The organism is Duganella callida, assembly GCF_004614165.1.
In the GTDB taxonomy this organism is placed as follows: Bacteria; Pseudomonadota; Gammaproteobacteria; order Burkholderiales; family Burkholderiaceae_D; genus Rugamonas; species Rugamonas callida.
In genome coordinates, this window is the sequence record NZ_SPVG01000090.1 from 1 (window position 1) to 110,157 (window position 110,157).

The 110,157-nt window shown below is 64.4% G+C and carries 99 protein-coding genes, 1 other RNA gene and 1 pseudogene; 43 read left to right on the top strand and 58 right to left on the bottom strand.

The annotated features are described in order from the left end of the window. The 10 genes from E4L98_RS09350 to rnpB form a co-directional block, all read right to left on the bottom strand. Nucleotides 1–538 (bottom strand): Mur ligase family protein (locus tag E4L98_RS09350; RefSeq protein ID WP_267874899.1); only part of this gene is annotated, 538 nt, incomplete at its 3' end. After that, nucleotides 538–1,707 (bottom strand): phospho-N-acetylmuramoyl-pentapeptide-transferase, encoded by a 1,170-nt coding sequence (gene mraY / locus E4L98_RS09355; protein ID WP_135201289.1) that lies wholly within the window; start codon nucleotides 1,705–1,707, stop codon nucleotides 538–540. The genes mraY and E4L98_RS09350, both read right to left, overlap by 1 nt. A 2-nt stretch (nucleotides 1,708–1,709) precedes the next feature. Then, entirely contained in the window at nucleotides 1,710–3,107 is a 1,398-nt protein-coding gene (locus tag E4L98_RS09360) for a UDP-N-acetylmuramoyl-tripeptide--D-alanyl-D-alanine ligase (RefSeq protein ID WP_135201290.1), read from the bottom strand. Beyond that, nucleotides 3,107–4,651, bottom strand: coding sequence for a UDP-N-acetylmuramoyl-L-alanyl-D-glutamate--2,6-diaminopimelate ligase (locus tag E4L98_RS09365; RefSeq protein WP_135201374.1), 1,545 nt, complete (start codon nucleotides 4,649–4,651; stop codon nucleotides 3,107–3,109). Before E4L98_RS09365 ends, E4L98_RS09360 begins: the two co-directional genes overlap by 1 nt. A 20-nt stretch (nucleotides 4,652–4,671) precedes the next feature. Further along, nucleotides 4,672–6,447: a peptidoglycan D,D-transpeptidase FtsI family protein gene (locus E4L98_RS09370; RefSeq protein ID WP_135201291.1), complete on the bottom strand. Its 1,776-nt coding sequence runs from the start codon at nucleotides 6,445–6,447 to the stop codon at nucleotides 4,672–4,674. Continuing rightward, nucleotides 6,444–6,719 carry a cell division protein FtsL gene (gene ftsL, locus E4L98_RS09375; protein WP_135201292.1) on the bottom strand — a complete coding sequence of 92 codons (276 nt, stop codon included), beginning with the start codon at nucleotides 6,717–6,719 and terminating at the stop codon, nucleotides 6,444–6,446. The genes E4L98_RS09370 and ftsL overlap by 4 nt, the downstream gene beginning before the upstream one ends. Continuing rightward, nucleotides 6,716–7,681, bottom strand: coding sequence for a 16S rRNA (cytosine(1402)-N(4))-methyltransferase RsmH (rsmH, locus tag E4L98_RS09380; RefSeq protein ID WP_135201293.1), 966 nt, complete (start codon nucleotides 7,679–7,681; stop codon nucleotides 6,716–6,718). The genes ftsL and rsmH overlap by 4 nt, the downstream gene beginning before the upstream one ends. 11 nt (nucleotides 7,682–7,692) lie before the next feature. Then, a complete protein-coding gene (mraZ, locus tag E4L98_RS09385) occupies nucleotides 7,693–8,121 on the bottom strand; it encodes a division/cell wall cluster transcriptional repressor MraZ (RefSeq protein ID WP_135201375.1) in 429 nt (142 codons plus the stop codon). A 637-nt stretch (nucleotides 8,122–8,758) separates the two neighbouring features. Further along, nucleotides 8,759–10,243, bottom strand: a complete 1,485-nt coding sequence (gene glpK, locus E4L98_RS09390; protein WP_135201294.1) for a glycerol kinase GlpK — start codon at nucleotides 10,241–10,243, stop codon at nucleotides 8,759–8,761. 23 nt (nucleotides 10,244–10,266) lie between these two features. Beyond that, nucleotides 10,267–10,600: RNase P RNA component class A (gene rnpB, locus E4L98_RS09395), an RNA gene on the bottom strand. Between the two features lie 118 nt (nucleotides 10,601–10,718). On the opposite strand from rnpB, the gene E4L98_RS09400 reads away from it, so the two are divergent. Continuing rightward, nucleotides 10,719–12,422 (top strand): thiamine pyrophosphate-binding protein, encoded by a 1,704-nt coding sequence (locus E4L98_RS09400; protein ID WP_135201295.1) that lies wholly within the window; start codon nucleotides 10,719–10,721, stop codon nucleotides 12,420–12,422. On the opposite strand, the gene E4L98_RS09405 is transcribed toward E4L98_RS09400, so the two are convergent. From E4L98_RS09405 to E4L98_RS09415, 3 genes are all read right to left on the bottom strand, one after another. Further along, complete coding sequence (locus E4L98_RS09405) at nucleotides 12,423–12,980, bottom strand: hypothetical protein (protein ID WP_135201296.1); 558 nt, start codon at nucleotides 12,978–12,980, stop codon at nucleotides 12,423–12,425. Between the two features lie 70 nt (nucleotides 12,981–13,050). Beyond that, nucleotides 13,051–14,127, bottom strand: coding sequence for a porin (locus tag E4L98_RS09410; protein WP_135201297.1), 1,077 nt, complete (start codon nucleotides 14,125–14,127; stop codon nucleotides 13,051–13,053). A 738-nt stretch (nucleotides 14,128–14,865) separates the two neighbouring features. Continuing rightward, nucleotides 14,866–16,521, bottom strand: a complete 1,656-nt coding sequence (locus E4L98_RS09415; protein WP_167761307.1) for a methyl-accepting chemotaxis protein — start codon at nucleotides 16,519–16,521, stop codon at nucleotides 14,866–14,868. A 456-nt stretch (nucleotides 16,522–16,977) separates the two neighbouring features. On the opposite strand from E4L98_RS09415, the gene E4L98_RS09420 reads away from it, so the two are divergent. The 9 genes from E4L98_RS09420 to ggt all read left to right on the top strand — a co-directional run bounded on the left by E4L98_RS09420 (nucleotide 16,978) and on the right by ggt (nucleotide 26,351). Further along, complete coding sequence (locus tag E4L98_RS09420) at nucleotides 16,978–17,973, top strand: TauD/TfdA family dioxygenase (RefSeq protein ID WP_135201298.1); 996 nt, start codon at nucleotides 16,978–16,980, stop codon at nucleotides 17,971–17,973. A gap of 9 nt (nucleotides 17,974–17,982) precedes the next feature. Then, nucleotides 17,983–18,897: an AEC family transporter gene (locus tag E4L98_RS09425; RefSeq protein WP_135201299.1), complete on the top strand. Its 915-nt coding sequence runs from the start codon at nucleotides 17,983–17,985 to the stop codon at nucleotides 18,895–18,897. A gap of 255 nt (nucleotides 18,898–19,152) precedes the next feature. Next, on the top strand, nucleotides 19,153–20,097 hold the full coding sequence (locus tag E4L98_RS09430) for a MerR family transcriptional regulator (RefSeq protein WP_135201300.1): 945 nt from the start codon (nucleotides 19,153–19,155) through the stop codon (nucleotides 20,095–20,097). 93 nt (nucleotides 20,098–20,190) lie between these two features. After that, nucleotides 20,191–21,231 carry a signal recognition particle-docking protein FtsY gene (gene ftsY / locus E4L98_RS09435; RefSeq protein ID WP_135201301.1) on the top strand — a complete coding sequence of 347 codons (1,041 nt, stop codon included), beginning with the start codon at nucleotides 20,191–20,193 and terminating at the stop codon, nucleotides 21,229–21,231. 10 nt (nucleotides 21,232–21,241) lie between these two features. Further along, the gene (locus E4L98_RS09440) at nucleotides 21,242–21,898 is read left to right on the top strand and encodes a cell division ATP-binding protein FtsE (protein ID WP_135201377.1); all 657 of its coding nucleotides are present in this window, start codon (nucleotides 21,242–21,244) and stop codon (nucleotides 21,896–21,898) included. After that, nucleotides 21,895–22,815: a permease-like cell division protein FtsX gene (ftsX, locus tag E4L98_RS09445; protein ID WP_135201302.1), complete on the top strand. Its 921-nt coding sequence runs from the start codon at nucleotides 21,895–21,897 to the stop codon at nucleotides 22,813–22,815. Before E4L98_RS09440 ends, ftsX begins: the two co-directional genes overlap by 4 nt. 251 nt (nucleotides 22,816–23,066) lie before the next feature. Next, entirely contained in the window at nucleotides 23,067–23,945 is an 879-nt protein-coding gene (rpoH, locus tag E4L98_RS09450) for an RNA polymerase sigma factor RpoH (protein WP_371857206.1), read from the top strand. Nucleotides 23,946–24,104: 159 nt separating this feature from the next. Then, a complete protein-coding gene (locus E4L98_RS09455) occupies nucleotides 24,105–24,572 on the top strand; it encodes a hypothetical protein (RefSeq protein ID WP_229257329.1) in 468 nt (155 codons plus the stop codon). Nucleotides 24,573–24,581: 9 nt separating this feature from the next. Further along, nucleotides 24,582–26,351 carry a gamma-glutamyltransferase gene (gene ggt, locus E4L98_RS09460; protein ID WP_135201305.1) on the top strand — a complete coding sequence of 590 codons (1,770 nt, stop codon included), beginning with the start codon at nucleotides 24,582–24,584 and terminating at the stop codon, nucleotides 26,349–26,351. 7 nt (nucleotides 26,352–26,358) lie between these two features. Here the strand turns inward: ggt and E4L98_RS09465 are convergent, their stop codons facing one another. Next, nucleotides 26,359–27,156, bottom strand: a complete 798-nt coding sequence (locus tag E4L98_RS09465) for a cytochrome P450 family protein (protein WP_135201306.1) — start codon at nucleotides 27,154–27,156, stop codon at nucleotides 26,359–26,361. A gap of 93 nt (nucleotides 27,157–27,249) precedes the next feature. Between E4L98_RS09465 and lepB the strand changes: the two genes are divergently transcribed. The 3 genes from lepB to E4L98_RS09480 all read left to right on the top strand — a co-directional run bounded on the left by lepB (nucleotide 27,250) and on the right by E4L98_RS09480 (nucleotide 31,162). After that, complete coding sequence (gene lepB, locus E4L98_RS09470) at nucleotides 27,250–27,924, top strand: signal peptidase I (RefSeq protein WP_135201307.1); 675 nt, start codon at nucleotides 27,250–27,252, stop codon at nucleotides 27,922–27,924. A 62-nt stretch (nucleotides 27,925–27,986) separates the two neighbouring features. Continuing rightward, nucleotides 27,987–28,727: an ABC transporter ATP-binding protein gene (locus E4L98_RS09475; RefSeq protein ID WP_135201308.1), complete on the top strand. Its 741-nt coding sequence runs from the start codon at nucleotides 27,987–27,989 to the stop codon at nucleotides 28,725–28,727. After that, the gene (locus E4L98_RS09480) at nucleotides 28,724–31,162 is read left to right on the top strand and encodes a CPBP family intramembrane glutamic endopeptidase (RefSeq protein WP_135201309.1); all 2,439 of its coding nucleotides are present in this window, start codon (nucleotides 28,724–28,726) and stop codon (nucleotides 31,160–31,162) included. The genes E4L98_RS09475 and E4L98_RS09480 overlap by 4 nt, the downstream gene beginning before the upstream one ends. A gap of 22 nt (nucleotides 31,163–31,184) precedes the next feature. Here the strand turns inward: E4L98_RS09480 and E4L98_RS09485 are convergent, their stop codons facing one another. Together E4L98_RS09485 and garD are read right to left on the bottom strand one after the other, a co-directional pair. Further along, nucleotides 31,185–31,991 carry an NAD-dependent epimerase/dehydratase family protein gene (locus E4L98_RS09485; RefSeq protein WP_205746695.1) on the bottom strand — a complete coding sequence of 269 codons (807 nt, stop codon included), beginning with the start codon at nucleotides 31,989–31,991 and terminating at the stop codon, nucleotides 31,185–31,187. Nucleotides 31,992–32,019: 28 nt separating this feature from the next. Further along, entirely contained in the window at nucleotides 32,020–33,582 is a 1,563-nt protein-coding gene (garD, locus tag E4L98_RS09490) for a galactarate dehydratase (protein WP_135201311.1), read from the bottom strand. A 308-nt stretch (nucleotides 33,583–33,890) separates the two neighbouring features. On the opposite strand from garD, the gene E4L98_RS09495 reads away from it, so the two are divergent. The 6 genes from E4L98_RS09495 to E4L98_RS09520 all read left to right on the top strand — a co-directional run bounded on the left by E4L98_RS09495 (nucleotide 33,891) and on the right by E4L98_RS09520 (nucleotide 44,418). Next, nucleotides 33,891–34,589: a FadR/GntR family transcriptional regulator gene (locus E4L98_RS09495; RefSeq protein WP_135201312.1), complete on the top strand. Its 699-nt coding sequence runs from the start codon at nucleotides 33,891–33,893 to the stop codon at nucleotides 34,587–34,589. Nucleotides 34,590–34,823: 234 nt separating this feature from the next. Further along, nucleotides 34,824–37,541, top strand: coding sequence for a TonB-dependent receptor plug domain-containing protein (locus E4L98_RS09500; RefSeq protein ID WP_135201313.1), 2,718 nt, complete (start codon nucleotides 34,824–34,826; stop codon nucleotides 37,539–37,541). Between the two features lie 92 nt (nucleotides 37,542–37,633). Next, a complete protein-coding gene (locus tag E4L98_RS09505) occupies nucleotides 37,634–38,422 on the top strand; it encodes a rhamnogalacturonan acetylesterase (protein WP_135201314.1) in 789 nt (262 codons plus the stop codon). Then, nucleotides 38,419–41,070, top strand: coding sequence for a pectinesterase family protein (locus E4L98_RS09510; protein ID WP_229257330.1), 2,652 nt, complete (start codon nucleotides 38,419–38,421; stop codon nucleotides 41,068–41,070). The genes E4L98_RS09505 and E4L98_RS09510 overlap by 4 nt, the downstream gene beginning before the upstream one ends. Nucleotides 41,071–41,080: 10 nt before the next feature. After that, nucleotides 41,081–42,922, top strand: a complete 1,842-nt coding sequence (locus tag E4L98_RS09515) for a glycoside hydrolase family 28 protein (protein ID WP_135201315.1) — start codon at nucleotides 41,081–41,083, stop codon at nucleotides 42,920–42,922. Between the two features lie 8 nt (nucleotides 42,923–42,930). Beyond that, nucleotides 42,931–44,418 carry a pectinesterase family protein gene (locus E4L98_RS09520; RefSeq protein WP_135201316.1) on the top strand — a complete coding sequence of 496 codons (1,488 nt, stop codon included), beginning with the start codon at nucleotides 42,931–42,933 and terminating at the stop codon, nucleotides 44,416–44,418. Between the two features lie 273 nt (nucleotides 44,419–44,691). Here E4L98_RS09520 and E4L98_RS09525 read toward each other — a convergent pair whose 3' ends face one another. The 7 genes from E4L98_RS09525 to E4L98_RS09555 all read right to left on the bottom strand — a co-directional run bounded on the left by E4L98_RS09525 (nucleotide 44,692) and on the right by E4L98_RS09555 (nucleotide 52,973). Beyond that, nucleotides 44,692–46,269 carry a glycoside hydrolase family 43 protein gene (locus tag E4L98_RS09525; RefSeq protein ID WP_135201317.1) on the bottom strand — a complete coding sequence of 526 codons (1,578 nt, stop codon included), beginning with the start codon at nucleotides 46,267–46,269 and terminating at the stop codon, nucleotides 44,692–44,694. An 11-nt stretch (nucleotides 46,270–46,280) separates the two neighbouring features. Next, on the bottom strand, nucleotides 46,281–47,159 hold the full coding sequence (locus E4L98_RS09530; protein ID WP_135201318.1) for an SMP-30/gluconolactonase/LRE family protein: 879 nt from the start codon (nucleotides 47,157–47,159) through the stop codon (nucleotides 46,281–46,283). Beyond that, nucleotides 47,147–48,727, bottom strand: a complete 1,581-nt coding sequence (locus tag E4L98_RS09535; RefSeq protein ID WP_135201319.1) for an aldehyde dehydrogenase (NADP(+)) — start codon at nucleotides 48,725–48,727, stop codon at nucleotides 47,147–47,149. Before E4L98_RS09535 ends, E4L98_RS09530 begins: the two co-directional genes overlap by 13 nt. A gap of 72 nt (nucleotides 48,728–48,799) precedes the next feature. Continuing rightward, nucleotides 48,800–49,711: a 5-dehydro-4-deoxyglucarate dehydratase gene (gene kdgD, locus E4L98_RS09540; RefSeq protein WP_135201320.1), complete on the bottom strand. Its 912-nt coding sequence runs from the start codon at nucleotides 49,709–49,711 to the stop codon at nucleotides 48,800–48,802. A 135-nt stretch (nucleotides 49,712–49,846) separates the two neighbouring features. Beyond that, the gene (locus E4L98_RS09545; protein WP_135201321.1) at nucleotides 49,847–50,593 is read right to left on the bottom strand and encodes a FadR/GntR family transcriptional regulator; all 747 of its coding nucleotides are present in this window, start codon (nucleotides 50,591–50,593) and stop codon (nucleotides 49,847–49,849) included. 130 nt (nucleotides 50,594–50,723) lie between these two features. Further along, nucleotides 50,724–51,539, bottom strand: coding sequence for an HDOD domain-containing protein (locus tag E4L98_RS09550; protein ID WP_135201322.1), 816 nt, complete (start codon nucleotides 51,537–51,539; stop codon nucleotides 50,724–50,726). 15 nt (nucleotides 51,540–51,554) lie between these two features. Continuing rightward, a complete protein-coding gene (locus E4L98_RS09555; RefSeq protein WP_135201323.1) occupies nucleotides 51,555–52,973 on the bottom strand; it encodes an MFS transporter in 1,419 nt (472 codons plus the stop codon). Nucleotides 52,974–53,148: 175 nt separating this feature from the next. Between E4L98_RS09555 and E4L98_RS09560 the strand changes: the two genes are divergently transcribed. Continuing rightward, a complete protein-coding gene (locus tag E4L98_RS09560) occupies nucleotides 53,149–54,468 on the top strand; it encodes a porin (RefSeq protein ID WP_167761308.1) in 1,320 nt (439 codons plus the stop codon). Between the two features lie 153 nt (nucleotides 54,469–54,621). Here E4L98_RS09560 and E4L98_RS09565 read toward each other — a convergent pair whose 3' ends face one another. The 4 genes from E4L98_RS09565 to E4L98_RS09580 all read right to left on the bottom strand — a co-directional run bounded on the left by E4L98_RS09565 (nucleotide 54,622) and on the right by E4L98_RS09580 (nucleotide 57,664). Continuing rightward, the gene (locus E4L98_RS09565; RefSeq protein ID WP_135201325.1) at nucleotides 54,622–55,203 is read right to left on the bottom strand and encodes a TerD family protein; all 582 of its coding nucleotides are present in this window, start codon (nucleotides 55,201–55,203) and stop codon (nucleotides 54,622–54,624) included. A 17-nt stretch (nucleotides 55,204–55,220) separates the two neighbouring features. Continuing rightward, the gene (locus tag E4L98_RS09570; RefSeq protein ID WP_135201326.1) at nucleotides 55,221–55,919 is read right to left on the bottom strand and encodes a TIGR00266 family protein; all 699 of its coding nucleotides are present in this window, start codon (nucleotides 55,917–55,919) and stop codon (nucleotides 55,221–55,223) included. A 23-nt stretch (nucleotides 55,920–55,942) separates the two neighbouring features. After that, nucleotides 55,943–56,518 (bottom strand): TerD family protein, encoded by a 576-nt coding sequence (locus tag E4L98_RS09575; protein WP_135201327.1) that lies wholly within the window; start codon nucleotides 56,516–56,518, stop codon nucleotides 55,943–55,945. Nucleotides 56,519–56,611: 93 nt separating this feature from the next. Next, complete coding sequence (locus tag E4L98_RS09580) at nucleotides 56,612–57,664, bottom strand: DUF475 domain-containing protein (RefSeq protein WP_135201328.1); 1,053 nt, start codon at nucleotides 57,662–57,664, stop codon at nucleotides 56,612–56,614. 102 nt (nucleotides 57,665–57,766) lie between these two features. On the opposite strand from E4L98_RS09580, the gene nhaR reads away from it, so the two are divergent. After that, on the top strand, nucleotides 57,767–58,669 hold the full coding sequence (nhaR, locus tag E4L98_RS09585) for a transcriptional activator NhaR (protein WP_135201329.1): 903 nt from the start codon (nucleotides 57,767–57,769) through the stop codon (nucleotides 58,667–58,669). A gap of 56 nt (nucleotides 58,670–58,725) precedes the next feature. Next, nucleotides 58,726–60,063 (top strand): hemolysin family protein, encoded by a 1,338-nt coding sequence (locus tag E4L98_RS09590; protein WP_135201330.1) that lies wholly within the window; start codon nucleotides 58,726–58,728, stop codon nucleotides 60,061–60,063. A gap of 45 nt (nucleotides 60,064–60,108) precedes the next feature. Here E4L98_RS09590 and E4L98_RS09595 read toward each other — a convergent pair whose 3' ends face one another. The 3 genes from E4L98_RS09595 to E4L98_RS09605 form a co-directional block, all read right to left on the bottom strand. Then, nucleotides 60,109–61,146, bottom strand: coding sequence for an AI-2E family transporter (locus tag E4L98_RS09595; protein ID WP_135201331.1), 1,038 nt, complete (start codon nucleotides 61,144–61,146; stop codon nucleotides 60,109–60,111). A gap of 1 nt (nucleotide 61,147) precedes the next feature. Continuing rightward, complete coding sequence (locus tag E4L98_RS09600; RefSeq protein WP_135201332.1) at nucleotides 61,148–61,732, bottom strand: SCO family protein; 585 nt, start codon at nucleotides 61,730–61,732, stop codon at nucleotides 61,148–61,150. 88 nt (nucleotides 61,733–61,820) lie between these two features. Continuing rightward, on the bottom strand, nucleotides 61,821–62,261 hold the full coding sequence (locus E4L98_RS09605; RefSeq protein ID WP_135201333.1) for an FKBP-type peptidyl-prolyl cis-trans isomerase: 441 nt from the start codon (nucleotides 62,259–62,261) through the stop codon (nucleotides 61,821–61,823). A gap of 176 nt (nucleotides 62,262–62,437) precedes the next feature. Between E4L98_RS09605 and E4L98_RS09610 the strand changes: the two genes are divergently transcribed. Beyond that, nucleotides 62,438–63,142: a substrate-binding periplasmic protein gene (locus tag E4L98_RS09610; protein ID WP_167761309.1), complete on the top strand. Its 705-nt coding sequence runs from the start codon at nucleotides 62,438–62,440 to the stop codon at nucleotides 63,140–63,142. Here E4L98_RS09610 and cyoE read toward each other — a convergent pair. The 4 genes from cyoE to E4L98_RS09630 are packed head-to-tail and all read right to left on the bottom strand — an operon-like array spanning nucleotide 63,127 to nucleotide 66,536. After that, on the bottom strand, nucleotides 63,127–64,023 hold the full coding sequence (gene cyoE, locus E4L98_RS09615; protein WP_135201335.1) for a heme o synthase: 897 nt from the start codon (nucleotides 64,021–64,023) through the stop codon (nucleotides 63,127–63,129). The two genes, E4L98_RS09610 and cyoE, sit on opposite strands and share 16 nt — an antisense overlap. 14 nt (nucleotides 64,024–64,037) lie before the next feature. Beyond that, a complete protein-coding gene (locus E4L98_RS09620; protein ID WP_229257331.1) occupies nucleotides 64,038–65,195 on the bottom strand; it encodes a COX15/CtaA family protein in 1,158 nt (385 codons plus the stop codon). Nucleotides 65,196–65,200: 5 nt separating this feature from the next. After that, nucleotides 65,201–65,821, bottom strand: coding sequence for an SCO family protein (locus E4L98_RS09625; RefSeq protein WP_135201336.1), 621 nt, complete (start codon nucleotides 65,819–65,821; stop codon nucleotides 65,201–65,203). Continuing rightward, nucleotides 65,805–66,536 carry an SURF1 family protein gene (locus E4L98_RS09630; RefSeq protein WP_135201380.1) on the bottom strand — a complete coding sequence of 244 codons (732 nt, stop codon included), beginning with the start codon at nucleotides 66,534–66,536 and terminating at the stop codon, nucleotides 65,805–65,807. The genes E4L98_RS09625 and E4L98_RS09630 overlap by 17 nt, the downstream gene beginning before the upstream one ends. Nucleotides 66,537–66,569: 33 nt before the next feature. Here E4L98_RS09630 and E4L98_RS09635 point away from each other — a divergent pair, with 33 nt between their 5' ends. After that, the gene (locus tag E4L98_RS09635) at nucleotides 66,570–66,773 is read left to right on the top strand and encodes a twin transmembrane helix small protein (protein WP_135201381.1); all 204 of its coding nucleotides are present in this window, start codon (nucleotides 66,570–66,572) and stop codon (nucleotides 66,771–66,773) included. A gap of 76 nt (nucleotides 66,774–66,849) precedes the next feature. Here E4L98_RS09635 and E4L98_RS09640 read toward each other — a convergent pair whose 3' ends face one another. The 7 genes from E4L98_RS09640 to E4L98_RS09665 all read right to left on the bottom strand — a co-directional run bounded on the left by E4L98_RS09640 (nucleotide 66,850) and on the right by E4L98_RS09665 (nucleotide 72,687). Then, a complete protein-coding gene (locus tag E4L98_RS09640; RefSeq protein ID WP_135201337.1) occupies nucleotides 66,850–67,710 on the bottom strand; it encodes a cytochrome c oxidase subunit 3 in 861 nt (286 codons plus the stop codon). Between the two features lie 18 nt (nucleotides 67,711–67,728). Further along, nucleotides 67,729–67,926 carry a DUF2970 domain-containing protein gene (locus E4L98_RS09645; RefSeq protein WP_135201338.1) on the bottom strand — a complete coding sequence of 66 codons (198 nt, stop codon included), beginning with the start codon at nucleotides 67,924–67,926 and terminating at the stop codon, nucleotides 67,729–67,731. Between the two features lies 1 nt (nucleotide 67,927). Beyond that, nucleotides 67,928–68,467, bottom strand: a complete 540-nt coding sequence (locus E4L98_RS09650) for a cytochrome c oxidase assembly protein (RefSeq protein WP_135201339.1) — start codon at nucleotides 68,465–68,467, stop codon at nucleotides 67,928–67,930. Between the two features lies 1 nt (nucleotide 68,468). Further along, complete coding sequence (locus tag E4L98_RS30605) at nucleotides 68,469–68,576, bottom strand: cytochrome oxidase small assembly protein (protein ID WP_229257332.1); 108 nt, start codon at nucleotides 68,574–68,576, stop codon at nucleotides 68,469–68,471. A 2-nt stretch (nucleotides 68,577–68,578) separates the two neighbouring features. After that, a complete protein-coding gene (ctaD, locus tag E4L98_RS09655) occupies nucleotides 68,579–70,174 on the bottom strand; it encodes a cytochrome c oxidase subunit I (protein ID WP_135201340.1) in 1,596 nt (531 codons plus the stop codon). A gap of 15 nt (nucleotides 70,175–70,189) precedes the next feature. After that, on the bottom strand, nucleotides 70,190–71,422 hold the full coding sequence (gene coxB, locus E4L98_RS09660; protein ID WP_135201341.1) for a cytochrome c oxidase subunit II: 1,233 nt from the start codon (nucleotides 71,420–71,422) through the stop codon (nucleotides 70,190–70,192). 338 nt (nucleotides 71,423–71,760) lie between these two features. Beyond that, complete coding sequence (locus E4L98_RS09665) at nucleotides 71,761–72,687, bottom strand: methyltransferase domain-containing protein (RefSeq protein WP_135201382.1); 927 nt, start codon at nucleotides 72,685–72,687, stop codon at nucleotides 71,761–71,763. A gap of 96 nt (nucleotides 72,688–72,783) precedes the next feature. Here E4L98_RS09665 and E4L98_RS09670 point away from each other — a divergent pair, with 96 nt between their 5' ends. Both E4L98_RS09670 and trmL read left to right on the top strand, forming a co-directional pair. Continuing rightward, on the top strand, nucleotides 72,784–73,656 hold the full coding sequence (locus E4L98_RS09670) for a ComFC family protein (protein WP_135201342.1): 873 nt from the start codon (nucleotides 72,784–72,786) through the stop codon (nucleotides 73,654–73,656). Between the two features lie 15 nt (nucleotides 73,657–73,671). Next, on the top strand, nucleotides 73,672–74,142 hold the full coding sequence (gene trmL / locus E4L98_RS09675; RefSeq protein ID WP_135201343.1) for a tRNA (uridine(34)/cytosine(34)/5-carboxymethylaminomethyluridine(34)-2'-O)-methyltransferase TrmL: 471 nt from the start codon (nucleotides 73,672–73,674) through the stop codon (nucleotides 74,140–74,142). A gap of 54 nt (nucleotides 74,143–74,196) precedes the next feature. Here the strand turns inward: trmL and E4L98_RS09680 are convergent. The 5 genes and pseudogenes from E4L98_RS09680 to E4L98_RS09700 form a co-directional block, all read right to left on the bottom strand. Next, a pseudogene (locus tag E4L98_RS09680) lies at nucleotides 74,197–75,120 on the bottom strand (DMT family transporter); the annotation flags it as partial. Nucleotides 75,121–75,181: 61 nt separating this feature from the next. Next, nucleotides 75,182–75,919: an AraC family transcriptional regulator gene (locus E4L98_RS09685; RefSeq protein WP_135201344.1), complete on the bottom strand. Its 738-nt coding sequence runs from the start codon at nucleotides 75,917–75,919 to the stop codon at nucleotides 75,182–75,184. Nucleotides 75,920–75,991: 72 nt separating this feature from the next. Further along, nucleotides 75,992–76,276, bottom strand: a complete 285-nt coding sequence (locus E4L98_RS09690) for a hypothetical protein (RefSeq protein WP_135201345.1) — start codon at nucleotides 76,274–76,276, stop codon at nucleotides 75,992–75,994. Beyond that, nucleotides 76,273–76,755, bottom strand: a complete 483-nt coding sequence (gene rfaE2 / locus E4L98_RS09695; RefSeq protein WP_135201346.1) for a D-glycero-beta-D-manno-heptose 1-phosphate adenylyltransferase — start codon at nucleotides 76,753–76,755, stop codon at nucleotides 76,273–76,275. Before rfaE2 ends, E4L98_RS09690 begins: the two co-directional genes overlap by 4 nt. A gap of 7 nt (nucleotides 76,756–76,762) precedes the next feature. Next, on the bottom strand, nucleotides 76,763–77,935 hold the full coding sequence (locus tag E4L98_RS09700) for a PilT/PilU family type 4a pilus ATPase (protein WP_135201347.1): 1,173 nt from the start codon (nucleotides 77,933–77,935) through the stop codon (nucleotides 76,763–76,765). Between the two features lie 109 nt (nucleotides 77,936–78,044). On the opposite strand from E4L98_RS09700, the gene E4L98_RS09705 reads away from it, so the two are divergent. The 5 genes from E4L98_RS09705 to E4L98_RS09725 all read left to right on the top strand — a co-directional run bounded on the left by E4L98_RS09705 (nucleotide 78,045) and on the right by E4L98_RS09725 (nucleotide 83,022). After that, on the top strand, nucleotides 78,045–78,980 hold the full coding sequence (locus E4L98_RS09705) for a hydrogen peroxide-inducible genes activator (protein ID WP_135201348.1): 936 nt from the start codon (nucleotides 78,045–78,047) through the stop codon (nucleotides 78,978–78,980). A 69-nt stretch (nucleotides 78,981–79,049) separates the two neighbouring features. Then, complete coding sequence (gene ubiA, locus E4L98_RS09710; protein WP_135201349.1) at nucleotides 79,050–79,904, top strand: 4-hydroxybenzoate octaprenyltransferase; 855 nt, start codon at nucleotides 79,050–79,052, stop codon at nucleotides 79,902–79,904. Nucleotides 79,905–79,990: 86 nt separating this feature from the next. After that, the gene (locus E4L98_RS09715) at nucleotides 79,991–80,341 is read left to right on the top strand and encodes an ElaB/YgaM/YqjD family protein (protein WP_135201350.1); all 351 of its coding nucleotides are present in this window, start codon (nucleotides 79,991–79,993) and stop codon (nucleotides 80,339–80,341) included. A gap of 339 nt (nucleotides 80,342–80,680) precedes the next feature. Then, nucleotides 80,681–81,904, top strand: coding sequence for a parallel beta-helix domain-containing protein (locus E4L98_RS09720; RefSeq protein ID WP_229257333.1), 1,224 nt, complete (start codon nucleotides 80,681–80,683; stop codon nucleotides 81,902–81,904). Beyond that, complete coding sequence (locus E4L98_RS09725) at nucleotides 81,901–83,022, top strand: SO2930 family diheme c-type cytochrome (protein WP_135201352.1); 1,122 nt, start codon at nucleotides 81,901–81,903, stop codon at nucleotides 83,020–83,022. Before E4L98_RS09720 ends, E4L98_RS09725 begins: the two co-directional genes overlap by 4 nt. Here E4L98_RS09725 and proC read toward each other — a convergent pair. Continuing rightward, on the bottom strand, nucleotides 83,019–83,843 hold the full coding sequence (proC, locus tag E4L98_RS09730) for a pyrroline-5-carboxylate reductase (protein ID WP_135201353.1): 825 nt from the start codon (nucleotides 83,841–83,843) through the stop codon (nucleotides 83,019–83,021). The two genes, E4L98_RS09725 and proC, sit on opposite strands and share 4 nt — an antisense overlap. A gap of 2 nt (nucleotides 83,844–83,845) precedes the next feature. After that, complete coding sequence (locus E4L98_RS09735; protein ID WP_135201354.1) at nucleotides 83,846–84,550, bottom strand: YggS family pyridoxal phosphate-dependent enzyme; 705 nt, start codon at nucleotides 84,548–84,550, stop codon at nucleotides 83,846–83,848. Between the two features lie 71 nt (nucleotides 84,551–84,621). On the opposite strand from E4L98_RS09735, the gene E4L98_RS09740 reads away from it, so the two are divergent. From E4L98_RS09740 to E4L98_RS09755, 4 genes are all read left to right on the top strand, one after another. Continuing rightward, complete coding sequence (locus E4L98_RS09740) at nucleotides 84,622–85,665, top strand: type IV pilus twitching motility protein PilT (protein WP_135201355.1); 1,044 nt, start codon at nucleotides 84,622–84,624, stop codon at nucleotides 85,663–85,665. A gap of 119 nt (nucleotides 85,666–85,784) precedes the next feature. Continuing rightward, entirely contained in the window at nucleotides 85,785–86,921 is a 1,137-nt protein-coding gene (locus E4L98_RS09745) for a PilT/PilU family type 4a pilus ATPase (protein ID WP_135201356.1), read from the top strand. Further along, nucleotides 86,921–87,406 carry a glutathione peroxidase gene (locus E4L98_RS09750; protein ID WP_135201357.1) on the top strand — a complete coding sequence of 162 codons (486 nt, stop codon included), beginning with the start codon at nucleotides 86,921–86,923 and terminating at the stop codon, nucleotides 87,404–87,406. Before E4L98_RS09745 ends, E4L98_RS09750 begins: the two co-directional genes overlap by 1 nt. 44 nt (nucleotides 87,407–87,450) lie before the next feature. Further along, nucleotides 87,451–89,946, top strand: coding sequence for a putative bifunctional diguanylate cyclase/phosphodiesterase (locus E4L98_RS09755; protein WP_229257334.1), 2,496 nt, complete (start codon nucleotides 87,451–87,453; stop codon nucleotides 89,944–89,946). On the opposite strand, the gene glcF is transcribed toward E4L98_RS09755, so the two are convergent. The 3 genes from glcF to E4L98_RS09770 are packed head-to-tail and all read right to left on the bottom strand — an operon-like array spanning nucleotide 89,894 to nucleotide 93,668. Beyond that, nucleotides 89,894–91,126 (bottom strand): glycolate oxidase subunit GlcF, encoded by a 1,233-nt coding sequence (gene glcF / locus E4L98_RS09760; protein ID WP_135201358.1) that lies wholly within the window; start codon nucleotides 91,124–91,126, stop codon nucleotides 89,894–89,896. The genes E4L98_RS09755 and glcF overlap by 53 nt on opposite strands. A gap of 2 nt (nucleotides 91,127–91,128) precedes the next feature. Further along, nucleotides 91,129–92,187 (bottom strand): glycolate oxidase subunit GlcE, encoded by a 1,059-nt coding sequence (gene glcE / locus E4L98_RS09765; protein ID WP_135201359.1) that lies wholly within the window; start codon nucleotides 92,185–92,187, stop codon nucleotides 91,129–91,131. A 2-nt stretch (nucleotides 92,188–92,189) separates the two neighbouring features. Then, nucleotides 92,190–93,668, bottom strand: a complete 1,479-nt coding sequence (locus tag E4L98_RS09770; RefSeq protein ID WP_135201360.1) for an FAD-linked oxidase C-terminal domain-containing protein — start codon at nucleotides 93,666–93,668, stop codon at nucleotides 92,190–92,192. A 115-nt stretch (nucleotides 93,669–93,783) separates the two neighbouring features. Between E4L98_RS09770 and E4L98_RS09775 the strand changes: the two genes are divergently transcribed. Together E4L98_RS09775 and E4L98_RS09780 are read left to right on the top strand one after the other, a co-directional pair. Continuing rightward, the gene (locus E4L98_RS09775) at nucleotides 93,784–94,341 is read left to right on the top strand and encodes a suppressor of fused domain protein (protein WP_135201361.1); all 558 of its coding nucleotides are present in this window, start codon (nucleotides 93,784–93,786) and stop codon (nucleotides 94,339–94,341) included. Nucleotides 94,342–94,346: 5 nt separating this feature from the next. Then, nucleotides 94,347–94,901 (top strand): cob(I)yrinic acid a,c-diamide adenosyltransferase, encoded by a 555-nt coding sequence (locus tag E4L98_RS09780; RefSeq protein ID WP_135201362.1) that lies wholly within the window; start codon nucleotides 94,347–94,349, stop codon nucleotides 94,899–94,901. Here E4L98_RS09780 and E4L98_RS09785 read toward each other — a convergent pair. Then, nucleotides 94,898–95,641 carry a M48 family metalloprotease gene (locus E4L98_RS09785; protein WP_135201363.1) on the bottom strand — a complete coding sequence of 248 codons (744 nt, stop codon included), beginning with the start codon at nucleotides 95,639–95,641 and terminating at the stop codon, nucleotides 94,898–94,900. The genes E4L98_RS09780 and E4L98_RS09785 overlap by 4 nt on opposite strands. 64 nt (nucleotides 95,642–95,705) lie before the next feature. Beyond that, nucleotides 95,706–96,611, bottom strand: coding sequence for a LysR family transcriptional regulator (locus tag E4L98_RS09790; RefSeq protein ID WP_135201364.1), 906 nt, complete (start codon nucleotides 96,609–96,611; stop codon nucleotides 95,706–95,708). 97 nt (nucleotides 96,612–96,708) lie between these two features. Here E4L98_RS09790 and E4L98_RS09795 point away from each other — a divergent pair, with 97 nt between their 5' ends. Then, nucleotides 96,709–97,920 carry an SGNH/GDSL hydrolase family protein gene (locus E4L98_RS09795; RefSeq protein WP_135201365.1) on the top strand — a complete coding sequence of 404 codons (1,212 nt, stop codon included), beginning with the start codon at nucleotides 96,709–96,711 and terminating at the stop codon, nucleotides 97,918–97,920. Here E4L98_RS09795 and dxs read toward each other — a convergent pair. From dxs to E4L98_RS09810, 3 genes are read right to left on the bottom strand one after another with little or no spacing between them, the layout of a single operon-like run. Beyond that, nucleotides 97,878–99,749 carry a 1-deoxy-D-xylulose-5-phosphate synthase gene (gene dxs, locus E4L98_RS09800; protein WP_135201366.1) on the bottom strand — a complete coding sequence of 624 codons (1,872 nt, stop codon included), beginning with the start codon at nucleotides 99,747–99,749 and terminating at the stop codon, nucleotides 97,878–97,880. The two genes, E4L98_RS09795 and dxs, sit on opposite strands and share 43 nt — an antisense overlap. Continuing rightward, nucleotides 99,750–100,640 carry a polyprenyl synthetase family protein gene (locus E4L98_RS09805; RefSeq protein WP_135201367.1) on the bottom strand — a complete coding sequence of 297 codons (891 nt, stop codon included), beginning with the start codon at nucleotides 100,638–100,640 and terminating at the stop codon, nucleotides 99,750–99,752. It abuts the gene before it with no gap. Then, complete coding sequence (locus E4L98_RS09810; protein ID WP_135201368.1) at nucleotides 100,640–100,894, bottom strand: exodeoxyribonuclease VII small subunit; 255 nt, start codon at nucleotides 100,892–100,894, stop codon at nucleotides 100,640–100,642. Before E4L98_RS09810 ends, E4L98_RS09805 begins: the two co-directional genes overlap by 1 nt. Nucleotides 100,895–101,213: 319 nt before the next feature. Here E4L98_RS09810 and E4L98_RS09815 point away from each other — a divergent pair, with 319 nt between their 5' ends. The 3 genes from E4L98_RS09815 to E4L98_RS09825 are packed head-to-tail and all read left to right on the top strand — an operon-like array spanning nucleotide 101,214 to nucleotide 104,128. Beyond that, complete coding sequence (locus E4L98_RS09815) at nucleotides 101,214–102,314, top strand: aromatic ring-hydroxylating oxygenase subunit alpha (RefSeq protein WP_135201369.1); 1,101 nt, start codon at nucleotides 101,214–101,216, stop codon at nucleotides 102,312–102,314. Between the two features lie 20 nt (nucleotides 102,315–102,334). Continuing rightward, the gene (locus E4L98_RS09820; protein WP_135201370.1) at nucleotides 102,335–103,258 is read left to right on the top strand and encodes a DMT family transporter; all 924 of its coding nucleotides are present in this window, start codon (nucleotides 102,335–102,337) and stop codon (nucleotides 103,256–103,258) included. Between the two features lie 12 nt (nucleotides 103,259–103,270). Next, nucleotides 103,271–104,128: a sulfurtransferase gene (locus E4L98_RS09825; RefSeq protein ID WP_135201371.1), complete on the top strand. Its 858-nt coding sequence runs from the start codon at nucleotides 103,271–103,273 to the stop codon at nucleotides 104,126–104,128. Here E4L98_RS09825 and E4L98_RS30610 read toward each other — a convergent pair. Then, complete coding sequence (locus E4L98_RS30610; RefSeq protein WP_135201372.1) at nucleotides 104,125–105,000, bottom strand: PEP-CTERM sorting domain-containing protein; 876 nt, start codon at nucleotides 104,998–105,000, stop codon at nucleotides 104,125–104,127. The two genes, E4L98_RS09825 and E4L98_RS30610, sit on opposite strands and share 4 nt — an antisense overlap. A 20-nt stretch (nucleotides 105,001–105,020) precedes the next feature. Beyond that, the gene (locus E4L98_RS30615; RefSeq protein WP_229257335.1) at nucleotides 105,021–105,908 is read right to left on the bottom strand and encodes a PEP-CTERM sorting domain-containing protein; all 888 of its coding nucleotides are present in this window, start codon (nucleotides 105,906–105,908) and stop codon (nucleotides 105,021–105,023) included. Between the two features lie 329 nt (nucleotides 105,909–106,237). Between E4L98_RS30615 and E4L98_RS31165 the strand changes: the two genes are divergently transcribed. Beyond that, the gene (locus E4L98_RS31165; RefSeq protein WP_307722102.1) at nucleotides 106,238–109,414 is read left to right on the top strand and encodes a S8 family serine peptidase; all 3,177 of its coding nucleotides are present in this window, start codon (nucleotides 106,238–106,240) and stop codon (nucleotides 109,412–109,414) included. 78 nt (nucleotides 109,415–109,492) lie between these two features. After that, on the top strand, nucleotides 109,493–110,157 hold a 665-nt coding region (locus E4L98_RS09845), incomplete at its 3' end, for a hypothetical protein (protein WP_135201373.1).

Here is a 110,157-nt window from a genome sequence, read left to right on the forward strand (position 1 = left end):
CGTCAGCGGCAGCTTGCCCGGCGGCGGCTGCGGCGACATCGAGCACTTCGCGCAGCACGTCCAAGGCGGCGGGACTGATGTTGCCAGCCACGCGCACGGTCTTGCCGGCGCGTTCGCACAGCTGGCCGACCAGCGTGGTGACCGTGGTCTTGCCGTTGGTGCCGGTGATGGCGATGACCTTGGGCGCGTAGCCGCGCTGTTCCTTCAACGCGTCCAGCGCCTGCGCGAACAGTTCGATCTCGCCCCACACCGGGATGCCGGCTGCCATGGCGGCCGGGTTGATCTCCTTCAGCTCACGATACGGCGCCAGGCCGGGGCTGACGGCGACGAAGTCCACGCCGTCCAGCAGCGAGGCGCCGAACGGGCCGGCGACGAATTCCGCCGACGGCACGGCAACCTGCAATGCAGGCAGACGCTCGGGCGACTCGCGCGTATCGGCCACGCGCACGCGCGCGCCGCCGCGGGCCAGCCACAGCGCCATCGCCAGGCCGGATTCGCCCAGCCCCAGTACCAGTGCGGTTTTGCCTTCGTAGTTCATCAGCGCAGTTTCAGGGTCGAGAGTCCAGCCAGTACCAGGATCATCGTGATAATCCAGAAGCGCACGACGACCTGGGTCTCTTTCCAGCCTTTTTGTTCAAAGTGGTGATGCAGTGGCGCCATCAGGAACACGCGGCGTCCGGTGCCGTAACGCTTCTTGGTGTACTTGAACCAGCCCACCTGGATCATCACCGACACGGTCTCCGCAACGAAGATGCCGCCCATGATGAACAACACGATTTCCTGTCGCACGATCACGGCGATGGTGCCCAGCGCGCCGCCCAGCGCCAGCGCGCCGACGTCGCCCATGAACACCTGCGCCGGATGGGTGTTAAACCACAGGAAGGCCAGTCCCGCGCCAGCCAGCGCGCCGCAGAAAATGATCAGTTCGCCGGCGCCGGGAATGTGCGGGATGAACAGGTACTTCGAATAGGTCGCGCTGCCGGTCAGGTAAGCGAACAGTCCCAGGGCCGAACCGACCATAATCGTCGGCATGATGGCCAGGCCATCCAGACCGTCGGTGAAGTTCACCGCGTTGGACGAGCCGACGATCACGCAGTAGGTCAGCGCGATGAAGCCCCACACGCCCAGCGGATAGCTGATGGTCTTGAAGAACGGGACGATCAGGTCGGCCTTGGGCGGCAGGTCCATTTCAAAACCGGAACGCACCCAGGCGAAGAACAGCTCGAACACCTGCGTGGTGCCGGTGGCCGACACCGAGAATGCCAGGTACAGCGCGGCGGCGATGCCGACCAGCGACTGCCAGAAATACTTCTCGCGCGAGCGCATGCCTTCCGGGTCCTTATAGACCACTTTACGGTAGTCGTCCGCCCAGCCGACGGCGCCGAAACCCAGCGTCACGACCAATACCGGCCAGATCAGACGGTTCGACAGGTCGCACCACAGCAGCGTGGAAATCGCGATCGAAATCAGGATCAGCACACCGCCCATGGTCGGCGTGCCGTGTTTTTTCAGGTGAGTCTGCGGGCCATCGGTACGCACGGCCTGGCCCACTTTCATGGCGGTCAGCTTACGGATCACCGCCGGACCCGCGGCCAGGCCGAGGAACAGCGCCGTCGCGGTGGCGAACACCGCGCGGAAGGTGATGAAGTTGAAGACGCGGAGTATCCCGACGTCCTGCTGGAAAAACTGAGCGAGCCAGAGCAGCATGATTAGTGACTTTCCTTGTTAGCTTGTTGCGACCCAATCAAATGCTGCACGACCCGCTCCATTTTCATGAAACGGGAGCCCTTGATTAAAACCGTTACATCAGGCGACACCGCCGCTTCCACAGCGGACAGCAGATCGCCAAAGTTTGCAAAGTGGCGGATGTTGGCGCCTCGATCGTTGCCGATCATATGCGCCGCCAGCTCGCCGGTAACCAGCACCGTTTCGATGCCTTTCGTTTGCGCGTATGCGCCGATCTCCGCGTGAAATTCCGGTCCCTGGTTGCCGACTTCGCCCATGTCGCCCAGCACCAGCACGCGTGGCGCGGCGGCTTTGGACAGCACGTCGATGGCGGCGCGCACGGAATCCGGATTGGCGTTGTAGGTGTCGTCGATCACCACCGCGCCATTGGCGGCAGCCTTTTTCTGCAGGCGGCCGCTGACCGGCTGGAAGGTGTCGAGACCCAGCTTGATCTTCTCCAGCGGGATGCCGGCGGCGTAGGTGCAGGCCACGGCGGCCAGCGCGTTGCGCACATTGTGTTCGCCGGCAGCCTGCAGGAACACGGCGAACTGCTGCACATCGTTTTCCGCTTCGCCGATGGTGATGAACAGGTGACTGTCGAAATCACCGGCACGGAAAGTGCAGCTGACTTCAGCGTCCTTGGTGAAACCGAAGCGCAGCCAGCGGCGGCCCGCCGCCAGTTCTTCCCACACCGGCGTGAACTCGTCCCCATGCGGGAACACGGCCACGCCATCCGACGGCAGCGCCGCCAGCACCGAGCCGTTTTCGCGCGCCACCGCTTCCACGGTATGCATGAATTCCTGATGTTCGCGCTGGGCGTTATTGACCATGGCGATATTCGCCGCGGCGATGGCTGCCAGGCGGCCGATTTCGCCCGGATGATTCATGCCCATCTCGATCACGGCCGACTGCTGCTTGGCCTCCATGCGGAACAGCGTCAGCGGCACGCCGATTTCGTTATTCAGGTTGCCGCGCGTGGCCAGACGGCCTTCTTCACCATGGGCGGCGGCCAGGATGGCGGAGATCATTTCCTTGACCGTGGTCTTGCCATTGCTGCCGGTGACGCCGATGACCGGCATGGCGAACTGCCTGCGCCAGTAGTTGGCGATCTGGCCCAGCGCCACCAGCGTGTTCGGGACCACGATGGCTGGCAGCTTCCAGCCTTCCGGCAGTTCTTCCACCACGACAGCGCCGACGCCCTTCTCCGCGACCTGCTCCAGGAAGCTGTGGGCGTCGAATACCTCGCCGCGCAAGGCCACGAACAAGGCGCCCGCGGTGACACTACGGCTGTCGGTCGACACGCCGTTGAATACGACATCGCCGGCACCCACCAAGCGGGCGCCGGTCAGTGAAGGCAGAATTTGTGCGAGTGCTGCACGCATCAATTCGTCCTCAACATGGTTAAGCGCGCCGTCAGCGCCAGCTGCGCGTGATCGGCGTCCGAGAATGGCAGCTTCTTGCCCTTGATTTCCTGGTATGGCTCATGACCCTTACCGGCCAGCAGGATCACATCCGGCTTGGCCGCGTGACGCACCGCCGACAGGATGGCGGCGGCGCGGTCGTCCAGCGCCTGCACCGTCGATGCCGGGTCGTTCAGGTCCATACCGGCCATGATCTGTTCGATGATCGAGTGCGGATCTTCGCTGCGCGGGTTGTCGCTGGTGACCAGCACGTGATCGGCCACCTGCGAGATCCTGCCCATCTGCGGACGCTTGCCCGGATCGCGGTCGCCGCCGCAGCCGAACACACACCACAGCTGACCACCGCGATCGGCGGCCACCGGGCGCAGCGCGGCCAGGGTCTTTTCCAGCGCATCCGGCGTGTGCGCGTAATCGATGACGATCAGCGGCGCATCATGGCCGCCGACCTGCTGCATGCGGCCCGGCGCCGGCTCCAGCGCTTCCACCGCATCGATGGCGGCGCGCAGTCCTGCGCCCTTGGCCAGCATGGCGCCCATCACGCCCAGCGCATTGCTGATGTTGAAGTTGCCGACCAGATGCGTGCGCACCTGCGCCACGCCAAGCGGGCACTCCAGATGGAATTCCATGCCATTGCTGCGGCCTGCGCGCAACTGGCTGGCGCGCAGCATCAGCACGCCCTCGATATCGGGACGCGCGGTGGCGTCGTGCAGCGTGTAGCCGATCAGCGGAATCGCGCCGGCCAGCGGCGCAGACTTGGCTTTCAGATGATCGATGATGCGCACACCGGCCGGATCGTCCAGATTGACCACCGCCGTTTTCAGTCCAGGCCAGTCGAACAGCTTGATCTTGGACGCCTCGTAGGCTTCCATGGTGCCGTGATAATCGAGGTGATCGCGGGTCAGGTTGGTGAACAGCGCGACGTCGAAGTGCATGCCAGACAGGCGGCCCTGATCCAGCCCGATGGACGACGCCTCGATCGCCAGCGCCGCCGCGCCCTTCGCGCGCAGTTGCGCCAGCGAGCGGGCCAGCAACACCGCGTCCGGCGTGGTGTAGCCGGTGACGTCGTAATCCACCTCGCCGCGCGGACGGAACAGGCCCACACCCAGCGTGCCGATGACGGCTGCCGATTGGGCGCCGCGAGACAGGGCCTGGCCCAGCCATACGGCGCTGGAAGTCTTGCCGTTGGTGCCGGTGACGCCGACGGTGAACATGTCGCGGTCCGGTTGATCGTAACAGGCATGGGCGATGGCGCCGGCGTGCTGCTTCAGGTTGTCGACCGCGATCCGCGCCACGGTCCATTCGGCGTTCCAATCGAAACCGGCGGGGTCGTACACCACCAGCGCCGCGCCCTGCTGGATGGCGCTTCCGATAAAGCTGCGCCCATCGCGGTTCTCACCGGCGGCGGGTGCGAATGCGAAAAACACATCGCCCGGCTGAATGCGGCGCGAATCCGAAGCCAGTTGCGCGCCAGGCGCCAGCTTGCGGATCTCGGCAACGATCGCCATTGGGTCGAAAGTAGAAGTCGTCACATGTTCCCCTGTGCTGCTGATTCAGGAATGATGATATGGGTCAGGTCCGAGTCCGGCGCGATGTTCTTGGCGCGCAGCGCCTGCGCCGCCAGCGCGGAGAACACCGGACCGGCCACGTCGCCACCGACGTGCACCGGGCCGCCCGGTTCGTCGATCATGACGGCGATGATGAAGCGCGGGTCCGTCATCGGCGCCATGCCGACGAAGTTGCCGATGTATTTGGTCTGCGAGTAGTGACCGTTCAGGAACTTCTGCGCCGTACCGGTCTTGCCGCCCACGCGGTAGCCCGGCACCTGCGCCTTGACGGCCGAACCGCCGGGCTGGGTCACCATCTCCAGCATTTCGCGCATCTCGGCCGCGGTCTTGGGGCTGACCACCTGGGTGCCGTGCGGCGCCTCGTGCAGCTTCTGGAACGACAGTGGAATGATGTCGCCGTTGCGGGCGAAGATGGTGTAGGCGCGCGCCAGCTGGATCAGCGATACCGAAATACCCTGGCCGAAGCTCATGTTGGCCTGCTCGATCGGACGCCAGGATTTATAAGGACGCACGCGGCCGGCCACGGCGCCGGGGAAGCCCCATTTCGGCTGCTGGCCGAAGCCGACCTTGGTGAACATCTCCCACATGTCTTCGGCCGGCATGCCCAGCGCGATCTTGGAAGTGCCGATGTTGGACGACTTCTGGATGATGCCCTGCACGTCGATCATGTAGTGCGGATGGGTGTCGTGGATCACGCGGTCGGCGATCACCATGTAACCGGGACCGGTATCGAACATGGTGTGCGGCGAGATGCGTTTTTCGTCCAGCGCCAGCGCCACCGTGAACGGCTTGAGCGAGGAACCCGGCTCGAAGGTATCGGTCATCACGCGATTGCGCAGCTGTTCGCCGGTCAGCTTGGAGCGGTCGTTGGGGTTGTAGGTCGGCCAGTTGGCCAGCGCCAGCACCTCGCCGGTATGCACGTCCAGCACCACGGCGGCGCCGGCCTTGGCGTGGAACTTCTCCACCGCGTCCTTCACCTGGGTAAAGGCGATGTACTGGATCTTGCTGTCGATGGACAGCACCAGATCCTTGCCGTCGTGCGGCTCGCGCACGGACTCGATGTCTTCCACGATGCGGCCCAGGCGGTCCTTGATCACGCGGCGGCTGCCGGGGATGCCCTGCAGCGTCTTCTGCTGCGCCAGCTCCATCGATTCCTGGCCCACGTCCTCCACGTTGGTGAAGCCCACCACGTGCGTGGTCACCTCGCCCTGCGGGTAGAAGCGCTTGTATTCCTTGCGGGTCTGGATGCCGTCGATGCCCAGTTTGACGATCTGGTCGGCCACGTCCTGCTCCACCTGGCGTTTCAGGTAAACGAAGCCGCGGTCGGAATCGAGTTTCTTCTGCAGCTCGGCGTCGCTCATGTCGAGCAGTTTGGCCAGCTGTTTCAGCTTGGCCGGCGGCGCTTCCTGCACGTCGTCCGGAATCGCCCAGATGGCCTTCACCGGCACCGACGACGCCAGCACCTGGCCATCACGGTCGGTGATCTTGCCGCGCGTGGCCGGCAGGTCCAGCGTGCGCGCGTAGCGGATCTCGCCCTGCTTCTGCAGGAACTGGGTGGACAGCCCCTGCAGCCACAGGGCGCGCGCGGCCAGCGCGGCAAAGGCGGCAAACAACACGAACAGCACCACGCGCGAGCGCCAGGTCGGCAGACGCACTGCCAGCACGGGACTCTTCGAGAAGGCCACGCCTTTCGACGCCGCCACGCGGGAGGTGTTCAGGTTGCTGCCGCGGCTCATTTGCTTGGCTCCGGCGTCAGGTATTGGGTGCGCGCGGCGGTCAGCTGCGTCATGTTCAGATCACGCCGCGCGATTTCCTCGATGCGGGCGTGCTTGCCCAGCGTCGACTGGTCCAGCTGCAGCTGCGCCCATTCGATATCGAGCTGGCGCGCCTGCTGCTGCGCGCGTTCCAGTTCGATGAACAGATGGCGCGCCTGGTATTGCGCGTTCACCAGCGACAGGCCGCAGCCCACCAGCAGGATGGTCAGCACCAGGTTGATCTTGCCGCTCATGCGTCCTCCACGGGGATCGGCAGGCGGCGCGCCACGCGCATCACCGCCGAGCGGGCGCGCGGGTTGTCATCGACTTCCTGGTCGGACGGCTTGATCTTGGCCAGCAGCTTGAGTTCCGGCTGAGGCAGATCGGCCGCGCGGATCGGCAGGCGGCGGTCCGGCTGCGCCACGTTCGCCTTGGCGGCGAAGAAGCGCTTCACCATGCGGTCTTCGAGCGAGTGGAAGCTGATGATGGCCATGATGCCGCCTGGCGCCAGGCTGGCGTAGGCGTGGTTCAAACCGACTTCGAGGTCTTCAAGCTCTTTATTGATGAAAATCCGGATAGCCTGAAAGGTGCGGGTTGCCGGATCCTTGCCCTTTTCCCGAGTCTTGACCGCGCCTGCCACGATGCCGGCAAGCTGTCGTGTGCTTGAAATTGGTTCGACTGCCCGGCGAGCAACAATCGCCTTTGCAATCTGAAAAGCAAACCGTTCTTCCCCATATTCCTTTATCACCTTTTCCAGTGTCTGTTCGTTTTCTGTGGCGAGCCACTCCGCCGCCGACATGCCGCGCGTGGTGTCCATGCGCATGTCGAGCGGGCCGTCGTTACGGAAACTGAAACCGCGGGCGGCGTCGTCGACCTGCGGCGACGAGATGCCCAGGTCGAGCAGAATGCCGTCGACCTTGTCCACGCCCCGTGCCGCCAGCGCCTCGCGCATGGTGGCAAAGCTGTCGTGGACGATGGTGAAGCGTGGATCCTTGATTTGTTCGGCGGTGGCGATGGCTTGAGGATCCTTGTCGAAGGCGATCAGGCGCGCGCCGGCGCCCAGCTGCGACAGGATCAGGCGCGAATGGCCGCCGCGGCCGAAGGTGCCGTCGACGTAGACGCCGTTGGCGCGCGCGCCCTCCAGCGCCAGCGCTGCGACCGCTTCGTCTAGCAGCACCGTGCGATGCTGAAATTCAGGCACCGTTGTCGTGGTCATGGGACGGGGCCTTAGAAAGAGAAATTGGCGAGTACATCGGGAGTGCCGGCGTCCATCGCCAGCGCTTCTTTTTCCGCCATCTTGGCGGCGTCCCAGATCTCGAAATGGGAACCCATGCCCATCATCATGACCTCTTTGTCCAGGCCGACGGCGGCGCGGAGTTCGGGCGAGATGAGGATGCGGCCGGCGGTGTCCATTTCCACGTCGGTGGCGTACCCGAGGAAAATGCGCTGCCAGGCGCGTGCCTGCATGGGCCATGCGGCGATCTGTTGACGGTGTTGTTCCCACACGGGACGGGGGAACAGCATGACGCAGCCGTCGGGATGGCGCGTCAGGGTGAGGCGGCCTTCGCACTGAATCGCGAGCGCGTCACGGTGCTTGGCAGGAATCGACATCCTGCCTTTGGCATCGAGATTGATAGCTGACGCGCCTTGAAACACGGAAAGACCTTTTGACCTCAGTATGGTTAGCGGAGCATGAAACCATGACAATTCGCCGTTCATCTCTCCTGTCCGCTAAGTCAGGCGAAATTTCCCACAAAAAGACACTTTTTCACACAGGTGCCCACTTTAGAGGAAGCAATAACTGGGGTCAAGCAGTTTCAGCCAATCGAAACAGCGATTTTATTAATGAAATTAAGGACTTAGCGTGATTCCTTGAAGCCACATAAAAACAAAATATTTCGACAAATTAAGTACTTATGAAAGATTGTGAATGTGCTACCTCATCTGTGCCCATGTGTTTGACCCGCAAAATGATCAAATAAAAAAATTGATCTAAATGCATAAAGTTGCAAGCAACCAACATCGGAGCGACAAATGGGCAATGGGGAGAAGTGCGGATCGAGACCGGCGGAAACGTCAGGAGGTCGCATCAGGAGCGCCCGGACGCGGAATGAAGAGCTTCACAAAATCATCACCACTGTGCACAAAAAACCTGGCAATATCATTAACTTGTATAGACAAATTTTGCACTGCACCAGCACTATTATACGCCGCAAACGATCGGGGTCGGAGCCGGCATTCGGACATTGGATCGCGCGCGATGCAATGTCCGAATGTCGGCTCTGACCCCGAATCAGCTTTGCCAGTTGCGGGAGCGGTCGATCGCCTGACTCCAGCGCGCCATGCGAGCCGCGCGCTGGTCGCTGCCCATAGCCGGGTCGAAGCGACGCTGGCAGGTCCATTGGGCCGCGATTTCTTCCTGGGTGTCCCAAAAGCCGACCGCCAGACCCGCCAGGTAGGCCGCGCCCAGGGCGGTGGTTTCGGTGACGCGCGGACGCACCACCGGCACGCCCAGCAGGTCGGCCTGGAACTGCATCAGCAGGTCGTTGCGGGCGGCACCGCCATCGGCGCGCACTTCGGTCAGCGGAATTGCGGCGTCTTTTTGCATGGCCGTCATCAATTCGGCGCTCTGGTAGGCGATGGCTTCCAGCGCGGCGCGCGCAATGTGGGCGCGGGTGCTGCCGCGACTCAGGCCGAACAGGGCGCCGCGCGCATAGGCGTCCCAGTGCGGCGCGCCCAGGCCGACGAAGGCCGGCACCATGAACACGCCGTCGCTGTCCGGCACGCTGGCGGCCAGCGCCTCCACTTCCGCAGAGGACTGGATGATGCCCAGGCCGTCGCGCAGCCATTGCACCGTGGCGCCGCCCATGAAGACGCTGCCTTCCAGCAGATAGTCGGTTTCGCCATCGATGCGCCAGCCGACCGTGGTCAGCAGGCGATTGTGCGAGGCCACCGGCTGGCGCCCCAGGTGCATCAGCATGAAGCAGCCGGTGCCATAGGTGTTCTTGACCATGCCCGGCCGGTGGCAGGCCTGGCCGAAGGTGGCCGCCTGCTGGTCGCCGGCGATGCCGGCCACCGGGATCGCCGCGCCGAACAGGCCCGGATGGGTGTGGCCCACCTCCTCGCTCGAGGACACCACCTGCGGCAGCACCGCTTCCGGAATGCCGAACAAGTGCAGCAGGTCGTAATCCCAGCGCATCAGGTGGATGTTGAACAGCATGGTGCGCGCGGCGTTGGAGACGTCGGTCACATGCTGGCCGCTGAGCTTGTAGACCAGCCAGCTGTCCACGGTGCCGAACGCCAGTTCGCCGCGCTCGGCCTTCTGGCGCGCGCCCGGCACGTGATCGAGCAGCCATTTCAGCTTGGTGGCGGAAAAATACGCGTCCAGCTCGAGGCCGGAGATGTCGGTGATTTTTTTGGCCTTGCCATCGGCGCGCAGCGCATCGCACAATTCGGCCGTGCGGCGGTCTTGCCAGACGATGGCCGGCGCGACCGGCACGCCGGTCTTGCGGTCCCATACCACGGTGGTTTCGCGCTGGTTGGCGATGCCGATGGCCAGGATCTGGTGCGGATCGATGTGCTGCTCGCGCAGTACCTGGCGCGCCACCGCCAGCTGGCTGTTCCAGATATCCAGCGGGTCGTGTTCGACCCAGCCGGGATGGGGAAAATGCTGGGGAAATTCCTGCGCCGCGCAGCCGCACAGCTGGCCCTCGCGGTCGAACAGGATGGCACGCGAACTGGTCGTGCCCTGATCCAGGGCCAGGATGTATTTTTTCATCGGCGCCGCGTAAGGTCGTTGTTCATTGATGCAAGCCGATAGGCCGGATTTTGTTACGGCGCAGGCGAACCTGCGCTATGACAGCCATTCCTCTAGGCGCTGGATTACTCCAGCGCTCAAGCTTCCTACCCGCACGCTCCGCGAGCAACATCATCGCGTGCCTATTTGGAATTGCACCAGGTGGAGGTTACCGCGTTTCACCGTAACTTAATACGCTCGTCTCTGTGGCCCTATTCCTCGCCTTATACCCCGAGGGGCTTTCGGCGGACGGCCGTTAACCGTCACCCCGCTCTGTGGAGTCCGGACCTTCCTCCCGCCAGGCATTACGCGCTGGCCAGCGGCTGTCTGGCTTGCATCAGCCGCTATTGTACCAGCCGGGCCGGCAATTCTGTAATTTGGTGTCGCCTATCCAAAAGCCGCGCCCGGACGGCGGCCTTAGAATGCTCGGATATCGATACCCATAAGGTCAACCATAATGACGCAATCCTCCCGCAGCGGCGGCCAGATCCTGGTCGACGCCCTGAAGATCCACGGCGTGGACACCGCCTTCGGCGTGCCCGGCGAAAGCTATCTGGACGTGCTGGACGCGCTGCACGATTCCGGCATCCGCTTCATCATCAACCGCCAGGAAGGCGGCGCCGCTTTCATGGCGGACGCCTACGGCAAGATGACCGGCAAGCCCGGCATCTGCTTCGTCACGCGCGGACCGGGCGCCACCAATGCCTCGATCGGCGTGCACACGGCGTTTCAGGATTCGACGCCGATGATCCTGTTCATCGGCCAGGTCGGCAGCGACTTCATCGACCGTGAGGCGTTCCAGGAAATCGACTATCGCCGCATGTACGGCCAGATGGCCAAGTGGGTGACGCAGATCGACCGCGCCGACCGCATTCCCGAATACATCGCCCGCGCCTTCCAGGTCGCCACCAGCGGCCGTCCCGGCCCGGTGGTGCTGGCGCTGCCCGAGGACATGCTGGTCACCCAGGCCGCCGTCGCCGATACCGGCCACTATCAGCCAGTCCAGGCCTCGCCCTCGGCCGCGCAGCTCGACGTGGTGCGCGCCATGCTGGCCAGCGCGAAGAAACCGCTGCTGCTGCTGGGCGGCGGCGGCTGGACGCAGCAAGCCTGCGCCGACCTGCAGCGCTTCGCCGAAACCAACCACCTGCCGGTCAGCTGCGCCTTCCGCTTCCAGGATCTGCTGGACAACGACCATCCGAATTACATCGGCGATGTCGGCATCGGCATCAATCCCAGACTGGCCGCGCGCGTGCGCGATGCCGACGTGATCCTCGCCATCGGCCCGCGCCTGGGCGAGATGACCACCAGCGGCTACGCGCTGTTGCAATCGCCGGTGCCGGCACAGCGTCTGATCCACGTCCACGCCGATGCCGAGGAACTGGGCAGCGTCTACCAGGCCGAGCTGATGATCAACAGCGGCATGCCGCAGATGTGCGCCATGCTGGCGGCGATGCCGGCGCTGGACAGCAGCGCCTGGCAGGCAAGCGTGGCGGAGGCGCGCGCCGAGCTGCAGGCGTGGCAGCGGCAGCCGGCCATCTTTCAGGACGGGCAGGCGCCGCTGGACCTGTGGCAGGTGGTGCAACAGATCGACCGGCTGGCGCCGCACGACGTCATCATCACCAATGGCGCCGGCAATTACGCCACCTGGGCGCACCGCTTCCACAGCTACGGCGGCATGCGCACGCAGCTGGCGCCGACCAGCGGCGCCATGGGCTACAGCGTGCCGGCCGGCGTCGCCGCCAAGATCATCGATCCGGCGCGCACCGTGATCACCTTCGCCGGTGACGGCGAATACCTGATGAACGGCCAGGAACTGGCGACGGCGGTGCAGTACCGGGCCGGCGTGATCATCATCGTTTTCAACAACGCCATGTTCGGCACCATCCGCATGCACCAGGAGCGCGAGTATCCGGGCCGGGTGTCGGGCACCACGCTGCACAATCCGGACTTTGCCGCGGTGGCGCGGGCCTACGGCGGCATGGGCGAAGTGGTCGACAAAACCGCAGACTTCGCGCCGGCGCTGGAGCGCGCACTGGCCTACACGCGCGGCGAGAATCTGCCGGCCGTCATCGAGCTGCGCTACGACGGCAACCTGATCACGCCGGGCGCCACGCTGGAGACCATCCGCAACAACGCCATCGCGGCGCGCGCGGCCAGCTGATCAGAGACCGGCGGTGGTGGTGGAGGAAGGGCCGACCTCGAGCACGGGGTGCTTTTCCTCCCGTTCCTTGTCCTTCCTGATCTTCGGCGCCGGACAGGCCTGGCATACGCCGGCGCGGCGGCTATAGTCCGTCACCAGCGACAGCCGCATCGGCACCGACTGGTCGTCGCAATAGCCGCCGTCCAGCAGCAGCGCCTTGCCGCCGTCGACCACCCTGGCGTTGATGGTGCGCTCATCCTCGTCGGGCGGCTGCACCGTGAAATAAAACTGCTGGCCGCGCGGATCGACGGTCACGTCGCTGGCCACCACCGGCCAGCTCAAGCCGCCGGCCGTGAATTCATACAGCACCGTATCGACTTCGGCGAAGCGCTGCAGCGTGATGCGCTGGCCGCCGAACTCGCCGCTGTCCGGATGGATGCACAGATCCGAATACACCAGCATGCCGTAACGCGGCAAGGTGCCCGGCGCCGACGGCCGTTTGGCCCTGGGCGCGGCCAGCACGGCGCAGGAGGCGAGCAGGATGGCGCCGGCCAGCAGCGCGCGTCGTTTCATCGTCATCGTTACGGCTTTCGGAAAAGAACAACGGCTGCACCAGGCAGCCGTTGTGGATCAAACCTGAATGATCAGATTAGAAGGAGTGCTTCAAACCCAGGTTGAAGGCTTTGTCGCCGGTACCGGTTTCGGTGTTGTTACCCACGGTGTAGCCAGCGCCGTTCTTGTTCTTGATCTTGGCGTAAGCAACGTAGGTGCTGGTGCGCTTCGACAGAGCATAGCTGTAGCCGATTGCCCACTGGTCGGCGTCGCGGTTGGCAACGTCCTTGTCGTTCTTGCGGATGAACGAAGCCATCACGGTGCCAGCGGTGTCGCCAACTGGAGCGGTCAGACCGATCAGGGCGTCGTTGCTGTTCTGCGATGCGGTGAAGGTGTAGCCGTAGGCGGTTGCCGGGCCGTTCAGAGGAGCCGAACCCAGGCCCTTGTCTTTCGAGAAGGCGCCGTACAGTTTCACGATCTTGAAGTCGTAGTTGGCGGCGATCATCGAGTTGTGGCCCACGCCGGCGGTCTTCAGGGTGGCGGTGTCGTTGTTCTTGCTGTTGTAAGCCAGCGAGACGTTCAGCGGACCGTTGCTGTAGCCTACCGAACCACCCACCTGGCGCTGTGCCGAAGCGTCGCCAGCGGTTTCACCCAGGCTGTACGACAGGGCGCCGGTGAAGCCGTTCAGGTTAGGGGTCTTATAGACCACGGCGTTGTCGTTGCGGGTCATGTAGCTGGCAACCGGGAACAGGTTTTTCGCGGTACCTGCGTAGCCTACGCCGAACGGGTCAGCCACGTCGCGCAGCACTTCGTAGTACGGGGTGTACTGACGGCCGATGGTCAGGGTACCAGCGGTCTTCGACGAGATACCAACATAGGCTTCACGGTTGAACAGACGGTTGGCGCTGTTGTCCAGGGTGCCATCGTCCACGCGCACGCCGGCTTCCAGCTTGAAGATTGCGCTCAGACCGCCACCCAGATCTTCGGTGCCTTTGAAACCGATACGGGAAGCCGAAGCCGCGCCGCTGGTGACTTTGGTCACGGTGCCAGCTGCGCCGCCGCGCTCGCTGGTGATGCCTGCGTCCAGAATACCGTAGATGGTCACGTTCGACTGGGCGAACGCTGCGGAGCTGGTTGCTGCCAGAACTGCGATAGCGATAAGGGATTTTTTCATTACATGTTTCCTTCAGTTGTGTTGCTGTAAAAATAAGCCTGTAGTGCGGCGTGTTCGGTGCTGCTCGGCTCTGTGCCTGGCGCGTGAGGGCAAACTCCCCAGCTGCCACTGTGCATCCGTCTGCGGGATGCGTTCACTGCGCGGCCGATTGTCTACGCCGGCTGTATCGCGGCGCTCCCCGGAGCGCCGGAGGCGGCACTATACTGATGCAAAGAAACTAGATCAAGTGTAAAACCATTCATATTGAACAGCTTGTTCTTTTGCCTAGTTGTCAAAGCAGCGGCATTTTACCGCATCGCAATATTTCCTGCCGATCAAGCGGAACAGGCCAGTTTTCCGAACGCAGAACACGGTGAGACGGGCGGTTGTGCCACCCATCCTGACCACCGATGCGGAGATTTCCGCATGCCTACTACATCGACGTCGGGCCAAGTAAAAATAGCCACATTGCTATTTCTGACGTCATTTTATACTGAAGCCGCCGCACACTCCTCTCTGCCGATTGGTATTGGGCGGGCGTTTCCAGACTTTGTTTGGTGAATTTTTCAAGCAAAACTGGGCCAAAACCAATTTTGCTCATGGTGTTACACCTTTATTTGTGTAGTAAATTCTGTCAAATCGACACGGAGTTGCATGTCGTTACCGATTTGTAAGAAATTGCTACCTGTTGCGGATTGGAGACAAAACGGTGCAGATTTTTCCCCTTGCGCACCGTTTTAGTGCATGAATTCGCCTCAATCAGGCACGGCGACGCTGCGCTGCAACCGTTTCCAGCCGCGGTAAGGCCGGGGTGCGGGCGCTGGCCGGCACCACGCGCATGCGGCCGCGCTCGCCCTGCTGGTCGAGCTGGAACACGGCCACCAGCTGCGCCAGGTTGGCCGCCTGCTCGCGCATGCTGTGCGAGGCGGCGGTCGCCTCTTCCACCAGCGCGGCGTTCTGCTGGGTGACGGCGTCCATGCCGGCGATGGCCGAATTCACCTGTTCGATGCCGGCGCGCTGCTCGTTGCCGGCCGAGGTGATCTCGCCCATGATATCGGTCACGCGGCGCACGCTGACCACCACTTCCTCCATGGTGGCGCCGGCCTGCACCACCAGCTTGCTGCCGGTGTCGACCTGCTCCACCGAGGCGGTGATCAGTTCCTTGATTTCCTTGGCGGCGGCGGCCGAGCGTTGCGCCAGGCTGCGCACCTCGGTGGCCACCACGGCAAAGCCGCGGCCCTGCTCGCCGGCGCGCGCCGCTTCCACCGCCGCGTTCAGCGCCAGGATGTTGGTCTGGAAGGCGATGCCGTCGATCACGCCGATGATGTCGGCGATCTTGCGCGACGATTCATTGATCGAGCCCATGGTCTGCACCACCTGGGTGACCACGGCGCCGCCCTTCTGCGCCACCGACGAGGCGCTCAGCGCCAGCTGGTTGGCCTCGCTGGCGCTGGCCGAGTTCTGCTTGACCGTGCTGGTCAGTTCTTCCATCGAGGCGGCGGTTTCCTCCAGCGACGAGGCTTGCTGCTCGGTGCGGGCCGACAGGTCGACGTTGCCGGCGGCAATCTGCTCCGACGCGGTGGCAATCGTATCGGTGCCGGCGCGCACCTGGCCGACCAGGTCGGCCAGGCTGTCGCGCATCGATTTCATCGCGAACAGCAGGCTGCTGCGGTCGCCGGGACGGGTGTCGACCTGCACCGACAGGTCGCCGCCGGCGATCTTGCCGGCGATGGCCACCGCGTAGTCCGGCTCGCCGCCGAGGCGCTTGACCAGCCAGGCGGTGATCAGCGTGGCGCCCAGCGCGCCCAGGATCACGCTGCCGATCAGCAGGGTGATGATCCAGAACCGCGCCGACGCATACAGCTGGTTGCCGCGCTCGGAGGCGGCATTGCCGCCGTCGCGGTACAGCTTGACCAGCTTGTCGACCTGGCCGCGCAGGGCCACGATCAGCTTGTTCGATTCGCCGCGGATCAGCTGCTTGGCGCTGGCGTCGTCACCGGCGCGGGCGGCCGCGCGGATCTTGCCGTCTTCCACCATGTAGCGCTCCCACATCGACAGGAATTCGTCGTACAGGGCTTTTTCCTCGGGCGTCGAAATCAGCGGCTTGTATTCCGCGTGCATCTTGGCCAGATCGGCCAGGTCGTTGGCGATCACCTTGTCATACTTGTCCATCTCGGCCGGGTCGGTCGAGATAATGTATTGCAATTCCCGCGTGCGCACGCGGGCGATCTGCGCCTTCAAATCCTGCACCACGCGCATCGCCGGCATCCAGCGGTCGGACAACTCGGTCGAGGTGCCGTTCACCTGCGCCAGCTTGACGATCGCAAACGCATCCACGCCGGCCGTGAGTACCAGCACGGCGGCAAAAGCCAGGCCCAGCTTGGTGGCCAGCTTCAAGTCATGTAGCCATTTCATTGTGTATTCCTTAAAGAGTTCAGAGGGCGGAGTCTCGGCACATCTGTTTTTAGTTTTATCGGAAATGAAACAAGGTTGCTGCAATTTCCACATGGCAACATGATACCGCAATGCAATATCTCTTGCTTGAAACCGCTACGATAGCCGCGGTCACCCCGGCCGACATCTCCCGAACGGCCATTTCCCTCAGAAAACTCACCAAAAATCACGTGCCGCACACAGCGTTTTGGTGATTTTTCCGCGGCCGACTACGTAGTTTCCACATCGATCTTTTAGTTATGATTCCGTACGGCAATATACTATTTAGCACTGAAGGAAATTTAAATCTGGTTGTAAACAAGGACTTGCGATAAGGGATGCCCTTAGGACAACACCTTATTTTTGTTGCGCCGCAATATTTTATTGCCGTAAGATGCAGCGGTATTTCCACATGGAACTTTTTTTAGGGGTACCACTATGGGCGCATCATTCAATCAGCCGCAAAACATTTTCGTCGCCGCGCGCGACTTCGACTGGGGTAGCGACCTCGACACCATCGTGGCCCTGGTCGGCAGCCGCTTCAGCGATTTCAACGGCAACGGCTTCTATCCGCATCCGGACGAGGTGGCGCTGCAGCGCGAGCTGCAGGCGGTGCCGTCGCTGCGCCGCCTGAGCGCGATGATCCGCGACACCCGCGCGCGCGGCCTGGCCATCACCAACCTCGGCCTGGCCGGCATGGATGAGGCGCCGCGCAACGCCGTGCTGTACGCGATCGCGCTGTGCCAGGGCTTCCCGACCTCGACCGACCAGCGCACCCGTCGCGTGGCCTGGGATATCCGCGCGCGCGCCGGCAGCGAGCAGCAGGCGCGCTTCGTCACCTTCTCCGAGCGCGTCGGCAATGCCGACATGCACACCGATTCCTCGTTCTATCCGATGCCGGAAGAACAATTCATGCTGTACGTGGTGGCGGCCGCGCGCTGCGGCGGCGGCGAATCGCTGCTGATCGACGTCGACGACATCCACACCGAGTTGCAGCGCAGCGAAGCCGGCCGCGCCGCCTACGCCCTGCTGAGCACCACGCCGGTGCCGTTCCGCGTGCCGTCCGTGTACGCCGCCAATGAAGAACAGATCGAAATCCACCTGGCGCCGGTGTTCCACCGCCCGGCCGCGCTGGAGGGCGCACTGGCCATGCGCTGGCGCCACGACTCGATCCTGAAAGGGCTGGCCGCGCGGCCGCAGCTGGACACGCCGGCGCTGCGCGCCGCGCTGGAGCTGTTGAACGAAGTGATCGAACTACGCGCGCCGCGCTTCTGCCAGCAGCTGCCGGACGACACCCTGCTGTGGGCCGACAACCAGCGTACCCTGCACGGCCGCGCCATCTACACCGACGCGGCGCGCCATCTGATCCGCATCCGCATTTCCGATACGCCCAACGCCGAGCGCATCGGCCCGTCCGGCATCTCGGCCGATTAAGGAGTCAGCATGCTGGACGCCATCCTGCCGGTTTTTCTGATCATCCTGCTGGGGGTGGCGATCCGCCGCTATGGCTGGTTGCCGGAAGCCTTTTTTCCGGCCATCGAAAAATTCTCCTACAACATCTGCTTCCCGGCGCTGCTGTTCAGCGGCACCGCCAAGCTGAGCTTCCGTTCCGGCCAGGTGGGCGAACTGGCGCTGGCGACGCTGCTGCCGACCCTGCTGGTGATGCTGGCCGCATTGCTGAGTCTGCTTGCGGCGCGCGGCCTGCCGGGCGCCTCGCGCTCGTCGGTGGTGCAGGGCGCGATCCGGCCCAACACCTATTTCGGCATCGCCGTCTCCAGTCTGCTGTTCGAGCCGCACACGGCCTCGCTGGTAATGCTGGCGCTGGCACTGGGCCTGCCGGTGGTGAACGTGATCTCGGTGATCGCGCTGTCGTGGTGGAGCGGCGTGCGCGCCGACCCGCGGCGCATCGCCCGCAACCTGGCCAGCAACCCGATCATCCTGTCGACGCTGGCCGGCGTGCTGTGGAGCCTGGCCGGCCTGCCGCTGCCGGCGCCGCTGCTGCACACGCTGGATATCCTCGGCCGCGCCGCGCTGTGCCTGGGCCTGATCTGCGTCGGCAGCGGCCTGGTGTTTTCGCTGCAGGGCTTGCGGCCGGTGGCGCTGGGCTATACCTCGCTGCTGAAGCTGCTGGCGATGCCGCTGCTGGCGGCGCTGGTGTGCCTGCTGTGCCAGGTGTCGGCGCCGGTGGCGTTGGCCGCCTGCTTCTATTGCGCGCTGCCGACCGCCCCCAACGCCTACATCATGGCCAAGCAGATGGGCGGCGATACGCGGTTGATGGCCTCGCTGATCACCGTGCAGACCCTGCTGGCGGCGGTGACGGTGCCGCTCAGCCGCGATTTTCTGTTGTGGATGACATAAGTGTCCAAAGCAAACGTGCAACACCGGTTGAGAATTTTTTTGTCTTGGACAAAAGGTGAGTAACACCCGTATTCCGAGGATTAGTTCTTCAGGACAACTGTGTGTCGTGGACAAGCGGTTTTTTCTTACAGCGGCAGGAGCAGGCAGCCCATTTGGCACCGTACTTTCGGGCGAAAAACGCGAGTAAAATGCAGGGCGCGTCAAGACAGCGATGTCACAAACGCCCCGCACCCCGACCCTGTGCCAATTTGCCTGATGACAAACAGAGTTTCTTCACAACTAGCGAGTACCATCAGCGACGTCGAGCGAGACACCGGCGTGGCCAAAGAAACCCTGCGCGTATGGGAACGGCGTTACGACTTTCCGCAACCGTTGCGCGATCCCAACGGCGAACGGGTGTATCCGATCGAACAGGTGCACAAGCTGCGGCTGGTGAAGCGGCTGATCGACCTGGGTTACCGTCCCGGCAAGGTCATCCAGTACAGCGCCGCCGAACTGCAGGCGCTGACCGGCAAGGCGGCGGGCATGGGCTATGCCGCCGCCGCGCGCGTGCCGGAACTGCAGAGCTATCTCGAGCTTTGCAAGAGTCACCAGATGGAAGCGCTGCGCCGCAAGCTGTCGCAGGCGTTGCTGATGATGGGCCTGAAAAGCTTCGTGACCGAACTGGTGGCGCCGCTGACCAACCTGGTCGGCGAAGCCTGGGCCGGCGGCCACCTGGCCACGTTCGAAGAACATTTATATACCGAATCGCTGACGGTGGTGATGCGCAGCGCCATCTTCGCCATGCCCCAGGCCAACGGCCACAGCGTCGGCGCGCCGCGCATCATGCTGACCACGCTGCCGCAGGAACGCCACGGCCTGGGCCTGCTGATGGCCGAAGCGATGTGCGTGGCGGAAGGCGCCCACTGCATCTCGCTGGGCGTGCAGACGCCGCTGCTGGACATCGTCGAGGCGGCGCGCGTGCAGGAAGTCGACATCGTCGCGCTGTCGTTCTCGGTGGCGATGAATCCGCGCCAGGCGCTGGATGGGCTGGCCGAGCTGCACACGCGGCTGAACGGCGCCGCCGAGCTGTGGGCCGGCGGCAGCAACGCCGCGCTCAAGCGCCGCCGGCCGGCCTATGTGCGGGTATTCGAGCTGGCCGACCTGGCCGGCGCGATCGTCGAATGGCGCGGCCGTCACCCGGCCGCCGTCGCCGGCTGAGCGCTGACCGCCACGGCGCTCTGGTAAAATAAGCACTGATCCCGTGTCCGGCGCAGCCGGGCATCTGCTTGAAGCGCCCCCAATCACATATCCATGTTTAGTTTCTTCAAGAAAAAACCTGTCGCTCCCGAAGCGCCCGTCGCCCCCCCTGCGCCCGTCGTTGCTCCCGTCATTGCGGCGGCGCCGCTGCCGGACAGCATGCCCGATCTGCTGCCGATCGAAGAACCGGCCGAGAAAAAACAGTCGTGGATGGCGCGCCTGAAGGCCGGCCTGTCGAAAACCTCCAACAACCTGTCCATCCTGTTCGTCGGCGCCAAGATCGACGACGACCTGTACGACGAACTGGAAGCGGCGCTGCTGATGTCGGACGCCGGCGTCGAGGCCACCGGGTACCTGCTGGACGCCCTCAAGCGCAAGGTCAAGGACGACAAGCTGCTGGACGCCGCCGCCGTCAAGACCGCGCTGAAACAGCTGCTGATCGAACTGCTGGCGCCGCTGGAACGTCCGTTCGAGCTGGGCCGCCACACCCCGACCGTGATGATGATCTCGGGCGTCAACGGCGCCGGCAAGACCACCACCATCGGCAAGCTGGCCAAGCACATGCAGACCCACGGCCAGTCGGTGCTGCTGGCCGCCGGCGACACCTTCCGCGCCGCCGCGCGCGAGCAGCTGATGGTCTGGGGCCAGCGCAACAACATCACCGTGGTGTCGCAAGCGTCGGGCGATCCGGCCGCCGTCTCGTTCGACGCCGTGCAGTCCGGCAAGGCCAAGGGCACCGACGTGGTGATGATCGACACCGCCGGTCGCCTGCCGACCCAGCTGCACCTGATGGAAGAATTGAAAAAGATCAAGCGCGTGATCGGCAAGGGCATGGACGGCGCACCGCACGAAACGCTGCTGGTGATTGACGGCAATACCGGGCAAAATGCGCTGGCGCAAGTCAAAGCCTTCGACGACGCCCTGCAGCTGAGCGGCCTGATCATCACCAAGCTGGACGGCACCGCCAAGGGCGGCGTGCTGGCGGCGATTGCGCGCGTGCGGCCGGTGCCGGTGTATTTCATCGGCGTCGGCGAGAAGATCGAAGACCTGCAGCCGTTCGTGGCTGCCGAATTTGTAGAAGCCCTGCTTGGATAACCAGACCTCGATGATCGAATTCCGGAACGTCTCCAAACACTATTCCGCCGATGTGACCGCGCTGCGCGACATCTCGCTGACGGTGGCAAAAGGCGAACTGGTGTTCCTGGCCGGCCCTTCCGGCGCCGGCAAATCTACCCTGATGAAAATGATCGCCGCCATGGAACGGCCCAGCGCCGGCCAGGTGATCGTCAACGGCCAGGACATCAGCCGCATCAAGCCGGTGGCGGTGCCGTTCTTGCGCCGCAACCTGGGACTGATTTTCCAGCAGCAGCGGCTGCTGACCGACCGCAGCGTGCTGGCCAATGTGATGCTGCCGCTGCTGGTGACCGGCGCCTCCCGTCATCAGGCCGAACAACGCGCCCGCGCCGCCCTCGACAAGGTCGGCCTGGCCGAGCGCGCCGAGGCCCAGCCGCTGGCCCTGTCCGGCGGCGAGCAGCAGCGCGTGTCGATCGCGCGCGCCATCGTCAACCGGCCGCAGGTGATCCTGGCCGACGAACCGACCGCCAACCTCGACCGCGCCAGCGCCAACAAAGTGCTCGACACCCTGAAAGCCTTCAACGCCGCCGGCGTCACCTGCCTGATTTCCAGCCACGACGAACAGATGCTGGACGCCGCCGCGCGCGTGATCCATCTGCACCAGGGTCAGCTGGAGGGGGCGGCATGACTTACTGGTTCCGCCAGCACCGCTACGCCCTGGCCGCCGCGCTGGTGCACCTGCGCCGCTCGCCGGGGGGCTTCCTGTTCAATATCCTGGTGGTGGCGATCGCGCTGGCCCTGCCCTTCATGGGCGTGACCCTGCTCGACAATGTGCGGCCGATGTCGGAAACGCTGTCGGTCGATCCGGAAATCAGCGTGTTCCTCAAACAGGACACCCCGCGCGAGCAGGCCGAGGCGCTGGCCGTGCAGCTGCGCCAGACGGTGCAGGACAAGCAGGCCAGAATCATCTTCACCCCGCGCGAAAAGGCGCTCGACAATCTGAAAGACAAGAACGGTCTGGCCGACGTGCTGGCCACGCTGGGCGACAATCCGCTGCCGGACAGCTATGTGCTGAAGCTGGACGCCTTCCGCAACGCCCAGGCCGGCGGCGACGTCGACCAGCTGGCCGAACAAATCCGTGCCCTGCCCGGCGTCGACACGGTGCAGGTCGATTCGGCCTGGGTCAAGCGGCTGGCGGCGCTGCTGAACATCCTGCGGCTGGCGCTGCTGCTGCTGGCGGCCACCTTGGGCACGGTGGTGGTGGCGGTGATTTTCAACACCATCCGCCTGCAGGTGCTGACCCAGCGCGAGGAAATCCTGGTGTCCAAGCTGATCGGCGCCACCGACAGCTTCATCCACCGCCCGTTTTATTACACCGGCGCCCTGCTCGGCCTGTGCGCCGGCGGCCTGGCGCTGGCGGCGGTGACGCTGGCGCTGCGGCCCCTGAACGCCGCCATTGCCGAGTTCGCCAAATTGTACGCGTCGGAATTTCAGCTGGTGCCGCTGCCGCCGCTGGCCGTGGTCGGCCTGCTGGCCCTGTCCGCCGCCCTGGGCCTGATCGCCGCCCGCCTCTCGGTCAAGCGCCATACAGCCCGCCTCAACTGATCTGCGTCACGCTTCCGTGCGTCCGCGCACGGAAGCCCGCTCTTCCGGCACATACGATGCTCCCATCGATTAAGCCCTCCCTAAGATCCATCGCGCATTCTTAATGCAACAGAAGTCCTGATAGGTTTTTTACTATCAGACTCATTAATTTCGCATGATTGGCACTCATCTACAGAGAGTGCTAATATATGTTCGAAGGAGTACATTAGTACTCATAAGCAATCTCAAGCGAAGGAACGAAAATGAATACGATGTCCGTAGTACCTGCGAACAATACCGCTCTGGGTCTCGGGTTCAGTGGCAACCTGGGTAACCTGGATGCCTACATTTCGGCCGTGAATCGCCTGCCGATGCTGACGCACGACGAAGAAGTTTCCCTGGCCAAGCGCCTGAAAGATCAAAATGACCTGGGCGCCGCCCAGCAACTGGTGCTGTCGCACCTGCGGCTGGTGGTGTCGATCGCGCGCGGCTATCTGGGCTATGGCCTGCCGCACGGCGATCTGATCCAGGAAGGCAATATCGGCCTGATGAAGGCGGTCAAGCGCTTCGACGCCGACCAAGGCGTGCGCCTGGTGTCGTACGCCATGCACTGGATCAAGGCCGAAATGCATGAATACATCCTGAAGAACTGGCGCCTGGTCAAAGTGGCCACCACCAAGGCCCAGCGCAAACTGTTCTTCAACCTGCGCAGCCACAAGCAGGGACTGGACGCGATGACCCCGGCGCAGATCGACGCCCTGGCCAAGACGCTGGACGTCAAGCGCGAGGAAGTGATCGAAATGGAAACGCGCCTGAGCGGCCGCGACATCGCGCTGGAATCACCGACCGACGACGAAGACGACAAGTTCGCGCCGATCGCCTACCTGTCGTCGGAAGCGCAGGAACCGACCCACGTGCTGGAGGCGGAACAGGTGACTCGTCTGCAGTCGGAAGGCCTGGAAGAAGCGCTGGGCAAGCTGGATGCCCGCTCGCGCCGCATCATCGAGGCGCGCTGGCTGGCCAACGACGACGGTTCGGGCGCCACCCTGCACACCCTGGCCGACGAGTTCGGCGTGTCGGCCGAGCGCATCCGTCAGATCGAATCGGCCGCACTGAAGAAAATGAAAGGCGCGCTGGCCGCTTACGTGTAAGCAGCGCCCGTCCGCGAGGTTTCCCCAGCTGTCCCGCCCGGCATGGCCGCGCGGGACTTTTTTCATCAACCTTTGATCTGGCGCTGTATTTGCGTTTGGTTCGTGCGCCATCAATATGGCCGCTTTGCTAAGCTTGTTAAAAAGTGTAGCAAGAGGTTCATGATGAAAAACGCAATCCTGCGGCAGCTGATCATCCTTCCCATGCTAGCCGCCCTGATGGCGCTGCTGCACGCCTGCAGCGCCGCCAGAGCCAACCCGCCGGCCCGTTTCACCAACACCTATGTGCTGCGCCAGGGCGCCAGTGTGGCCATCACACCGGCCATGGTGGGCGACAGCGGCGCCGCGCCGGTGCTGCGGCTGGAGCGGGTCAACGACAGCCGCTGCCATCCCGGCGCCGTGTGCGTCTGGGCTGGCTATATCAGCTTCAGCTTTGCGCTGCTGCTGCCGGACGGCAGCAACAGCAGCTTCGTATTATCGGACAAAATGCCCGGCGGCTCGGGCAGCGTCACGCGCAACGGCCTGAGCTTCACGCTGACCGGTTTCGAGCCGACCGACGTGCCGGCCAAAACCGAACCGGCGCCCGATTATCAGGTAAGCTTAAAGGTGAGCAACATTAACCCACCATAAAGTTTGCCCATGACCGCACAGCGCCCTCGTCCTCGTCCTCTCCCTCATCCCGCCTTCATCTGCTCCATCCTGATTTCCCTGGCCTTGCCGGCCGCCGCCAAAACCCCGGTCGCCACCGGCACCGGCGGCGCGGTGGCGACCATCAGCGAACCGGCGTCGCAGGCCGCTATGACCATCCTCGACCGCGGCGGCAATGCGGTGGACGCGGCGGTCGCCGCGGCGGCCACCCTGGGCGTGACCGATCCCTTCAGTTGCGGCATCGGCGGCGGCGGCTTCATGGTGATCTACCTGGCCAAGGACAAGCGGGTGATCACCATCGACCACCGCGAAACGGCGCCGGCCAGTTTTACGCCCGGTGCGTTCCTCAAGGACGGCAAGCCGATGGACTTCGATACGGTGGTGGCCAGCGGCCGCTCGGTCGGCGTGCCCGGCACCGTCCGTGGCTGGCACGAGGCGCTGGAGCGCTACGGCAGCATGCGGTTCAGGCAGGTGCTGGCGCCGGCGATCGAGGTGGCCACCAAGGGCTTCACCGTCAACGAAAACTTCTCGCACCTGGTGGCCGGCAACGAAGCCAAGTTCGCCATGTTCCCGGCCACCGCCGCCCTGTATCTGCGCAACGGCAAGGCCGTCCCGCCCGGGACCACGCTGCGCAACCCTGATCTGGCCAAGGCCTACAAGCTGCTGGCGGCCGGCGGCGTCAACGCGTTTTACAGCGGCGGCATGGCGCGCGCCATTGTCGATGCGGTCAATGCTCCGCAGGTCGCCGCCGGCGTGCGCGTCGATGGCGGCAACATGACCCTGGCCGACCTGGCCAATTATGAAGCGCGCCTGCGCCAGCCGGTGCACAGCACCTACCGCGGATACGATTTATACGGTATGCCGTTGCCCAGCAGTGGCGGGGTGGCGGTGGCGGAGGCGCTCAACATCCTCGAAGGCTACGACCTCAAGGCCATGCCGCGCGCCCAGGCCGAGCATTTATACCTGGAAGCCAGCCGCCTGGCCTTCGCCGACCGCAACGCCTACCTGGCCGATCCCGAATTCGTCGATGCCCCGGTGGCCGGCCTGATGAGCAAGGAGTACGCCGCGCGCCGGCGCGAGCTGATCAATCCGGCGCACGCCAGCGCGCGGGCGCAGGCCGGCGATCCCTACCCGTTCCAGAACGATCAGAGCGTGCCGCTGCGCCCCAGCGCCGGCAAGCTGCTGCCCGAAGGCGCGCACACCACTCACCTGACGGTGGCGGACAAGGACGGCAACATCGTCTCCTACACCTACACCATCGAATCCTGGGGCGGCAGCGGCATGGTGGTGCCGGGCTACGGCTTTTTGCTGAACAACGAGATGACCGATTTCGACTTCACCGGGCCGGCGCCGAATGTGCCGGAAGCCGGCAAGCGCCCGCGCAGCAGCATGTCGCCGACGCTGGCGTTCAAGGACGGCAAGCCGGCGTTCTCGGTCGGCAGCCCGGGCGGCGCCACCATCATCACCACCGTGCTGCAGACCATCTTCAACTACATCGACCTCGGCATGACCATGCCGCAGGCGGTGGATGCGCCGCGCCTGTCGGAGCGCAACGGCATGGCCACCGACGTCGAGCCGGGATTCGCCGGCAGCGCCCAGGCGCTGGCATTGGAAAAGACCGGCCAGCATTGGAGCCAGGAGCCGGAAGAAATCGGCGCCGCCAACGCGCTGGTGTTCAATCCGGACGGCACCGTGACGGCCGTCAGCGAGGGGCACCGGCACGGCGTCGGCAGCGCGCTGGTGCAAAAGAGCGCGCACTAGGCCGGCGTCAGGTCCACTGGCTGAATTGCGGAATGCGCAGGCTGGACGAAGGACGGTAGGTCCACACCAACGATGACAACCACGCCTGCAGCGCCGGGCCGCGCTGGTCGCGCAGCGCGGTCAGCATGCCCTGCAGCGCGCCGGCCGCCAGCGCGCACGCCAGCTGATGGTAAGCGCAATCGGCGTCGCTGAAACCCAGGCCATACGCCTGGCAGCCGCCGCGCACGTCGCGGCTGGCGGCTGCCAGCACCAGCAGGATCTTCTGGCCGGCACGCAGCGCCACGCCGCCGATCTCGCAATCGCCGGTGACGACGCGGCGCGTGTTCTGCACCGGCGGATCGAAACGGCTGACGGCGCACACCAGCGCCTCCATGTCGGACAGGCCGCTGCGCTCGTCCTCGGGCTCGCGCAGCAGCGCCAGCACGCCGTTGCCGATCAAGCCGGTGGCGGCCTCGTAGCCCAGCGCCGGCAAGGCGCCGCCCAGGCCGGCCACCGCCAGCTCCGGCACGCAGGTCATCCATTCCGGGAATTTGTCGGGACGCCACAGACGGCGCCCGATCAGCCGCGCATATTCGCGCGCCTCGCGCAGATCGGCCACCGCACCGGCGGCCGGCGACGGCGCCTGACAGCACGGATGCGCCAGCACTTCCTCCACCGCGGCCGCGCTGGCCGCCACCCACAGGTCCAGACCCGGATCGAAATACCAGCCCTGCACGGCCGCCAGCGCGTCGTAATACGGATACGGATTGTGGTGCGTGACGGCGGCTAATGCATGGGTGGGAAATGGCAGGTCGTGGGGTTTCATAATCGCTCCGGCGGATAAGCCATGATTAAGAATCTGCTCACAATAATAATGCCAGTCACATGACCACAACATCACTCATTTGGGGGGAAGACAATGAAGACTTGGGTACGTGCCAATAAGGGCTTTCTGCTGTTCCTGGCGCTGTTCGGCGTGTTCCGCACCGCCGTCGCCGACTGGAATCCGATCCCGTCGGCGTCCATGCACCCCAACCTGCTGGAAGGCGACGTGGTGTTCGTCAACCGCCTGGCGTACAACGTCAAGGTGCCGTTGACCGACATCGTCATCGGCCACACCGGCGAGCCGCAGCGCGGCGACATCGTCACCTTCTCCTCGCCCGCCAACGGCACGCGGCTGATCAAGCGCGTGATCGCCCTGCCCGGCGACCGCGTGGAGATGCGCGACGAGCAGCTGATCATCAACGGCCAGCCGGCCGGCTACAGCGCCATCGGCCACGGCACCGAGGCCATCGAGGGCGTCGGCGAACTGGCGGCGGTGCGTGTCGATGAAACGCTGGGCGCCAGCAGCCACGCGATCCAGTTCCTGCCGCAGGTAAAGGCCCGCCGCAATTTTGCGCCGCTGGTGGTGCCCGCCGGCGAGTACATGATGCTGGGCGATAACCGCGACAACAGCGCCGATTCGCGCTACATCGGCCTGGTGCCGCGCGCGCTGTTGATCGGCCGCGCCGAGCGCGTGCTGGCGTCCGCCGACATCCAGGGCAACTGGATGCCGCGCACCGAACGGTTTGGCATGAGCCTCTACCAGAAGTGACAATTCCGCGCGCTGGCGGTGTTATGATGGAATGGTATTTTCATAACATTGCCGGTGCAACGATGATCGAATTCCAGGGCCTGAACAAAGTCTACGGCGGCTTCACCGCCGTCAAACCGCTGACGCTGACCGTGCGCCGCGGCGAAGTGTTCGGCTTCCTCGGCCCCAACGGCGCCGGCAAGACCACCACCATCCGCATGATGATGGGCATCCTGGTGCCCAGCGGCGGCCAGGTGCTGATCGACGGTCTCGATTGCCACGCCGAACCGGCCGAGGTCAAGCGCCGCGTCGGCTACTTGCCCGACACGCCGATCTTCTACGACTACCTGCGCGGCCGCGAGATCCTGCAGTTCGTCGCCGAGATGCACGGTTACGCGCACACCGAAGCGGTGGCACGCAGCGCGCGGCTGCTGGCGGAATTCGGTTTGCAGGAAGCTGGCGAGGATTACGCCGTCAACTACTCGCTCGGCATGAAAAAGCGTCTGGGCCTGGCTTGCGCCATGATCCACGATCCGGCCGTGCTGATCCTCGACGAACCGATCAACGGCCTCGATCCGCGCGCCTCGCGCGAGGTGCAGGAACGGCTGCTGGCGGCGGCCGCGCGCGGCGTCACCATCTTCGTCTCCACCCATCTGCTGGACATGGCGGAAAAGCTGTGCGACCGCGTCGGCATCATCCACCGCGGCCAGCTGGTGGCCACCGGTACGCTGGACGAAATCCGCGCCGACGCCTCGGCCAGCGGCTCGCTGGAAGACGTGTTCCTGAAGATCACCGAAGAAGCCGCCGAAGAGACCGCGCAATGAGCGCCCGCATCAGCGCGGGGCGCGCCATCTGGCTGATGACCAGCATGCGCCTGCGGCGCCAGTACAACATGCTGTCCAACAATCTGTTCCGCTCGTTCCGCAAGAAGAAGCCGCGCGACGGCATCGCCGGCAAGCGCGGCAACCTGTGGATACTGACGCTGGTGACAGTGCTGCTGATGGGCTTCTCGTTCATCAGCCTGTCGAACAACGCGGTGCTGAACATGCAGTGCCATCTCGATCCGGCCAGCGAGTGCCAGTACGTCGACAAGCACGGCGACGCGCACAAGGACCTCGAAGTGGCCGAAGAAGAACTGGCCACCGCGCCATTCGCGCCGCCGCTGATCAACGGGCTGACGATGGAGCTCGGCATCCTGTTCCTGCTGGCCGTGCTGATGCCGCTGGGCAGCCGCGAACTGGCGCAGCAGGATGGCGATCTCGAGTGGCTGGTGACCCTGCCGGTCGAGCGCGGCACGCTGTTGTGGGGACGCGTGCTGGAACGCAGCGCCAGCAACATCAGCGGCATGTTCGCCCTGCTGCCGGCGTATGGTGCGGTGGCCTGGCACTCCGGCTACGCCTGGAGCGCGCCGCTGCTGGCCCTGCTGGCGGCGCTGGTGCTGCTGCCGCTGGCGGCACTGCTGCATACGCTGCTCGACACCGGCGTGCGCATGTGGCTGCCCGCCGCGCAATTGCGCAACATGCAGGCCGTGATGGGATTGCTGAATCTGCCGCTGATCTACTTCGTCATGGCGTTGGGCATGCCGCAGGCCAGCAGCTTTGCGATGGACTGGGCGCGCGCGTTCCCGGCCTGGCCGCGCTGGACGCCGCCGGGCCTGGCGCTGCAGGCCATCCAGGCGCACGATGCGCCGCACGCGGCCGCGTACATCGGCCTGTTGCTGGCGCAGACCGTGGTGCTGATGTGGGCCGGCATGGCGCTGCTGCGCCACCAGTTGCGCTTTGGCGTGGTCAACTCGGGCGCGCGAGAGGCCGTGCGTACCAGCGCCGGCCGCCACGTCGCCGGCGGCATAAACGGCGCTCTGCGCGGCGGCGGCATAAGCGGCAATGGCAGCGGCATCATGAGCGGCAATGGCAACGGTGGGGAGGTGACGGCGGCGGCGCGCGCGGCCATGCTGCCGGCCTTGCTCTCGCCGATCAAGCGGCGCGAATTGCGCCTGTTGAGCCGTGACCGCAACTTCCTGTTTCAGACCCTGCTGCTGCCGGTGATCATCGTCGTCAGCCAGATGGTCTTCAACGGCAAGCTGAACAGCCTGAACGAACTGGGCGAACACCACGTGCTGGCGGCGGCGATCGCCTTCGGCATGGGCGTCTACGTGCTGATGCTGTCCGCCTTCCAGACCCTGAACAACGAAGGCCAGGTGTTATGGCTGCTGTACACCGTGCCGCGCTCGATCGAAAGCGTGCTGAAGGAAAAGGCCCAGCTGTGGGCGGCGTTGACCATGGTATATCCCGCTGTCGTGATCGCCATCAGCGCCTGGTACACCGTGCATTTCGACTGGAGCATGGTGGTGCTGGTGCTGACCGTATTTGCCGGCATCCCCATCTACTCCACGATTGCCGTCTCGCTGGGCGTCTTTGCCTGCGATCCGCAGGCGGTGGACGTGCGCACGCGCGTGCGGCCGACCTACGTCTACCTGTACATGCTGCTGGCCAGCTTCTACACCTGGTCGATCTACAGCAGCGTGTGGTCGCAGAAACTGGTGGTGATGGTGCTGACCGCCTCGATGGCGCTGGCCTTGTGGCAGAAGGCGCGCGACGCCCTGCCCTACCTGCTCGATCCGGCCGCGGCGCCGCCGGCGCGCGTCTCCACCGCCGACGGCCTGATTGCCGCCACCGCCTTCTTCATCCTGCAGGCGCTGGTGCTGCTGTTCTTCGACAAGCCGGCGCTGCATTCCATCACCATCGCCTTCGGCATCGCCGGGCTGCTGGTGTATGGCCTGATGCGGCTGGTGTACTGGCGCAGTAAGGCGGCCGGCGTACCGGCGATCTGGCGCGGCACCGACCTTGGCCGGTCGCTGCGCAGCGCCGCCGTCGGCGCGGCGGTGGCTTGCGCCTGCGGCCTGGCTTACCTGATGGCGATCCGGCACACGGCGCAGTGGCAGGAAATGCTGAAGGCCGCGCCCGCGATGCCGGGCGCGCGCGGCTGGATATTACTGCTGGCGGTAGTGGGCGCGCCGCTGTGCGAGGAATTCATCTTCCGCGGCCTGATCTACGGCGGCCTGCGGCGCTCCATGCCGGCGCTGCCGGCCATGATCATGAGCGCCGCCATCTTCGCGGTAGTGCATCCGCCGCTGTCGATGCTGCCCGTATTCGTGCTGGGCCTGTGCACCGCCTGGAGCTACGAGCGCAGCAAAACCCTGCTGGCGCCCATGCTGATCCACGCCATCTACAACGCCGTCATCCTCACTACCCAGCTCTAGAGTCGGCTCTGACCCCGATCTGTCAGTCCTTGTAGCGGACTTCGGCGAGGGCGAAGGCGCCGCCGTGGTAGGTCACGTAGTGGTTGGCGCCCGGGTACTCGCCGCTATCAGGGAATTTGCCGTCGAACTGCGATGAGCTGTCCTTCGGCTTGTAGCCCAGGTGCGCGGCCTTGCTGTTGTCCCACCAGGCCACGTCGTTGTCCGACATGCCGAACAGGATGGTGAAGCCGACGCGCGTCGCGAACAGCGAGCGGCGCAGCGCCTCGACCAGGTCGTCATAGCTCAGCCAGGTCACCATCATGCGACGGTCGTTCGGCTCCGGGAACGAGGAGCCGATGCGCAGGCTGACCGTCTCCAGGCCGGTGCGGTCCCAGTAGTAGCTGGCCAGCTGCTCGCCGAAACATTTGCTGACGCCGTAGAAGCTGTCCGGCCGCGTCGGCGCGGTGGCGTCGATGACGTCGGTGTTGCGGTAGAAGCCCACGGTGTGATTCGAGCTGGCGAACACGATGCGCTTCACACCTTTCTTGTGCGCCGCCTCGTACACATTGGCCGTGCCCAGGATGTTGGCCTGCATGATGTTCTCGAAGGTGTTCTCGGTCGAGATGCCGCCGAAATGCAGCACCGCTTCCACGCCTTCCATCATGCGCATGACGGCCGCCTTGTCGGCCAGGTCGCACTGGATGATTTCCTCGCCTTCGCGCGCTTCGCCCATGTCGGCGATGTCGGACAGCACCACCACATCGGCCCAAGGCTTGATGCGCTCGCGCAGGATTTTGCCGAGGCCGCCGGCGGCGCCGGTCAGCAGCAGTCGTTTGAATGGTTTTGCCATGATGTCTCCGTAGTTTGAATTCTTGCGCTCACGTCACCGGGGCCGGGTTGAACAGCACCAGCGCATTATGCAGCTTCCATTTTTCGGCGTAGGTTTCCTTGCCGCTGGCGACGTCGAGCAGCATCTGGAACAGTTCCCAGCCGACGTCGGCAATGGTGGCTTCGCCGCTGGCGATGCGCCCGGCGTTGATGTCCATCAGGTCGTGCCAGCGCTTGGCCAGATCGTTGCGGGTGGCGACCTTGATCACCGGCACCTCGGCCAGGCCGTACGGCGTGCCGCGGCCGGTGGTGAACACGTGCAGATTCATGCCGGCCGCCAGCTGCAGCGTGCCGCAGATGAAGTCGCTGGCCGGCGTGGCCGCGTAGATCAGGCCTTTCTGGGTCAGCTTGTCGCCCGGCGACAGCACGCCGGAAATCGGCGCGCTGCCCGACTTGACGATGGAGCCCATGGCTTTTTCGACGATGTTGGACAGGCCGCCCTTCTTGTTGCCCGGCGTGGTGTTGGCGCTGCGGTCGACGCCGCCGCGCTTGAGGTAATTGTCATACCATTCCATCTCGCGGATCATGGCTTCCGCCACCTCCGGCGAGGAGGCGCGCGAGGTCAGCTGGTCGATACCGTCGCGCACTTCGGTTACTTCCGAGAACATCACGGTGGCGCCGGCGCGCACCAGCAGGTCGGTGGCAAAGCCCACGGCCGGATTGGCGGTGACGCCCGAGAAGGCGTCGCTGCCGCCGCACTGCACGCCCACCACCAGCTCGGAGGCCGGCACGGTTTCGCGCTGGCGCTTGTTCAGCTCCGCCAGGTTGGTCTCGGCCTGCTTCATGATGGAGTCGATCATCGACATGAAGCCGACGTGCTGCGCGTCCTGCAGACAAACCAGGCCGGGATCGGCGCCGCCGGCGTTCTGGATCGGGATCGAGCCTTTCGGGAACAGCCGCGTCGGCTGCAGCTTTTCGCAGCCTAGGCTGACCACCATGGCCTGGCCGCCGAAGTTCGGATTCAGCGCGATGTTGCGGATGGTGCGGATCGGGATGTTGGCGCCCGGCGCGTCGATCGCCACGCCGCAGCCGTAGGTGTGCTCCAGGCCCACCACGTCGTCGACGTTGGGGTACTTGGGCAGCAGTTCGTTCTTGATGCGCTCGACGGCGAAATCGACCACGCCCGAGACGCACTGCACGGTGGTGGTGATGGCCAGGATGTTGCGCGTGCCGACGCTGCCGTCCGGGTTGCGGTAGCCCTGGAAGGTGTAGCCCTCCAGCGGTTCGGCCGGCGGCGCCTTGACGGTGGCGATCGGCAGGCCATCCAGCTCGCGCGCGGCCGGCATCTCGACATTGTGCTCCGCCAGCCAGCTGCCGGCCGGCAGGTCCTTGGCCGCAAAGCCGATGGTGACGTTGTAGCGCAGCACACGGTCGCCCTTGGCCAGGTCGCGCAGCGCCACCTTGTGGCCTTGCGGGACCGCTTCCAGCAACGTCAAGCCATTGGGGAACACGGCGCCCGCGGGCAGGCCGCCGTCGTTGACGACAATCGCGACGTTATCGTTGTCGTGCATGAGGATGTAGCGCGGTGTGTCGGCGCGCGTCGGAGTCGTCATCTTGGGTGTCCTTTTTCCAGGCTCCGCAGCCCGGCAGCGTTGTTTTTGAGTCTCATAATTGGTCTGACCAATTTTGTTATTCGGTCGGCCATCTCATCTGTGGCCTGGATGCTACAATCTGATAACCCTCTGTTTTGTAGGGATTTCTTACTTGAATCCACAGTCATCAGACCTCTGCAACGTGAATTCAGTATGCCACTTTACGATTAATTTGGCTAGTCCACATTGCGCATTTGGTCTGACCACCTTAGAATGGCCTGACCAGATGGCAAACAAATAGGCCACGGAAACAGATAACCGAGACATCAATGCTGAAAAAGACCGCCTCTCCTGCTGAAAACTCCGCGCATGAACCGCGGCTGTATCGCGTGGTCGCCGACCGCATCCAGGATCTGATCCGCAACGAAAACATCGCCGCCGGCGAGCGCCTGCCTTCCGAACGCGACCTCGCCACCAAGCTCAGCGTCAGCCGCGCCTCCCTGCGCGAAGCGCTGATCGCCCTGGAACTGAGCGGCGTGATCGAAGTGCGCGGCGGCTCCGGCGTCTACGTCAGCGAAGTGCCGGAACCGGCCGCCCTGCCCGAAGCCGGCCCCGGTCCGTTCGAAGTGCTGTCGGCGCGCCGCCTGATCGAATCCGAGATCGCCGCCATCGCCGCCCGCGTCGCCACCGACAGCGCCGTCGACGCCATCCTGCAGGCCGTGGTGGAGATGGAAAAAAGCCATTCCGATTATTCCAGCAACGAGCAGGCCGACCGCAACTTCCACCTGGCCATCGCGCGCGCCACCGGCAACAGCGCCCTGGTCGGATCGCTGAATTACCTGTGGGACCAGCGCGGCCGCCTGTGGCACAAACTGAAAGAACACTTCCAGACCGAGGAACTGCGTCAGGAAACGCTGAAGGACCACCGTCGCATCCTGGAGGCCATCGCCGCCCACGATCCGGCCGCGGCGCGCAAAGCCATGCGCAGCCACCTGGAACGCGTGACCCGCACCTTCTCGCGAGGCTGAACCCGATCACTTCAGTAGCATAGCAGCACAAGCGCAGCAGTAACGCAGGACCGGCCTCGATGCCGGTCCGCGAATACAAATTAATCAAGTTATTGACCGTCTCGACCTCGGCCGGCCTGTACTCCCGTACAGCGGCCCTCGTCCCAGCGGCACGGAGTACGCGAGGTGCTCCACACACGCAGGCGTCGCCACGCCGCGTATAACTTTATTCAAGAGACGACGAAGGAGACACACATGAAGTCCGAGCATTCGGTCCAGAACCGTTCCGCCCAACCACGCCTGTTGCTGACCGCGATCAGCCTGGCCGTGCTGGCCCTGGCCAACCAGGCATCCGCGCAGAACGCGGAAGACGCCAACATGACCCGCGTCGAAGTGACCGGTTCCAGCATCAAGCGCGTAGCCAATGAGGAGTCGCTGCCCGTCACCACCCTGAAAGCCGAAGACCTGGTCAAGCAAGGCATGACCACGCTGGCGGACTTCATGATGGCGCTGCCGCAGTCGGCATCGCTGGCGCCGTCCAACGCCGGTTCCGGCACCAACATCAACCTGCGCGGCCTGGGCGTGAACCGCACCCTGGTGCTGCTGAACGGCCGCCGCCTGGCCAACGAGGCGATCGCCGACGGCTACGCCAACCTGGACGTGATCCCGCTGAGCGCCGTGGCGCGCGTGGAAGTGCTGCGTGACGGCGCCTCCTCGATCTACGGCTCCGACGCCATCGGCGGCGTGGTCAACTTCATCACCAAGACCCAGTTCGACGGCGCGCAGATCACCGCGCAAGCCGTGCAGCCGGAGAAAAAAGGCGGCGGCGACGAGCAGCGCCTGACCGCCACCTGGGGCAAGGGCAACCTGGAACGCGACGGCTGGAGCTTCTACGCCACCATCGACGCGCACCAGCGTTCGCGCCTGGCCGCTTCGGACCGCGCCTATCTGAGCTCGGCCGATGTGCTGACCGCGCTGGGCCGGCCGCCGACCCTGGGCACCGGCGGCAACGCCACCCCGGCCAACTTCACCACGCCGACCAACAAGACCGCGCAGAACCCGTACGCCGGCAAGTGCCTGGCACCGTACTCCATCGTCGGCCAGAAGGGCACCTGCGTGCTGGACGCCAACGAATACGGCAGCGCCCTGTACAGCAACGAGCAGGTCACCTTCTACACCCGCGGCGCCTACAAGCTGAGCGAAGACCACACCATCAGCATCGATTACTCGCGCGGCGAAGAGTACATCCTCGGCACCAAGAACCCGACCAATGCGCTGGCGGTCAGCGGCCAGCAGCCTATTCTGCCGTCGACCAGCAAATGGTATCCGGGTAACAGCGGCGGCGTGCCCGCCGTGGCGGGCCTGAACGGCGCGCCGCTGACCGTGACCTGGGCGGTCGCCGACGGCGGCCTGGCCACCACCAAGGACCGTCAGCTGAACCAGCGCATCGCCGTCACCGACGAAGGCGTGCTGGCCGGCTGGGACTACAAGGCCGGCCTGGTGGTCGGTATCTCCGATCGCGACAACTACTACTACTCGGGCTACTACAAGGGCCAGGGCCTGATCGACGGCCTGAAAAACGGCCAGCTGAATCCTTTCGGCCTGCAGGATGCCGCCGGCAAGGCGTATCTGGATTCGATCAGCGTCAACGGCGCCAAGAACCGTACCTCGAAATCGACCTTCACCGGCGTCGATGCCACCGCCAGCCGCGCGCTGATGGATCTGCCGGGCGGTTCGCTGGCGATGGCGGTCGGCGTCGACCTGCACCGCGACACTACCGAAGACACCAAGCTGCCGATCACCGGCGAAGTCACCTACGCCAACTCCAGCCCGTCGCATGGCGAAGGCCAGCGTAACGTGGCCGCTATCTTCGCCGAGGTGAATGCGCCGGTGACCAAATCGCTGGAACTGAACGCCGCCGTGCGTGACGACCATTTCAGCGACTTCGGCAACACCATCAATCCGAAGATCAGCTTCCGCTGGGAAGCCGCCAAACAGCTGATGTTCCGCGGCTCGGCCAACACCGGCTTCCGCGCGCCGACCCTGTTCGACGCCTACGGCTATCGTCTGCCCGGCGCCACCGGCCTGACCTCGGCCAAGTGGGATGATCCGGTACTGTGCCCTGGCGGCACCCCGGGCGTGGCCGGCACCGGCACCGCGCTGCCGGGCTATGTGTCGTCGGCGGTCTGCAACGTTCAGCTGCCTAAGCAGACCGGCTCGAACTCCGGCCTGAAACCGGAAAAGTCGAAAGGCTTCACCCTGGGCGTGGTGATGGAACCGGTCAAGAACAGCATGATCTCGCTGGACTACTGGAACATCAAGATGAAGGACATGCTGGCCAATCTGCCGGAGCAGGTCTACTTCCTCGATCCGGTCAAGTATGCGTCGTACTTCGTGCGTAACGCCGACGGCACCATCAACTACATCAACAACACCATCATGAATCTGGGTGGCCAGCGTGCGGCTGGTGTGGACGTCTCGGGTTCGTATGCCTTCCCGAAAACCGCCTACGGCGATTTCAAGATCTTCCTGGACGGCACCTACCTGACCCAGTTCGACAACCAGCTGTATGACGGCAGCCCGTTCGTGTCGAACATCGGCCAGTTCGGCCTGGCCAGCAACGGCACCACTTCGAGCTTCCCGATCATCACCTTCCGCTGGAAGCACACGCTGCGTCTGAACTGGGCGGCGGGCAACTGGAACAGCACGCTGACCCAGAACTACAACTCGAAGTACACCGACCAGAACCTGGTGGCCAAGCAGTACTGGCGCGACATCAACTCGTACAAGCTGTGGAACCTGACCACGACCTACAGCGGCTTCAAGAACATCCAGGTCACGGCAGGCATCACCAACCTGTTCAACGCACCGCCTCCGGCAACCAACAGCAGCCTGTATAGCTACGGTTACCTGAGCAGCGCCGCCAGCCCGATCGGCCGCGCCTACAACATCCGCGCGACCTACAACTTCTGATGATCGCAAGGATGCGGCAGTTGCGTCACTCCGCCTGAGTACCGGCGCCGGACCGTTCGCGGCCGGCGCCGTTTTTTTGTCTGGATACCGCTATGAAAAAACTGATCTCCTGCGCCGCGCTGGCACTGTTGGCCGGCGGCACCGCGCAAGCCGCCGATACTCCCGCCAAACCGGTGCGCTTCCTTCTGGTCGGCGATTCGACCATGGCCAACAGCAGCGGTTACGGCGACGCGTTCTGCGCGCGCATCAACCGCGCCAACACCTGCCTCAATCTGGCCAAGGGCGGCCGCAGTTCCGGCAGCTTTCGCGCCGAAGGCCGCTGGGACGAAGTCGAAGGTCTGCTGCGCGGCAGCGCCGCTTACCGCGCCACGTATGTGCTGATCCAGTTCGGCCACAACGACCAGCCGGGCAAGCCTGGCCGCTCGACCGACGTGAAAACCGAATTCCCCGCCAACATGACGCGCTATGTGCAGGAAGTGAAGGCGCTGGGCGGCGTGCCGGTGCTGGTGACGCCGCTGACCCGCCGCACCTTCAAGGACGGCACGCTGGAAAACAGCTTCGGCCCGTGGAACGACGCCATCCGCGCCACCGCCGCCGCGCAGAAAGTGGCGTTGCTCGACCTGAACGCAGAGAGCTATGCGGCGGTGCAGGCCATGGGCCAGGACGAAGCTGACACGCTGGCCATGGCGCCGCGTCCGGACGGCTACGGCCAGCCCGCGCCAGCCGGCAAAGTGGAAGTGGCCGGCGCCGCCAAGACCGCGTTCGACCGCACCCACCTGGGCGCGAAGGGCGCGGCCTACTTCTCGCGCATGGTGATGGAAGAACTGAAGCGCGCCGTTCCGGAAACTGCCGGTCAGTTCAAGCCGGAGAGCGAACAGTGAGAACGTATCGCGAACATCAGCGCGCATCGGCAGCGTCAGCATCGCTTGCATCGCTGGCCGCGCTGCTGGCGGCGACGATCTGCGCCGCGCCGGCACAGGCGCAGGACGCGCGCAAGGTGGTCGAGCCAGTCGCGCCGCCTTCCTGCGCCGTGCTGACCGCCAGCGCGGTTCAAGCGTCGCAAGCGCCAAGCGCCGACGACACCGCGCGCATCCAGTCCGCCATCGAGCTATGCCCTTCCGGCCGCGCTGTGCGGCTATCGGCCGGCAGCTTCGTCGCCGGCCCGCTCAAGCTGCGCTCCGGCGTCAGCCTGCTGATCGATGCCGGCACGGTGCTGCAGGCCAGCACCAATCCCCGCTTGTACGACCGCGACGCCAATACCTGCGGCACCATCGACCAGCAGGGCCGCGGCTGCAAACCCTTCATCACCATCGACAACGCCAGATCCAGCGGCATCTACGGCGAAGGCAGCATCGACGGCCAGGGCGGCCACGTGGTCGATGGCGGGACAGAATCCTGGTGGCAGCTGGCGCGCCGCGCGCAGAAGGAAGACGCACGCCAGAACGTACCGCGGCTGATCGAAATCACCAACGCGCAGGACATCACCCTGCACAAGATCACCCTGCGCAACTCGCCCAACTTCCACGTCACGCTGAACAAGGTGGATGGCTTCACCGCCTGGGGCGTGAATATCGACACTCCGGCCAGCGCGCGCAACACGGACGGCATCGATCCCATCTCGTCGCGCAACGTCACCATCGCCTACAGCCATATCCGCACCGGCGACGACAACGTCGCCATCAAGGCCGGCAACAGCGGCCCGACCGAGAACATCTCCATCCTGCACAACCGCTTCTACAGCGGCCACGGCATGTCCATCGGCAGCGAGACCAATGGCAGCGTGCGCCGCGTGCTGGTGGAGGATCTGAGCATGGATGGCACCACCTCCGGCCTGCGCATCAAGAGCGATGTCTCGCGCGGCGGCGTGGTGGATGGCGTCAGCTACCGCAACATCTGCCTGCGCGACGTCAAGGCGCCGATCGACATCAGCAGCCGCTATAACGGCAAGGCCGAAGGCAGGCTGATTCCAGCCTACAGCAACATCATGCTCGACGACGTGCACAGCGTGACGCCGGGCAGCGTCATCGTCCAGGGCTACGATGAGCAGCATGCGGTCCAGGCCATACTGCGCAACGTCAGCATCGCCGGGAAGGCCGAGCGCAAGATCGAATATGCCCGGCTGTCGGGCGACGCCATCGCCGGCAGCGACACCAGTAACTGCGCCAACCGCTTCGCCGCCTTCCCCGGGCCGGCAGGCAACCAGCGTCCGCAGCTGACGCTGGAACAGGCCAAACAGTTCTCGTACAGCGAAGTGCTGAAGTACGTCGGCAAGGCCGGTGCGGAAACCGTCGATCCCTGGGATCCGCTGTCCGATCCGCTGGCGAAGGGCGCGGCGTTCAAGCCGGACTACATCGTCGACCAGACCGCGAAGGCCGACGGCGTCCGCAGCTTCAACACGGTGCAGGAAGCCGTCAACCGCGCGGTGCTGGACAGCGCGGCGCAGCCAAACAAGCGCCTGTATCTGCTGCTGAAACCCGGCGTCTATCGGGAACTGGTCTACATCCCCGCCTCCGCCGCGCCGATCACGATGTACGGCGAAGGCAAGGATGCGGCAGCCACCAAAATCACCGCTCGGCTGGACGCCTCCAACAGCGGCGCCGAATACACCGCCCGACACGGCGCGCAGTTTGCGCACGCCGCGCCGGCGGTGCAGGCGATGTACAACAGCGTCAAGGACCGCGCGCAGATCGGCACTTTCGGCACCGCCACCGTCTGGGCGCAGAACAACGGCTTCCAGGCGCGCAACCTGACGTTTGAAAACGGCTACAACAAGGACACCGGCAACTCCCGCGCCGAGGAACTCCCCAACATCAACAACGTTCACCACCAGGCGCTTGCGCTGCAAGTGGACAGTGCCGACAAGGCGCAATTTGAAAATGTCCGCCTGCTCGGTTTCCAGGACACGCTGTATCTGAAGTCACCGCAGATCGGCAGCACCGTGCGCAGCTTCTTCAACAAATCGTACATCGAGGGCGACGTCGATTTCATCTTCGGCGACACCACCGCCTACTTCTACCAGAGCGAAATCCGTACGCTGGGCGACCGCGGCGTCTCCTACGTCGCCGCGCCGGACACGCACGTGAAAAGTAAATACGGTTTCGTGTTCGACACCGTTCACTTCACCCACGAAGGCAAACGAGACGGCGGCTTCCACCTGCTGCGTCAGTGGTTCCACAGCTCACGCTGCACGCCCTACGCGCCGCTGCCGCTGGAAGGTTACAGCTGCACCTACGGCCCGGTCAACGGCTATCAGGCGCCGACCGGCACCGTGGCGCGCGTATCGCTGGAAGCAGTCGGCAAAATGGTGGTGCTGAATTCGCGCATCGGCGCGCATATCGACAAACAGCGGCCATGGATGGACTGGAACAAACCGGGCACCATCTCCTACCGCCCGGCTCAATACAACTCCGACGATCACTGGAACAACCTGCTCAAAGCCGGCATCGACCCGGTCAAGGATCTCGGCTACACCAAACCACCGTCACCGCCGGACGTTTTCCTCGGCGAGTTCAATAACGCAGACGAATAAGGACCACACCATGAGCATCAACAACCAGCGCCGCAACCTGATGAAAGCCCTGCCCGCGGCCGGCCTGTCGTTCGGCCTTCCCGCCCTCGCCACCACTGCGCCCGATCCATGGGCACAGGCGCAGGCCATCGTCGACCACGTATCGAAGCCGCTCAACTTCCGCAAGCAGGATTTCAACATCACCGCCTATGGCGCCAAGCCCTGCAAGCTGACCAAGGTGAAAGCCTGGATTTCGCACGAGGAGCAGGAAGACGTTCCGACGCCGGAAGCCGGTTCGCCCGACTGCTACGCCGCCATCAAGGCCGCGATCCAGGCCTGCAATCAGGCAGGCGGCGGCCGCGTGCTGATCCCGGCCGGCGACTGGTACTGCGCCGGTCCGATCGTGCTGCTGTCGAACGTGAACGTCCATCTGAGCAAAGGCGCGCATGTCTACTTCAGCCAGAACCCCGCCGATTTCGCCAGGTACGGCGACATCGATTGCGGCAAGAACGGCAAGCTGACCATCTCGCGCTGGCAGAGTAACGACTGCCTGAACTATTCGCCCATGGTCTACGCCTACGGCCAGGACAACATCGCCCTGACCGGCGACGACTGGACCGCCATCCTCGATGGCCAGGGCGGCGTGCCGTTCAACGCCGACGGCGATAGCTGGTGGACCTGGAAGGGCAAGCAGAAAACCATCAACTCCATCGGCCAGGGCACCACGCCCAACTTCAAGGCCGGCAAGCTGTCGGAAAATACCGAGAACCCGAACAACCCGGTCTCGCTGGCGGCCGTGGCGCCGGCGCTGACCGATGCCGAACGCCTGCTGATCCAGGGCGAAGGCGGCAAATGGCGCGCCGACGCGCAGTATCTGCCGGCGCTGTCGGAAGCCGGCGTGCCGCTGTCGAAGCGCATCTTCGGCGTCGGCCACTATCTGCGCGCGCCGATGATACAGCTGATCGGCTGCACCAACGTGCTGCTGCAGGGCTACCGCGTGCAGAACACGCCGTTCTGGCAGCACCATCCAGTCCACTGCCGCAACATCGTGATCCGCAACGTCTACGCCCACAGCCACGGTCCGAACAGCGACGGCTTCGATCCGGAGGCTTGCGACCACGTGCTGGTGGAAGGCTGCACCTTCGACACCGGCGACGACTGCATCGCCATCAAGGCCGGCAAGGGTCAGGACACGCAATACGGTCCTTCGCAGAACATCGTGATCCAGAACTGCATCATGCACAGCGGCCATGGCGCCGTCACGCTGGGCAGCGAGATGGCGGGCGGCATCCAGAACGTGTATGCGCAAAAGCTGGTGTTCGAAAACGCCAACTGGAAAACCAATCCGCTCAACACGGCGATTCGTCTGAAGACCAATATGAACCGCGGCGGCTATCTGCGCAATTTCTATGTGCGCGACATCACGATTCCGAACGGCGTGCAGACCAGCCCTTCGTTCTATGCATCGTTGCCTGGGTCGCCGATCCAGTCGAAGACCGTGGCCACGGCCGCCGGCGCCATCGTCACCTTCGATTGCGACTACACGCCGCTCAGCGACACCGTGCGTACCCGTCCGCCCATCGTCGACAACGTGCAGATCTCGAACGTCAAGGCCGGCAATGTGGCGACCAAGGACGGCAAGCAGGCCTCGTGCTATCAGGCGATCGTGATACTCGGTCCGGTGGCATCGGATTACAACGGACCACAGCCGATGCCGCCGGTGTTCCCTGTCACGAACGTGAGCATCAGCGACTGCGACTTCGGCGTGCCGGTGAATGCGGCGGCGCCATGGTTCCTCTACAACGTCAAAGGACTGACGCTGAAGAACGTGACCATCGGCGGCAAGGTCCATAACACCACGCTGTCCGCCTGAGGAGACGCATGATGAAACCGCGCCTGCTCTGCACTCTGTTGTTTGCAACCGCTGCCGTGCCAGCCGGTGCGGCGATCACCCCGCTGCCGGCCAATGGCGCACAGCAGGTCAACCCGGATACGCACCTGGTGCTGCGCTTCGATCAGGCGCCGGCGCTGGGCAAGTCCGGCCTGATTCGTATCTACGATGCCGTCAGCGGCAAGCTGGTGGACACGCTGGACCTGAGCATACCGGCCGGTCCCACCGAGCGCACCAGGCTGCCGGCAGCGCCGTATCTGGCCACGCCCTACGTTTATGCCGACGGTCCGCGCGCGACCAACGCCAATACCAAAGCCGGCACGCCTTCCGCCGGCGCCGAGCCGGGCGACGGCAGCAAATACCAGCTGACCATCATCGGCGGCTTTACCGATGGCTTCCACTTCCATCCGGTGATCGTGCACGACAAGACGGCCACCATCTACCCGCACAACAACGTGCTCGAATACGGCAAGCGTTACCGGGTGCAGATCGACGATGCGGTGTTCGGCACCGCCATCAAGGGATGGGAGTTCGGCACCAAGGCGCATGGTCCCGCGGCCGATGCGCAGCGCGTGACGGTCAGCGCCGACGGCACCGGCGATTTCAGTACCGTCCAGGGTGCGCTCGATTATGTGCCCGATCATCCGGCGAAGCGCGTGACCATCTTCGTGCGCAACGGTGATTACGAGGAGATCGTCTATTTCCGCAACAAGTCCAACATCACGGTGCAGGGCGAGCAGCGCGAAAAAGTGCGCGTCCATTACGCCAACAATGAAGTCTTCAATCCACATCCGGCCAACATCAGCACCAATGAATTACCGGGCACCTTCCCTTCGCGCCGGGCGGCGTTCGCGGCCGACAACGTCAAAGGCGTGCACCTGCGCGATCTGACGCTGGAGACCACGCTCCAGGGGCAGGCCGAGGGCCTGCTGATCACCGGCTCGGAGAACATCGTCGCCAACACCACCGTGATCGGTTCGGGCGACGCCTTGCAGGTCAACGGCAGCACCTATCTGCCGGACGTCAAAGTGGTAGGCCATGGCGATACCGTGCTGGGACGCGGCCCCTCCTTCTTCGAGCGCTGCGAGATCGAGTCGCAGTTCGCGTACATGTGGATACGTAACCCGGCAACCAACCACGGCAATGTGTTCAAGGACTGCCGCTTTACGACCATCGGCAACGGCGGACCGACCGAGCTGGCGCGCCTGCCCTCCAACAAGGGCAAGAATTATCCGTACGCGGAAGCGGTACTGATCAACGCCATCCTGAGCGGCATCAGCCCGGCGGGCTGGGGCCAGGTCGATGGCGATGCGTCCAATATCCACTTCTGGGAATTCAACAGCCGCAACCCGGACGGCACGCCTGTCGATGTCAGCAAGCGCAACCCGGTGTCGCGCCAGCTGACCATGGAAAAGGATGCCGAGACCATCCGCAACTACAGCAATCCGGCCTGGGTGCTCGGCTGGACGCCGCAGTGATAGCAACCTGAACGTTCATCAGATTCCCTGACGACACCGAGCGCTTTCAGCGTGTCATCCGGCATGCGCTGGACGATACCCAACGACGATCCATCGCCTCGTTGAACCTGATCATAGCCGGCTTTCAGCAAGTAAAAGGCACGACGCATGACCTCGCCTTTTGACCTATCTCCTGGGACATTTCCACAGTCATACTTCTCATGGCACGCCTCCGCGCAGTAAGTGAAAATTATACTGCGCGGATTTGGTGCGTTCGTTTGATGAACAAATGCGTCAGGGTGTGACGCGGAAGTAATCGACATCGACGTGGCCGCCGCTGCCGGCGCTGAACAGGCCCATCTGGGCGCCTACCCAGCGGCCCATGCGTGCGGTGAATTGGGCGCCGATGGGCGTGTACTTCTCGCCATCCAGGCTGTACGAGAAGTTGGTCACGCCACCGGCCACCACGCGCATGCGCAGCCACACCTGCGGCGACGGCAGTTCGACGCCGGCCTCCTGCTGCTCATGGCAGTTGGTCTCCGCCTTGTAGCAGCTGACCAGCGCCAGTTGGGTTTTGCCGTCGCTGCGGCGCGTGCCGAGCCAGGCATAGTCGAAGCCATACATCAGCAGTCCCGCGACGCCGCCATCCGTCTGGCCGGAGGCATCGACCTTGGTGGTCACAGTGAAGGTCTCGGCCGGCAGCTTTTGCAGCAGCAGCGATGGCACGTCCCACAGGTTGGTGGCGCGCGTCTGCGCGAACAGCCGCAGACGCCCTTCGCCCAGCGCGTACCACGACGGCTGCCAGTTGGCGTTCCACTGCCATTGCAGGCCGAGCGACGGGTCATCGAATTCATCGCTGGTGGCCGGCACCGCCGGCGCACCGCCAGCCACAGGCTTGCGATAACGCGCCACCGGCTGGCCGGCCGCACCGCCGATATCTTCACCGATCAGCGGCCAGCCGTCGCGCCACACCACCGGCTGCAGATGCACCACGCGGCCATAGGCACGCTTGTCCTGGAAGTGCAAAAACCAGTCCTCGCCCTGCGGCGTCCGCACCCATGCGCCCTGATGCGGGCCATTCACCGCCGAGCGGCCCTGCGCCAGCACGATGCGGTCCTCGTACGGCCCATCAATGCTGCGCGAGCGGAACACCGACTGCCATCCCGTCTCCACCCCGCCAGCCGGCGCGAACACGTAGTAGTAGCCGTCGCGCTTGTAAAACTTCGGCCCTTCCAGCGTGGTGTACTTGGGCAGCTTGTTACCGTCGATGATCACCTTGCCCGCATCGTCGAGCAGGCGGCTGGCGTCCGGTGCCATCCGGCGCAGGGTCAGCACGTTGGCAAAACCGGCGCGGCTCTTGGCCCAGGCATGCAGCAGATACGCCTGGCCATCGTCGTCCCACAGCGGCGTCGGATCGATCAAGCCCTTGCCGGCGGCCAGCAGATGGGGTTCGGACCACGGACCGGCAAAGTCCCTGGCCGTCATCACGTAGATGCCGTAATCGGGATCGGGATAGAAAATCCAGAACTTGCCGTCGTGGTAGCGCAGGCATGGTGCCCACACGCCCTTGCCGTGCTGCGGTTTGGCGAAGACGTCGGCCGGCACCTGCTGCGGCAAGGCGTGGCCGACCAGCGTCCAGTTGACCATGTCCGGCGACTGCAGCAGCGGCAGTCCCGGCGCGTTGTTGAAACTCGACGATACCAGATAGTACTTGCCGCCGACCTGGATCGCATCCGGATCCGAATAGTCCGCGTGCAGCACGGGATTCTGGTATTCGCCATTGCCCAGGTCTGGCGACCAGGCGACCGGCGTCGTCGTTGTGCACGCGGCCAGCGTCGCCGCAAACACAAAGGGCAGATACCGCACCAGCATCTGCCCCCTCATCATGCACCAAACGGCGTTTCAGCCACGCCCTTCACGCCGGGCCGCAGCAGCGCCACCGCGCCGCCCCACTCCGCGTCTTCCGGCTTGCCGGAGACGATGGAGGTGACCATCAGCGTGTCCAGATCCTTGCCGCCAAAGGCGCACATGGATGGCTTGAGCATCGGCACGACCAGCTTGCGATCGAGCTTGCCATCCGGCGTGAAGCGGAAGATGTAACCGCCATCGTTACCGCACACCCAGTAGCAGCCTTCCGCATCGACCGCGGCGCCGTCGGGACGGCCCACCTCGGCCGTCAGGTCGGCGAATACGCGGCGATTGCTCGGCACGCCGTCGGCGATGTCGTAGTCGAACGCCCACACCATGCGCCGCTGCGGATGCGAATCCGACAGGTACATGGTGCGGCCGTCCGGCGAAAATGCCGTGCCGTTCTGCGTCAGCAGTTCCGACACGAACGGCGCCGAAATGCCGCGCGCCGCATCGTAGCGGTACAACTGGCCCACCGCCCTGGCGGCGCCCATGTCCATGAACATGGTGCCGGCCCAGAAGCGGCCCTGGCGATCGCAACGACCGTCGTTGAAGCGCATGCCTTCGCCCAGGCCGGAAGCCGGCGTCGCCAGCTTGAGCGCTTTCGCGCCCCGCTCCGCGCCCAGCTCCAGGCTGAAGATGCCGGTTTCCATGCCCGCGATCAGGCCGCCGCCGGCCTTGGCCGCCACGCAGGCGACCATTTCGGCGTTGTCCCAATAGCGGCTCACGCCACTCGACGCATCCAGGCGCCAGACACGTTTGGCCGGGATATCGACCCAGTACCAGGCGTTGTCGGCCGCGCTCCAGGTCGGGCTTTCACCGACCGTGCAGGAAACGCCGCTTACGCGTTCCATACCACCAGGTCGCCGTTGACGACGCGTGGGATTTTCTGCGGATTGTTGTCAGCCAGGGCTTCCGGCAGCAGGTAGGCCGGCACGTCCTGATACGACACCGGACGCAGGAAGCGGTCGATGGCCGAGGCGCCCACCGAAGTCGAACGGCTGTCCGAGGTCGATGGGAACGGACCGCCGTGCACCATGGCGTGCGAGACTTCCACGCCGGTGCCGAAGCCGTTGAACAGGATACGGCCAACCTTGCGCTCCAGGACAGGCAGCAGCTTGGTGGCCAGCGCCTTGTCGTCGGCGGTGGCGTGCACGGCGCCGGTCAGCTGGCCTTCGATGTGTTCGGCCACAGCCAGCATTTCCGCTTCATCTTCGCAGACCACCAGCAGCGAGGTCGGGCCAAAGATTTCGCCTTCCAGCGCCGGGTCGTTCAGGAAGCGCTTGGCGTCGACCTGGTACAGGAATGCCTGCGCGGCGCATGGCATGTCGGTGGTCTGGCCGACCGCAACCTGCTGTACGCCTTCCACGCCGGCCAGGCTGCTCACGCCCTTGACGTAGGCTTTGTGGATGCCCGGGGTCAGCATGGTGGCCGCGCCCTTGGCGCCGATGGTGCCGGCGGTGGCGTCGACAAAGGCTTGCAGCTTGTCCGACTTCAGGCCGATCAGCAGGCCGGGATTGGTGCAGAACTGGCCGGCGCCCAGGGTCAGCGAATCGGCGAACGCTTGCGGCAGTTTCGGATTGTCCAGCGCGCCCGGCAGCAGGAACACCGGATTGATCGAGCTCATTTCCGCGTACACGGGGATAGGCTCCTTACGGGCGGCCGCGGTTTGCATCAGCGAGATGCCGCCGGCGCGCGAACCGGTGAAGCCCACCGCCTTGATGGCCGGGTGCGAGACCAGGTTCTGGCCGATGGTCTGGCCCGAGCCGATCAGCATCGAGAACACGCCTTCCGGCATATTGCACTCGGCGGCGGCCTTGGCCACGGCCTTGCCGACCAGTTCCGAGGTGCCCAGGTGGGCCGAGTGGGCCTTCACGATGACCGGGCAGCCGGCCGCCAGTGCCGAGGCGGTATCGCCGCCGGCCACCGAGAACGCCAGCGGGAAGTTGGAGGCGCCGAACACGGCCACCGGACCCAGACCGATCTTGCGCAGGCGCAGGTCAGGACGCGGTGCCGGCACGCGGTCCGGCAGCGCGCTGTCCAGGGTCGCGGTCTGGAAACGGCCGTCGCGCACGACTTTCGCGAACAGGCGCAGCTGGTTGCAAGTACGGCCGCGTTCGCCTTCGAGGCGCGCTTGCGGCAGGCCGGTTTCCTGCATGGCGCGCTCGATCAGGGTCGAACCCAGATCCATGATACGGTCAGCGATGGTTTCCAGGAATTTGGCGCGCACTTCCAGGCTGGTTTCGCGGTACACGTCGAAGGCCGCGTTGGCCAGCTCGGCCGCGCGTTGCAGGTCGGCAGCGCCGGCCAGGCCGAACGCCGGTTCGATTTCCACGTTGCGCGATGGGTCGATGGCCTTGACGCTGCCCTCCTTGCCCACCACCGCATTGCGGCCAATAATCATTTCGCCCACTACTTGCATGTTGACTCCTTAATGTGTGAAAAGCGCGGTCGTAGCCGCGCTTTGATTTGTATTACCCGATAGCTTAGCCGATTACTGCGCGCCTTGCTTGAGCATCAGCTTGTGCAGCATGTCCATTTCTTCGGCGCTCAGGTCGGTCAGCGGTGCGCGCACCGGACCGGCATCGTGGCCCGCCAGCTTGGCGCCGGCCTTGACGATCGACACGGCGTAGCCGGCCTTGCGGTTGCGGATCTCCAGGTAAGGCAGGAAGAATTCGTCGATCATGCGGTTCTGTTCGGCGTGGTTGTCCGACGCGACGGCGTGGTAGAAGTCCATCGCCAGTTTCGGCATGAAGTTGAACACGGCCGACGAGTACACCGGGGTGCCCAGCGCCTTGTACGCGGCAGCGTAGACTTCCGCGGTCGGCAGGCCGCCCAGGTAGCTGAAGCGGTCGCCCAGCTTGCGCCAGATCGAGACCATCAGTTCGATGTCGCCGATGCCGTCCTTGAAGCCGATCAGGTTCGGGCAACGGTCGGCCAGGATCGCCAGCGAGGTCGGGCTCAGGCGGCAGTTGGCGCGGTTGTACACCACCACGCCCAGGTTGGTGGCCTTGCAGACTTCCGCCACGTGTTCGATCAGGCCATCCTGCGACGCTTCGGTCAGGTAGTGCGGCAGCAGCAGCAGGCCTTGCGCGCCAGCTTTTTCAGCTTCCCTGGCGTAGGCGGCGGCAACGCGGGTCGGACCGCCGACGCCGGCCAGGATCGGCACCTGGCCGCGGCAGGTATCCACTGCGGTCTTGATGATTTCAGGGTATTCCTGCGGGGTCAGCGAGAAGAACTCGCCGGTGCCGCCGGCAGCGAACAGGGCGCTGGCGCCGTACGGGGCCAGCCATTCCAGACGTTCGATATAGGTCGACTTGCGGAAATTGCCTTCGGCGTCGAAGTCAGTGACCGGGAACGACAGCAGGCCGGAGGAAAGGATTTTTTTCAGGTCATTCGGTTGCATTACAGTCTCCAATATCGACGTCTGGTTTGGTTGAAAGGTGGGGTGACGCCCTTGTTTGCATCACGTTGTATGACATCGTACAACTAGATGCGGACGGAAGCAAGCGATTTAGTGCATCGCCGCTTCCGACGTTGTTTATGCGGCAGCCTCTTCCTGCGCGCGGCGCAGGCGCTCGCGGCTGTTGCTGAGGTGGGTACGCATCGCGGCGCGGGCGGCCTCGGCATCCTTGCGCAGGATGGCGTGGTAAATGTCGTCGTGCTCGCGGTTGACGCGCTCCTGGTAGGCGACCGGATCATCGTGCGCCAGCTTGGCCGTGTCGACGCGCGCGCGCGGGATGATGGTGTTGCCCAGGTCGCTCAGGATATCGACAAAATACCGGTTGCCGGTCGATTGCGCGATCAGCAGGTGGAACGCCTTGTCCGACTCGACGGCGACGGCGCGGTCGGTGGCGGTCTGGATGCGCTGCAGCGCGGCGCCCATCTGCTGCGCCTGCTCATCGCTGCGGCGCGACGCGGCCAGCCAGGCCGCCTCCGTCTCCAGGCTGATGCGCAGCTCGAGGATGGACAGCACGTCGCCGATGGTGCGGATGGTGTCGGACGAGAAAATATTCGCCGGCTGCGGCTCCAGCACGAAGGTGCCGATGCCATGGCGGGTCTGCACCAGCCCGGCGGCCTGCAAATGCGAAATCGCCTCGCGCACCACGGTGCGGCTGACCCCGTGCATCTCCATGATCACCGACTCGGTCGGCAGTTTCTCACCGGGTTTCAGCGTGCCGGCCTGGATGCTGCTGGTGAAGCTTTCCACCACGCCCTGGGCGAGGTTGCGGTGCTTCTTCTTGGGCGGCGCGACTGCGGCGGAAACTGGTGTTGCGAGCTGATTCATGGCTGTTCTGCTGTTGTATGACGACTATAGGATACACGCAAAGGTGTACGCGATGCGCATATTGCCAGATTTTGGCCACGGATTACATCTTCAACATCATTTTCGCCACACAATTAGTAGCAATGACTAGTCAGACCAGCAAGGCCGCGCTCATCGAAGCGGCATCCTCGGCCGATTCCAGCAGGATCTGCTCCAGCAGCGCATTGTCGTCGATGAAGTGCTTGAGGCTGGGACTGTCCTCGCCGGCCAGCGGCGAGCGCACCGGCGCCAGCGCCTTGGCGATCAGCAGCGTGTCGCGCAGGCCCAGCGGCGGCGGCGTCAGCGTGGCGCCGCGCAGCGAGACGATGGCCTGGCTGACCGGCTCGGGAATGTTGAGCTTCCTCATCATTTCGCGCGAGATGATTTCCTGCGCCGCGCCCATCCACCCGGCCGGATCGTCGAGCAGGCCCGGGATGTCGTCGGCCTGCGACAGCAGATAGAAACCGCCGGCCTCGTGCACGATGCCGGCGAACAACGCGGTATCCGGGTCGGTGGAGGTCAGCTTGCGGCCGATCACATGGGCCAGGGCCGCCACGTGCGCGGTGTGACGCCACAGCTGCTCGGCCTGGGCACGCAGCCGAGGGCATTCGATGCGGGCGCCGAACTGGCGCACCACCATCGCCGCCGCCATCGTGTACAGATTGCGGAAGCCAACCCGCTGCACCGCCGCGCGCACGCTGGTGACCGGCGTGCCGCTGCGGTTGAACACGGCCGCATTGGCCAGCGCCACCGTGCGGGCGGCCAGCACCGGCTCGCCCAGCACCTTGCGGATCACGTCTTCCATCTCGCAATCGGGGTCGGCCAGCGCCAGTTGCAGACGCAGCGCCGCATTGACGCTGGTGGGAAAGACCAGCTCGCCACGCGCGGCCTGGGTCACGATCTGCGAGAAGTCTTTGAGTTTTTCCATGGCAAGATTATAGCCTTAACCGCCGGCCCCCCTTGCAACCCGCTCGCCAGCCTGTGGCGCCAGCTTCCATGCATCGAGCAAACCGAGCAGGCTGACCAGCGCCACCACCAGGAATGCCAGGCGATAGGAAATCGCCGGCAGGTCGCCGATGCCGAGCTGCCGCGCCGCCCAATGCCCGAGTCGCACGCCGGTGGCGCCGAGCGCGATGCCCAGCCCCAGCGCCACCTGGAACGCCGTGCTGAACAAGGTGTTGGCCGCCGCTATGCGCGGCTGCGGCACGTCGGCAAAGGCGATGGTGTTGAGCGCGCTGAACTGCATCGAGCGCGTCAGGCCGCCAACGAACAGCACGGCGGCGATCAGCCATACCGGCGTGGCCGGCGTCAGCAAGGCGCAGGCGGCCAGCGACAGCACATTGGCCACGCCGTTCGCCAGGATCACCGGCTTGAAACCGAAACGGCGCAGGATGGGCGTGGTGGCCGGCTTCATCATCAGGTTGCCGGCAAACACCGCGATCACCAGCATGCCCGAATGGAAAGCGTTGAGTCCGAAACCCAGCTGGAACATCAGCGGCAGCAGGAAAGGCACGGCGCCGATGGCCATGCGGAACAGCGAGCCGCCGATGATGGTGATCGAAAACGTCGGTATCGCGAACGAGGACAGGTCGATCAGCGGATGCGCGGCGCGGCGCAGATGCCAGCCCAGCGCCGCCAGCAAGACCACACCGAGGCCCATGCACACGGCGGCCTCGGTCCAGTCCGGATTTTGTCCGCCGACGATTTCCGCGCCCCAGGTCAGCAGCAGCAAGGCGCTGCCGCTGAGCAGAAAGCCGGGCCAGTCGAACGGCCGTTTTTCCGCCGCGCGCTTGTCCGGAATCAGCCACCACGCCAGCGCCAGCGCGACCAGGCCCAGCGGCAGATTCAGGAAGAAGATCCAGCGCCATGACGCGTAACTGGTGATGAAGCCGCCGACCGGCGGTCCCAGCACCGGCGCCACCAGCGCCGGCCAGGTCAGCGTGGCGATCACATTGATCAGCCTTTCCTTGGGCGTGTTGTTCAGCACCACCAGCCGTCCCACCGGCACCATCATCGCCCCGCCCGCGCCCTGCAGCACGCGCAACCAGACGAATTCGGCCAGGCTGTCGGCCAGCCCGCACAGCACCGACGCCAGCGTGAAAATCGCCAGCGCCGCGGCGAACACGCGCCGCGCGCCGAAGCGCTGCGCCACCCAGCCGCTGCTCGGAATCAACACGCCCAGCGTCAGCAGATAGGCGCTGACGCCGATATTGAGCGCCAGCGGCGCCACGCCAAACGAATGGGCGATATCGGGCACGGCGGTGGTGATCACCGTGCCGTCCAGATTCTCCATGAAGAAAGCACCTGCCACCAGCAAGGCGATCCACCTGCTGTCGACCGGCGATTGCGTATCGCCCCGCATAAGCCGCCTCTGCCGCATAAGTTCAGCCTGACATTCTAGCCGCAACTTGCAAAACAATATTTAACATCCTGATTTTAAAATGTATTTTTCTTGCCACGCGAATTTGAACACACGTGCTTTTTTAAAATGATTGCTATAGAGTCCAATGACAAACACAACAATCTGGGAGACCTACATGAAAAGAAATGCTGCATCCGCGGCGTGCCTGGTCACGCTCGTCCTGAGCGCCGTCCCGGCGCTGGCGCAAACCTCCGTCACCATCTATGGCACGCTCGATGTCGGGCTGGACCGTGTCGACAAAGGTCAGGGCAACGTGCAGGGCACCGTGTTCGGCGTCAGCGGCGCCACGCCGGTGCCCAACAACATCGCCGCGCCGGCCAGCGTGACCGCGCGCGTCAGCCCGTCGCACACGCGGCAGAGCAACATCGGCTTCAAGGGAGTGGAAGACCTGGGTGGTGGCTATCGCGGCCTGTTCGTGCTGGAAAGCGGCATCACCATCGACAACGGCGGGCTCGCCAACGACAGCCGCCTGTTCGGACGCCAGGCCTACGTCGGCCTGACCACGCCGGGCGGCGAAGTCAAGATCGGCCGCCAGGCCAGCCCCATGCTGATCGGCTACTACCTGGTCACGCCGGAAGCGCTGGGCAGCACCGACTTCTTTGGGGCCGGGCTGGTGGTCAACACGCTGCAGACCTGGCAGGACAACCAGGTCAGCTACGCCATCAAGCAGGGGCCATGGCTGGGCATCCTCTCCTATTCCACCAACTCCGGCGTCGGCCCCGGCATCAGCGCCGCGCGCTCGGTGGCTACCAGCTCGACACCGGTGGCGACCAATGCGACCGGGCAGATCCTTGGCGGCCTGAGCGCCGGCGCCGAAACCGCCAGCGGCCGCGGCAAAACCGCAGGCGCCCTGTTCGCCTATCGCAGCGACGATCTGACCGCGCTGGCGGCCTACCATCGCAACAACTTCGACAACGTGCCCATCGGCGTCGTCTCGGGCACCACGCTGGTGCCGCTGTTCTATGGCGAGCGCTTCACCTCGTACGTCGGCGCGGTCAAATACACCATCCCGAATCTGGGCACCACCGTGGCGCTGGCCGGGCACAACGCCAAGTTCAATCTGCGCGGCAACACCGATCCTGAAGTGCGCACCTGGACCGCCACCATCAAGCATCCGGTCGGCCTGTTCGACGTGAGCGCCATCTTCCTCGACACGCGCTTCACCAACTACACGCGCGGCACCGACCGTGGCGTGATGCTGGGGCTGGACTACAACTTCTCCAAGCGTACGGCGCTGTACTCGCGCTGGGGCGGCATCAAGGACAAGCGCGGCAACACCGTGGTCAGCAGCGCCACGCCACTGCCGCTGGCGGGCGGTCCCGGCTCCATTCTGATCCCGCTGGGCACCCAGGAAGTACCGCTGTTCTCCGGCGCCGGCCAGAACATCGACGCCCGCACCACCATGCTCAGCCTCGGCATCCGCCACGCGTTCTAAACTCCGGGGTCAGGTCTTCCATTGCGTCACGGTCTCGGCTGTAGCATGCGCTACAGCCGAGACCGTGACGCAATGGAAGACCTGACCCCGGAAAAAAAACGGAGTACTGCCGGTACAGTACTCCGCCAAAGCTACAACAGAGGTAAAGCGTGATTACAGATGCGCGGCGATTTGCGGCAGCAGGTCGTCGAAGGTGCGGCCGTTGCCGTTTTCGCCGATCGCGTGCATCTTCCATTCGCCGTTGTGGCGGTAGACCTTGGCCATGATCTGCGCGGAGTGCGGCCCCTGCACCGACAGGTTGAAACGCGCCACTTCCCGGTTGCTGGTCGCGTCCACCAGGCGGCAGTAGGCGTTTTCCACCTGCGCGAAGGTCTGGCCGGTGAAGCTGTTCACCGTGAACACCAGGCTCTTGATGTGGGACGGCACCGCGTTCAGGTCGACGTTGATCTGCTCATCGTCGCCATCGCCGGCGCCGGTGCGGTTGTCGCCGGTGTGGACGATGCTGCCGTCCTTGCTGCGCAGCTGGCGAAAGAAGATCACGTCCACCGGACGCTGGCCTTCATCGAACAGGATGCACGAGGCATCCAGGTCCACCGCCTCGGTCTTGGAACCGAAACCGAGGAAGCCCTTGGTCTTGATGGCGTCCCAGCCCAGGCCCATGGTGACGCGACCCAGCGCGCCGCCGGCTTCCTTTTCCAGAGAGATTTTCTGGCCCTTGCTCAAATTGACTGTCATGTCGTACTCCTTGTCTGTTACTGTGCGGACTGGCGCAGCAGCCATGCCTGGAACGAGGCGCTGTTGCGCGAGCAGATCAACACCTTGCCCTTGCCCGAGAAGCGCAGCACCATGCCTTCGCCGCTGGTCTGGCTGTTCACCAGGTTGCTGAGGAAGCCGCTGTTGCCGCCGGTGGTGACCGAGATTTCGTAGCGCAGCGCGCTGTCCCAGGCCACCACGTGCGAGTTGTCGATGATGATGTCGCGCCCCGGCTCCACGTCCAGCATGGAGATCGAACCGAAGCCCGACACCACCACCTGGCCGACGCCGCTGGTCTCGGTGATGAAGAAACCGCCGCTGCCGGCAAACAGCGCGTTGCCCAGGCTCTGCGTGCGCACCTTCAGTTCCACCGACGAGGTGGCGGCGACGAAGGCGCCATCACTCAGCATGTACTGCTGCTGGCCGACGTCCAGCACCTGGATGGCGCCCGGCAGCGTCGGCGCCAGCAGGCAATCGCCGTCGCCGCGCACCGCCTCGATGTGCTGCTGGAAGAAGGACTCGCCGTTGGCGAAGCGGCGCATGATGGCCGCGCCGATGCCGCCGGTGATCCTGCCCTTCAGATCGAGCGCCGCTTCCATCATCACCATCGCGTCCGATTCGCAGTAGATTTTTTCACCCTGCCGCATCGAGACATGCAGGAAGGGATCGACGTCACCGGTGATCGAAAATACAGGCATGATACGAGTCCTTTCCCGTTGAATTAAACGCCGACGCCGAACGAGCCGGCCAGCGGACCCAGGCCGCCCTTGAAGCCCTGGCCCACGGCCTTGAACTTCCAGTCGCCGCCATTGCGATACACCTCGCCGAAGATCATGGCCGACTCGGTCGAGCCGTCTTCCGACAAGTCGTAGCGGGCGATTTCCGCATTGCTGGCGGCGTTGACGGTGCGGATGAACGCTTTCTGGACCTGGCCGAAGTTCTGGCGGCGGGCATCGCCTTCGTGGATGGTCACGCAGATGGCGATGCGTTCGATATCGGCCGGCACGCGGGTCAGGTCGATGGTCACCGTTTCGTCGTCGCCGTCGCCGGCGCCGGTGCGGTTGTCGCCCGAGTGGGCCACCGACTGGTCGGCCGATTTCAGGTTGTTGTAGAAGATGAAGTCGCCATCGTTGCGCACCTTGCCATCCGCCTTCAGCAGGAAGGCCGAGCCATCCAGGTCGAAGGCCGCGCCGTCGGTGGCGCGCACATCCCAGCCCAGGCCGACCACGATTTTCGACAGGCCGGGAGCTTCCTTGCTCAGATTGACGTTACCGCCTTTTTGCAGACTGATTGCCATTTGTGATACTCCTTAAATGAAAACCGGACGTTGGTACAACTTGGTACTACAGGCGGCAGGCCGTTGTCCGTATAAAACGGCCCGCCGGATTCTTTACGCCGCAGGCAGCGCCGCGGCCTGTTCCTGCCTGCGGTGGCGCACCGAGGACCACACCGAAGCCGCGATGAACGCCACGCCGACCAGGCCGGTGAAGATTTCGGGCACGTGGTACTTCATGCTCGCCAACATGATCGCGGCCAGAATGCCGATCGCGTAGTGGGCGCCGTGCTCGAGATACAGGAACTTGTCCAGCGTGCCCTGCTTCACCAGGTAAATCGTCATCGAGCGGACGAACATCGCGCCGATCGCCAGGCCCAGCATGATGATCACGACATCGGTGGTGATGGCGAACGCGCCGATCACGCCATCGAAACTGAACGATGCATCCAGCACTTCCAGGTACAGGAAACCGCCGATACCGCCCTTCTTCACCATGTCGCCGACATTGCCGCCGCCCTCTTCTTCCTTCTCCAGGAAGCTGCTGATCGAATCGACGCCGATGTAAATCAGGATGCCCCACAAGCCCGACAACAGCACCGCCAGTTTCTGTCCCTCGCCCACCAGGCCCATACTGCCCAGCAGCACACCGATGGCGATCATCACCGACACCGATGAAATCTTGCCCAGCGAGCCGAGTTTCTTCTCGAAGTTACCCAGCCAGTGCGTTTCCTTCTCGTGGTCGAGCAGGAAGTTGAGGAACACCAGCAGCAGGAACATGCCGCCGAATGCCGCCACTTCAGCGTGGTGCGCGGTCAGGTGCTGCGAGTAGGTCTGCGGATCGTTCAGTGCCAGCGTCCACACATCGGCGATGCTGATATCCGCGGCCACCGCGACGATCACCAGCGGGAACAGCAAGCGCATGCCGAACACCGCGACGATGATGCCGACCCCGAGGAACAGCTTCTGCCAGTAATCGCTCCAGGTCTTCAGCACCGAGGCGTTGACCACCGCGTTATCGAAGGAAAGCGAGACCTCCATCGCCGCCAGAATCAGCGCCACGCCGAAGGCCGACAGTGCGCCGCCCCAACCCGCCAGCTCGTAGCCCCACCAGCCAGCGACGGCCAGACAGACGAAACTGACGAGGAATGAAATTCTGAAGTGCTTCATCGTTTCCCCTCGTGTTTAAAAATCGATGGAAGGAAGTGTAGAGAAAATTTATACTTTGAAAAATAGAAGTTAATTGAAGCTTTACTTCGGAAAAATCGAACCATGAAAAACAGCGGACTGAATTTCCGGCACCTCCACTTCTTCTGGACCGTGGCAAAGGAAGGCGGCGTCACCCGTGCCGCCGAGCGACTGGGACTGGCGGTGCAGACCATCAGCATGCAACTGGCATCGCTGGAACAATCGATCGGCAAGCAGCTGCTTGAACCGCAGGGAAGGCGCCTGGTCCCGACCGAAGCGGGCAAGCTGGCCCTCAGCTATTGCGACCAGATCTTCGCCCTGGGCGACCAGCTGCAGGACGCATTGGAAGAAGCGGAGACCGGCAAGATGCGCCTGAGCGTCGGCATCTCCGACTCGCTGCCCAAGTTGATCGCCTACCGCCTGCTGCAGGCGACGCAGAGCATGGACACGCAGGTGCGCCTGGTGTGCATGGAAGATGAATTCGAAAACCTGCTGGCCGACCTGGCGCTGGGCAAACTGGACGTGGTGCTGACCGACCGCACCGTGCGCGCCGGCGGCAGCCTGAAAGTCTTCAGCCACCTGCTGGGCGAGAGCGACATGAAACTGTTCGGCATCCCGCGGCTGGCGCGCAAGTACAAGCGCAACTTCCCGGCCAGCCTGGACAAGGCGCCCTTGCTGCTGCCCACCCGCAACAATGCCCTGCGCGGCCGCATCGACGCCTGGCTGGTCGAACGCGGCGTGCGCCCGGAGATCGTCGGCGAATTCGAAGACAACGCCATGCTCAACACCTTCGGCCGTAACGGCCTGGGCCTGTTCTTCGCCCCATCCGCGCTGGCGCAGGACATCGAGGACCAGTTCGGCGCCGTCCTGGTGGGCGACGCCCCGGAACTGCGCGAGCACTTCTACGCCATCTCCAACGCCCGCAAAATCACCCACCCGGCCATCGAAGCCATCCTCAACGCCGTGCACAGCGGCCTGTTCGCCTGAAGGGATTTTCGTTTAAGATGCAGGTTTGAACTACGGAAAACTGCCGCTCGGCCCCTATGCAAAACCTCCTGCTTGTCGTTCTCGCCCTGTTTCTGGTCGCTTTGAACGGTTTCTTCGTCGCTGCCGAATTCGGCATCGTCACCCTGCGAAAAACGCGCGTCCGCGCCATCGCCAAGACAAGAGGAATGCAGGGCCGCATACTGAGCAAGGTGCACGGCGAGCTCGATGCCTATCTGTCGGCCTGCCAGCTGGGCATCACGCTGGCTTCGCTGGGCCTGGGCTGGGTCGGCGAGCCGGCGTTTGCCGGTTTGCTGGAGCCGCTGCTGGCGTTTATCGGCATCACGTCGCCCGACCTGATCCATGGCATCGCCTTCGTGTTTGCGTTCGGCGTGATTTCCTTCCTGCACATCGTGGTGGGCGAGCTGGCGCCCAAGTCGCTGGCGATCCGCATGCCGGAAGTGATCGGCCTGTGGTCGGCGCTGCCGCTGTACGCTTTTTACTGGACCATGTATCCCTTCATCTGGGTCTTGAACGCCAGCGCCAACATGGTGCTCAGGCTGGCCGGCCTGTCCGGCAAGGGTGGTCACGACAGCCATTATTCGGTGGAAGAACTGAAGCTGATTCTGCGCACCAGCCAGCCGGGCGAGAAATTCAATCAGGACGAGCGCAATATCCTGGCCCATTCGCTGGATTTCAGCGATCTGTCGGTGTCCGACCTGATGCGTCCGATTAACGAGGTGATCAGCCTGAGCGCCAGCCGTCCGCTCAAGGACAACCTGGACGCCATGCTGCGCAACCGTTTCAGCCGCTACCCGTATTACGACAAGGATGGCGAAACGGTGCTGGGCGTGGTGCACCTGAAGGACTTGTTCTTCGCCATGCAGGCGGGCAAACAGGTGACCGACCTGAGCGCCTTCCTGCGCCCGGTCGAGACGATTTCCGCCCGCACGCCGGCGCTGGAACAGTTCCGCCGCTTCCGTGAAGGTGCGCCGCACTTCGCGCTGATCGGCGAAAAGGGCAAGCGTCCGGTCGGCTTCATCACACTGGACAATCTGCTGGGCGCCATGGTCGGCGAAATCCACGACGAATTCCGCCTCAACGAGAACGACTGGCTGAAGCAGGCCGACGGCACCCTGATCGGCAAGGCCAGCCTGCCGATCTTCTCGCTCGAACGCACGCTGGGCATCGATATCGAGAATGAAGAACTGGGCATGGAAGAGGTGGAATCGGTGGGCGGCCTGCTGATGCTGAAGCTGGGCGATATTCCCAAACAGGGGCAACGCGTCAGCTTCCGCAATTTCGACATCGTCGCCAAGAAAATGAATGGCCCGCGTATCCTGCTGGTCAAGGTCATCCCCAAGGATGACACTGAGGATAACGCCGACCAGGATTAATCGGCGCCACCGCGATGCCGCGCTGGCGGGGCGGCTGCCGAGCTTCTAGATGCCGTAGCCGGTCCAGTTGCGCATCAGGCCCAGGCCGACCGCCAGCAGCGTCGGGCCGATGAACAGGCCGACAAAGCCGAACGCCAGCACCCCGCCCATCACGCCCAGCAGCACCAGGATGAACGGCAGACTGGAGCCGCGCGAAATCAGCATCGGCTTGACCACATTGTCGACGCCGCTGATCACGAACATGCCCCAGATGAACATGAAAATGGCCCAGCCGGTATCGCCGTGGTTAAACAGCCAGATGGTGGCGCCGATCCAGATGATGGGTGGGCCGACCGGGATCAGCGAGAACAAGAACGTCGCCACCGACAGCAGCGTCACCGCCGGCACGCCGGCAATCAGGAAGCCGATCGCCGCCACCACCGCCTGCGCCAGCGCGGTGCCCAGCAAACCGTACATCACGCCGCGCACGGTGCGGCTGACGGTGTCCGCCACGCTGACGCTCTGTTCGCCGATCAGCTTGTTCATGGCCGTGGCCAGCGCCTGCAGGATGGTCTGGCCGTCGCGGTACAGGAAGAAGCTGACGAACACCGCCAGGCTGACCTGGGCCACGCCGCTGCCCAGCACCATGCCGCCGCCGAGCAGTAAGCGCCGTGCCGGTTCCAGCAGATTACGCGCGGCGGCCAGCAATTCCTCGCGGCTGTGCAGCAGCTTGGCCAGATAGCTGTAAATGGGCTCGCCGGCCAGCGGAATATCGCGCAGCCACGCCGGCGGGTCCAGCGTACCGCTGCCGATGCCGGCCTTGATCTGGTCATAGAAATCGGACGCATTATCGGCGATATTCCAGGTCACCAGCGTCAGCGGCACGATGATCAGCAAGGTCAGGCCCACGCTCATCAGCAGCGCGGCGATATTGCGGCGCTGCTTGAGCCGCGCCAGCAGACGCAGATACAGCGGCCAGCTCGAAATCGTGATCGCCGCGGCAAACAGGATGGCGGCCAGGAACGGCCGCAACACCACCAGGCAACCGATCACCAGCAGGATGACGGCGGCCAGGCGCGTAAAGGGTTGAAAGCGCTGCCGCATATCAGGACAGCAGCAGCTTGAGGTCATGCACGGTGCTGGCGGTGGGCTGGCCCGGACGCAGCAACAAACGCAGCTTGCCCTGCTTGTCGAACACATAGCTGGCGGCGGTATGGTCCATCGAATAGCTGCCCGGCTCCTTGCCCGGCACCTTGTTGTACAGCACCTTGAATTCCTTGCCGACCGCAGCGGTCTGCTCGGCCGTCCCGTACAGACCGAGGAAGCGCTTGTCGAAGGCTGGCACATACTCCGCCAGCAGTTTCTGCGTATCGCGTTCGGGATCGATGGTCACGAACAACACCTGCACCTGATCGGCCTGCGGGCCGAGCTGCTTCATCACCTCCGACATCTCGGCCATGGTGGTCGGGCAGACATCCGGGCACTGGGTATAGCCGAAGAACATGATCACCACCTTGCCCTTGAAATCGGCCATGGTGCGCGGCTGGCCGTTGTGATCGGTCAGCGCGAAATCACGGCCGAACGCAGCGCCGGTCAGATCGGTGCTTTTGAAATCCAGCTTGGTAGCCTTGTCGCCGCATCCGGCCAGCAGGGTCATGGCGATCACAGCAAAGGCGAACAGTTTTTTCATTTTGTTTTCCGATACAAGGAAATCCGGGGTCAGTTCTGCCATTGGTACATGGGCTCGTGTGCGATTGGCAGAACTGACCCCGGATTGGTTAGCGGACGTCCAGCAGTTCGACGTCGAAGATCAGGTTGGCGTTGGGCGGGATCGGGCCGGCGCCGCTTTCGCCGTAGCCTTTGCTGGCCGGGACGATCAGGGTGCGCTTGCCGCCGACTTTCATGCCTTGCACGCCTTCATCCCAGCCGGGGATGACCTGGCCGCCGCCCACCGGGAAGCTGAACGGCTCGCGGCCCACCGACGTGTCGAATTGCGCACCGTGCTGCTGCGGCGCCGTCGGCTGGTACAGCCAGCCGGTGTAGTTGACCACGGCCATGGAGCCGGCCACCGCTTCCTTGCCGCTGCCGACCACGGTGTCGATCTTTTGCAGCGCGATGGCTGGCGCGGCGGCGGTCTGCGGCACCTTGGCGCGTTCGCAGCCGGCCAGCGCCAGGGTCAGGGTCAGGCCGATGGCGCAGGAGGTAATCAGTTGTTTCATATCTTTGTCTAGTGTTGGTTGTGAGCGGCGAACATTATAATAAGCCAGCAGCAACACTATCATCTTTGACGCATCAAAGGAGGCAGTTGGTGTCCCGCGCTCTATTCCTTTCCCTCATTTTTGCCGCGCATGGTGCGGCGCTTGCGGCGGTCCCCTGCCCGGCACGGCCGGTCAAAGTGGCTTTTTACGAAACGGGCTCCTTGTATTTCGACGGCGACAAGGGCGTCGATCGCGACATTGTCGATGAACTGGCACGTCGCATCGGCTGCCGCATCGAGGCCATGGCGCCACCGCGCGCCCGCGCCTACGCAATGCTGCAGGCCGGTCAGGTCGATGTGGTGACGGCAGCCCTGCCCTATCACGAGCGCGACGCGTATGCCTACTTCATCCCCTACATGCAGCAACGCTTCGCCACCGTCATGCTGCGCGACGTGCCGCTAGCCCAAAGCACCCCGCAAGGGTTCGCGGCCGATCCGACGCTGCGCTTCGGCCGCGTGCGCGGCGTCAATTACGGCGGCCAGCGCGACCAGTGGCTCGCGCGCATGGAAGCCGGCCATCGGCTGGAACAGGGCGCCAGTCCGACCACGGCATTCCGCATGCTGGGCTCGCGCCGCTTTGCGGCCATGTTCGCCATCCCGCTGCAGTACGAGAAGGAACTGGCCGACCTGGGCCTGACCGATAAGGTACGCATCGCCGACTGGTTTCCCGAAGATAAGCCGCCGCTACGCTGCCTGGCACTGTCGCGCGCGAACTTCACCGAGGCGCAGCGCGCCGCCTGGACCGCCGCCGCGCAATCCATGCAGATCGACGGCAGCATCAAGCGCATCCTGGCGAAATACCTATCGCCGGAGGAAGCCGAGAAGGCTCAAATTTTGAAGTAGTGATCCACCAGCAGGGCCACGAACAGCAGGCCCAGGTACATGATCGACCAGGCGAACGCCTTGCGCGCGATCAGGTCGGTGTAGTGGCGGTAGATTTTCCACGCGTGATGCAGGAACACCACGTTCAGGATGATGGCGCTGACCAGGTAGATCAGCCCGCTCATGCGCACCGCGTACGGCATCAGCGTGGTGGCCGCCAGCGCGATCGAATACAGCCAGACGTGGAACTGGGTGAACTGCATGCCGTGCGTGACCGGCAGCATCGGCAGGCCGGACTTGGCGTAATCGTCGCGGCGGTACAGCGCCAGCGCCCAGAAGTGAGGCGGCGTCCAGACGAAGATGATCAGCACCAGCAGCCAGGCTTCCATCGGCACGTCGTTGGCGACGGCGGCCCAGCCCAGCGCCGGCGGCATCGCGCCCGACAGCCCGCCGATCACGATGTTCTGCGGCGTCGACGGCTTGAGGATCATGGTGTAGATGATGGCGTAACCAAGGAAGGTGATAAAGGTCAGCCACATGGTCAGCGGATTGACCAGCGTGTACAGCACCCACATGCCGGCGCCGCCGATCACCAGCGCGAACACCACGGTTTCCCACACGCTGATGTCGCCCAGCGCCATCGGCCGGCGCGCGGTGCGCGCCATGCGCGCGTCGATCTCGCGCTCGGCCAGGCAGTTGACGGCAAACGCCGCGCCGGTCAGCAGCCAGATGCCGACGGTCGAGTACAGCACCAGCCGCCAGTCCGGCAAGCCGTCCGGTGTGGCCAGGAACATGCCGATCACGGCACAAAATACCGCCAGCTGGGTCACGCGCGGTTTGGTCAACGCCCAGTACTGCGCAACGCGGCTGGACGATTTGGAAGTCATGGTCTGGGTAGTCATCAGCGAAACTTGTGTCAGTGCCGTACCGTCGACGCGGGGGGATGCGAGGCGCTCGACGCTGCCTTTTTTGCAAGGTCGTGCTGGTACTTAGCCTTGTAGTTTAACACGGTCAGCAGCAGGACGAGCAGCGCTGCCCCGGCGTTGTGCAATACCGCGATCGTCAGCGGGAAGCTGAGGAAGATGGTGGCGATGCCGGTGGCGATCTGCACGCATAACGTCATGACAATGTTGCGCGCCGTTTTGTGCAGCGCCTGGTGATCCCAGGCGCGCCAGGCGGTATAGCCGGCCGCCAGCGCCACGATCAGGCCGACATTGCGGTGGGTCCAATGGATGGCGGTCAGCGCCGAGAACGGCAAGTAATGGCCCGCGGCCGTCTTGCCCAGCTCGCGCCACAGCGTGAAGCCGTGCTCGAAATCCATGTCCGGGATCAGCTTGCCGCCGCACAGCGGAAAGTCGGTGCAGGCCAGCGTGGCGTAGTTGGTGCTGGTCCAGCCGCCCAGTGCCAGCTGCACCAGCAGCAGCAGGCCCGACACCAGCGCCAGGATGCGGATATTGCGCATGGCCGGCGGCGAGGCGCTGACCACCGAACGCACCGGCGCGATCAGCTGGTTCTGACGGCCGCCATACCAGGCCAGGATCGCCAGCAAGCCCAGGCCCAGCAACAGATGGGTGGTGACGATCACCGGCTGCAGCTTGAGGGTCACGGTCCAGGCGCCGAACGCGCCCTGCAGGCAAACGAAGAAGAACAAAAAGGTCGGCAGCCACGGCGCGTACTCGACGCGCCTGGTCCTGATCCATTGATACCAGGACTGCGCCATCATGGCCACGATCAGGATGCCGATGGTCATGGCCAGGTAGCGGTGGATCATCTCGATCCACGCCTTGAACACCGTGACCGGACCGGTCGGCATCAGGCTTTCGGCGGCGACGATCTGCTCATGCGCCAGGAAAGGATTGGCGGCGCCGTAGCAGCCCGGCCAGTCCGGGCAGCCGAGGCCGGAATCGGTCAGGCGGGTAAACGCGCCGAACACGATCAGGTCGAAGGTCAGGAACACGCTGACCCAGACCAGCTTGCGGTATTTGTTGGCGTCCGACGAGGTCCAGACGATGGATGCCGGCAGCAGCGCGATCAGCAGCGCCGTGATGGCCATTTGAGCGAGGGTCAGATGCATAACAGTCAACCTATGGCCGAAGCCTTCAACAATTTGGCGATATCCTTGTGGACCCGCTTGACCTTCTCGATGTCGCTGGACACCGCACCTTTCGGGAAGCGCATCATCAGGTTGCCCAGCGGATCGATCAGGTACACGTGATCGGACGCGCGATCGGCCACGCCGGGCTCCAGTGGCAGCCACTTCTCCAGCACCGGCGCCGGCGCGCGCAACATGCGCGTGCCGTCATTCACGCGCAGCAGCATGGTGTCCAGCGGCTGCGCGTCGGTGATCAGCCACACGCGTTCGATGCGCTCCATCTCCTTGCCCTGCATGGTGCGCAGCTGGCGCATGGCGAACAGCTGATCCTGGCACTCCTGTTGGCAATCCGATGGCCCCACCTTCAGCATAATCCATTTGCCCTTGAAATCCTCCAGCTTTGCGGGCTGGCCGTCCAAGGTGGTGCTGTGCATGGCCGGGATCGGATACTGGCGCGGATCGATCAGCGCGCCGTAATTGGTCTGTCCGCCCTTGGGCTTGATCACATAGTAGGTGAAATACGAGGCGATCAGCGGCGCGGCGCATACCGCCAGCACCGCGATCAGCTTCCAGCGGCCACGGGCAGTTTGATTATTTGGCTTTTCCACGTCTGAATCCGTTTGCTACAAAAAAGATAACCGCCATCGCCGACAGTGCATACCACTGGAAGGCATAGCCCTGATGTTTTTCCACGCCCAGCGCCGGCGCCGGCCAGTCGCGCACCATCCGCACCTCGTCGCCGGCAGGCTGGGCCGGCGCGCCCTGCTCGATCACGAACGGCTGCATGGCCAGGCCGCTGTCCTTGGCCAGCTGCAGCGGGTCGGCGTTCTGCACGATGGCGCCCGGCGCCAGCGGCGGCGCGCTGCCCAGCTCCATCACGTGGCCGGCGCTGAGGCGGGCCGTGCCCTGCAGTGTCACCAGCCCTTGCGGCGTCGCGTACGATGGCAGCTTGTCGCGCACCGCCGGATCGCGCGGCAGCCAGCCGCGCGCCACCAGCACGTGCATGGCCGATCCCGATATTTTAAACGGCATCAGTAAATAAAACCCGGCGCGGCCCTGATACGGGCGATTGTCCAGATAGATGGGCCAGCCGCGCACGAACTCGCCCGTGACCGTCACGCGGCGGAAGGCGGCGGCATCGGCCGCCAGCGGCTTGCCGTCCAACACCAGCGGCGTGGCGGCGCTGCTCTGCGCCAGCTTGGCCTGCAGGGTCAGCTTTTCCACGGCGCGGCGGGTCTGCCAGTTGCCCAGCTGTATGCCGAGCGTAACCACCAGCACGGTGGCCACGAAAGGAATCAATTTAAAGCGGAACACCATTACAATGGAACCTCGATCAAACCGCCACTCCCATCTGACATGAAATTTGTCGTCGCCATCGCGTTCATCCTGATCCTCGGCAGCCTGGGCATGGCGCTGTTCTTCCTGATGCGCGACAAGGGCCGCAGCAACAACACGGTGCGTGCGCTGGCCGTGCGGGTGGCCTTGTCCATCACCCTTTTCCTGCTGATCCTGCTGGCCTACCGCATGGGCTATATCCACCCTACCGGCATCCGAGTCTGAATCAAAACAAGATCCCTACAAAGAAAAAGCCGCAGCGGGAGCGCCCGCATGCGGCTTTCGAGCAGATGATACGCGCTTACAGCCAGTACACCACGACGTACAGGCCGAGCCAGACCACGTCCACAAAGTGCCAGTACCAGGCCGCGCCCTCGAACGCAAAGTGATGGTCGGGCGTGAAATGGCCCTTGAGCACGCGGTACAGCACCACCGACAGCATGATCGCGCCCATGGTCACGTGGAAGCCGTGGAAACCGGTCAGCATGAAGAAGGTCGAGCCGTAGATGCCCGAGGTCAGCTTCAGATTCAGCTCGGTGTAGGCGTGGTGGTATTCATACGCCTGGAAGCCCATGAAGATGGCGCCCAGCAGAATCGTCAGGAACAGGAAGATGGCCGTTTGCGCGCGGTGGCCGGCGCGCAGCGCGTGGTGGGCGATGGTCAGCGTCACACCCGAGGTCAGCAGCAGCGCGGTGTTGATGGTCGGGATGGGGAACGGCCCCATGGTGTGGAATTCCTGCACCGTGCCGGCCGGCGTGGCGCCGCCCCATGCCGGCACGAAGTCCGGCCAGATGAATTTGTGATCGAGGTCGCCCAGCCACGGCATCGAGATCGAACGCGCATAGAACAGCGCGCCGAAGAACGCGCCGAAGAACATCACCTCGGAAAAGATGAACCAGCTCATCGACCAGCGGTAGGAATGGTCGATGCGCTGGCTGTACAAGCCGCCCTCCGACTCCTTGATCGCATCGCCGAACCAGAAATACAGCACGGTGATGGTGCCGAGGATGCCGATGATGTTGGCCGCCGGCCCCCACGACACGTCGTTGACCCAGGCCGACGCCCCGATCATGGTCACCAGCATGGACAAGCCGGCCATCAGCGGCCAGCGCGAAGGCCCCGGCACGAAATAATACGGTGCTGCGGCATTTTGTGAACTCATCTTCATCTCCCTGTCTACTTATTTAGCTACGACGAATTTGACGACCGTGATCAGCAGCCCGATGAACACCGCCACCGCCAGCAAGGCCGCGATGATGATGTGGACCGGGTTCAGCCCGCGCTGGTCCTGATCGAAATCGCTCCTGCGGCGCAGGCCGACGAATGACCACAGCACGGCCTTCAGCGAATACAGAAAGCCTGGCTTTTTCCGGTCCATGTTATTGGGCCGCCGTTTTGACCAGGCCGCCGCCCACCTCGAAGAAGGTGTACGACAGCGTGATCGTTTTCACATCCCTGGGCAGTTTCGGATCGATGTAGAACACCACCGGCATCTGCCGCGCTTCGTTCGGCTTCAAGGTTTGCTGGTTGAAGCAGAAGCACTCCACCTTCTTAAAATACTGCATCGCGTTTTGCGGCGCGTAACTCGGAATCGCCTGCGCGTTCATCTCGCGCGGCTGGGTGTTGACCACCTCGTAGGTCACCGTGGTCAGCTCGCCCGGATGCACGCTCAGGCTGCTGACCGTGGGGCGGAAGCGCCACGGTCCCTGCGCATTGCCGTCGAACTCGATGGTCACGTCGCGGCTCTTGTCGACCTGGGTGTTGCCGTCCACCGCCACCGTGCCATCCTTCTGCGTCAGGATGTTCAGGCCCAGCGCCTCGCAGATCTGGCGGTAGAACGGATTCAGCGCATAGGCGAAGCCGAACATCGCCACCGCGATGACGATCAGCTTGCCCAGCAGTTGGCGGTTTTCACCCATGTCAGCTCAGCCAGATGCGCTTGACGAACACCGAGGCGAAAAAGAACACCACCAGCGCCAGCAACAGCAAGGCGGTACGCAGGTTGTTCGGCTTCTTGTGCCCGTTCATGATCACTTGAACTGCGGCGGGGTTTCAAACGTGTGGAACGGCGCCGGCGACGGCACGGTCCACTCCAGGCCCTCGGCGCCATCCCATGGCTTGGCTTCCGCCTGCTTGCCGCCGCGGATGGTCGGCAGGATCACAAAGAACAGGAAGAACACCTGCGACAGGCCGAAACCGAAGGCGCCGATCGAGGCCACCATGTTGAAGTCGGTGAACTGCGCCGAGTAGTCGGCGTAGCGGCGCGGCATGCCGGCCAGGCCCAGGAAGTGCATCGGGAAGAAGGTCACGTTGAAGGTGATCAGCGAAGCCCAGAAGTGGATCTTGCCCATGGTCTCGTTGTACATGTGGCCGGTCCATTTCGGCGACCAGTAGTAGAAACCGGCGAACAGCGCGAACAGCGAGCCGGCTACCAGCACGTAGTGGAAGTGCGCCACCACGTAGTAGGTATCCTGCAGCTGGATGTCGATCGGCGTCACCGCCAGGATCAGGCCAGTGAAGCCGCCGATGGTGAACACGAAGATGAAGCCGACCGCGAACAGCATCGGCGTCTCGAACGTCATCGAACCGCGCCACATGGTGGCGATCCAGTTGAACACCTTCACGCCGGTCGGCACCGCGATCAGCATGGTGGCGTACATGAAGAACAGCTGCGAGGTCACCGGCATGCCGGTGGTGAACATATGGTGCGCCCAGACGATGAACGACAGGATCGCGATCGAGGCGGTGGCGTACACCATCGAGGCGTAGCCGAACAGCTGCTTGCGCGCGAACGCCGGCAGGATCTGCGAGACGATGCCGAACGCCGGCAGAATCATGATGTACACCTCGGGGTGGCCGAAGAACCAGAAGATGTGCTGGTACATCACCGGGTCGCCGCCGGCGGCCGCGTTGAAGAAGCTGGTGCCGAAGTGGCGGTCGGTCAGCGTCATGGTGATGGCGCCGGCCAGCACCGGCATCACGGCGATCAGCAGGTAGGCGGTGATCAGCCAGGTCCAGCAGAACATCGGCATCTTCATCAAGGTCATGCCGGGGGCGCGCATGTTGAGGATGGTGACGATGATGTTGATCGAGCCCATGATCGACGAGGCGCCCATCAGGTGCATGGCGAAGATGGCCATGTCCATGCCCGGTCCCATCTGGGTCGACAGCGGCGCGTACAGGGTCCAGCCGGCCGCCGTGGCGCCGCCCGGCACCAGGAACGAGGTGGCCAGCAGGATCGCCGCCGGCGGCAGCAGCCAGAACGAGAAGTTGTTCATGCGCGCGAACGCCATGTCGGAGGCGCCGATCTGCAGCGGAATCATCCAGTTGGCGAAGCCGACGAAGGCCGGCATGATGGCGCCGAACACCATCACCAGGCCGTGCATGGTGGTCAGCTGGTTGAAGAATTCAGGCTGGAAGAACTGCAGGCCGGGCTTGAACAGCTCGGTGCGTATCATCAGCGCCAGCACGCCGCCGGACAGCAGCATGATGAACGAGAACCACAGGTACAGGGTGCCGATGTCCTTGTGGTTGGTGGCAAACAGCCAGCGCGCGAAGCCGTGCGGATGATCGTGGGCATGATCATGTCCGTGGTCGTGGCCGTGATCCAAAGTAGTTGTGCTCATTTGTAACGCTCCTGATTACTTACGTGCAGCCACGACTTCAGCTGGTTGAACGATGTTTTCGGCAGCCTTGTTCGACCAGCTATTGCGGGTAAAGGTGATGACGGCCGCGATATCCGTATCCGACAATTGCTTCCATGCTGGCATCTCGGCGGGATACTTCCCGCTCTTCTTGCCGTTCAGCAGAACGTGGATCTGTTCCGCCTTGGGACCATTCACCACCGGCGAACCGTCCAGCGCGGCGAAGGCGTTCGGCACGCCCTTGCCGGTCGGCTGGTGGCACACCACGCAGTTGGTGTTGTAGACTTTTTCGCCCTTGGTTTTCAGCTCGTCGATGGTCCAGGTCTTGTTCGGATCATCGGCCAGCGCGGCCATTTCCTTCTTCTTGCCGTCGACCCAGGTCTTGTACTCGGCATCGGTGACCACGCGCACCACGATCGGCATGAAGGCATGCTCCTTGCCGCACAGCTCGGAGCAATAGCCGCGGAACACGCCGGTGTGCTCGGCCTTGAACCAGGTGTCGCGCACGAAACCGGGAATCGCATCCTGCTTGACGGCGAAGGCCGGAATCGACCACGAGTGGATCACGTCATTGGCGGTGGTGATCAGGCGGATCTTGCGGTGCACCGGCACCACCACCTCGTTATCGACTTCCATCAGATAATTGTCGCCGCGCTTCTCGGTCGGCTCGAAGCCCGGTGCGCCCACCTGCGCGCGCGGGGTGGACAGGTTGGACAGGAAGGAAATGCCCTCGCCCTCGCCCTTCAGGTAATCGTAGCCCCACTTCCACTGCATGCCGGTGACCTTGATGGTGATGTCGGCATTCGAGGTATCCTTCATGCCGACCACCGTGCGGGTGGCGGGCAGCGCCATGCCGATCACGATCAGGAACGGCACGATGGTCCAGGCCACCTCGACGGCGGTGGATTCATGGAAGGTGGCCGGCTTGTGGCCCAGCGAGCGGCGATGCTTGAAGATGGAATAAAACATCACGCCGAACACGGCGATGAAGATGACCAGGCAGACGCCCATCATCCAGTTGTGCAGGCTGTACACTTCGGAAGCGATCTGGGTGGCGGGAGGTTGCAGCGTGAGTTCGCCGGCCTGAGGTCCGCCGGTGCCGCCCGTCGCGGCTGCATATGTGCCCACTGCGGTCGTGCCTGTTGCGGTGTCAGCTGCCCACGCTGGAAGACCGGCCGCCAGCAAGGCCAGCCCGAGCATCAACGCTTGAAGTCGCTTCGCATATGTCATGTTTTCCCCAACTGCCCCAAGAAATTAAAATATTTTTTAACGTCTTAACCGGCTATCGGTGAACTGAACCGGCGACGCTCCTTAAACACACCCCACCCCGGCCGCCGCAACCTTCCGCGGAACAATACCGACGCTTGATTCTGCTTAATTCAACTGCTCGTTCGTGCTCGATGTAACCTGAGTTTGCCGGAGGTCGCTGTTTTGTGGCTGGCGACGTGACATGCTGGCAAAGTTAGTGATTGATTATATAGAACAAAAACGTAGCACATCAAGAAATAAACTATTTCGCAACTGTGTTGTTGCCACGGGCTCTACGCCGCATGGCAACATGAAATCCACTACGACTGCGGCTTGCGCGGCGGATCGAAACGGATGATCGCTTCGCCCTTTGAAGTGACTTTCGGCGCCGGCCGGAACGCATGCCCGTAGATAACTTCGAAGCTCAGCCCCAGTTTGCCGTCACTGCGACGGCCGCGTTCGAGCGCGTCCAGCATGCGCTGCCAGGCCGCCTTGCCCATCATGCTGCGACGCAGCGTGGCGAGCGGATTTCCGCCCAGCGCGCGTACGTCGGCCAACAACGCTTTCGGCGTCTCGTAGGTCACGGTGATGGTTTCCATATCCAGCACCGGCGTCGAAAAGCCGGCCTCGACCAGTTGATCGCCGAAATCATGCATATCGACAAATGGCAGCACATGCTGCGCCAGATCGGCCTCGGCGAACGCCGCGCGCAGCTCGCGCAGGGTATCGGGGCCGAAGCAGGAAAACATCAGCAAACTATTGACGCGCAACACCCGGCGCCACTCGGCAAACACGCGGTCCGGCTGAGGATGCCAGTGCAGGGCCAGGTTCGACCAGACCAGATCCAGCGTATTCGGTCCCAGCGGCAACTCGGCAAAATCCGCGCACAGCAGATCGACGCCGCTCTTGGCAGGCAACAACTTGCTCAACAACTGATTCAGCGAAGATTGCCTGGCAGACGGTCCCTGGGCGGCGCGCAGCATGGCTTCGGCCCCGTCGAGGCCCAGAATCTGGGCTGCGGGATACAATTTTTGTAACAGCGGCAAATCGGCGCCTGTGCCGCAGCCGGCGTCCAAAACGCGCGAAGGCGTTATTTTAATCAATTCCAGCCGGTCGAACATGCGCGAAGATACCTCGCGGCGCAGAAAATCGGCGGCCTGCACCCGATCCGGGCGCGAAAACAGCTGACGGACGCGCTCCAGATCGATGGGCGCGCTGAGTTTGGGGGGATGAGCGGGGACTTCCATGGTAAACAGTCGTTGTAATGCGATAATGTCGGCAGTGTACATGGTAGAACGCCATCGCGATGCAAGCCGGCCGATTTTAACGGGCGAAAGCATGGCATGAATGGCAAGATAAAGCCACCGGCAACCCTGCGCGCGCTGCTGCAACGCGGCGGTGCGCGCCTGCTGCGCCACCTGCTGCCTGGCGCCTGCGCCCTGTGCGGCGGCGACAGCGACGAAGCGCTCTGCCCCGGCTGCGCCGCCCAGTTCTTCGGCGCCGCCGCCCTGCGCCCGCGCTGCCCCCGCTGCGCCAACCCCACATCGGGGTCAGAGCCGACTTTCGGACACGAGCCCGGCGCTACTCCGGGGTCAGGTCTTTCATTGCGTCACGAGCTCGACGCTGGTTCGGGGTCAGGTCCGGCATTTGGACACGGGTCCGGCAGCAGCGGCCCGCTGTGCGGCGTTTGTCTGGCCGATCCGCCGGCCTACGACCGCACGCTGGTGGCGACCGATTACGCCATGCCGGTCGATCAGTTGGTGTTGCAGTTAAAATTCGCCCATCGGCTGGCGCTGGCGCCGCTGATGGCCCGTTTGTTGCGCGATGCCGTGCTGCTGCAGCCGGACTTCACCCTGCCGGCCGTACTCTGCCCGGTGCCGCTGGGTCCGCAACGCCTGGCCGAGCGCGGCTACAACCAGGCGCTGGAGATCGCCCGGCCGCTGGCGCGCAGCATGGGCGTGCGGCTGGAAGCCAGGCTGATCAGCCGCGTACACGACACCGCCGCCCAGAGCAGCGTCGCGCCCGAGCAACGCCGGCATAACATCGCCGGCGCCTTCGCCATCCGCGACGCGGCGCTGGTGGCAGGCCGCCACATCGGCATCGTCGACGACGTGATGACCAGCGGCGGCACCCTGAATGAACTGGCGTCCGTATTGAAACGCCATGGCGCGGCGCGCGTGAGCAACCTGGTGTTTGCCCGCACGCCGCCACACTGATTTAAAGGAGAGCAAATGTTCCACGTAGTCCTGGTCCACCCGGAAATCCCGCCGAACACCGGCAACGTCATCCGCTTGTGCGCCAACACCGGCGCGCAGCTGCATCTGATCGAGCCGCTCGGCTTCCCGCTGGAAGACGCCAGGATGAAGCGTGCCGGGCTCGACTACCACGAGTACGCCCAGATGAAGGTGCACAAGGACTGGGACGCCTTCCTGGCCGCTCTGCAGCCGGACCCGGCGCGCATGTTTGCCATGACCACCCACGGCTCGTCACCGTTCGCGCAATGCAGCTTCCAGCCGGGCGACGTGTTCGTGTTCGGTTCCGAGACCAGCGGCTTGCCGGTGCCCTTGCGCGAGAGCTTCCCGCCGTCCCAGCGCATCCGCCTGCCGATGCGCCCGGACAACCGCAGCCTGAACCTGTCCAACACCGTCGCCGTGGTGGTGTTCGAGGCGTGGCGCCAGAATGGCTACGCTGGCGGCGCCTGAGCCGATGCGTTCGTCCTGGGCCTGGCCCTGCCGATGTTCGCCCGCTGAGCCTGCGGCATGCCGCCAGACGGAGCCGGCCACACCGGCAATCAGCAACACGATTGCCGCTGTTTCCAGAAGGCGCGGCGTGCGCTGCTGGTACAGGTAACCGTATAACAAGCCGAACAGGGTTTCGAACAGCAACAGCTGACCGGACAACGTCACCGGCACGCGGCGGCTGGTGACATTCCACAGCTGGTTGCCGATCACCGAGGCGCCCAGCGCCACCACCGTGACCACGCTCCAGAAATGCAGCCAGTCGCGCACCGCGCCGTCCGAGTCCGGCCCGCCCGCCCAGCCGGCAGCGCAGGCCGCCAAGCCCAGCACGACCGCCACCGCGCCGGTGGCGATGCCATACAGCCCTGACCACTCCGCTCCACTAAAATGCGGGTTGCGCTTGAGGAAGCGCGCATTGTCGACCGCGTACCAGGTCCAGCACAGCAGCGCGCCGGTCGCGCACAGCATGCCCAGCGCGGCCATCGGCCAGGCCTGCGCGCCGGCGGCGCGGGCGTGCGTGAACACGTCCACATTGATGCAAACGATGCCCGCCACCACCAGCGACAGCGGCCACGCCAGCTGCCGCAAGGGCAGCGATCCGTGGTCGCGCCGTCCCAGCAGGGTGACGCTCAAGGGCAGCAAGCCGATGATCAGCGACGCCGCCGCCACGCCAGCCAGCTGCACGCCGGTCGAGAGCAACAGGTAATACACAATGTTGCCCGCCAGCGCGTGCCGCAGCAACACCCGGCATTCCGCCCGCGTCAGCCGGCGCAGCAGGCCAGGCAGACGTGGCGCCAGCAACAGCAAGGTAATCAGCCCATAGGCCAGATAACGTCCCAGCGCCAGCTCGACCGGCGAAAACGCCGCCAGCCATTTCGGCATCACGAAAATCATGCCCCAGAACGCCCCGGCCGCCAGGCCGCACAACACGCCATACCCCATCCCTGCCTCCTTTCGAGAAGGCTTATTCTGGCGGCGCGCGGCCGCCCAGGATTGTGCGGAACTAGCGGATTTTTGTCTGATTCTGCTTGCGGTACGCCAGCGGGGTGATGTCCATGGCGCGGCGCATGGCGTGCGTCAGTGCGCTCTGGTCGGCGTAGCCGGCCTGGATCGCCAATTGCGCGATCGGCACGCTCGATTCCGCCAGTTGACGGCACACCCAGCGCAGCCGCATGGCGTTCAGCCAGGCCAGCGGCGTGGTGTCGAGCTCGTCGCGGAACACGCGGTGCAGGCTGCTGACGCTCATGCAGGCGAGCTTGGCCATGCTGTCGGTGTGCCAGGGCTGGCCCGGCTGGGCCTCGATGCGCGTCAGCGCCACCTGCAGGCGCGAGGCGGGACGGACCGGCTGCGCCGTCAGCGCTTCCAGCAACAGCGGCGTCCAGTTAGCCAGCACCTCGGGACTGGCCAGACCCTGCCGCCGCATCAGGCCGATGAAATCGACCAGCTTGGCGCTGGCCGCGCTGATGGCGGTGAAAGGCCGCTCGGCCAGCCTGGCGACAGTCTCGGCCGGCACCGTCGTCAGGTCGAAATCCAGGATCACCGACACATTCGGCTGACGCGAAAACTGCGTGTGCACCAGCCCCGGCGCGATGAACGCCGCGCGCAGCGGATGCAGCACATCGCCGCAGCCATCGATGTCCAGCGTCAGCGCGCCGCTGAGCGGCAGCACCATCTGCGCGTGGTCGTGCGCATCCGAGAACGGATCGCCATAGCTGCGCAGGTCGATTTCAGGAGAGCCCATGCCGCGCAGTGTACCGCTAAAGCCCAGCTCGTGTCCGAATGTCGGCTCTGACCCCGACTGCCGACTCCGGCGCTAGCGGGCCGTCCAGGCGGCCACGGCCGCCAGCAGGCCGGCGCCCAGCAGGCCGACGGCGATGGTGCTGCCGGCCATGATGGCGGCCGGGTTTGGGACACCGAACACTTCGGCCGTGAAGGCCAGCACCACCGCCACCAGCAGCTGCGCCGGCAGCACGAAGCGCAGGTGGCGGAAGGCCCACGGGTTGTCGCGCAGCCAGAATTTGCGCGCCACCATCAGCGGCGGGCCCCACAGCGCCAGCAGAAAGACCAGCACCGCCACCAGGATCAGCAGGATTCTCATGCCTTGAACGAGCGGACTCTGGCCAGCAGCTTGGTGGTCGAGCGGTCGTGCTCGAAGTCGATCGCCACCGCTTCGCCGCCATACGCCAGCACCGCCTGCCCCTCGGGAATGGCGTCCATCCGGTAGTCGCCGCCCTTGGCGTAGATCTCGGGACGCGCTTCCTGTACTACTTGCAGCGCAGTGTCTTCGTCGAAGTCGACCACCAAGCTGACCGATTCCAGCGCGGCCAGCACGGCCATGCGGTCGGCGCAGCTGTTGAGCGGCCGGTCGTCGCCCTTGCCTAAACGTTTAACCGAGGCGTCGGTGTTGGCCGCCACCACCAGCGCGGCGCCCAGCGCGCGGGCCTGCGCCAGGTAGGTGACATGGCCGCGGTGCAGGATGTCGAATACGCCGTTGGTCAGCACCACCGGCTTGGGCAGCGCCGCCACGCGCGCCGCCAGTTCGGCCCGGGTGCAGATCTTGTCTTCAAATTGAGGCATGGGTTCCTTATGTCTTGGGTTCGTCGTCTTCCGGTCCGGCTGCGATGCTCAGCGAGTCCAGCGCGCCGCGTCCCGGCTCGCCGCGCCCGCTGTGCAGTTTGATCTGCAGCCGCAGGCCGTTGGCCGAGTCGGCATTGCGCAGCGCCTCCTCGTACGAGATGTAGCCCTTATTATAGAGTTCATACAGCGCCTGGTCGAAGGTGCACATGCCCAGCTCGCGCGACTTGTGCATGATTTCCTTGATGGTCTGGAAGCTGCCCTTGAAGATCATCTCGGCGATCGTCGGCGTGTTCAGCAGGATTTCGATCGCGGCCTTGCGGCCCTTGCCGTCCTCGGTGCGGATCAGCCGCTGCGAGACGATGGCACGCAGATTCGACGACAAATCCATCAGCAGCTGGTTGCGCCGCTCCTCGGGGAAGAAGTTGATGATGCGGTCCATGGTCTGGTTGGCGTTGTTCGCGTGCAGCGTGCCCAGGCACAGGTGGCCGGTCTCGGCGAAGGCGATCGCGTGTTCCATGGTTTCGGTGTCGCGGATCTCGCCGATCAGGATCACGTCCGGCGCCTGGCGCAGCGTGTTCTTCAGGGCGTTGTGCCAGGACCGCGTATCGACACCGACCTCGCGGTGGGTGATCAGGCAGCCCTTGTTCTTGTGCACGTATTCGACCGGGTCTTCCACCGTGATGATGTGGCCGGCCGAATTGGCGTTGCGGTGGTCGATCATCGCCGCCAGCGTGGTCGATTTGCCGGAACCGGTGCCGCCCACCACCAGCACCAGGCCGCGCTTGCTCATGATGATGTCCTTCAGCACCTCGGGCAGTGCCAGCTTTTCCAGCGTCGGAATCTCGGAGGCGATGGTGCGGATCACCATCGCCACGTTCTGCTGCTGCACGTAGACGTTGACGCGGAAGCGGCACACTTCCGGCATCGCGATGGCAAAGTTACATTCCAGCTCAGTCTCGAACTCGCGCTGCTGCTTGTCGTTCATGATCGACAGCGCCAGTGCGCGTGTGACACTACCGGTCAGCTTCTGCTGGCTCAGCGCCTTCATCGTGCCCTGCGCCTTCATGCTGGGCGGGAAATCCGCGGAAATGAACAAATCCGAGCCGCCGCTGTGATGCATCACTTTCAGCAGCTTGTGCAGATAGGCTTGGGCTTCTTCGGGACCGAATGTGGAGGACATGGCTGGCCTTTCGGGGTTACGCTGCATTATATCGACACCATTCCGCTACAATAGCCCAAGTTGCGACACATTCATTGCATCCCAGCATCGGGTGTGTTCAAATACCTTCATGACTCTGACCGAACTGAAATACATAGTGGCCGTGGCACGGGCGAAACACTTCGGACATGCCGCCGAAGCCTGTTATGTCGCCCAGCCCACGTTGTCGGTCGCCATCAAGAAACTGGAAGACGAGCTGGGCGTTACCCTGTTTGAACGGGGCGGCGCCGAAATTTCCGTCACGCCGCTGGGCGCGCAAATCGTCGCCCAGGCCGAACGCGTGCTGGAACAGACCGCCGCCATCAAGGAATTGGCCAAGCAGAACAAGGATCCGCTGGCCGGGCCGCTGCGGCTGGGGGTGATCTACACCATCGGCCCGTACCTGCTGCCGCCGCTGGTCAAGGGCATGATCGAAAAAGTCCCGCAGATGCCGCTGATCCTGCAGGAAAACTTCACCGTCAAGCTGCTGGAAATGCTGCGCCAGGGCGAGCTCGATGCCGCCATCATGGCGCTGCCGCTGCCGGAACACGGCATGGCCATGCAGGTGCTGTACGACGAGCCGTTCGTGGTGGCCATGCCGTCGCACCACCCCTGGGTCAAGCGCCAGAGCATTCCCGCCGACGACCTCAAGACCGAGAACATGCTGTTGCTGGGTAACGGCCATTGTTTCCGCGACCAGGTGCTGGAAGTGTGTCCCGAGATGGCGCGCTTCTCTTCGCCGGGCAATGGCATGCAGCGCACGTTTGAGGGCTCGTCGCTGGAAACCATCCGTCACATGGTGGCCAGCGGCATCGGCCTGACCGTGCTGCCGCGCGCCTCGGTGCCCGACATGGACGTCAAGGATGGCATGCTGCAGTTCCGTCCGTTCGACGAGCCGGTGCCGTCGCGCCGCGTGGTCATCGTCTGGCGCAAGAGTTTCACCCGCAAGGCCGCCATCGATGCGGTGTGCGACGTGGTCGCCTCGTGCCAGCTGCCGGGCATTACCACCCTGTGCGCCGAAGCCTGAGCCGGCAACTGTGCCAGCGCGGCCAGGATTTGCGATAATCAGCGCTTTCCTGTCACCCCCTGTTGGCATATGAACAAGCTGCAGCTGTATTTCCGCCTGATCCGCCTGGACAAACCCATCGGCACCGTGCTGCTGCTGTGGCCGACCCTGATCGCCCTGTGGATCGCCTCCGACGGCGTGCCGGACTGGCGGCTGCTGCTGATCTTCACGCTCGGCACCTTCCTGATGCGCTCGGCCGGCTGCGCCATCAACGACTATGCCGACCAGGACATTGACAAATTCGTCAAACGGACCGCCCAGCGCCCCATCACCAGCGGCCGCATCAGCGGCAAGGAGGCGGTGGCGATCGCCTTGCTGCTGGCGCTGCTCGCTTTCCTGCTGATCCAGCCGCTCAACACGCTGACCAAGCAGATGTCGGTAGCCGCCCTGATCCTGGCCGGCACCTATCCGTATTTCAAGCGCTTCTTCGCGATCCCGCAGGCGTATCTCGGCATCGCCTTCGGCTTCGGCATCCCGATGGCGTTCGCGGCGGTGCAGAACCAGGTGCCGGCAGTGGCCTGGCTGCTGCTGATCGGCAACGTGTTCTGGACCCTGGCCTACGACACCGAATACGCCATGGTCGACCGCGACGACGACCTCAAGATCGGCATCAAGACCTCGGCCATCACCTTCGGCCGCTACGACGTCGCCATCATCATGCTGTGCTACCTGCTGCACCTGGCGATCCTGCTGGTGTGCGGCTGGCAGATGGGCTTGCGGCTGTGGTTCGTGGCCGGCCTGGTGGCGGCGGCCGGCATGGCCTGCTATCACTACACCCTGATCCGCAACCGCGAACGCGATCCTTGCCTGTACGCCTTCCGGCACAATAATTGGCTGGGCGGCGCGGTGTTTGCCGGTGTTGCGCTCGACTACGCCCTGCGTTGAATTCAATTGAGCGCACGCAAAACGGCATCCTGACCGATACTTACACTGGTTAGTCTCTTTCAACTGTGAACATAGACGAGGTCACCATGGATCAAACCCAAGCCAGTAACGATGCAATTTCCGACACCAAGGCCGCCGCCGGCGCCGCGCGCGACAAGCTGATGGACGGCCTGAAAAGCTCGATCAACGATGCGGAAAAGTGGCTGTCCGACGAAGCCGAGAAGGTTGCCGGCGTCACCGAAGAAACCCGCGCCCGCTTCCAGGACGCGCTGACCACCGCCAAGGGCGACCTGCGCAAGCTGGAAGACAGCATCCTGGCCCACGGCCGCCAGGCCGCCGAGACGGTCAACGTCTATGTCCAGGATAACCCATGGAAATCCGTGGGCCTGGGCGCCGCCGTCGGCATCATCCTCGGCATGCTGATCGCCCGCGACTGATTTCAGGGCCGCAGGCGAACAGGATTTCTTCGCACATGCGGTCCAAAGACATCGCCTGGATTTTCCAGATGTCTTTTCAAACGGCGCGTCGTTCAATCTGTTCGTCAATCGGTAGCGCCCGGGCGTGCGTCAGCAGATTGGTTTACATCACGCCCCTCCATCATAAAAATTCAGTCTAATCCGCCCTCGGCACGATGTGCCGCGCCCCGATCTGAGCTTAAACAAACGCTGCTATCCACGCAAAACATGCTGTTATACTAAATCTTGCCGCTACCTATACAAAAACGGGGAGACAGCAAGATGAACAGAGCAATGCGCGTGCTTGCAGCGTGTGGTGTCATGGCCGTTCTGCTGGCAGCTTGCAGCAAGCAAGACGGTCCGCCCGTTCCGCCGGAAAAGGCCAGCGCCGATGCGGCGTTTCAGAAAAGGCTGCAAGAGCAGCTGCTGGACGCCAAGCCGGGCACGGTGATCGACATCCCGGCCGGCAGCTATCATCTGACCTCCGGCCTGCAACTGCGCGCCGATGGCGTCACCATCCGCGGCGCCGGGCTCGACAAAACCATCCTCTCGTTCAAGGGTCAGGTCAGCGGACCGGAGGGTCTGCTGGTCTACGGTAACAACTTCACCATCGAAAACCTCACCATCGAGGATTCCAAGGGCGACGGCCTGAAGATCAACGATGGCGACACCATCACCGTGCGCAAGGTGCGCGTGCAGTGGACCGGCGGCCCGAAAGTCAGCAACGGCGCCTACGGCATCTATCCGGTGAAGACCAAAAACGTGCTGATCGAAGACAGCGTCGCCATCGGCGCCTCGGACGCCGGCATCTACGTCGGCCAGTCCAACGGCGTGGTGGTGCGGCGCTCGCGCGCGGAGGGCAATGTGGCCGGCATCGAGATCGAGAACACCGTCAATGCCGACGTCTACGACAACACCGCCACCAACAACACCGGCGGCATCCTGGTATTCAACATGCCCAACCTGTCGCAGCCCGGCCACAGCACGCGCGTGTACCAGAACAAGGTCGACAAGAACAACCTCGGCAACTTCGCCGCCAAGGGCACGGCCGTGGCCAGTGTGCCGGCCGGGTCGGGCATCGTCATCAACTCCAACTCCAGGGTGGAGATCTTCGACAACGACGTCAGCGACAACCAGACCGCCAACGTCATCATCTCCAGCTACCACTCGACCGGCTACTACACCGAGAAAGGCGTGGCGGCGAATTACGATCCGTATCCGAAAGCGATCTACGTCTACGGCAACCGCTTCAAGGGCGGCGGCGACGCGCCCGACGGCCTGGATCTGAAAACGCTGAAGGTGGCGATGTACGGCCTGGGCGGCCGCTTCCCCGACGTGCTGTGGGACGGCTATGTCGACAACAAGCTGATGGTCAACGGCAAGCTGCCGGACGACCAGCGCATCTGCGTGCAGGACAACGCCGAGGTGCTCAACGCCGATGGTCCCAACAAGTACAAGAACCCCAGCAAGGACAGCGCGCCGTTCCGCTGCCAGCTGGCCAGGCTGCCGCCGGTGACCATCGCCCAACTCGCCGCCCAGTCATGAGGTCGCTGTTGGGAGCGTTCTGCGCGCTGTGCCTCGCGGCCTGCACGCCAAGCCAGGCGCCGGTCAACTTCATCGCCGACGGCAATCCGGAAAAGCTCAGCGACTGGCACCTGCTGAGCGTGGGCGGCGGCCAGCTGAATCTGAACCGCGACGTGGTGCCATATGACCTGAACACGCCGCTGTTCACCGACTACGCCCACAAGCTGCGTACCATCTGGATGCCCAAGGGTCGGAGCGCCGTCTACCAGGACGACGCCAGCTTCGACTTCCCGGTCGGCACCATCATCAGCAAGACCTTTTACTATCCGCGCTCCGGCGACGGCAACGCGGTGCTGGCCAACTATGACAGCGGCAAGGACGGCGCCAGGCTCGATCTGTCCGGCGTGCGCCTGATCGAAACGCGCCTGCTGGTGCGGCGCGCCGGCGGCTGGATCGCCCTGCCCTATGTGTGGAACGCCGCGCAGACCGAGGCCGTGCTGTCGCGCACCGGCGACCAGATTCCGCTGAACGCGATTTACCAAGACAAAAGCAGCCGCCAGTTCACCTACGTGGTGCCGAACGTGAACCAGTGCGCCTCCTGCCACGTGGCGGACCTGAAATCGCGCCAGTTCCAGCCGATCGGCCTCAAGGCGCGGCATCTGAACCGCGATTACAGCCATGACGGCGTCAGTACCAACCAGCTGGAATACCTGAGCCGTATCGGCTACCTGAGCGGCGCGCCCGCTGCCACGGCCGCGCCGCGCAACGCCGACTGGCGCGACACCACGCAGCCCATCGACGCCCGCGCGCGCGCCTACCTCGACATCAACTGCGCGCACTGCCACAACGACAAGGGTGCGGCCAACACCACCGCGCTGCACCTGAACATGGGCGCGCCGGCCGACCTGCATCTGGGCCTGTGCAAGCCGCCCGTCGCGGCGGGGGCCGGCACCGGCGGGCGCGGTTACGACATCGCGCCGGGCCTGCCGGACGACTCCATCATGCTGTACCGGCTGGACTCCGCCGAACCGGGCATCATGATGCCCGAACTGGGCCGCAGCTCGGTGCACCGCGAAGGCGTGGCGCTGATCCGCACCTGGATCGCCGCCATGAAACAGGGCTGCGACCACAACAGTTAATTGGCGGCGCCCAGCTCGTCGCCGAGCTCCTTGCCGCGGGCGGCGGCCGCCTTCATGGCGGTGACGATGGCCGCCTTGACGCCACTGTCCTCCATGCTGGTCAGCGCCGCATAGGTGGTGCCGCCCTTGGAAGTGACGCGCTCGCGCAGCAGCGGCACCGGCTCGCTCGACTGCGCCGCCAGCTGCGCCGCGCCGTTGAAGGTCGCCAGCGCCAGCTGCCTGCCCTGCTCCGCGCTCAGGCCCATCTCCTCGGCGGCCTGCTGCATCGCCTCGATAAAGTAGAACACATAGGCCGGACCGCTGCCCGATACCGCCGTCACCGCGTCGATCTTCGTTTCGTCGTCCAGCCACACGGTCGGGCCGACCGCGCGCAGGATATCGTCGGCGACCTTGATCTGTTCCTGGCTGACGCCGGCCTGCGCCACCATGCCGGTGATGCCCATGCCGATCAGCGCCGGCGTATTCGGCATGCAGCGCACGATGGCGCCATAGCCGCCCAGCCAGCGCGACAGATCGGCGCTGCGGATGCCGGCCGCGATCGAGACGATCAGCGGCTGGCGCGCGCGGTCGATCAGCGGCAGCAACTGGCCGATCACCTCGTGCATGGCCTGCGGCTTCACCGCCAGCACGATCACATCGGCCGCGCCGACCGCCGCGTCGGCCGCGCCCGAAGTGCTCACGCCGTAATGCTGGTGCAGCCGCGCCAGCGCGTCCGCGTTCGGGTCCACCACGTGGATATTGGCGCCGGCGGTCAGCTTGTTGGCCAGCCCCGCGATCAGGGCGGAAGCCATATTGCCGCCGCCGATAAATGCTATCTTCATACTCAAGCCTTGTTGTAGTTGCGCGCGCCGAAAATGGCGCTGCCGACGCGCACGATGGTGGCGCCCTCGAACACCGCCGCGCGCAGGTCGGCCGACATGCCCATCGACAGCGTATCGAGCGCCAGCCCATCGGCGCGCAATTGTTCATACAAAGCGCGCAGCCGCGCGAACGGTGCGCGCTGCTGCGCGAATTCGCCGGCCGGCTCGGGGATCGCCATCAGGCCGCGCAAACGCAGGTTGGGCAGCGCGGCGACCTTGTGGGCCAGCGCCGCCACTTCATCTGGGGTGACGCCGCTCTTGCTGGCCTCCCCGCTGATATTCACTTGCAGACAGATATTCAGCGGCGCCATGCCGGCCGGGCGCTGCTCCGACAGCCGCTGGGCGATTTTTTCACGTTCGACCGTGTGCACCCAGCTGAAATGCTCGGCGATCGGCCGCGTCTTGTTGCTCTGGATCGGCCCGATGAAATGCCAGTCCAGCGCGGGCGCGCCGGCCCGCTGCACGGCGCCGATCTTGTCCAGCGCTTCCTGCAGATAGTTCTCGCCGAAGGCGCGCTGGCCGGCCGCCACCGCCTCCAGCACCGCCTCCGGCCCGAAGGTCTTGGACACGGCCAGCAGCTGCACCGATTCGGGGCTCCTGCCTGATTCTTGTGCAGTGGCAATAATAGTCGCGGTGATGGCTTGCAAGTTCTGGCGAATCGGGGACATAATCATCGAGTAAGGATCGTTATAACAGGCCACATATACAGGTCAAACCCAGCTGGGCACAGGGATTATAAATGGACATTTCCGAACTACTCGCATTCTCCGTCAAGAACAAGGCCTCGGACCTGCACCTGTCCGCCGGGCTGCCGCCGATGATACGGGTGCACGGCGACGTGCGCCGCATCAACCTGCCGCCGCTGGAGCACAAGGACGTGCACGGCATGATCTATGACATCATGAACGACGGTCAGCGCAAGGCCTACGAAGAAATGCTGGAAGTGGACTTCTCGTTCGCGATCCCGGGCCTGGCGCGCTTCCGCGTCAACGCCTACAACCAGGAACGCGGCGCCTCGGCCGTGCTGCGCACCATTCCGTCCAAGATCCTCAGCCTGGAAGACCTCAACGCGCCCAAGATCTTTGCCGAGCTGGCGCTCAAGCCGCGCGGCCTGGTGCTGGTGACCGGCCCCACCGGCTCCGGCAAATCGACCACGCTGGCGGCCATGGTCAACCACCTCAACGAAAACGAGTACGGCCACATCCTGACGATCGAAGACCCGATCGAATTCGTCCACGACTCCAAGAAATGCCTGATCAACCAGCGCGAAGTCGGGCCGCACACGCTGTCGTTCAACAACGCGCTGCGTTCGGCGCTGCGCGAAGACCCGGACTGCATCCTGGTGGGCGAGCTGCGCGATCTGGAAACCATCCGCCTGGCCTTGTCGGCGGCGGAAACCGGCCACCTGGTGTTCGGCACGCTGCACACCTCCTCGGCCGCCAAGACCATCGACCGCATCGTCGACGTATTCCCTGCTGATGAGAAGGAAATGGTGCGCGCCATGCTGTCGGAATCGCTGCAGGCGGTGATCTCGCAGACCCTGTTGAAAACCAAGGACGGCAGCGGCCGCGTCGCGGCACACGAAATCATGATCGCCACCCCGGCGATCCGCAACCTGATCCGCGAAGCGAAAGTGGCCCAGATGTACTCGGCGATCCAGACCGGCAGCAGCGTCGGCATGCAGACCCTGGACCAGAACCTGACCGACCTGGTGCGGCGCAACGTGATCAGCGCCGCCAGCGCCCGCAGCGCCGCCAAGTCGCCCGAAAACTTCCCCGGCTAAACGCCGCGGGCAAACTCCGGGGTCAGGTCTTTCATTGCGTCACGAGCTCTGCCGTAGTGAGCCCTACGGCAGAGCTCGTGACGCAATGAAAGACCTGACCCCGAATTGAAGGATTTATGATGGAACGCGATCAGGCCTCCAAATTCATGTTCGACCTGCTGCGCCTGATGGTGGCCAAGAAGGGCTCGGACTTGTTCATCACTTCCGGCTTCCCGCCGGCGATCAAGATCGACGGCAAGATGACGCCGGTCTCGGCCCAGGTGCTCACGCCCGGCCATACCAGCGACCTGGCCCGCTCGATCATGAACGACAAGCAGGCCGCCGCGTTCGAACTCACCAAGGAATCCAACTTCGCCATCAGCCCCGGCGACATCGGCCGCTTCCGCGTGTCGGCGTTTCAGCAGATGGGCTCGGTCGGCATGGTATTGCGCACCATTAACAGCGACATCCCCAAGCTCGACGAGCTCGGCCTGCCCGCGGTGCTGAAAGAGGTGATCATGGCCAAGCGCGGCCTGGTGATCATGGTCGGCGCCACCGGCTCCGGCAAGTCGACCACGCTGGCCGCCATGGTCGGTTACCGCAACGAGCACAGCTACGGCCACATCATCACCATCGAGGACCCGGTCGAATTCGTCCATCCGCACAAGAACTGCATCGTCACCCAGCGCGAGGTCGGCGTCGATACCGAGGACTGGGAAGTGGCGCTGAAAAACACGCTGCGCCAGGCGCCGGACGTGATCCAGATCGGCGAGATCCGCGACCGCCAGACCATGGACCACGCCATCGCCTTCGCCGAAACCGGCCACCTGTGCCTGGCCACCTTGCACGCCAACAGCGCCAACCAGGCGCTCGACCGCATCATCAATTTCTTCCCGGAGGAGCGCCGCCAGCAGCTGCTGATGGATTTATCGCTCAACCTGAAGGGCATGATCTCGCAGCGCCTGATTCCGAAGAAGGAATCCAAGGGTCGCGTGGTCGCCATTGAAATCATGTTAAATTCACCACTGATTTCGGACCTGATCTTCAAGGGCGAAGTCCACGAGATCAAGGAGCTGATGAAGAAATCGCGCGAACTGGGCATGCAGACCTTCGACCAGTCGCTGTTCGATCTGCATGAGGCAGACCTGATTACGTACGAAGACGCGCTGCGCAACGCCGACTCGGTCAACGATCTGCGCCTGGCCATCAAGCTGGAAGGCAAGGCCGCCAAGAACCGCGATCTGAGCGCCGGCACTGAACATTTGGGATTAATCTGATGAGCACTATCTTCGATATCACCGCCGACAGCCTGTCCGGCCAACCGGTCGACCTGGCCCAGTACAAGGGCAAGGTCCTCCTGATCGTCAACACCGCCAGCAAGTGCGGCTTCACACCGCAGTACAAGGGGCTGGAGGCGGTGTACCAGCAATTCAAGGAGCGCGGCGTGGAAGTGCTGGGCTTCCCCTGCAACCAGTTCGGCGCGCAGGAGCCGGGCGACGCCGCCGAAATCGGCGCCTTCTGCGAAAAGAACTACGGCGTCACCTTCCCCATGTTCGCCAAGGTCGACGTCAACGGCGACCACGCCCATCCGCTGTTCCAGAAGCTGAAGAAGGATGCGCCGGGCATCCTCGGCACCGAAGGCATCAAGTGGAACTTCACCAAATTCCTGATCCGCAAGGACGGTACGGTGTACAACCGCTACGCTCCAGCCACCAAGCCAGAGGAACTGATACAGGACATCGAAAAACTGCTGGCTGAATAATGTCCTGGCTGGGGAAACTGTTATCGCCGTGGCTCAGGATGGGCATGTATTCGCGCCTGTTCGTGCCGGTTTTCCTGATCATCGCGACGGTGGTCGGCATCCGCTATAGCCTGTTGCTGAAAACGGCCACCGAACACGCCGGCGCGCGCTATGCGATGGAAGCCGACGCCATGGACGCCCATCTGCGCAAAGCCCTGCTGCCGCTGCTGGCGGCGTCCGACCGCCACGCGCTGGACGCGGCGCTGTCCTCGGCCCTGCTGCTGAACGGCGACCTGAGCGCCGCCCGCCTCGATTACGCCGGCGGCCAGCTGCAGGCGCTGCGCAAGCCGCCGGCGGCGGCCGAGTATCCGCGCTGGTTCCTGCGCCTGTGCGACATCGGCGCGATCGAACGCCGCACCGCCGTCGGCGGCGCCACCCTGGCGCTGACCTTTGCGCCGACCCGCGCCATCAACCACGTGTGGCAGGAGGTGCACCAGCAGGTCATGATCTCGGCTGTCAACGTTACCGTTATCTACGTCCTGCTCGGCATCATCATTTTCGCCAACAAGCGCATGCTGCGCGACCTGGCCGACGCCACCAACCGCTTCCAGGCCGGCGACCACGACGTGCGCATGGCGGTCAGCGGCACGCTGGAAGCGCGCCTGCTGGCCAGCACCTTCAACAACATGGCGCAGCGCGTGCAGGCGCTGGTGCACAAGCTCCAGCAAAGCCAGCACGAACTCAGTTCGCAGCTGACCCGCACCCTGCTGGCGCAGCAGCAGCTGCAGGTGGAGAAGGAGCGCATCGAAGTCACGCTGGCCTCCATCGGCGACGCCGTCATCACCACCGACATCGTGGGCCGCGTCGAATCCATCAACGAGGTGGCGCAGCAGCTGACCGGCTGGGCGGAATCGCGCGCGCGCGGCATGGAGCTGCACCAGGTGTTCGTCCTGGCGAACAACTTCGGCCAGCACTCGCTGCTGAAGGCGATGAAGGCCATCTATTCCGGCGGCGAAGTGGTCAAGGTCGGCAACCAGAGCCTGCGCAGCCGCCAGGGCGAGATCAGCACCGTGGAATACACCGCCAACGCCATCCGCACCGCGCGCGGCGAGGTGCAGGGATCGGTGCTGGTGTTCCGCGACGTCACCGAGCGCCGCCAGCTGATGCAGCAGATCTCCTGGCAAAGCAATCACGACATCCTGACCGGCCTGCCCAACCGCGCCGCGCTGGCGCTGCGCTTCGAGCAGGAGGTGGCGCGCGCGCGCGAGCATAACTATCTGCTGGCCGTGTGCCTGTTCGACCTCGATCACTTCCAGCACGTGAACGAGGCGCTGGGCCAGGCGGTGGGCGACGAGATCCTCAAGCAGGCCGCCAGCCGCCTGCACGATTTTGCCGGTCAGCGGTACTACGTGGCACGCCTGGGCGGCGACGAATTCGTGCTGCTGCTGCCGGACCTGAACAGCCGCGCCGCCATCGAGCAGGCCATGGGCCAGCTGATGACGGCGCTGTCGCGCGACTACATGTGCGGCGGCCGCGCTGTGGGCATGTCGGCCAGCGTCGGCATCGCCGTGTACGCGGGCACCGACATCAGCGCCGACAGCCTGCTGCGCCACGCCGACCAGGCGCTGTACCAGGCCAAGGTCACGGGCCGCAACCGCCATCACTTCTTCGATTCCGACCTGGACGAACAGGTTCGCACCCATCACAACCGCCGCACCGAAGTGCGCAACGCGGTACGCGCCAATGAACTGGTGCTGTTCTATCAGCCCAAGCTGGACATGCGCAAGGGCCGCATCATCGGCATGGAAGCGCTGCTGCGCTGGAACCATCCGCTGCGCGGTATCATCGGGCCGATGGATTTCCTGCCCATCGTCGAACACAGCGACGTGATCGTCGATATCGGCGAATGGGTGCTGCGCGAAGCCCTGCGCCGGCTGCAATCGTGGCGCGCCGCCGATCCGCAGTGGGTGATCAGCGTGAACATCGCGGCGCGGCATTTCCAGCGTCCCGATTTCGTCGAGCGCCTGAAAGCCATCCTGGCCGAGTACCCGGAAGTGCCGCCGCATATGCTGGAACTGGAGATCCTGGAGTCGTCTGCGCTCAGCGACATCAGCCACGTGCGCGCCATCATGCAGGATTGCCAGGCGCTGGGCATCAGCTTCGCGCTCGACGATTTCGGCACCGGCTACTCATCCATGTCCTACCTGAAACGCCTGCCGGCCGACGTGCTGAAGATCGATCAGAGCTTCGTGCGCAACATGCTGGTCGACCGTGACGACCTGCACCTGGTCAGCGCGGTGATCGGCCTGGCGCGCTCCTTCGGCCTGAAGGTGATTGCGGAAGGGGTGGAAACCACGGAACACGGCGCCATGCTGATGCGCCTGGGCTGCGATCTGGTGCAGGGTTACGGCATCGCCCGCCCGATGCCGGCCGACGAAGTGCTGTCGTGGGTGGCCAGCTTCGACACGGCGCACGTGTGGCAGGCCGCGGCCAGCCTGCCGCCCATCGTCAGCCTGCACGCGGAGTCAGCGCGCGGTCTATCAACTCTATCCAATGCATGACCGGGGTGTCGGTGCCCGATTGCAGGTGGGCCGTGCAGCCGACGTTGGCCGAGACGATGGTGCTGGCGCCGGTGTCGGCCAGGCTGGCCAGCTTGCGATCGCGCAGCTGCAACGATAGCTCCGGCTGCAGCAGCGAATAGCTGCCGGCCGAGCCGCAGCACAAATGGCTGTCGGCGCACAGCACCACGTCGACGCCAACCGCGCGCAATACGCTTTCCACCTTGCCACGAATCTGCTGGCCGTGCTGCAGCGTGCACGGTGGATGGTAAGCGACACCGCCACCGCCGTAGGTACGCGCCCCGCGGGCCAGCTCAGGCTCGAATGGCGGCAGGATCTCGCTGAGATCGCGCGTCATGGCGGAAATGCGCTGCGCCTTGTCGGCGTAGGCCGCGTCGTGCGCCAGCAGATGGCCATATTCCTTGACGGTGACGCCGCAGCCGGACGCCGTCATGACGATGGCCTCCACCCGGTCCACATACGGCCACCAGGCGTCGATGTTGCGGCGCATGTCGTCCAGTCCCGCCTCCTGGTCGTTTAGGTGATAGCGCAGCGCGCCGCAGCAGCCGGCTTTCGGCGCGACGATCAGCTGTACGCCCAGCGCATCGAGCACGCGCGCTGTGGCGGCGTTGATGTTGGGCGCCATGGCCGGCTGGGCACAGCCATCCAGCAGCAGCATCTTGCGTTCATGCTCCCGCATCGGCCAATTGCCCGCGCTCCGCGACGGCGGCAGTTTGTCCTGCAAGGCCGGCGACAACAGTGGCCGGAACAGCTGCCCCGCTTTCAGCGCCGCGCCGAAGACAGCCTTGCGCGGCAAGGCCTGCTTCAACACCGCGCGCTTGAAACGCTCGCCCAGCGGACGCTGCACGCGCTGCTCCACCACCTTGCGGCCGATATCCGCCAGCCGTCCGTATTTGACGCCGGATGGACAGGTGGTTTCGCAATTGCGGCAGGTCAGGCAGCGGTCCAGATGCGTCTGCGTTTTGGCGGTGACGGGCGCGCCTTCCAGCACCTGCTTGATCAGGTAGATACGGCCACGCGGCCCATCCAGCTCATCGCCCAGCAACTGGTAGGTGGGACAGGTGGCGGTGCAGAAGCCGCAGTGCACGCAGGCGCGCAGGATGGCCTCCGCCTCGGCGCCTTCCGGCGTGTGTTTGATGAAGTCGGCGAGATTGGTTTGCATAGTCAGTACATGCGGCCTGGATTGAAGATGCCTGCGGGATCGAAGCAGCGTCTCAGCCGCTCATGGATGTTCGCCAGCGCCGGCGCCAGCGGATGGAACACACCCGCGCTCTTGTCGCCAGCGCGGTACAGCGTTGCATGCCCGCCCGCCGCCACCGTGCGGCGTATGGCCTCCGCGCTGGCGGCCGTGTCGTCTTCCGCGATCTTCAGCCAGCGCTGCGCGCCGCCCCACTCGATCAGTTGTTCGCCGCGCAGAATGATGGCGCTGGCGTGCGATGGCACGGACATCCGCCACAGGCTGCCGCCACGGAAATGCGCGTGGCTCTGGTCGCGCAACGCGGCCCAGAAGGCATCGGCGTCGGTGCCGCTCAGCGCCTGGCCGCCGAGCTTGCGCTGCGCCGCCGCCACGGCCGCCTGTGCGCCGGACAGGCGCAGCGACAGTACGTCCTGGTGCCAGCAGCTGGCCGAGATGGGCAAGGGCTGACCGGCCCATTCGTTCAACCGCGTCAGCGCCTCGATCTCGCTCATGCCGAAACGCAGGCTGGCTTCACTGACCGGCTTGGGCAGCACCTTGAGCGACACTTCCAATATCAGCCCCAGCGTGCCGAGCGAACCGGCCAGCAGCCGCGCCACATCGTAGCCGGCGACGTTTTTCATCACCTGGCCGCCGAAGCGCAGCACCTCGCCACGGCCATCCATCAGCACCGCGCCAAGCACGAAGTCGCGCACCGCGCCGGCGCTGGCGCGGCGTGGGCCGGACAGCGCACTGGCCACCACGCCGCCGATGGTCGCGCCTTCGAAACGGGGCGGCTCGAATGCCAGCATCTGGTGGTGTTGCGCCAATGCCGCCTCGATCTCCGCCAGCGGCGTGCCGCAGCGCGCGGTGATCACCAGCTCCGTCGGCTCATAAGCGATGATGCCGCTGTTGGCGCGCGTATCCAGAATCTCGCCCTGCAGCGCCTGGCCGTACCAGTCCTTGGTGCCGCCGCCGCGCAGGCGCAACGGCGCACGCGCGGCGCTGGCGGCGCGGATGCGGGCGGCGAAATCGTCGTAGGTACGCATCGTCAGAAGCGGGGCAAGTGAGCGAATGGCAGCGCGCCGCCGCTGACGCGCATCTTGCCGAATTCGGCGCAGCGGTTCAGCGTCGGAATCGCCTTGTCGGGATTGAGCAGGCCGGCCGGATCGAAACTGCGCTTGACCGCAAAGAAGGCTTCCAGCTCGGCCGGGGCAAACTGCACGCACATGGAATCGATCTTCTCGATGCCGACGCCATGCTCGCCGGTGATGGTGCCGCCGACCTCCACGCACAGCGCCAGGATCTCGGCGCCGAACGCTTCGGCGCGCTGGAACTCATCGGGGATGTTGGCGTTGAACAGAATCAGCGGATGCAGGTTGCCGTCGCCCGCGTGGAACACATTCGCGCAGCGCAGGCCATACTTGACTTCCATCGCCGCGATGCCGCTCAGCACCTGGCCCAGGCGCTTGCGCGGTATGGTGCCGTCCATGCAGTAGTAGTCGGGCGAGATGCGGCCGGCGGCCGGAAACGCGTTCTTGCGGCCCGACCAGAACTTCAGGCGCTCGGCCTCCGACCGCGACACCGCGATGGCGATCGCGCCGGCCTGTTCCAGCACTGCCGACATGCGCGCGATGTCCTCCTCCACTTCCTCGACGGTGCCGTCGGCTTCGCACAGCAGGATGGCGGCCGCGTCCGTGTCGTAGCCGGCCTTGACGAACGGCTCCACCATGCGCGACGAGGTCTGGTCCATCATCTCCAGCCCGGCCGGGATGATGCCGGCGGCGATCAGCGCGGCCACCGCGTGGCACCCCTTCACCACCTCGTCGAACGAAGCCATGATCACGCGCGCGGTGGCCGGCTTGGGCACCAGCTTCACCGTCACCTCGGTGACGATGCCCAGCATGCCCTCCGAGCCGATGAACACCGCCAGCAGATCCAGTCCCGGCGCATCGAGCGCGCCGCTGCCCAGCTCCACCACCTCGCCATCGATGGTCACCATGCGCACGCGCAGCACGTTATGCACGGTCAGGCCGTATTTCAGGCAATGCACGCCGCCCGAATTCTCCGCCACGTTGCCGCCGATGGTGCAGGCGATCTGCGACGACGGATCGGGCGCGTAATACAGTCCATATGGCGCGGCCGCCTCCGAAATCGCCAGATTGCGCACGCCCGGCTGCACCACCGCCGTGCGCGAATACGCATCCATGCGCACGATGCGGTTCAGCCGCGCGGTGGAGATGACGACGCCATCGGCAATCGGCATCGCTCCGCCGGACAGGCCGGTGCCGGCGCCGCGCGGCACAATCGGCACAGCCAGTTCGCGGCAGACCTTGAGCGCGGCGACCACCTGCGCTTCGCTGTCCGGCAGCACCACGATCATCGGCAGCTGGCGATAGGCCGCCAGGCCGTCGCATTCGTACGGCCGCGTATCCTCGGGCTCGGACAGCACCGCGCGCGGCGGCAGCACGCGCAGCAACGCGGCAGCCACTTGCGCCCGGCGGGCGGTGAGATCGCTAACAGTGTTCATGGGCAGGTAGCTAAAAACACAATCGATACGCGATTGTAAGCACAACTTGCCGCAAATACGCCACTGATTTGTTGTATTCTTCTGAACGCAGCTTTATCACTACACTGGAACAGAAATGGAACACAATTTTGAGCAGGCCTGGCTCCTGGCGCTGGAAGAACGGTTCGGCGTGCAGGCGAAGATCGGGCAGGTGGCGCTGGACAACCGTCCGCGCATGCTGATCTACTATTTCGAGGATTTCCCGGCCAAGGACATGACCACTGCCGTCACCGCCGGCCTGTCCAATGCCAGTCACCCGAACTGGGTGCATGGCAAACCTGAACTCAGCTTCTCGCTGTACACCAAGGACCCGGGCTGGGGCAGCGCCGCCGCCTACATCGCCCAGTCCTTCTTCAACGACAGTTCGTTCCATTACCAGGCGTCGTTCAAGATCGATCAACCGATGTCCCGGGACAGCGCGATGAACGCCTGCTTCGTCTACCGCCCGCCGTTCCTGAACGAAGAACAGATCAAGTTCGAGCTGCCCGACCGCACCATTTTCCTGGCCGGCCTGTTCCCCATGTACGACGAGGAGATCAGCATGTACGAAACCAAAGGCATCCAGGAATTCTGGAACACGCCCGGCTTCGATCCCTACAACCCGCGCCGCGCCAGCATCGCGCCGAAAGCCTGAACCTCATGGGCAACCGACTCTCGAAAATCGCCACCCGCACCGGCGACGGCGGCACCACCGGCCTCGGTGACGGCAGCCGCACCGACAAGGACAGCGTGCGCATCATCGCCATCGGCGACGTGGACGAACTGAATTCGCATCTGGGCCTGCTGCTGTGCGAAGACATGCCGGACGATATGCGCGACGAACTGGTCACCATCCAGCACGATCTGTTCGATCTGGGCGGAGAACTGTGCATCCCCGGCTACCAGATGATCAAGGAGGCGCATGTCGAACGTCTCGACGCATTGCTGGCCAAGTACAACGCGACCCTGCCGGCGCTGACCGAATTCATCCTGCCGGCCGGCTCGCGCGCGGCGTCGCAGGCGCACATCTGCCGCACCGTGTGCCGCCGGGCCGAGCGCAGCATCGTCACGCTGGGCAAGGCAGAGACCATCCACGAACATCCGCGCCAGTACGTGAACCGGCTTTCCGACCTGCTGTTCGTGCTGGCGCGTGTATTGAACCGCCATGCCGGCGGCAGCGACGTGCTGTGGCAGCACGAACGCAAGCGCGGTTAATCGCCGAACAACCGGGCCATGCCCATGGCCATGCTGAGACGCGACGCCGCGGCGGGATAAGCGCCCGACAGTAACGCCGCCTGCCCGGCCGTCGCCAGCTTGCGGTAGAAGCTGACCATGTCGGCCGCGCGCCAGCCGGCGCGATGGGCCAGCACCATGCCCAACTGGTCGGCTTCCGACTCCTGCATGCTCGATAGCGTCGACAGGCGGATCTGCAGCGACAGATCGCTGTCCAGCCGCGCCATCACCACCTCCAGCGGCGCCGGCGGCAGACGGTTGAGCAGCATCGCCTCGGAAAAGGTTTCGCGGTGATGTTCGGCCACCGCGTGCGCCACTTCGTGCGCCAGCAGCGTGGCCAGTTCGCCGTCGTTCAACGCCAGCCGGCGCACGAAGGCGCTGCCGACCAGGATCTTGCCGCCGGCCATGCAGAGCGCATCCACTTCGGCGTCGCTGGTGGTGTGCACTTCCCATTGCCATTGCGCCGTCTCCGGCTTGAGCTCGACAGCTGCGCGCACCAGCCGATCGGCGATGCGCTGGAGCCGCGCCAGCAGCGCGCGGTCTTCGTCGAGCTGTCCGGCGGCCGCCAGGTCGACGGTGCGGTCGATATAGCGGTCCTCCATGCGGGCATCGACCTCCTCGGCGCTGAAACGCAGTTCCTGCAGTCGGCCGGACTCCGGCACCTGCGCGCCGGCGACGGACAACAGCAGAAACGACAGCAGACCCGCCGCGAGCGGTTTCATGCCAGCCTCCGATATAAACTGTTTATATCAATATAGGCCAGCCGCCGGCGGATGCAAGGAAATCTCAGGTCGCGTTGTATCCGGGCAGCCGCACGATCTGCGCGGCGAGATAATCCAGCAGCAAGCGTGCGCGCAACGGCTGGTAGCGGCGCGTCGGCGACAGCAGGTGCAGCGGCTGCGGCTGGCCGTGCCATTGCGGCAGCACGGTGACCAGCGCGCCGCTGTCGAGCAGGTCTTGCACCAGCCACAGCGGACACAAACCAATGCCGCCGCCCGCGGCCAGGCTGTCGCGGATCGCCAGCGCATGGTTGACGCGGTAGCGGCCATGCGTGGCAATGGTTTCGCTGCGGGCGCCGCGATGCAGCGTGAGCAGATCGCCGTCGGCCAGCCAGGCGAAGCGGATGTACTCGAAATGCGTCAGGTCCTGCGGCCGCCGCGGCGTGCCCCGCTCGCGCAGGTAAGCCGGCGCGGCGACCAGCTGGCGCGGCGACACACCAGCCACACGCGCCACCGCGTCGGGTGGCAGCTCGCGCCCCTGGCGCACGGCGATGTCCACGCCCTCCTTGACCAGATCGACCATACGGTCGTCCAGTATCAGCTCGATATCGACTTGCGGATAGCGCGCGAGGAACGCCGCCAGCAGGGCGTTGAGGCGGAACTGGCCGAACGCCGCCGGCGCATTCACGCGGATCAGCCCCGCCGGGGTTTCGTTCTCGCCGCGCGCCTCCGCCACCGCGCCCTGATATTCGGACAGCACACCCAGCGCCCGCTGGTAGAAGCGGGCGCCTTGCGGCGTCGCCTGCAGGCTGGTGGTGCTGCGTTCGAGCAGGCGCACGCCCAGCTCGCGTTCCAGGGCGGCCATCAGCTTGCTGACGGTGGGCTGGGTGCTACCCTCCTCGCGCGCGACGGCGGACAAGCTGCCCAGTTCCACGGCGCGGACAAAACAGCGTAGTGCGCGAATGCTGTCCATTGCCACCTCATTCCATAATTGAATGAAGTATAGTCGGAATCGCCGTCTTCCGCGCGCAATCCGAATGACCTACCTTGTGGTTTTCACGGGAGGTTTCATGAAACGACTGACGGGCGCCGCCATGCTGGCGGCAATGATGCACACACCTTTGCATGCTGCGCAACACTGGGCCGCCAGCTGGCAGGCAAGCCCCCAAGCGGCGTGGCATGCGGAAGACTTCACGTTGCCGACCGGCGTGCCGGCGGCATTGCAACGGCAGACGGTACGCGAAACGGCGCGCATCAGCATCGGCGGGCGGCGTGTGCGCGTGGTGCTGTCCAACCGCTACGGCAGGCAGCCGCTGACCGTCGGCGAGGTCCACATCGCCGGCGCGAACGGCGCGCAAGCGATCACCTTCGGCGGCGCGCGCAGCGCCGTCATTCCGGCCGGCGCGCCACTGGTCAGCGACCCGATCGACCTGCCGCTCAAGGCGCTGGAGCTGCTGCAAGTCAGTATCTACCTGCCGCGCCATACGCCACTGTCCACCTTCCACTGGGGCGCGCAACAGACCGGCTGGATCGCGGACGGCAACCAGGCCGCGGCGGCGACGCTGGACAACCCGCAGCCACTGTCCGGCCGCGCGCTGCTGAGCGGGATCTGGGTCGAAACGATGACAACGGCGCGGACGGTGGCGGCCTTTGGCGACTCCATCACCGACGGCAACGGCTCCACGCCCGACCGCAATCGCCGCTGGCCCGACTACCTGGCGGCGCAGCTTGCGCCGGACGGCATCGCCGTGGTCAATGCCGGCATCTCGGGCGCGCGGCTGCTGGGCGACCGCATGGGCGCCAACGCCGCCTCCCGCTTCGGGCAGGACGTGCTCGCTCAGCCCGGCATGTGCGCCGTGGTGGTACTCATCGGTATCAACGACATCGGCTGGCCGCAAAGCGTGTTCGCGCCGCGCGAAGCGCCCATGACGGCGCAGCGCATGATCGACGCCTACCGCCAATTGATCGCGCAGGCGCGCACCCATGGCGTGCGCATCATCGGCGCCACGCTGCCGCCGTTCGAAGGCACGCAGATCGAAGGCTACTACACGCCGGCCAAGGACGCGCTGCGGCGGGAAATCAACCGGTGGATCAGGGAGCGCGGGGAGTTCGACGCGGTGGTCGACGTCGACGCGCTGCTGCGCGATCCCTCACACCCGGCGCGCATGCAGCAACGCTATGACAGCGGCGACCACCTGCATCCCGGCGAGGCAGGTTATCAAGCGATCGCGCTGGCGGTTCAGCCGTTGTTGACGACCAGTCGCGGTTCGTCGCTGAGGTAACGCTGTTTGATGGAAGCGGTGATGCCGGCGGCATCCAGGCCGACGCTGGACAGCAGCTTGGCCGGGTCGCCGTGGTCGATGAATTTATCCGGCAGGCCCAGCATCAGGACCGGCTTGATGACGCCTTCGGCAGCCAGCGCTTCCGCCACCGCCGAACCGGCGCCGCCCATGATGCAGCCTTCTTCCACCGTCACCAGGCAGTCGTGGTCGGCGGCCAGTTGTTTGACCAGCTCCACGTCCAGCGGTTTGACGAAGCGCATGTTGGCCACCGTGGCGTTCAGGGTCTCGCCGGCCGTCACCGACGGCGCCACCATCGAGCCGAAAGCCAGGATGGCGATCTTCTGCCCGTGGCGCTTGATTTCGCCTTTGCCGATCTCGATGCTGATCAGTTCCGGCTTGATCGCAGCGCCGACGCCCGCGCCGCGCGGATAGCGGATCGCCGCCGGACCGGGATAGTGGTAGCCGGTGGTCAGCATCTGGCGGCATTCGTTTTCGTCCGATGCGGCCATCACCACCATGTTGGGAATGCAGCGCAGGTAGGCCAGGTCGTAGTTGCCGGCGTGGGTGGCGCCGTCCGCGCCGACCAGGCCGGCGCGGTCCAGCGCGAAGGTGACGTCCAGGTTTTGCAGGGCGACGTCGTGGATCAGCTGATCGTAGGCGCGCTGGAGGAAGGTGGAATAGATCGCCACCACCGGTTTCAGGCCTTCGCAGGCCAGGCCGGCGCCGAAGGTCACCGAGTGCTGCTCGGCGATGCCGACGTCGAAGTAGCGGTCCGGGTATTCCTGATCGAAGCGCACCATGCCCGAGCCTTCGCGCATGGCGGGCGTGATGCCGACCAGTTTCTTGTCGGCCGCCGCCATGTCGCACAGCCAGTCGCCGAAGACTTCCGTGTAGGTTTTCTTGGCCGGCGTGGCGGCCGGCTTGATGCCTTCGGCCGGATTGAATTTGCCGGTGCCGTGGTAGAGGATAGGCTCGGCCTCGGCCAGCTTGTAGCCCTGGCCTTTCTTGGTCACCACGTGCAGGAACTGCGGGCCTTTCAGCTGTTTGATGTTCTGCAGCGTGGGGATCAGCGACTCCAGATCATGGCCGTCGATCGGGCCGATGTAGTTGAAACCGAATTCCTCGAACATGGTGGCCGGGACCACCATGCCTTTCGCGTGTTCTTCCAGCTTCTTGGCCAGTTCCAGCACCGGCGCCGGCAGCACCGATTTGCCGACGTTCTTGGCGGCGGCGTAGAACTGCCCCGACATCAGGCGTGCCAGGTAGCGGTTCAGCGCGCCCACCGGCGGCGAGATCGACATGTCGTTGTCGTTCAGGATCACCAGCAGGTTGACGTCGTCCTGCACGCCGGCGTTGTTGAGCGCTTCGAACGCCATGCCGGCGGTCATCGAGCCGTCGCCGATCACGGCGATGGCGTGGCGGTTGTCGCCCTTGATCTTGGCCGCCTGCGCCATGCCCAGCGCCGCCGAGATCGAGGTCGACGAGTGCGCGGTGCCGAAAGTGTCGTATTCGCTTTCGTCGCGCTTGGGGAAGCCGGAGATGCCGCCCAGCTGACGCAGAGTGTGCATGCGGTCGCGGCGGCCGGTCAGGATCTTGTGCGAATAGGTCTGGTGGCCGACGTCCCACACGATGCGGTCGTGCGGCGTGTTGAACACGTAGTGCAGCGCCACCGTCAGTTCCACCGTGCCCAGGTTGGACGACAGGTGGCCGCCGGTCTTGGAGACCGAGTCGAGCAGGTAGGCGCGCAGTTCATGCGCCAGCGGGGTCAGTTGGCTGTACGACAGTTTGCGTACATCGGCCGGGGAATTTATAGTATCGAGCAAGTTCATTTAGGCCTTCCTCTGCACGATCAGATCCGCGAGTTCGCGTAATCGCAGAGCTTTTTCTCCAAACGGCTCCAGCGCTGCATGCGCGTCGAGCCGCAATTTTTCCGCCAGTGCGCGCGACGGTTCCAGTCCCAGTATCGATACGTAGGTCGGCTTGTTGTCGGCGGCGTCCTTGCCGGCGGTCTTGCCCAGCGTGGCCGAATCGGCGGTCGCATCGAGCACGTCGTCCACCACCTGGAACGCCAGGCCGATGGCGCGCGCGTAGACGTTCAGCGCCCGCAGTTCGTTGTCGTCCAGGTCCTTGCCGGCCAGCGCGCCCAGCACCACCGAGGCGCGCAGCAACGCGCCGGTCTTCAATTGGTGCATGCGCTCCAGCTGTTCCAGCGTCAGGCTGATGCCGACGCTGTCCAGGTCAATCGCCTGGCCGCCGCACATGCCGGCCGAGCCGGACGCCTGCGCCAGCAGCCGCAGCATGGCCACCAGGCGCGCCGGCGGCACGCCGGTGTCCCCGGACAGCACCACAAAGGCCTGCGATTGCAACGCGTCGCCGACCAGCAGCGCGGTGGCTTCGTCGTAGGCCACGTGCACCGTCGGTTTGCCGCGGCGCAGTTCATCGTCGTCCATGCACGGCATGTCGTCGTGCACCAGCGAGTAGGCATGGATCATTTCCACCGCGGCGGCGGCGCGGCTCAAGGTCGCGGCTTCGGCGCCGAACAGCGCGCCGGCCGCGTACACCAGCAGCGGGCGCACGCGCTTGCCGCCGCCGAGCAGCGCATAGCGCATGGCTTCGTGCAGCTTGGTCGGGATGGTGTCGGCGGAGGGCAGGAAACCGGATAAATCGTTTTCAGATCCAGCCTGCACGGTTTTCATCCAGTCCTGGAAGGCGGCGTTCATTACTCGCCCTCCCCGGCTTCGGCGAAAGGCTTGAGCATGTCGCCTTCCAGCACCTTGACCTGGGATTCGACCTTTTCCAGCTGGGCGGCGCAGAACTTCACCAGTTCGGAGCCGCGCGCGTAGGCGGCCACCGAGGCTTCCAGCGGCAGTTGGCCGGCCTCCATTTGCGCCACCAGCTGCGCCAGTTCCGCCATCGCTTCTTCAAACGAGACGGGGGCGGCGGCGGTCGCGGCGGCGGATAAATTCTTGGGCATATTCACTCTGTTTTCTTTTGCACAACACAGCCAGCGCAGTGTAGCTTGATATTTTAGAGCAAACCATCTGTTCCGGTGGAACATTAGCAGGCTGGCACGCGGTGGACTATGGATTTTAGCGTAATCCCCCCCAAATGCAGAGGAGACGTATACAAAATACAAGCTTATGCACAAACATGGCGCAGAAATTAATGCCGGAGAGGGGTAAAAGACGGTATAATCTTCGGTTCTGTCCTAAATACCACCTCAACGCATTTGAATGCGGGTCTTTACGGATTCTGTCTCTTCTTGGTTTGAATATTGATTAAGGGGGGTTTGGATGTCCGATCTGGGTACCCACGCCAAGCTGGCGCGTCCACACGCGCAACTTCCGGTAAGCGTCTATTTTGACGAAGCGCGACTGCAGCGCGAAATGCAGCAACTCTTCAAAGCCGGTCCGCGCTACGTCGGACATGAGCTGATGGTGCCGAATATCGGCGACTTTGCCACCCTGGCCTCGGAAAACGAAGGCCGCATGCTGGTCCGCAATGCCAATGGTCTTGAACTGCTGTCCAACGTCTGCCGTCACCGCCAGGCACTGATGTTCCATGGCCGCGGCAATGCCAACAACATCGTCTGCCCGCTGCACCGCTGGACCTATGACCTCAAGGGGGAATTGATCGGCGCTCCGCACTTCCCGGAGACGCCCTGCCTCAATCTGCCCAAGACCAAACTGCAAAGCTGGAACGGCCTGCTGTTCGAGCAGAATGGCTACAACGTCATGGCGGAGCTGAACAACCTGTCGGTGACCAAAGATCTGGATTTCAGCGGCTACATGCTGGATCACGTGGAAGTCCACAACTGCGATTACAACTGGAAGACCTTCATCGAGGTCTATCTGGAAGACTATCACGTCGAGCCTTTCCACCCGGGCCTGGGCAGCTTCGTCACCTGCGACGACCTGCGCTGGGAGTTCGGCCGCGAGTACAGCGTGCAGACCGTGGGCGTGCACAAGGGCCTGCGGAAGTCCGGCTCGGAAATCTACAGGCGCTGGCAGGAACAGGTGCTGAAGTTCCGCGGCGGCGAGGCGCCCCCGTATGGCGCGATCTGGCTGACGCTCTATCCGAACATCATGGTCGAATGGTATCCGCACGTGCTGGTGGTGTCGACCCTGTGGCCGGAAGGTCCGCAGCGCACCAGGAACGTGGTGGAGTTCTACTACCCCGAGGAAATCGTACTGTTCGAGCGCGAATTCATCGAGGCCGAACGCGCCGCCTACATGGAAACCTGCATCGAGGACGATGAAATCGGCCTGCGCATGGATGCCGGCCGCAGAGCCCTGATGGCGCGTGGCGAGACGGACGGCGGTCCGTATCAGTCGCCGATGGAAGACGGCATGCAGCACTTCCACGACTGGTATCGCAACAAGATGGATTTATAAGGCTTATAGGGTTCATACCAATGCAGTCACTCTGGATGTTGTTTGCGAGTTTCATGTTTGCCGTCATGGGCGTGTGCGTGAAACTGGCCTCGGAAGAGTTCTCAACATCCGAATTGGTGCTGTACCGGGGCGTGGTCGGCGTGATCACCCTCGGTTCCATGATACTGCTGCGTGGCGAAACCTTCCGCACCCCCATGCCGGGCGCCCACGTGTGGCGCGGCCTGATCGGCGTGACTTCCCTGTGGCTGTGGTACTACTCCATCGGCCAGCTGCCGCTGGCCACCGCCATGACGCTCAACTACCTGTCGCCGATCTGGATCGCCGCCTGGCTGTTCGCCATGGGCTGGTGGCACGCCAAGAACCAGGTCAAATGGCCGCTGCTGCTGGCGGTGGGCATGAGCTTCGTCGGCGTCACCCTGCTGCTGCGGCCCGCCTTCCACGCCAACCAGCTGACGCCGGCGCTGATCGCGCTCGGTTCCAGCGTGATCACTGCCACCGCCTATATGCAGGTGCGCAAAATGGGCCTGGCCGGCGAGCCTGAAAACCGCGTGGTCTTCTATTTCACCGTGATGAACCTGGCGGCCGGCATCGTCGGCGTGTTCGTGACCGCCGGCGCCGGCGGGCCGGTGTGGCATCCGATCAAGGATCTGCGCGACGTGCTGCTGTTGCTGGGCATCGGCGTGTGCGCCACCAGCGCGCAGGTGGCCATGACCCGCGCCTATCGATTGGGCAGCACGCTGGTGGTGGCCAACCTGCAGTACACCGGCATCGTGTTTTCCAGCATCTGGGGCGTGTTCATCTTCGGCGACGTGTTCAGCTGGTACAGCTGGGCAGGCATCGGCATCATTCTGGCGTCAGGGATCGCCGCGACGTTCTACAATACGCGCAACACTGAAAAAGGTAAGGCCATCGCCAGTACCGACCCCATTGCCAGCGAAGTATAAGGAACCCACGCCATGCACACCAAGCTGATCGACGCCGTCACCCTGTCCCGACACCTGGAAGATCCGAACTGGGTCATCCTCGATTGCCGCCATGACCTGATGAATCCCAATGCGGGCTTAGACAGCTTCGCCATCGGCCATATCGCCGGCGCGCAGTTTGCCAACGTGGATACCGATCTGTCGGGCGCCAAGATCGGCGCCGACGGCAAATTCCAGGGCCGCCATCCGCTGCCGGGACGGGCCGCCTTCATCGAAACCCTGCGCGGCTGGGGCATCAGCGACGACACCCAGGTGGTGGCGTACGACGCGCACGGCGGCATGTTCGCGGCGCGCCTGTGGTGGCTGCTGCGCTGGGTCGGGCACCCGGCGGTGGCGGTGCTGGACGGCGGCCTGGTGGCCTGGCAGGCGGCCGGCCTGCCGATGGTGACGCATGCCGAGCGCCGCACGCCGGGCAGCATCGGCGAGCGCGCCTCGCTGGTCTCCACCGTCAACGCCGATGAAGTGCTGGCCAATCTGGAATCGCAGGAACGCACCGTGGTCGACGCGCGCGCGGCCGACCGCTATCGCGGCGAAAACGAAACCATCGATCCGGTCGGCGGCCATATCCCGGGCGCGAAGAACCGCTTCTTCAAGGATAACCTGACGCCCGAAGGCCGCTTCAAGGACGCCGCCCAGCTGAAGGCCGACTTCGCGCCGCTGTTCGCCGATCCGGCCAAGGCCATCATGCAGTGCGGCTCCGGCGTCACCGCCTGCCACAACCTGCTGGCCCTGGAAGTGGCCGGCCTGCCCGGCGCCGCGCTCTATCCCGGCTCCTGGAGCGAGTGGGTGGGCGACACCACCCGCCCCGTCGCTACCGGCGCTCAACCTTAACGCTCAGCGCGCGCCTTGCGGCGGCGGCCGATGGCGCCGATCAGGCCCAGGCCACCCAGCAGCATGGCATAGGTTTCCGGTTCCGGCACCGGCGTTACGCCGTCCCAGACAGCCGAGTAACCTTCGGTCGAGACGAAGCCCTTCATCGTGCCGGAGGCGTCCATCGCGCTGTCGTTGGCGAAACTGACCGAGAACTGCCCGCTCCAGCTATCATGCATGCCCATGGTGCTGCCGTCGTCGCGGACATCGAAAGTGGACCACATGTCGCGCTCCTGGGTATCGCTGCGGTCGACGCCATTGACGCTGCCGGCCACGTACAACAGCGCGTGCGCATTCGCATACTCCATCTGGTCGGCGTCGAGGTTATAGCCCATCGTGGTCTGGGTCTGCATCGAGACATTGGTACTGAACGTAACCTTGGTGTTGGCCGACAGGACGAAGCCGTTTTCGAACGGATCGGCCCCGGTGGCGTAACTGCGGTAAGCACCGTTGGCATCGAGCCCGCTGTTGGCCGTGCCCTGCGCCGACAATGCGGTGAAGCCGGCCACCGTGTTGGCGGTCGTCACGCTGGATGTCGCCGAAGACCAGTCGGTGTGGGTCTCGCCGGATAGCACGCCCTGCTGCTGTTTGGCGGTGTAGGCATACAGGGTATCGTCCTTCAGATCACCCCAGGCCAGGGTTTCGCCCAGCACATAGGCGTGCCCATAGGCGGTGAACGACATGCTGGGCGCGATGCCGTCGTTGGGATTCAGATCGGTCAACGTGATGACCAGGTTGCCGAAGGTGGCGCTGCTGCTCGCATTGGCGAACACGGGGCCGACGGCGGCAGCCAGGCAGGCCGCCGCCAGAGTGTGCATTACAAAGCGCTTCATGAATTCTCCAGAGTTGACGGTTAGACGGTACGATTGCGGCGGCGCGCCAGGCCACCCAGCAGGCCCAGGCCTCCCAGCAGCATGGCGTAAGTCTCCGGTTCCGGCACCGCCGCCATCACCGAATGACCACCTACCTGCGCATCGGCCCAGAACTGGCCCTGGCTGCTGTGATTGGTGAGGTTGCTGTAGCTGGCCGACATCACACCGGCCCAGCTATCGGTGGCGCCGCCGAGTGGACCGCCATCGAAATACTGCACACCGACGCCGTGCTGCTGCAGGTCGTCCAGCATGCTGCCATCCGCCGCCAGACCGCCGGCATACAACGACATCAGCGCCGATGCCGACTCCCCTTCGAGCGCGCCAGCGGTATAGCCGCGCGTCATGGTCGCGCTCATGGCAGCATCGACCGAGAACACCACCTTGGTGTTGGCGGACAGGACGAAGCCGCGGTTGTCGACGTTGTTAAAGGGCACGCTGGCGTAGCTGTAATAGTTGCCGTGATCGTCCAGGCCGCTGAGCGCCTTGCCCGACACACTCAGCGCGGTAAAACCGACGCCGCTGGCCGAGCCGGTGACGCTGGCCGCGGCCGAAGAAAGTCCGGTATGGGCGTTGCCGCTGACATTGGTGCTCTGCCAGGCGCCACTCTTGTCGAAGCGCTGGAGCTGATGGCCTGGATCATAGCCGCCAATGATGCCGTCCTCGGCCTCACCATGGATGTAAGCCCCGCCATCAAACTTGGTGGTATTCGGCAGGAAGGAAATGCTGGCGGCGATGCCGTCGTTGGGATCCAGATCGATCAGCGTCACCGTGACATTGCCGAAGCTGGCGGTGCTGTAAGCGTCGGCGAATACCGGCCCGGCAGCGGCGGCCAGACCGGCGACAAGTGCATAACGTGCGGCAAGTTTCATTGTTTCTCCCTCAGGTTAACAAGAAACCAAGTATGCACAGCACGACATGCTACGTCTATACAATTGCATCTTTATTATTTGTCCAAACGGTAAAAATTTTGTGACAATTCAGTTTCATGTTTTGCGCTATTTCTCCTATGAAGACTGTGACAATTTGGTGACTATTTATCACCAATAATCACGGAAAAAGTAATTTGTAAGCGTTGTATTTTTTTAACCGTGTTACAAATTTAATTGAATTTCTTTCCATTTTAATTGGTTAAGTTGCTATAGTTTTTGGCGCGACTTTCGAGCAAAAAGCATCACCAACCATCCACGGGAGAGCTTTAATGGCAAAGAACAAAGTACCGCGGCAGCGCCGTCTTACCCTGCTGCTGATGGCCGCCATGCCGCTGCTGGCGGCTATCCATCCGGCCCGCGCCGACGATGTGCGGCGTCCCTACATCGTGCAGCTGGCCGACCAGCCGGTCGCCGCCTACAGTGGCAATCTCGGCGGCATGCGCGCCACCAAGGCGGTGCCCGGCCAGCGCCTCGACCTGGCCAGCAGCGCCGCCCGCCAGTACCGCAGTTACCTCAGCACCCAGCAGGATCAGGCCAAGGCGCTGCTGCCGGCCGCGCCCATCACGCGCCAGTACCAGGTGGTGTTCAACGGCTTCGCCGCGCGCCTGACCGACGCCGAAGTGCGCGCCCTCATGGCCAGCGGCAAGGCCGTGCGCATCACGCCGGACGAGCGCCAGCACGTGGTCACCAACTACACCCCGAGCTTCCTCGGCCTGGACCAGCCCGGCGGCCTGTGGGAACAGCTGGGCGGCAAGGCGCATGCGGGCGAGGACATCATCGTCGGCGTGATCGATACCGGCATCTGGCCAGAAAACCTGTCGTATGCCGACCGCGTCGACAGCAAGGGCCAGCCGACCTTCGACCCGAGCGGCACCCTGGCCTACGGTCCGGCCCCGGCGCGCTGGAAAGGCGTGTGCCAGACCGGCGAGGGCTTTACCGCCGCCAACTGCAACAACAAGCTGATCGGCGCGCGCTACTTCGACGACGGCTTCCGCGCCAGCGGCAGCACGATCCACTGGAGCGAATTCCGCTCGCCGCGCGATTCGCTGGGCGCGCCGGCCGGCGATGGCGGCCACGGCACCCACACCTCCTCGACCGCGGCCGGCAACGGCAATGTGCCTGCGCTGGCCGGCAACGGCGACGTGCTGGGCGTGCGCAACGGCATGGCGCCGCGCGCCCGCGTGGCGATGTACAAGATCTGCTGGAGCTACAACGGCGGCATCGACACCCCCAATGGCGTCGGCAACACCTGCTACAACAGCGACAGCCTGGCGGCGATCGAGGCGGCGGTGGCCGACGGCGTCGACGTGCTGAACTACTCGATCAGCGGCGGCGCCAGCCCGCTCGATCCGGTCGAACAGGCGTTCCGTCACGCGGTGGAGGCCGGTGTGTTCGTGGCCGCGGCCGGCGGCAATTCCGGTCCCGGCAACGCGGTCGCCCACATCAGCCCGTGGATGGCGACGGTGGCCGCCACCACCCATGACAAGACCCACACCGCCACGGTCACGCTGGGCAATGGCCAGCAGTACAGCGGCGCCTCGCTGAATCCGAAAGCGATGCCGGCCACCGCCATCATCCGCGCCGAGGACGCCGTGGCGCCGGGCGCCGACCCGTCGCAGGCGGCGCTGTGCTACCGGCTGGAAGACGTGATCGCCGTGCACCCCATCGCCCAGCTCGACCCGGCCAAGGTGGCGGGCAAGATCGTCGCCTGCCACCGCGGCACCACCGCCCGCACCGACAAGGCCAACGCGGTCAAGGCCGCCGGCGGCGTCGGCATGATCCTGCTGGACGACGGCAACGGCACCGTGGTCGACATCTACAATGTGCCGACCATCCACGTCAGCCAGGCCGACGGCGACGCGATTTCCGCATACGCCGCCAACGCCGGCGCCACCGCCGCCCTCGCGGCCAGCGCGATGACGCCGATGACCGGCCCGGTGCTGGCCGACTTTTCCTCACGCGGCCCGAACATGTTCGATCCCGGCGTGCTGAAGCCGGACATGGCCGCGCCGGGCGTGGACATCCTGGCCGGCATCGCGCCCAGCCTGAGTCAGGCGCAGCATGATGCCGTCATCGCCGGCACCGCGCCGGCCTACAGCAATTCCGCCTACATGTCCGGCACCTCGATGGCGACGCCGCACGTGGCCGGCCTGGCCGCGCTGCTGAAACAGCGCCATCCGGACTGGTCGCCGGCCGCCGTCAAATCGGCGCTGATGACCAATACCCGCGGCGTGCTGCCGACCGCGCTCACCGGCGATGAGGACGGCACCCTGCCATGGGGCCAGGGCGCCGGCCTGGTGCAGCCGAACGAGGCCGCCGATCCGGGCCTGGTGTACGACGTCGCCACTGCCGATTACCAGAAATACCTGTGCGGCCTCACCGGCGAAGCCGCCGACTGCGGCGCCGGCGCGCTGAAGGGCTATGCGCTGAATCTGGCGTCGATCTCGCTGCCGGGCGTGGTCGGCAGCCAGACCGTCAGCCGCAGCGTCACCAACGTCAGCGACAAGACCGCGATTTATACCGCCAGCGCCAGCGTCCCCGGCTTCGACGTCAAGGTAACGCCGGCCACGCTGCAGCTGGAACCGGGCCAGACCCAGAGCTACAACGTCAGCCTGACGCGCACCGATGCCGAGGACGGCGTGTGGCAATTCGGCGAAGTGATGTGGAACGACAGCGAGCACAAGGTCCGCAGCCCGCTGCAGGCGCGCTACAACAGCGGCGCCGAGGCGCCGGCGCTGCTCTCGGCCACCAGCACCAGCGGCAGCCGCCAGATGGACGTGCTGACCGGCTTCGACGGCAAACTCGGTGCGGTGCGCGCCGGCATGCGCGAATACACCCGGTTGGCGCAGACCGTGACCCAGGCCGCCGCCGGCTCGCTCGATACGCTGGAAGGCATCGTCAATGCCTGCACGGCGCGCGGCGCCGGCGTCAAGGCGGTCACGCTGGGCGTGCCCCACAACGTCATGCTGGCCCGCTTCGAGCTGTCCAACCGCGACACCGATGGCGGCGAAAACGACGACCTCGACCTGGCGCTGCTGGACCAGGGCAACAACCTGATCGCCTACAGCGGCCACGAAGGCTCGAACGAAACCCTGACGCTGACCGCGCCGCCGATGGGCGTGGTCAAGGTCTGCGTGCTCGGCTACAAGCTGAAGAATGGCGCCAGCACCAACTACACCGTGTCCTACGCCATGGCGATCCCCAACGACACCAAGGGCAACGTGAAACTGGCGCTGCCGGAGGCGGTCAAGCAGGGCGGCTCGGCCAAGGTCGGCATCAGCTGGAGCGGGCTGGAACAGGGCAAGCGTTACCTGGGCGGCGTGCAGTTGCTGAACCCGGCCGGCCGCGCGGTCTCGCTGACCGAGCTGAACATCGACACGCGCGACGTCACGCCGGTGGACGCCGGCGCCACCGGCGCCCGCAAGCGCCTGATCAGCGCCAAGTAAGGAATGAAGGAAGGGCTTGGCCGCGTTCCCCGGAACGCGGCTTTTTTTGCAGTGCTATCTACCTACAGCGGAGGAATCATGTTCAAGTCTCAATCGGGTGTGCGGAAATGGGTCGCGGGCGCGGTGCTGGCGATGACGGCGATGGCGGCGGCCAGCGCGCAGGAGACGGTGACGGTGCTGGAGCAATTGAACGGCTATGTCGGTTCGGGCGGCCACAGCGATGAAGCCGCCCCGCTGAACAACACCTTCACCGGCAGTGAAAATGGCGCGCGCTTCAACAGCTGGGGCGCATTCTTCATCCCGGCGGGGCAATACAGCAAGGCCACGCTGTCGCTGACGCCGGGCTCGTACGGCAGCCTCGGGCCGGCCGTGATCGAGATGTTCGACGTCAGCGCGCCGTTGAGCACCTTCGACAATAATTTCAATCCGGGTGTGGCCGTTTTCAACGACCTCGGCAGCGGTCACAGCTACGGTTCGGCGACGTTTTATGACCAACCGCTGACGCTGACCCTGAACGCCAACGCGCTGACCGACATCAACGCCGCCAGCGGCGCCTGGTTCCTGATCGGCTTCACCAACCAGACCACCAATGCGCTGCCAGTGTTCGAGGGCGAAGGCAGCGGCATCTACATTTCCGGCGTCGGCCGCGGCGCCACCCAGTTCCAGCTCGACCTGACGCCGGCGGCCGCGGTGCCGGAACCGTCGCAATGGCTGGCCCTGAGCAGCGGCCTGCTGTTGCTGGG

Excerpts from the sequence above, each read along its gene's own strand:
- E4L98_RS09600 (WP_135201332.1), bottom strand. The coding sequence starts at position 61,732 with ATGAAAAAACTGTTCGCCTTTGCTGTGATCGCCATGACCCTGCTGGCC.
- E4L98_RS09720 (WP_229257333.1), top strand. The coding sequence starts at position 80,681 with ATGGCCGTTCTGCTGGCAGCTTGCAGCAAGCAAGACGGTCCGCCCGTT.
- mraY (WP_135201289.1), bottom strand. The coding sequence starts at position 1,707 with ATGCTGCTCTGGCTCGCTCAGTTTTTCCAGCAGGACGTCGGGATACTC.
- ubiA (WP_135201349.1), top strand. The coding sequence starts at position 79,050 with ATGAACAAGCTGCAGCTGTATTTCCGCCTGATCCGCCTGGACAAACCC.
- ggt (WP_135201305.1), top strand. The coding sequence starts at position 24,582 with ATGACCGCACAGCGCCCTCGTCCTCGTCCTCTCCCTCATCCCGCCTTC.
- E4L98_RS09820 (WP_135201370.1), top strand. The coding sequence starts at position 102,335 with ATGCAGTCACTCTGGATGTTGTTTGCGAGTTTCATGTTTGCCGTCATG.
- E4L98_RS31165 (WP_307722102.1), top strand. The coding sequence starts at position 106,238 with ATGGCAAAGAACAAAGTACCGCGGCAGCGCCGTCTTACCCTGCTGCTG.
- E4L98_RS09530 (WP_135201318.1), bottom strand. The coding sequence starts at position 47,159 with ATGGAACGCGTAAGCGGCGTTTCCTGCACGGTCGGTGAAAGCCCGACC.
- E4L98_RS09755 (WP_229257334.1), top strand. The coding sequence starts at position 87,451 with ATGTATTCGCGCCTGTTCGTGCCGGTTTTCCTGATCATCGCGACGGTG.
- E4L98_RS09495 (WP_135201312.1), top strand. The coding sequence starts at position 33,891 with ATGCTGAAAAAGACCGCCTCTCCTGCTGAAAACTCCGCGCATGAACCG.
- E4L98_RS09640 (WP_135201337.1), bottom strand. The coding sequence starts at position 67,710 with ATGAGTTCACAAAATGCCGCAGCACCGTATTATTTCGTGCCGGGGCCT.
- E4L98_RS09360 (WP_135201290.1), bottom strand. The coding sequence starts at position 3,107 with ATGCGTGCAGCACTCGCACAAATTCTGCCTTCACTGACCGGCGCCCGC.
- glcF (WP_135201358.1), bottom strand. The coding sequence starts at position 91,126 with ATGCAAACCAATCTCGCCGACTTCATCAAACACACGCCGGAAGGCGCC.
- nhaR (WP_135201329.1), top strand. The coding sequence starts at position 57,767 with ATGAAAAACAGCGGACTGAATTTCCGGCACCTCCACTTCTTCTGGACC.
- E4L98_RS09620 (WP_229257331.1), bottom strand. The coding sequence starts at position 65,195 with ATGCATCTGACCCTCGCTCAAATGGCCATCACGGCGCTGCTGATCGCG.
- trmL (WP_135201343.1), top strand. The coding sequence starts at position 73,672 with ATGTTCCACGTAGTCCTGGTCCACCCGGAAATCCCGCCGAACACCGGC.
- E4L98_RS09605 (WP_135201333.1), bottom strand. The coding sequence starts at position 62,261 with ATGAAACAACTGATTACCTCCTGCGCCATCGGCCTGACCCTGACCCTG.
- dxs (WP_135201366.1), bottom strand. The coding sequence starts at position 99,749 with ATGAACTTGCTCGATACTATAAATTCCCCGGCCGATGTACGCAAACTG.
- ftsX (WP_135201302.1), top strand. The coding sequence starts at position 21,895 with ATGACTTACTGGTTCCGCCAGCACCGCTACGCCCTGGCCGCCGCGCTG.
- E4L98_RS09590 (WP_135201330.1), top strand. The coding sequence starts at position 58,726 with ATGCAAAACCTCCTGCTTGTCGTTCTCGCCCTGTTTCTGGTCGCTTTG.
- E4L98_RS09520 (WP_135201316.1), top strand. The coding sequence starts at position 42,931 with ATGATGAAACCGCGCCTGCTCTGCACTCTGTTGTTTGCAACCGCTGCC.
- E4L98_RS09780 (WP_135201362.1), top strand. The coding sequence starts at position 94,347 with ATGGGCAACCGACTCTCGAAAATCGCCACCCGCACCGGCGACGGCGGC.
- E4L98_RS30605 (WP_229257332.1), bottom strand. The coding sequence starts at position 68,576 with ATGAACGGGCACAAGAAGCCGAACAACCTGCGTACCGCCTTGCTGTTG.
- E4L98_RS09480 (WP_135201309.1), top strand. The coding sequence starts at position 28,724 with ATGAGCGCCCGCATCAGCGCGGGGCGCGCCATCTGGCTGATGACCAGC.
- E4L98_RS09795 (WP_135201365.1), top strand. The coding sequence starts at position 96,709 with ATGAAACGACTGACGGGCGCCGCCATGCTGGCGGCAATGATGCACACA.
- E4L98_RS09420 (WP_135201298.1), top strand. The coding sequence starts at position 16,978 with ATGGGCGCATCATTCAATCAGCCGCAAAACATTTTCGTCGCCGCGCGC.
- E4L98_RS09770 (WP_135201360.1), bottom strand. The coding sequence starts at position 93,668 with ATGAACACTGTTAGCGATCTCACCGCCCGCCGGGCGCAAGTGGCTGCC.
- E4L98_RS09715 (WP_135201350.1), top strand. The coding sequence starts at position 79,991 with ATGGATCAAACCCAAGCCAGTAACGATGCAATTTCCGACACCAAGGCC.
- E4L98_RS09415 (WP_167761307.1), bottom strand. The coding sequence starts at position 16,521 with ATGAAATGGCTACATGACTTGAAGCTGGCCACCAAGCTGGGCCTGGCT.
- E4L98_RS09825 (WP_135201371.1), top strand. The coding sequence starts at position 103,271 with ATGCACACCAAGCTGATCGACGCCGTCACCCTGTCCCGACACCTGGAA.
- E4L98_RS09725 (WP_135201352.1), top strand. The coding sequence starts at position 81,901 with ATGAGGTCGCTGTTGGGAGCGTTCTGCGCGCTGTGCCTCGCGGCCTGC.
- rsmH (WP_135201293.1), bottom strand. The coding sequence starts at position 7,681 with ATGACCACGACAACGGTGCCTGAATTTCAGCATCGCACGGTGCTGCTA.
- E4L98_RS09595 (WP_135201331.1), bottom strand. The coding sequence starts at position 61,146 with ATGCGGCAGCGCTTTCAACCCTTTACGCGCCTGGCCGCCGTCATCCTG.
- E4L98_RS09740 (WP_135201355.1), top strand. The coding sequence starts at position 84,622 with ATGGACATTTCCGAACTACTCGCATTCTCCGTCAAGAACAAGGCCTCG.
- E4L98_RS09750 (WP_135201357.1), top strand. The coding sequence starts at position 86,921 with ATGAGCACTATCTTCGATATCACCGCCGACAGCCTGTCCGGCCAACCG.
- E4L98_RS09525 (WP_135201317.1), bottom strand. The coding sequence starts at position 46,269 with ATGCTGGTGCGGTATCTGCCCTTTGTGTTTGCGGCGACGCTGGCCGCG.
- E4L98_RS30610 (WP_135201372.1), bottom strand. The coding sequence starts at position 105,000 with ATGAAGCGCTTTGTAATGCACACTCTGGCGGCGGCCTGCCTGGCTGCC.
- E4L98_RS09440 (WP_135201377.1), top strand. The coding sequence starts at position 21,242 with ATGATCGAATTCCGGAACGTCTCCAAACACTATTCCGCCGATGTGACC.
- E4L98_RS09565 (WP_135201325.1), bottom strand. The coding sequence starts at position 55,203 with ATGACAGTCAATTTGAGCAAGGGCCAGAAAATCTCTCTGGAAAAGGAA.
- E4L98_RS09810 (WP_135201368.1), bottom strand. The coding sequence starts at position 100,894 with ATGCCCAAGAATTTATCCGCCGCCGCGACCGCCGCCGCCCCCGTCTCG.
- E4L98_RS09650 (WP_135201339.1), bottom strand. The coding sequence starts at position 68,467 with ATGGGTGAAAACCGCCAACTGCTGGGCAAGCTGATCGTCATCGCGGTG.
- E4L98_RS09560 (WP_167761308.1), top strand. The coding sequence starts at position 53,149 with ATGAAAAGAAATGCTGCATCCGCGGCGTGCCTGGTCACGCTCGTCCTG.
- E4L98_RS09475 (WP_135201308.1), top strand. The coding sequence starts at position 27,987 with ATGATCGAATTCCAGGGCCTGAACAAAGTCTACGGCGGCTTCACCGCC.
- E4L98_RS09735 (WP_135201354.1), bottom strand. The coding sequence starts at position 84,550 with ATGTCCCCGATTCGCCAGAACTTGCAAGCCATCACCGCGACTATTATT.
- glpK (WP_135201294.1), bottom strand. The coding sequence starts at position 10,243 with ATGAAAAAATACATCCTGGCCCTGGATCAGGGCACGACCAGTTCGCGT.
- E4L98_RS09555 (WP_135201323.1), bottom strand. The coding sequence starts at position 52,973 with ATGCGGGGCGATACGCAATCGCCGGTCGACAGCAGGTGGATCGCCTTG.
- E4L98_RS09690 (WP_135201345.1), bottom strand. The coding sequence starts at position 76,276 with ATGAGAATCCTGCTGATCCTGGTGGCGGTGCTGGTCTTTCTGCTGGCG.
- E4L98_RS09425 (WP_135201299.1), top strand. The coding sequence starts at position 17,983 with ATGCTGGACGCCATCCTGCCGGTTTTTCTGATCATCCTGCTGGGGGTG.
- rfaE2 (WP_135201346.1), bottom strand. The coding sequence starts at position 76,755 with ATGCCTCAATTTGAAGACAAGATCTGCACCCGGGCCGAACTGGCGGCG.
- E4L98_RS09745 (WP_135201356.1), top strand. The coding sequence starts at position 85,785 with ATGGAACGCGATCAGGCCTCCAAATTCATGTTCGACCTGCTGCGCCTG.
- E4L98_RS09545 (WP_135201321.1), bottom strand. The coding sequence starts at position 50,593 with ATGAATCAGCTCGCAACACCAGTTTCCGCCGCAGTCGCGCCGCCCAAG.
- E4L98_RS09500 (WP_135201313.1), top strand. The coding sequence starts at position 34,824 with ATGAAGTCCGAGCATTCGGTCCAGAACCGTTCCGCCCAACCACGCCTG.
- E4L98_RS09505 (WP_135201314.1), top strand. The coding sequence starts at position 37,634 with ATGAAAAAACTGATCTCCTGCGCCGCGCTGGCACTGTTGGCCGGCGGC.
- E4L98_RS09430 (WP_135201300.1), top strand. The coding sequence starts at position 19,153 with ATGACAAACAGAGTTTCTTCACAACTAGCGAGTACCATCAGCGACGTC.
- proC (WP_135201353.1), bottom strand. The coding sequence starts at position 83,843 with ATGAAGATAGCATTTATCGGCGGCGGCAATATGGCTTCCGCCCTGATC.
- E4L98_RS09635 (WP_135201381.1), top strand. The coding sequence starts at position 66,570 with ATGAAATTTGTCGTCGCCATCGCGTTCATCCTGATCCTCGGCAGCCTG.
- E4L98_RS09775 (WP_135201361.1), top strand. The coding sequence starts at position 93,784 with ATGGAACACAATTTTGAGCAGGCCTGGCTCCTGGCGCTGGAAGAACGG.
- E4L98_RS09670 (WP_135201342.1), top strand. The coding sequence starts at position 72,784 with ATGAATGGCAAGATAAAGCCACCGGCAACCCTGCGCGCGCTGCTGCAA.
- E4L98_RS30615 (WP_229257335.1), bottom strand. The coding sequence starts at position 105,908 with ATGAAACTTGCCGCACGTTATGCACTTGTCGCCGGTCTGGCCGCCGCT.
- E4L98_RS09370 (WP_135201291.1), bottom strand. The coding sequence starts at position 6,447 with ATGAGCCGCGGCAGCAACCTGAACACCTCCCGCGTGGCGGCGTCGAAA.
- E4L98_RS09705 (WP_135201348.1), top strand. The coding sequence starts at position 78,045 with ATGACTCTGACCGAACTGAAATACATAGTGGCCGTGGCACGGGCGAAA.
- E4L98_RS09485 (WP_205746695.1), bottom strand. The coding sequence starts at position 31,991 with ATGGCAAAACCATTCAAACGACTGCTGCTGACCGGCGCCGCCGGCGGC.
- E4L98_RS09580 (WP_135201328.1), bottom strand. The coding sequence starts at position 57,664 with ATGAAGCACTTCAGAATTTCATTCCTCGTCAGTTTCGTCTGTCTGGCC.
- E4L98_RS09665 (WP_135201382.1), bottom strand. The coding sequence starts at position 72,687 with ATGGAAGTCCCCGCTCATCCCCCCAAACTCAGCGCGCCCATCGATCTG.
- E4L98_RS09410 (WP_135201297.1), bottom strand. The coding sequence starts at position 14,127 with ATGAAAAAATCCCTTATCGCTATCGCAGTTCTGGCAGCAACCAGCTCC.
- E4L98_RS09465 (WP_135201306.1), bottom strand. The coding sequence starts at position 27,156 with ATGAAACCCCACGACCTGCCATTTCCCACCCATGCATTAGCCGCCGTC.
- E4L98_RS09570 (WP_135201326.1), bottom strand. The coding sequence starts at position 55,919 with ATGCCTGTATTTTCGATCACCGGTGACGTCGATCCCTTCCTGCATGTC.
- E4L98_RS09790 (WP_135201364.1), bottom strand. The coding sequence starts at position 96,611 with ATGGACAGCATTCGCGCACTACGCTGTTTTGTCCGCGCCGTGGAACTG.
- lepB (WP_135201307.1), top strand. The coding sequence starts at position 27,250 with ATGAAGACTTGGGTACGTGCCAATAAGGGCTTTCTGCTGTTCCTGGCG.
- E4L98_RS09515 (WP_135201315.1), top strand. The coding sequence starts at position 41,081 with ATGAGCATCAACAACCAGCGCCGCAACCTGATGAAAGCCCTGCCCGCG.
- E4L98_RS09575 (WP_135201327.1), bottom strand. The coding sequence starts at position 56,518 with ATGGCAATCAGTCTGCAAAAAGGCGGTAACGTCAATCTGAGCAAGGAA.
- E4L98_RS09685 (WP_135201344.1), bottom strand. The coding sequence starts at position 75,919 with ATGGGCTCTCCTGAAATCGACCTGCGCAGCTATGGCGATCCGTTCTCG.
- E4L98_RS09550 (WP_135201322.1), bottom strand. The coding sequence starts at position 51,539 with ATGGAAAAACTCAAAGACTTCTCGCAGATCGTGACCCAGGCCGCGCGT.
- E4L98_RS09700 (WP_135201347.1), bottom strand. The coding sequence starts at position 77,935 with ATGTCCTCCACATTCGGTCCCGAAGAAGCCCAAGCCTATCTGCACAAG.
- E4L98_RS09805 (WP_135201367.1), bottom strand. The coding sequence starts at position 100,640 with ATGAACGCCGCCTTCCAGGACTGGATGAAAACCGTGCAGGCTGGATCT.
- kdgD (WP_135201320.1), bottom strand. The coding sequence starts at position 49,711 with ATGCAACCGAATGACCTGAAAAAAATCCTTTCCTCCGGCCTGCTGTCG.
- E4L98_RS09785 (WP_135201363.1), bottom strand. The coding sequence starts at position 95,641 with ATGAAACCGCTCGCGGCGGGTCTGCTGTCGTTTCTGCTGTTGTCCGTC.
- E4L98_RS09400 (WP_135201295.1), top strand. The coding sequence starts at position 10,719 with ATGACGCAATCCTCCCGCAGCGGCGGCCAGATCCTGGTCGACGCCCTG.
- E4L98_RS09535 (WP_135201319.1), bottom strand. The coding sequence starts at position 48,727 with ATGCAAGTAGTGGGCGAAATGATTATTGGCCGCAATGCGGTGGTGGGC.
- rpoH (WP_371857206.1), top strand. The coding sequence starts at position 23,067 with ATGTCCGTAGTACCTGCGAACAATACCGCTCTGGGTCTCGGGTTCAGT.
- E4L98_RS09455 (WP_229257329.1), top strand. The coding sequence starts at position 24,105 with ATGATGAAAAACGCAATCCTGCGGCAGCTGATCATCCTTCCCATGCTA.
- E4L98_RS09365 (WP_135201374.1), bottom strand. The coding sequence starts at position 4,651 with ATGGCGATCGTTGCCGAGATCCGCAAGCTGGCGCCTGGCGCGCAACTG.
- glcE (WP_135201359.1), bottom strand. The coding sequence starts at position 92,187 with ATGCGTACCTACGACGATTTCGCCGCCCGCATCCGCGCCGCCAGCGCC.
- cyoE (WP_135201335.1), bottom strand. The coding sequence starts at position 64,023 with ATGACTACCCAGACCATGACTTCCAAATCGTCCAGCCGCGTTGCGCAG.
- ftsL (WP_135201292.1), bottom strand. The coding sequence starts at position 6,719 with ATGAGCGGCAAGATCAACCTGGTGCTGACCATCCTGCTGGTGGGCTGC.
- E4L98_RS09815 (WP_135201369.1), top strand. The coding sequence starts at position 101,214 with ATGTCCGATCTGGGTACCCACGCCAAGCTGGCGCGTCCACACGCGCAA.
- coxB (WP_135201341.1), bottom strand. The coding sequence starts at position 71,422 with ATGACATATGCGAAGCGACTTCAAGCGTTGATGCTCGGGCTGGCCTTG.
- E4L98_RS09405 (WP_135201296.1), bottom strand. The coding sequence starts at position 12,980 with ATGACGATGAAACGACGCGCGCTGCTGGCCGGCGCCATCCTGCTCGCC.
- garD (WP_135201311.1), bottom strand. The coding sequence starts at position 33,582 with ATGACGACTCCGACGCGCGCCGACACACCGCGCTACATCCTCATGCAC.
- E4L98_RS09645 (WP_135201338.1), bottom strand. The coding sequence starts at position 67,926 with ATGGACCGGAAAAAGCCAGGCTTTCTGTATTCGCTGAAGGCCGTGCTG.
- ctaD (WP_135201340.1), bottom strand. The coding sequence starts at position 70,174 with ATGAGCACAACTACTTTGGATCACGGCCACGACCACGGACATGATCAT.
- ftsY (WP_135201301.1), top strand. The coding sequence starts at position 20,191 with ATGTTTAGTTTCTTCAAGAAAAAACCTGTCGCTCCCGAAGCGCCCGTC.